This is a genomic window from Streptomyces hyderabadensis, from assembly GCF_020404845.1.
GTDB classification, from domain to species: domain Bacteria; phylum Actinomycetota; class Actinomycetes; order Streptomycetales; family Streptomycetaceae; genus Streptomyces; species Streptomyces hyderabadensis.
In genome coordinates this window covers 55389-169439 of sequence record NZ_JAIOJZ010000006.1, presented here as the reverse complement: position 1 = coordinate 169439, position 114051 = coordinate 55389, and the positions used below count along the sequence as shown (strand labels likewise).

Here is a 114051-nt window from a genome sequence, read left to right as displayed (position 1 = left end):
ATCGCCATCGCGATCATGATGCGCTGGCGCATGCCGCCGGAGAACTGGTGCGGGTACTGCTTCACCCGCTCCCTGGCGGCCGGGATGCGGACCCGGTCCATCAGCTCGACTGCCTTGGCGCGGGCGTCCTTGCGGGACATGCCGCGGTGCACGGTGAACATCTCGCCGAGCTGGTCGCCCACGGTCAGGACGGGGTTGAGCGAGGACAGCGCGTCCTGGAAGATCATCGCCATCTCGGCGCCCCGGACCTTCCGGCGTTCGTCCTCCTTGAGCTTCAGCAGGTCCCGGCCCTCGAAGAGGATCTCCCCCGCGGTGATCCGGCCGGGCGGGACGTCGAGGATGCCCATGATCGTCTGCGCGGTGACGGACTTGCCGGAGCCGGACTCGCCGAGCACCGCGAGGGTCTCGCCCGCGTCCACGCCGTAGTTGACGCCGTTCACGGCCTTGGCGACGCCGTCCCGGGTGTGGAACTCCACGTGCAGGTCGCGCACTTCGAGCAGCATGCGGCGGCTCACCTCAGCTTCGGGTCGAGGGCGTCGCGCACCGCGTCGCCGAGCATGATGAACGCGAGGACGGTGATGGCGAGCGCACCGGACGGCCACAGCAGCGCGTGCGGGGCGTTGCGCACGTAGGGGGCGGCGGAGGAGATGTCGATGCCCCAGGAGACGCTGGGCGGTTTCAGGCCGACGCCGAGGAAGGACAGGGTCGCCTCCAGGGAGATGTAGGTGCCGAGCGCGATGGTCGCCACGACGATGACCGGGGCGACGGCGTTGGGCGCGATGTGCCGCAGCAGCAGCCGGGAGTTGGAGGCGCCCAGTGCGCGGGCCGCCTGGACGTAGTCGTTCTGCTTGGCGGTGATGACGGAGCCGCGGGCGATGCGGGAGATCTGCGGCCAGCCGAGCAGCACGATGAAGCCGATGACCGGCCAGATGGTGTTGCTGGTGATGACGGAGAGCAGCACGAGGCCGCCCAGGACGACCGGGATGGCGAAGAAGACGTCGGTGATCCGGGACAGGATCGCGTCCCCCGCGCCGCCGAAGAACCCGGCGAGCCCGCCGAGCACGCTGCCGAGGACGGCGACGCCGAGCGTGGCCAGGATGCCGACCGCGACCGAGGTGCGGGCGCCGTAGACGGTCCGGGTGTAGACGTCGCAGCCCTGGCCGTTGAAGCCGAAGGGGTGACCGGCCTGGGAGCCCTCCTGGGCCTTGGCCAGGTCGCACTTGAGGGGGCTGCCGGAGGCGATCAGGGACGGCCACAGGGAGATGACGATCAGGAAGAGGATCACCAGCGCCGAGATGATGAAGACGGGGTTGCGGCGCAGGTCGTGCCAGGCGTCGGACCACAGGCTGCGGGGCTTGTCGCGCGGGTCGGCCCCGTCCGGTCCCGGCGGCTGCTCCAGCGTGACCGCCTCGCTGGCGCCGAGGTCCATGGTGCCGCCCATGCCGGTGCCGGCGATGGCGCGTTCGGGCTCGTAGGGCTCCTGATCAGGCATAGCGGATCCTCGGGTCGAGTACGGCGTACAGGAGGTCGACGACGAGGTTGGCGACGAGGAAGACGAGGACCAGGACGGTGACGAAGCCGACCACGGTCTGGGTGTTCTGGCGCAGGATGCCCTGGTAGAGCTGGTAGCCGACGCCGTGGATGTTGAAGATCCGCTCGGTGACGATGGCGCCGCCCATCAGCGCCCCGATGTCGGTGCCGATGAAGGTGACCACCGGGATGAGGGAGTTGCGCAGCAGGTGCCGGGTGATGACCCGGTGGCGGGGCAGCCCCTTGGCGATGGCGGTGCGCACGTAGTCGGAGCGCCGGTTCTCCGCGATGGAGGTGCGGGTCAGCCGGGTGACGTAGGCCAGCGAGACCGAGGCGAGGACCAGTCCGGGCACGATCAGCTCGCCGAAGGCCGCCTCGGAGGAGACGGCCGGGTCGATCCAGCCCCACTTGACGCCGAGCAGCAGCTGGAGCAGCAGACCGGTGACGAAGGTGGGCACGGAGATGACGACGAGGGTCAGCAGCAGCACCCCGGTGTCGACGGGACGGCCGCGGCGCAGGCCGGTGACGACGCCGAGGATGATGCCGACGACGATCTCGAAGAGGATCGCGACGATGGTCAGCCGGATGGTGACCGGGAAGGCCGTCCCCATCAGCTCGGTGACCGGCTGGCCGTTGAAGGCGGTGCCGAAGTCGCCGGTGAAGACGTTGCCCATGTAGGTGGCGTACTGCTGCCACACGGGCTGGTCGAGGCCGAACTCGTGCCGCAGTTGCGCGGCCGTCGCCGGGTCGCACTCCCGGTCGCCGCACAGGCCCGCAATGGGGTCGCCCATCACGTTGACCATGAGGAAGATCAGCAGCGTGGCCCCGATGAAGACCGGGATCATCTGGAGCAGCCGCCGGACGACATAGCGTCCCATGGCGCCCCCTCAGCCGACCTTGATCTCGTTGTAGACCGGGACGCTGAACGGGTTCAGCTCGACGTCGGAGAGCCGGTCCGAGTAGCCGGCGCTGCCGTTCTGGTACCAGAGCGGGATGGCCGCCATGTTGTCGCGGACGACCTCCTCGGCCTGCTGGAAGGTCTTGACGGCCTCTGCGGTGTCGGTCTGCCCGTTGGCCTTGTCGACGAGCCCGTCGAACTCCTCGTTGGACCACTTGCCGTCGTTGGAGGAGGCGTTGGTGTAGTAGAGCGGCTGGAGGAAGTTCTGGATGAGCGGGTAGTCCATCTGCCAGCCGGCGCGGAAGGGGCCGCTCATCTTCTTGTCGGTGATCTGGTTGCGGAAGTCGGCGAAGGTGCCGACCGGGTTCCCGGCGCACGCGCGGTCGTTGTCCAGGGCGTTGTTGATGGAGTTGCAGACCGCGTCGACCCACTGCTTGTGGGAGCCGGTGTCGGCGTTGTACGTGATCTTGACCTGGCCGCCGGGGAGCCCGCCGCCCTCCTTGACCAGCTTCTTGGCCTCCTCGGCGTTGTACTCGCAGGCGTCCCCGCACAGGCCCGGCTTGTAGCCGCCGTCCTCGCCGAGCACCGGCGAGGTCCAGTCGGTGGCCGGGGTGCGGGTGTTCTGGAAGATCGTGTCGGTGATCTGCTTGCGGTCGATCGCCATGGACAGGCCCTTGCGGACCTTCTCCGAACCGGACTTGTTCCAGTCGTTGTCGTAGAACGGGAAGGCGAGGGTCTGGATGATGCCGGCCGGGGTGTTGATGTACCGGTCGCCGAGGTCGTTCTTGACGTTCTTGAGCTGGGAGGCCGGGACGTCGTCGACGAGGTCGAGGTTGCCCGCGATCAGGTCGGTGTAGGCGGTGTTGTTGTCGGTGTAGACCTTGAGGTCCACACCGCCGTTCTGCGCCTTGTCCGGGCCGGGGTAGTCGTCCCACTTGCGCAGGGACATCTGGGAGCCGCGGGTGTAGTTGTCGACCTGGTAGGGGCCGTTGCCGACCGGCTTCTTCAGCCAGGCGTCGTGGTCGTCGAAGAACGCCTTGGGCAGCGGTGCGAAGGCGGCGTAGCCGAGGGTGTCGGGGAAGCTGGAGAACTTCTGGTTGAGCTTGACGGTGAAGGTCCGCGGGCCGGTCACCTTCAGCCCGGAGAGCGTGTCGGCGCTCTGCGAGCCGCTCTCGGGGTGCACCTTGTCGTAGCCGTCGATGTACGCGAAGAAGTACGCGTTGCGCTGGTTGTTCTTCAGGCTCGCGCCGTAGTTCCAGGCGTCGACGAAGGACTGGGCGGTGACCTTCTCGCCGTTGGAGAAGGTCCAGCCGTCCTTGACGGTCACGGTGAAGTTCTGCGAGTCGGAGGTCTCGATCTTCTCGGCGAGCATGTCCTTGGCCTCGCCGGTCTTCGGGTCGTACTTCTTCAGCCCCCGGAAGATCATGTCGAGGACCTTGCCGCCCTGCACCTCGTTGGTGTTGGCCGGCTCCAGCGGGTTCTGCGGGTCGCCCCAGGAGGAGCTGAGCACGCCGCCGCCGTCCCCGCCGCTGCCCCCGTCCCCGCCCCCGCCGCCGCAGGCCGTCGCCGCGAGGACTACCGCCGCCGCGCAAGCGGCCCATTTGGCGTGCGTGGCTCCGCGCATGGAGTGCCTCCTCGTGCCCTGACTCGTCCGCTGGTCCGTTCCGGTCCAGCCTCAAGGGGCGTACTCGGGGGCGCACACTCGTCCGGGCCATACGGGTTGCCGGTGTCCTCCGGACGGGTGCAGGGGGGTGTGCGGCATGCCGAGGGGCGGCGGCGGGAGTCCTCCTCCCGCCGCCGCCCCTCGCCGGCCGCCTGTGTGTGCCGGTCAGCCCTTGGAGACGGCCGCGCCGCCGTCGGCGTCGTCCTCCATCGCCTTCAGGCCCGGGTCCATGACGATGTCCTCGGCCCTGGCCTCCGTCGAGCCCGCCTCCGGGAAGTGGCAGGCCGTCAGGTGACCCTCACGGCTGCCGGAGAGCTGCACGAGCGGCGGCTCCTCGGTCGCGCACTTGTCCTGTGCCTTCCAGCACCGGGTGCGGAACCGGCAGCCGGAGGGCGGCGAGATCGGCGAGGGCACGTCGCCCTCCAGCCGGATCCGCTCCTTCTTGTCGGCGTCGAGGTCCGCCTCGGGCACGGCCGACAGCAGGGCGTGCGTGTACGGGTGGCGGGGGCGGTTGTAGAGCGAGTCGCGGTCCGCGATCTCCACGATCTTGCCCAGGTACATCACCGCGACGCGCTGCGAGAAGTGCCGCACGACGGCCAGGTCGTGGGCGATGAAGACGAACGCGATGCCCATCTCCCGCTGCACCTCCTGCAGCAGGTTCACCACCTGGGCCTGGATCGACACGTCGAGCGCGGAGACCGGCTCGTCGGCGACGATGAGCTTCGGCTGCAGCGCGACGGCGCGCGCCACCCCGATGCGCTGCCGCTGGCCTCCGGAGAACTCGTGCGGGAAGCGGTTGTAGTGCTCCGGGTTGAGACCGACGATCTCCAGCAGCTCCCGGACGCGCTTCTCCCGGCCGCCGGGCGGGTTGATCCCGTTGATCTCCATCGGGCCCGAGATGATCGTGCCGACGGTCTGCCGCGGGTTCAGGGACGCGTACGGGTCCTGGAAGATCATCTGGATCTCGGACCGGATCGGCGCCAGTTCCCGCCGGTTGGCCCGGGTGATGTCCTTGCCCCGGTACTCGATCGTGCCCTGCGTCGGCTCGTACAGCCGGGTCAGCAGCCGGCCGGTGGTCGACTTGCCGCAGCCGGACTCGCCGACGAGGCCGAGGCTCTCGCCCGGGTAGACCTCGAAGTCGACGCCGTCCACGGCCTTGACGTGGCCGACGGTGCGCTTGATCGGGAAGCCGCCCTTGATCGGGAAGTGCTTCGCCAGGCCGCTGACCTTGAGAAGCGGCGCGGTGTCGCCGTCCCGCTGCTGCGGGAAGTCGTCGGCCACCGCTGTGGTGGTCTTGGTGTTGTCGCTCATGGTGATGCCCCAGTCGCCGGTTTCCGCTCAGCCCAGCCGGGGCTGAATCTTCTCGATGAACACCTGCTGCCGCTGGTCGCCCGTCAGGTGGCAGGCGGCGGCGCGGCCGCCGGGGAGCGTCGGACGCTCACCCGAGCAGCGCTCGCCGGAGACCAGGTCGGTGAAGCCGCACCGCGGGTGGAACGCGCACCCGGAGGGCGGGTTCAGCAGCGAGGGCGGCGATCCCGGGATCGGCATCAGCGGCTCGTCGACGTCGGAGGTGAGGTTCGGCATCGAGCTGAGCAGGCCCCAGGTGTACGGGTGCTGCGGGGACTTGAGCACCTCACGCACCGTGCCGCGCTCCACGGCCCGGCCCGCGTACATGACCATGATGTCGTCGGCCATGTTGCCGACCACGCCCAGGTCGTGGGTGATCATGATGATCGCGGAGCCGAACTCCTGCTGGAGGTCCTTGAGCAGGTCGAGGATCTGCGCCTGGACGGTCACGTCGAGCGCCGTGGTGGGCTCGTCCGCGATGAGCAGGTCCGGGTTGCACGACAGGGCCATCGCGATCATGGCGCGCTGGCGCATACCGCCGGAGAACTGGTGCGGGTAGTCGTCGACCCGCTTCTGCGGGTGCGGGATGCCGACCTTCTGCAGCAGGTCGATGGCGCGCATCCGGGCGTCCTTCTTGGACGCGCCGTTGTGCTTCATGAACGGCTCAGCGATCTGCCGGCCGACCGTGTAGTACGGCGACAGCGCGGTCAGCGCGTCCTGGAAGATCATCGCCATCTTCTTGCCGCGCAGCTTCTCCAGCTGCTTCTCGCTGGCGTCGGTCAGCTCCTGGCCGTCCAGGGTGATCGAGCCGTCGATCGCGGTCTTGCGGCGGTCGTGCAGGCCGAGGACGGCCAGGTTGGTCACCGACTTGCCGGAGCCGGACTCGCCCACGATGCCGAGGGTCTTGCCCCGTGCCAGGTCGAAGGAGAGTCCGTCCACCGCCTTGACGACGCCGCCCTCGGTGGAGAAGTGGACCTTGAGGTCGCGCACCGAGAGAAACGCGTCCCCCGCGGCGGCGGCCGGGGCCGCTTCGGGCTTGGTCTGAGTGGTCACGGTGGTTCTCCTAGGACAGGCGCACGCGCGGGTCGATGACGGCGTACAGGGCGTCCACGATCAGGTTGAAGACGATGATGAGCGCGGCGCTGACCAGCATGACGCCCATCAGCATCGGCAGGTCCTTGTTGATGACCGAGTCCAGCGCGAGCCGGCCGACCCCGGCGAGGCCGAAGGTCATCTCGGTCACCATGCCGCCGCCCATCAGCGCGGACAGGTCGATGCCGAGGATGGTGACGATGGGGACGAGCGAGCCGCGCCAGGCGTAGCGGAAGAAGGTGTAGTTGCCCGACATGCCCTTGGCACGGGCCGCCTTCACGTGCTCTTCCTGTAGTTGCTCGATCATCGACGACCGGCTCATACGGGTGTAGTTGGCGGTGAAGATGGTCGCCATGACGATCCAGGGGATCAGCAGACCGGCGAACCAGCCGGCGACGTCCTCGGAGATCGGCACGTACTTGGGCTTCTCCAGCCAGCCGGTGCTGTAGACGAGGGCGAGCAGGACGAGCGGGCCGAGGAAGTAGATCTGCAGGGAGCTGACGACGAGCGAGCCGGAGCTGAACACCTTGTCGATCCAGGTGCCGCGGTTCCTGGCGGCCAGCAGGCCGGCACCGAGGCCGACGATCAGGAAGACGACCAGGGAGCCGACGGTCAGCGAGACGGTCAGCGGGAAGCGGTCGAGGATCGTGTCCCAGACGTTCTGGTTGTTGGCGAAGGAGACGCCGAAGCAGGGGGCCGCGCAGTGGCCGACGGCGAAGTCACGGCCGGCGAAGATGCCGACCAGGAAGTTCCAGTACTGCACCGGGACCGGCTTGTCGAGGCCCAGGTTCTTGTGGATGATCTCCAGCGCGTCCGGAGTGCAGTTCTTGCCACAGGCCAGCATGGCCGGGTCCTGCGGGATCGCGAAGAACATGAAGAAGGTGAAGGCACTGATCAACACCAGGATCAGCACCGCGCCGAAGGACCGGCGAATGAGGAATTGAAGCATGGCAGACAGCTGCTCTCAGGACTGCGGCAGTGGAATGGGGAGGACTGGAGGAGGTCCGGGCCCGGTGGCGGGCGCTCCGCAGCGCGCCCGCCACCGGTTTCCCGGCCGGACGGGTTACTTCTTCAGGAAGACCCGGGTCACGTCCACGTAGCTCGAGTCAGAGCTGTAGCGGATGCCGCCGACGTTCGAACCGAAGATCTGGAAGACCTTGGTGTAGTAGATCGGGGCCGCCGGGTTCACTTCCTTGGAGATGTACTCGTTCAGGTCGTGCCAGGCCTTGGTGGCCTCCGCCGTGTCCGTGATCTGCTGGATGCGCTTGATCTCGGAGTTGACGTGCTCGTCGTTGATGTGCGAGTAGTTCGACGCGCCGTCCTGGATCTGCGTGCCGTCGTAGACCGGCGGGATGACCGTGGAGGCGGACGGCCAGTCCTGGCCCCAACCGGTCATGTAGAGGTCCAGACCGTTCTTGACCTTGCCGACCTGCTCGTACCAGGTGGCGGAGTCGATCTCCTTCTTCTGGATGTCGAGACCGATCTTCTCCAGCGCGGTGGAGATCAGGACGGCCTGCTTCTGCCGCTCAGGCGTGTTGGCGTAGGCGTAGACGAGGCTCTTGCCCTCGAAGCCGCCTTCCTTGATCAGCTTCTTGGCGGCCTCGATGTCGCCGTTCGGCTTCTTGGCGCGGTTGAACGGGTCGAACGACTCGTCGTAGCCCGGGGTGGTGGGCGACATCAGCGAGTTGGCGACCTCGCCGCCGTAGGCACCGCCGTCGGCCTTGAAGACCGAGTCGGAGGGCAGCGCCAGGGTGATGGCGTCACGGAGCTTCTTGTCCTTGACGCGGTCCATGTTGAAGTTCAGCTGCCACACGTACGGGGCGTAGCCCTGGATCGTGCGGTTCTTCATCGCGTCCTCGTCGCCGACCACCTTCTGGAGCTGCGTGGTGGCGACCTGACCCGTGAACATCATGGCGTTCTTGGCCTCGCCCTGGTCGGCGAGGAGGGTCTTGGTCTGGTCCTCGTCGTCGTGGTTCATCTCGATGTTGAACCCGTCGACGTACTGGTGGCGCACCGAGTCGGACTTGGGGTCCCACTGGGTGTTCTTGACCAGCTTCATGGACTTGCCCGGCTTGAAGTCGGCGATCTTGTACGGGCCGACGGCGACGGGCGCGTTGTCGTACTTCTCCTTGGTGTCCGTCTCCTCCGGGACGACGCTGTAACCGGGCATGGTCAGCATCTGCGGGAGGTCGGGGCGGGCGACCTTGAAGTGGAAGACGATCGTCTTGTCGTCCGGCGTCTCCAGGACGTTGTCGGGCAGGTGCTTGCCCTTGTCCGGACCCTCGTAGGCGTCGCGGTAGGTGGTGCCGTCGCCGGACAGCCACTGCTGCAGGTAGGTCGGACCGTCGGTGATGTAGCTGGAGTACATCCGCTCGATCGTGTGGCGGATGTCCGCCGAGTTGATCGGGTTGCCGTTGGCGTCCTTCAGGTTGTCCTTGAGGGTGTACGTCCAGGTCTTGCCGCCGTCGGACTGCTTGCCCGCGTCGGTGGCGAGGTCGCCCACGACGGTCAGGTTGCCGTTCTCGTCCTCGTTGTACTGGGTCAGACCGCGGAAGATGAGGCGGCTGAGCAGCTTGCCGTCCGAGACGTAGATCTGGCCCGGGTCCAGGTGGGAGAAGTCCGCCGTCTGGTACACGGTCATGGTGCCGCCGGGCTTGGCGCCCGGGACCTCGGGGGCCGGGCCGGTGGACGCCTGCGCGTCGCCGATCTGCACCGGCTTCGACTGCGACTTGGCGTCTTCCTTCTTCTTGCTGTTGTCCTTGGCGGAGCTGTCGCTGTCGCCACCACCGCAGGCGGTGAGGGTGAGGGCGCCGGCGGCGACCGCAACTATCGCGGCCGTCGCGGTGCGGTTACGGAGAATGCTCATAGGGACGAATCCACCTGCCTGTGAGTAGTGAGCGCTGCTGGTACGTGGCCGGGACCGGGCTGAGCGGCACCGAACCGGCCGGGGCGAGGATGTGGGGGGATTTCCCCTGGGCCTCAGCGGTTCCCCTTGGGGTCGAAGGCGTCCCGCACCGAGTCGCCGAGGAGGTTGAAGGCCACGATGAAGATCACCATGGCGACTCCGGGGAAGAGCATGTAGTACGGGTCCTGCTCGACGATGTCGGCACCGATGGCGAACATCCGCCCCCAGTCCGGCGTGGGCTCGACGTATCCCACGCCCACGAAGGACAGGAACGCGATGCTGAGGATGGTGCTCGGCAGCGTCAGCGTCGCCTGTACCAGTGTCGGAGTGACGATATTGGGCAGCAGTTCCTTGCGGAGGATGCGCCAGGGCGAGGCACCGGAGATGCGTGCCGCCTCGATGAACTCCCTGTCACGCAACGACATGGTCGCACCGCGGACGATGCGGGCCATGCTCATCCAGCCCAGGAAGGACAGCACGATGATGATCGCGCAGGCGCGCACGTAGGTGGGCGTCTCCTTGTCCGGGGCGACGAACACGGTGGTGATGACGGGCATCGCGGCGACGAAGAAGAGCTGGCTGGGCAGGGCCATGAAGAAGTCGGTGATCCGGCCGAGCCAGTAGTCGATCTTCCCGCCGAAGTAGCCGCCGGCCAGGCCGATCAGGACGCCCAGGACCGTCATGATGAGGGTCGCCGCAAGGGCGGTGGCCATCGAGTTGCGCATGCCGTACAGCAGCTGGGTGAACACGTCGCGGCCCAGACCCGGTTCGATGCCGAACCAGAAGTCGCCGCCGATACCGCCGTACGGCGCGGCGGGCATGGTGAACATGTCCAGAAGGTCCGGGTTGTCCTGCCCGTACAGCGTGTACGGGTCCTTGCCGTAGACCTTCGAGATCAGCGGTGCCGCCGCGGCGATCACGAAGAAGAACAGGACGATGAAGGCAGAGATCACACCGGCCCGGTCGCGCTTGAAGCGCGCCCACATCAACTGGCCGGGCTTGCGCCCCTCCGGCTCCTTGGGCTTCGGGGCGTCGCCCTGCGGCGCGCTCTCTTTGTCCAAGACGGAAGAGGCTTCAGCACCCTCAATCTCGATTGGACTCGTCATGATTCGTCCATTTCACAGGTAGGAGGTCGTCGGCTGTGCACGCGGCCGGCGGCCTTCGCACGGCGTACGTCTGGGCGCAGCGCGCGAGGGGAACAACGACGGAGGGGCGACACCGCCCCCGGAGAACCCTGGCTCGCGGTCGGCGGCTACCGACCGACGGCACACGACGTCAAGGAAGTTCGCGACGCCGGGCCGCTGCCGCATCCACCGTGACGGCACTGAACGCACCCGCGGGGCCTACACCTGCCATCGGGGACGACGCGACCCATATGGCGCTTGTGGCACCTCGCATGGGTTCCTCCTCATGAATCCGCTGGTTCACCGCAAAGAGGAGCACGCGACACATTCCGGCCATCGGCCGGTGATGAGATCGTCGGGCGCCCTCACGCTCGCGAGCCTGCGCCCCGTCAGCGCGTGACCCGTTTATCCGAGCTCTACGCGCCTAACTATCTGCCATCCTCCGGGGAACGAACCACAGGTTCGAGGTCTCGGTTCGATCACAGATAGGGGCCAGATCTTTCAAAATCCGGACAAAGGGTTTGGTACGAGATCGCTGCGAAACGGACTTGTTACACATCTAACGGTGGTGACCGTCCGCATAACGGACGGCCGCGCGGCAGAAATTGATTGCGCGTAACGTGCTGTGGGTGCAAGCTGACCCGCAGGTATGTCCCGCGCCCGGCAGGTCCGCCGGCGCCGGCCGCCGGACACCCGGACGGGACCGCCCGCCGGCACTCCGGGCGGAGTGCTTTCGCGCAGGTTAGTGCGGCCCTGCCCGCCTCGCCGCGCCCCCCGGGGAAATCGAGGGTTTTCCCTACCCCCCGCGTCCCGCCCGCGTCGGGACTCACGCCAAACGGCACCGGACACCACGTGAGCCGTGGCGTCCGGTGCCGTCCGTCGTGCGGTGGTCCGCTCAGCCGTGCTTGGCGCGGCTGGCGGCGCGGGCGCGCTCGCGGGCGTCCAGGTTCACCTTGCGGATGCGGACCGCCTCCGGGGTCACCTCGACGCACTCGTCGTCGCGGCAGAACTCCAGGGACTGCTCCAGCGACAGCTTGCGCGGCGGGACGATCGACTCCGTCACATCGGCCGTGGACGACCGCATGTTGGTGAGCTTCTTCTCCTTGGTGATGTTGACGTCCATGTCGTCGGCGCGGGAGTTCTCGCCGACGATCATGCCCTCGTACACCTCGGTGCCGGGCTCGGTGAAGAGGACGCCGCGCTCCTGGAGGTTGGTCATCGCGAACGCGGTGACGGCGCCGGAGCGGTCGGCGACCAGCGAGCCGTTGTTGCGGGTCGTCAGGGTGCCGAACCAGGGCTCGTGGCCCTCGTGGATGGAGTGGGCGATGCCGGTGCCGCGGGTCTGGGTCAGGAACTCCGTCCGGAATCCGATCAGGCCGCGCGAGGGCACCACGAACTCCATGCGGACCCAGCCGGAGCCGTGGTTGGACATGTTGTCCATCCGGCCCTTGCGCACGCCCATGAGCTGCGTGACGGCGCCCATGTGCTCCTCGGGCACGTCGATCGTCATCCGCTCGACGGGCTCGTACGTCTTGCCCTCGACCTCCTTGGTGACGACCTGCGGCTTGCCGACGGTCAGCTCGTAGCCCTCGCGGCGCATGGTCTCCACCAGGATGGCCAGCGCCAGCTCGCCGCGGCCCTGCACCTCCCAGGCGTCCGGGCGGTCGGTGTCCAGGACGCGGAGCGAGACGTTGCCGATCAGCTCGCGGTCCAGGCGGTCCTTGACCTGGCGGGCGGTGACCTTGCGGTCCTTGACGGCCGCCTTGTTGTCCGCGCCCTTGCCGGTGGCGCCGCGGCCGACCAGCGGGGAGGTGTTGGTGCCGATGGTCATCGAGATCGCGGGCTCGTCGACCGTGATCAGCGGCAGCGGGACCGGGTTCTCCTGGTCGGCCAGGGTCTCGCCGATCATGATCTCGGGGATGCCGGCGACCGCGCAGATGTCACCGGGGCCGGCCTTCTCGGCGGGCTTGCGGGTGAGCGCCTCGGTCATCATCAGCTCGGAGATCCGCACGTTCTGCACGGAGCCGTCGCGCTTCATCCAGGCGACGGTCTGGCCCTTCTTCAGCTCGCCCTGGTGCACGCGCAGCAGCGCGATGCGGCCGAGGAAGTTGTCGGCGTCCAGGTTGGTGACGTGCGCCTGGAGCGGGGCCTCGGCGTCGTAGGTGGGCGCCGGGATGTAGTCCAGGATCGTCGAGAAGAACGGCTCCAGGCTGGTGGAGTCGGCGGGGACCGTGCCGTCCTCGGGCTTGGTGAGGGAGGCGACGCCGTCCCGGCCGCAGGCGTAGACGATCGGGAACTCGATCTGCTCCTCGTCGGCGTCCAGGTCGAGGAAGAGGTCGTAGGTCTCGTTGACCACCTCGTCGATCCGGGCGTCCGGACGGTCCGTCTTGTTGATGCACAGGATGATCGGCAGCCGCTGGGCGAGCGCCTTGCGCAGCACGAAGCGGGTCTGCGGCAGCGGCCCCTCGGAGGCGTCCACGAGCAGCACGACACCGTCGACCATCGACAGACCGCGCTCGACCTCGCCGCCGAAGTCGGCGTGGCCGGGGGTGTCGATGATGTTGATCGTGATCGGGTCCCCGCCGTCCTTCGGGTGGTACTTCACCGCGGTGTTCTTGGCGAGGATCGTGATGCCCTTCTCACGCTCCAGGTCGTTCGAGTCCATCATGCGGTCGTCGACGGAATCGAGCTGGTGCGCCGCGAACGCACCGGCCTGCTTGAGCATTCCGTCGACGATGGTGGTCTTGCCGTGGTCGACGTGGGCGACGATGGCGACGTTGCGGATGTCGTGACGCGTGGTAGACGCGGCCATAAGTGGCTTACTCCCGGAGGGTGTGAGGACGGCCGTCGCGGACGTCCGTGTCACGCGGGCCTGCCGGGCGGTACATGCCACGGCCTCACCCAATGGTACGGGGCCCCGGGGGCTGCGGCTTGCCGGGAGGGTTCAGGACGAGGGCGAGGGCGAGGAAGGGGCGGAGGGCAGGGAGCCCCGGGCGCCCTTCTCGAGGAAGCCCATGTCCTCGTAGAGGGGGGTCTCGAAGCCGAAGGCGCCCGCGTTGGCGAGGTTCTTGCGGGCCGCAACCAGCTGGGGGCGCTGGTAGAGGGGGACCGAGCCGGCCGCCGCCCAGATCCGCGAGTCGGCCTTGCGCAGCAGGTCCCGGGCCTCCTTCTGGTCCAGCGTGGCCATGGCCCGGTCGAAGAGCTGGTCGACCTGGTCGGTGCCGACCCGGGTGTAGTTCTGCGCGACGTTCAGGGAACCGTCGGCGGCCGGGACGGGCTTGGCGTAGATGGGGCGGGCGTCGGTGGCGGGGAAGGCGGAGGCGGGCCAGGAGTAGAGGGCCAGGTCGTACTCGCCGGCGGCGATGTGGTCCTTGAAGTAGCTCTCGTCCGGCACCTTGGTGATCTTGGTGCCGATGCCGATCTCCTTGAGCATGTCCGTGATGCGGTCAGCCACGGTGCGCAGGGTCTCGGAGCCGGGGCCCGAGGGCAGCACGAAGCGGAGGGTGAGCGCCTTGCCGTCCTTGGCGAGCGGGGCCGCGGCGGCGCCGGCCGGGGCCGCGGTGCCCTTGGGGGCGTAGGCGCCGGGCGCGCCGCCCTGGGCGGTGTTCTTGCCGCTGCTGTGCTTCTCGCCGCTCTCGCGGTCCGCGCCGTCGTCGTTCTCGCCGTCGTTCTCGCCGGCGTTCTTGTTGTCCTCGCCGACGATGTACGTGCCGTCGTCGTCGCCCTCGGACTTCTGCCCGTCCTTCTCGTCCTTGTCCTTCTTCTCCTGCTCGGCGCCGGCCGCCTCCTCGCCGTCCTTCTTCTTCACCGGGCCGCCGGGGACCCATCCGGCGTCCGCGAGCAGGGCCCGGGCCTCCTTGGCGTTCTGCTCGCCGAGCGCGCCGCTGCCGTCGGCGTAGGCGGGCTGGCCGGACAGTGCGAGGTGGCTGCCCACGGGGTCGGCGGGCAGGCCGAGCGGCTTCAGCACCGTCTCGGCCAGCTTCTCCCGGTCCAGGGCGCGGGCCACGGCCCTGCGGACCCGCTCGTCGGCGAGGGGGCCGTCGGCGCCGTTGAGGGCGAGCTGGGTGTAGGCGGGCTCCAGCGACTTGCGGACCTCGTAGCCGCTGAGGGCCTGCTGGCGGCGCCGGGCCTTCGCCTCGGCCTCCTGCCGCTTCTCGCGGGCGAGGACCTCCTCCTCGGCGGCCTCCTCGTCGGAGCCGTTGGCGACGGCCCAGGAGCGCAGCGCCTCGGCGGCGGACCTGCCCTGCGCGCCCGGTGCCGGGGAGCCTCCGGGGCCCATGAGCGGGGTGCCGGTGGCGGGGTCCCGGGGGGCGCCCGCCAGGCCGACCTCGTCGGCGGTCTCCGGGTCGATCTCGGCGAGGTCCAGCTCGCCGGCGACCAGTTCGGAGACCCGCTCGTCACGCGGGACGGCGCGCAGCACGATCTGGTCCAGCTTCGCCGGCTCGCCCCACCAGCGGGGGTTGCCGGTGAGGACGACCCGGTCGCCCTTGGTGTCGACCTTCTTGACGGCGAACGGGCCGGCGCTGACCTTGAGCGTCCGCCGGGCGCCGTCGTTGAAGGCGTCCGGGGTGCCCGTGACGTCCTTCGGGTACAGGGGCGTGAACAGGGCCTTCCAGTCGGCGTAGGGCCGGCTGAAGGTGACCTTGACCTCCAGGTCGTTGGCGCCGCGCTCGATCTTCTCGATGCGGTCGTACCCGGCGTTGCGGGCGGTCCAGTAGGCGCTGTCCTTCCCGGACAGGGCGCGCCACTGGGCGGCGAAGTCCGCGGCGCCGATCTCCCGGCCGTCGCTCCAGACGGCCTGCTGGTTCAGCTTGTAGACGACGACCTGCTTGGGCTCGGTGTCGACGACCTCGGCCGACTCCAGGTAGTCGGGGTTGCGCACCGGGCTGCCGGTCTCGTCCGTGCGGAACATCGAGGGCAGCACGGCCTGCGCGACGCGGGTCGTGGTGGCGTCGGCGTCCGACTGGAAGGCGTTCAGCGTGTCCGGCACGGAGTCCACGGCCCAGCGCAGGGTGCCGCCGTCGGCGATCCGGGCGCGGGCCGCGGCGGCGACGTCCTGTTCGGCGAGCGGCTTGCTGGACGGGTCCTCGGAGGTGCAGCCGGCCAGCGCGGGTACGGCGAGGACGCCCGCGGTGAGGAAGGCGACCGAACGCATGACCGCGCGCGGTCCGACGCCGACGTGGGACATCTCTGCTACCTCCGGAAGGCCGCGTGTGCTGCGTTTGCGAGGATTTACGAGATTTGCGGTATTCAAGTTGATCATTTGTATCCGGACGGGGATGCGGCCACTGAAGGGGAAACGGTTCCGCCACGCTGGGAGACACGGCGACGACGGTGTGTAACGTCACCCGTGCGGCGCAACGCCACCCGCGGTGCACCGACACGCCCCGGCCAATCGCTGCACATCCCTTCCCAGCGACAGGTGTGACGCGCGACACTCTCAGGCGCATGAACGTAACCCCCCAGGGCCAGAGGCCCGCCGCCGTGTCCGACGGAAGTGAGGTCACGTCTTGTCCGTGCACGACGATCTGTCATCGGCACAGCGCAGCCTGGACGAACTGTCCCGGACGGTGACCCGGCTGGAACAGCAGCTGGGCAGCGGCGACCTGGAGATCCGCCGGGTCCGCACCGACGCCGACCACCTCCGCGAGAGTCTCGCGCTGCTGCGGGCGGCGGTCGCCGCGCCGGACGCGCCCAGGCGTCCGGACCTCGTCCCGATCCCCGACACGCCCTACGACGGCTCGCTGTGGACGGACTCGGACGACGAGGGTCTCGGCGCCCGCGACCGCCGCGCCCCCTGAACCCGACCCGACCGACCGGAGTCGCCCAGTGGCCACTGGTACGGAACCCCCAGCCACCGACCCCCATCCGCGCGGCGGCGTGCACACCCCGACGCGCGCCGCCATCCGCGCCCCGCACCTGCGCACCGACCGCTGGTGGCTGGCCCCGGCCGCCACCGCCGCGGGTCTGCTGGCCTTCGTCGTCTACTCGACCTGGCGGGCCTTCGCGAACGCCGACTACTACGCGGCCCCGTACGTCTCGCCCTTCTACTCCCCCTGTCTGGCGGAGAACTGCGAGCCGATGCGCTCGGGGCCCAACTGGGAGATCTTCGGCACCTGGTGGGGCATCTCCCCCGCGATCATCATCCTGATCTTCCCGCTCGGCTTCCGCCTGACCTGCTACTACTACCGCAAGGCCTACTACCGGGGCTTCTGGGCGTCCCCGCCGGCCTGCGCGGTGGCCGAACCGCACCGGAAGTACACCGGGGAGACCCGCTTCCCGCTGATCCTGCAGAACGTCCACCGGTACTTCTTCTACGCGGCGCTGCTGGTCGCGGGCATCCTCACCTACGACACCGTGCTCGCCTTCCGCGACGAGCACTACGCGTGGGGCCACATGGGGCTCGGCACCCTGGTGTTCCTCGCCAACATCGTGCTGATCTGGGCGTACACCCTCTCCTGCCACTCCTGCCGGCACATCGTCGGCGGCAAGCTCAGGCACTTCTCCCGGCATCCGGTGCGCTACCGGATGTGGCAGCTGGTCGGGAAGCTCAACGCCCGGCACATGCAGCTGGCGTGGGCGTCGCTGGTGAGCGTGGCGCTCGCCGACTTCTACGTGTATCTGGTCGCCTCCGGTGCCTTCGACGATCCGCGCTTCTTCTGATGAGTGAGGCCTTCTGATGTCCGTGGTCGACCGGCAGGAATGGGACGTCGTCGTGGTGGGCGCGGGCGGCGCCGGGCTGCGCGCCGCGATCGAGGCCCGCGAGCGCGGCGCCCGTACGGCCGTGATCTGCAAGTCGCTGTTCGGCAAGGCGCACACCGTGATGGCCGAGGGCGGCATCGCCGCCTCCATGGGCAACGTCAACTCCGGGGACAACTGGCAGGTGCACTTCCGCGACACCATGCGCGGCGGCAAGTTCCTCAACCAGTGGCGGATGGCCGAGCTGCACGCCCAGGAGGCCCCGCAGCGGGTGTGGGAGCTGGAGACGTGGGGCGCGCTGTTCGACCGCACGAAGGACGGCCGGATCTCGCAGCGCAACTTCGGCGGCCACGAGTACCCGCGCCTCGCCCATGTCGGCGACCGCACGGGCCTGGAGCTGATCCGCACCCTCCAGCAGAAGATCGTCTCGCTCCAGCAGGAGGACTTCCGCGAGACCGGGGACCACGAGTCCCGGCTGAAGGTCTTCCAGGAGTGCACGGTCACACGGGTGCTCAAGGAGGGCCGCGGCGTCTCGGGCGTCTTCGGCTACGAGCGCGAGAGCGGCCGCTTCTTCGTCCTGGAGGCGCCCGCGGTGGTGATCGCCACCGGCGGCATCGGCAAGTCGTTCAAGGTGACCTCGAACTCGTGGGAGTACACCGGCGACGGCCACGCCCTGGCACTGCTGGCCGGGGCGCCGCTGCTGAACATGGAGTTCGTGCAGTTCCACCCCACCGGCATGGTCTGGCCGCCCTCGGTGAAGGGCATCCTCGTCACCGAGTCGGTGCGCGGCGACGGCGGGGTGCTCAGGAACTCCGAGGGCAAGCGGTTCATGTTCGACTACATCCCGGACGTCTTCAAGGAGAAGTACGCCGAGTCGGAGGCGGAGGGCGACCGCTGGTACGACGACCCGGACCACAACCGGCGCCCGCCCGAGCTGCTGCCCCGCGACGAGGTCGCCCGCGCCATCAACGCCGAGGTGAAGGAGGGCCGGGGCTCCCCGCACGGCGGGGTCTTCCTCGACGTGTCCACCCGGATGCCCGCGGAGGTGATCCGGCGCCGGCTGCCCTCCATGTACCACCAGTTCAAGGAGCTGGCGGACGTCGACATCACGGCTGAGGCGATGGAGGTCGGGCCCACCTGCCACTACGTGATGGGCGGCATCGCCGTCGACTCCGACACCGCCGCCGCGCGCGGGGTGCCGGGCCTGTACGCCGCCGGCGAGGTGGCCGGCGGCATGCACGGCTCCAACCGGCTGGGCGGCAACTCGCTGTCCGACCTGCTGGTGTTCGGGCGCCGGGCGGGGCGGTACGCCGCCGAGTACGCGGCGGGCCGGACGGACGAGGGCGCGCGCACCCGGGTCGACGACGCCCAGGTCGACGCCGCCGCCGCGGAGGCGCTGCGGCCGTTCTCCGCCGAGGCCGAGGAGCCCGATGCCGGGCCGCCGGAGAACCCGTACACCCTCCACCAGGAACTCCAGCAGACCATGAACGACCTGGTCGGCATCATCCGCCGGGAGGCGGAGATGAAGCAGGCCCTGGAGAAGCTGGCGGAGCTGCGGGTGCGGGCCCGCCGGGCCGGGGTGGAGGGGCACCGGCAGTTCAACCCGGGCTGGCACCTCGCCCTGGACCTGCGCAACATGCTGCTGGTCAGCGAGTGCGTGGCGCGGGCCGCGCTGGAGCGCACCGAGTCGCGCGGCGGGCACACCCGCGAGGACCATCCGTCGATGGACCGGCGCTGGCGCCCGGTCAACCTGATCTGCTCGCTGGCCGGTCCGGCGGACGAACCCGCGGCCACGGACCCGGAGCGCGGCCGGATCGCCCTGGAGCGGCAGACCACCGAGCCGATCCGGCCCGACCTGCTCGCCCTCTTCGACAAGGAGGAGCTGGTGAAGTACCTCGCCGACGAGGAACTGGAGGGCCGGTCCGAATGAGCGGCTACGAGGCCCGCTTCAAGGTGTGGCGCGGTGACGTGGAGGGCGGCGGCCTGGCGGACTTCACCGTCGAGGTCAACGAGGGCGAGGTGGTCCTGGACATCATCCACCGCCTCCAGGCCACCCAGGCCCCCGACCTCGCGGTGCGCTGGAACTGCAAGGCGGGCAAGTGCGGTTCGTGCTCGGCGGAGGTCAACGGGCGGCCGCGGCTGCTGTGCATGACCCGCATGTCCGTGTTCACCCGCGAGGAGACCATCACCGTCACCCCGCTGCGCGCCTTCCCGGTGATCCGGGACCTGGTGACGGACGTCGGCTTCAACTACACCAAGGCCCGCGAGGTCCCGGCCTTCGTGCCGCCCGCCGACCTCGGGCCCGGCGAGTACCGGATGATGCAGGAGGACGTGGACCGCTCGCAGGAGTTCCGCAAGTGCATCGAGTGCTTCCTGTGCCAGGACACCTGCCACGTGGTCCGCGACCACGAGGAGAACAAGCCCGCCTTCGCGGGCCCGCGCTTCCTCATGCGCGTCGCCGAGCTGGACATGCACCCGCTGGACGCCGCCGGTGACACCGGCCTGGACCGGTCCCGCACGGCCCAGGACGACCACGGCCTCGGCTACTGCAACATCACCAAGTGCTGCACGGAGGTGTGCCCGGAGGGCATCCGGATCACGGACAACGCCCTGATCCCGCTGAAGGAGCGGGCCGTCGACCGCAAGTACGACCCGCTGGTGTGGCTGGGGTCGAAGATCGGCCGCCGGTCCCGGGGCGGCTCCTAGCGCACCCACCCGTCCCGGTACGCCGCCCAGTCCTCCTCCGTCGCCGCGAAGTCGATGTACGCGGCGACGCCGAACCGCTCGCGGTCGGCATCCGTGCGGGACAGGCCCAGGCGCACGCCCCGGACGGCGGCGGCGACGGTCTCCGCGTGGTTCCAGTGGCCGAAGCGGTTCTCGTGGTAGAAGGGCAGGCCCATCAGGAGGTGGGTGGTCGGCGGGGTGGCCTCCAGGGCCAGCGAGGTCTGCTGGGCGACGTAGCCGCCGTACAGGCTCTCCAGGGGCTGCATGGTGTCGTACGACATCACGGCGATCTGGTCGACGCGGCGGGCGACCTGGCCGAAGAACTCCTGCGACCACCACTTGGGGTGCCCGGCGACCGTGCCCCAGAAGGAGTGGAAGCCCGGCAGCGGGTCGATCTGGTGGGCGGCGACCGAGAGCTGCGCGTCCCGGGCGCGGGTGACGGCGCGGACGTCGTCGAGGAGGGAGAGGTAGTTCCGGTCGCCCGAGTGCAGCGGCTCCAGGTCGAGGTGGACGCCTTCGTAGCCCACGTCCAGGACCTGGCGGGCCGAGTCGACGACGGCGGCGCGGGTGGCGGCCTGCTCCAGGCGCATGCCGTTGGGGCTCTCGGTGGCGAGGACGTCGCCGAGGAAGGCCTGGACGCGGACGCCGGGCAGCTCCCGGTGCACGGCGTCCACCAGCCAGCCGGCCTTGGGGTAGAGGGACTCGGGCAGCGTGCCGTCGTGCTCCATCGGGCCGGTGTGGACGTAGAGGTCGCGGATTCCGGTGGTCCTCAGCTCCCGGGCCAGTGCCGTGAGGTCGGCGTCCGTCTTGCGGCCGTCGACCCATGCGTGGCCGAGCCACATCGCGTCGCGGTTCCTGGTGTGGGTGCCGTCGGCGGGGTCGCCCATGTAGTTGATGCGGAGGGCGGTCTCGGCGGTGAGGAGGGGGAGGAGCAGGACGAGGAGGACGGCGAGGGTGATGCGGCGGGTACGGCGAAGCCGCTTCTTCTTCTTCGGCCCTGGTGGGGGCTGAGCGCCGTCGGCGGCTGCCGGATCGGTTTTCGGTTCGGTGTTCCCCGGTTCGGTGTTCCCCGGTTCGGTGTTCCTCGGTTCCGTGTTTCTCGGCTCCGTGTCCTCCACGGCGTCCCCTCCCTGCGGCCCGGTTCCGGTCGCGGCGGCCGGTTGCCGCGCATACGCTCCGAGCGTGGTGCCAGCGGGGACGACTCGAACCGGTGTTCCGGTTGCGGTCAGGGGTGCGTGACGATGATCTCCGCCGATCTGCTGCCGCCCCTGGTCACCGCCGGGGCGGCCCTGCTGCTGGCCGGGTACGGGCATGTGCGCCGCACCCGGCGGGCCCGGACGCGGACGACCCCGGGCCGGGTCAGAACAGGCTCAGCAGGGCCTCCGCGGGGTCGGTGAGCTGGGTGTCGGCACCCGGCAGCGGCAGTTCGAACCAGACCGTCTTGCCGCGCGGCGTACGCCGTGAGCCCCAGGCCGCGCTGAGCAGCCCGACCAGTTGCAGACCGCGGCCGCCCTCGTCGGTGTCGCGGGCCCGGCGCCGGCGCGGCTGGACCAGGCCGGAGTCCCAGACCTCGCAGACCAGGGTGCGGTCGAGCAGGAGGCGGAGCCTGATCTCGCCCTCGCCGTAGCGGAGCGCGTTGGTGACCAGCTCGCTGACGAGCAGTTCCGTGGTGTCGACCAGCGGCTCCAGGTCCCAGGCGAGCAGCTGGGCGCGGGCGTACTCGCGGGCCCGGCCGACGCTGCGCGGCTCGCGCGGCAGGGTCCAGTCGCCGACCGAGTCGCTGGGCAGGCCCTGGACGCGGGCCATCAGCAGGGCGATGTCGTCCTCGCCGTGGTGGCTGTCGAGGGTGTTGAGGACCTGGTCGCAGACGTCCTCCAGGGGCCGGGCGGGGTCGGTGAGGGCGCCCACGAAGGCCTGCAGGCCCTCGTCGAGCGGGTGGTCGCGGCTCTCGACGAGGCCGTCGGTGTAGAGGGCGAGCAGGGCGCCCTCGGGCAGTTCGACCTCCACCTCCTCGAAGGGCTCCCCGCCGACGCCGAGCGGCAGGCCCGGCGGCACGTCCAGCATCAGCGCGGACTCGCCGGGCTCGACCAGGACGGGCGGCAGATGGCCCGCGTTGGCGAAGGTGCAGCGCCGGGTCACCGAGTCGTAGACGGCGTACACGCAGGTCGCCAGGTAGACCTCGGACAGGTCGGCCTCGCGGGGGCGGCGGGCGGCCCGGGTGGCCTGCTGGACGCCTCCCGGGGCGCCGAGGCCGCGGGCGATCTCGTCCAGCTGGGAGAGCACCTCGGCCGGTTCGAGGTCGAGCTGGGCCAGGGTGCGTACCGCGGTGCGCAGTTCACCCATCGCGACGGCGGCGCGCAGGCCGCGGCCCATGACGTCGCCGACGACCAGCGCGGTGCGGTGCCCGGGGAGTTCGATGACGTCGAACCAGTCGCCGCCGACCTCGCTGGCCCGGCCGGTGGCCGCGTTGCCCGGCAGGTAGCGGCAGGCGATGTCGAGTCCGGAGGCCTCCGGGTCGCCGGGCGGCAGCAGTGAGCGTTGCAGTATCAGCGCGCGTTCGTGTTCGCGCCGGTAGAGGCGGGCGTTGTCGATGCAGACGGCGGCGCGCGCGGCCAGTTCCACGGCGAGGTCGCGGTCGCGGTCGCCGAACGGCTCGCTGCCCTTGGTGCGGGCGAACTGGACGAGTCCGACGACCGTGTCGTGGGCGACCATCGGCACGGCGAGCGTGGACTGCACCAGCCCGCCGTCCTCGGCGGGGACGGTGCGCGGCCGGGCGGTGCGCAGGGCGTCCGCGCAGGGCGAGTTGAACGGGTAGTGGTGGACGGCGCCGAGCTTGACCCGCTCGCCGGTGCCGAGGAAGGGCGCGTCCGAGACGGCGCTGGAGAAGGCGACGCGGCGCAGTTCCGCGCTGCCGTCGGCCAGTCCTGGCGGACTCTGGTCGCCGACCAGCAGGCCCTGGTAGAGGTCGACGGTGGCCAGGTCGCAGAAGCCGGGGACGACGACGTCCAGGAGTTCGCGGGCGGTGGTCTCCAGGTCGAGGGAGTTGCCGATGCGGGCGCCGGCCTCGTTGAGGAGGGCGAGGTTGCGCCGGGCGTTGGCGGCCTCGCGGGCGGCCTGGCGGCGGGCGGTGATGTCGGTGCCCAGCCAGGCGACGCCGATGGGCCGGCCGGAACCGCTGTGCACGCGGTAGAGGTTGACGGACCAGTGGCGGCGCTCCTCCGAGCCCGGCACGAACCCCGTGACGTGCATGTCCGTGATGGAGTCGCCGGTCTCCAGGACCCGGCGCAGGGTCGCGGAGACCCGGTCGGCCTCGGCGCGCGGCAGGTAGTCGTGGACGCCCTTGCCGCGGTGGTCGTCGGGGGTGCCGCCGAAGATGGAGGCGAACCGCTGGTTGGCGCGGCGCACCCGCAGGTCGGGGTCGATCAGCAGGAACCCGAACGGAGACTGGCCGAATATGGCCTGCGACGCGGCGAGATCGGTCTCGATGCTGCGCAGGACGCGGACGTCGACGACGATGCAGACGGCGGCCCGCTCCCCGTCCTCGGTGCGCGTCGGCATGACGTACACCTCGGCCAGCCCGCGCCGTCCGCGCCGTCCGGCGGCGGGGAGTCCGGACCCGTCGGCCTCGTCCGGTGTCCGGAACGGGACCACGCCGGTCCACTCCCGCCCGTCGAGGATCTCGGTCATCTTGCGCTGGCCGCGCTCGCGCAGGTCCGGGTCGATGAAGGCCTCGATGGGGTCGGTGCCCACGGCGTCCTCGGCCCGGATGCCGAGCAGTTGCTCCGCGCGCAGGCTCCACTGGTCGACGAGTCCGTCGGGGCCGATGGAGAAGGAGGCGACCTTGATGTAGTCGTAGATGGAGCCGGGCGGGCTGCTCTGCCACACCGCGTCACCGAGTGGCGCGTCTGCCGACGGGCCCTCGGACTCCGTGGACTCCGTGGGCTCCTTGGCCCTCGCTGGTATCTCGCTCACGCGAACCGTCCCCTCCAGCTCACCGCGTCCGGCACCGGTCACCGGAGGCGGCTGCCCGCAGTATCCAGCACTACGGCGCCGCACGACACGGTGTTCACGATCACAGCACGGTCCCGATGGTTTTCGGTCCGGACCGTGACAACACTTCCAGTCTTCTAACCAGCGGACACGGCATCGAATCACGCAGTTCCACAACTGCCACTGGCCTGAACCGGTTGACGGCCCCAGCCACCAGCGATGTCGGGGCATTTCGGACACTTGACCGGCGTGGTCGCGACGGTGCGTCACGAGGCCGTCGCGCTAGCGCGGCAGGGCGAGTTCGAACCACACGGTCTTGCCCTCCTCGCCGGGGCGGGTGCCCCAGCGCCGTGCGGCGGACGCCACCAGCTGCAGACCCCGGCCGTCCTCGTCGTCGGGGCGGGCGACGCGCTCGCGGGGCGGGTCGGGCAGCGGGTCGGAGACCTCCACCCGCAGGACCCCGTCGGCTCCGGCGGCACCGCGCACCAGGCGGACGCCGATGGGTCCGGTGGCGTGCCGCAGGGCGTTGGTGACCAGCTCGCTCACCAGCAGGGCGGCGATGTCCCCGACGCCGCCGAGCCGCCATTCGTCGAGGGTGCGGCGGACCAGGGAGCGGGCGGTGCGCACGGCGTCCGGCGCCGCGGGAAAGACCCACTCGGCACAGTCGCCCTCGCCGTCACTCACGCCGATCACTTCCCCGGCCGACGCCCCCACCGCTGCCCGTTTTCGTGGGGTTAATGGGCACATACCCTTTATCCGGGCTCGGTACCGCTCGCCGGGGTGCCGCCTCGGGTCCCGCCCGAGTCCTGCCCGAGTCCCAGATGGGCGAGCACCCGCTCGACGGCCGGTACGTCCTGGTCGAGCCAGGGCACGTCCCAGACCTGGGCGGGGGTCAGCCAGCGCAGCTCGTCATGGTCCTCGAGGGGTTCGGGGGCGGCGGAGCCGGGGCGCAGGCGGGCGGTCCACACCTGGAGGACGAACGGCTCCCGCAGGGGCCACTGGCCCGGGACGCGCTCACCGGGCTCGGCCGCCACCCCCAGTTCCTCGCGCAGTTCGCGCACGAGCGCCGCCTCGGGCGTCTCGCCCGCCTCGACCTTGCCGCCGGGCAGTTCCCACCGTCCGGCCAGTTCGGCGGGCGCGCTGCGGCGCGCGGCGAGCAGGCGTCCGCCGTCGACCAGGGCGGCGCCCACCACGATCCGTTCCGTCATGCGCCGGAGCCTACGGCCCGCCCGGCCCGGTCCGGTCCGCCGCCCGGGTCAGTCCCCCGTGCGCGGTCCGGGTGTGCCGAGCCGCTCGACCCAGTAGAGCTGCTTGTGTCCGCGACCGTCGAGGGTGTCCGCGATCTGCTGGGCCTCCGCCCGGGTCGCGTACCTGCCCACGCGGTAGCGATTGCCGTTGTCGTCCTGCCGGAAGACCAGCCAGGGAAGAGTGACCGTGCTGTCGTTCATCCCGCCCCTCCACGTCCCGTTCCCGCCGCCCACGGCACCCGCTGCGCCCCGCCCGCCAAGGAAACCGCAATCCGCATATGCCCGAGCCTACGCCCAACCTTCACGGAGCGAATACGGCTTTGCACAAAGAGGTACGCAACCAGCCAGAACGCAGGGGGCGCACGGTGCGGAACGCGCCGTCTACGCACCCCGATGCCTCCGGTCACGGGCATGACGGGGCCGGGCGAGACGACCTGGGGGAACGACCGGATCGCGGCGTCGGCGCGAACGGCGCCGCGGGCCGGACGGCCGTGCGGGCGAGGGGGGTGGAGCGCGGGAGGCGCACGACTGGCGTGCGCCATCTCACACCGCCGAAGGCCGGGACCGGGCGTGTGAACTCCCCCGCCGGGGGCGCCGTTTGACGGGCTACCGGACCGGCAGGTGGTACGCCACCCGGTAGCGGTCGGCCGGGACGACCACGTCGGCGGTCTCCACCGCGCGCCCGGAGGCGTAGAAGGTGCGGTGGACGACCAGCACCACGTGCCCCGGTACGCCGCCCAGGGCGAGCAGCTCCTCGGCGAGGCCGGGGCGGGCGCCGACCTCCTCGGTGACGTTGTCGACGACGACGTCGATGGCGGCCATCCGCTCGACGACGCCCATGCCGCCGAGCGGCCCCTCCTCGGGCAGCATCACCGGGGTGCGGCCGGTGAGGTCCAGCGGCTCCCAGGAGGTGGAGAGCATGACGGCCTCCCCGGCCTCCCGGAACACGTACCGGGTGCACATCACCCGGTCACCGGGCTTGATCCCCAGCCGCTCGGCGACGGTCCCGCTCGCCTCGGCCTGCTCGCTGCGCGACTCCCAGGTGCCGCGTGCGTCGGCGTCGGCCTGCTCCTGGCGGAAGGGCGTGGCGCCGCCGGCCGGCCGGTACCCGGAGCGGGCGACGCGGCGCGGGACGGGCCGCTCGCGCACATAGGTGCCGGAGCCGGAGCGGCCCTCGACCAGGCCCTCGGCCATCAGCACCTTGCGGGCCTCCAGCGCGACGGTGTCCGAGACGCCGTACTCCTCGCGGATCCGCGCCTGGGACGGCAGGCGGGTATGGGGCGGCAGCAGGCCGTCGGCGATCTTCTTGCGGAGATCACCCGCGACACGCAGATACGCCGGCTGCTCACCGAATGTCACTGGCCGCTCCCATCAGGTTGTACAGACAGCAACAGCGTGGCAACCGTAGGTTGGGCCAGGCAAGCAAAGGCCAGAGAATCACTCGATGTGATGACTTGTGCGGGCCGAGGGCTTTACGCAGGCACTTTCTCCCCGCTCACGCCGTTCTCACACCTCCACGCCGGGGTCGTCTCCCCCGCCGTCGCCGCCGTCCTCGTAGTCCGGCCGGGTGGTGGCCAGGCCCAGAGCCTTGCGGGCGGTGACCGTGCTGTCGGCCACCACGAGGTCGTAGCCCTTGCCGTAGTGCTCGTAGTACGCGTCGAGGTCGGCGGCCTTCGCCGCCAGGCCCCACTCCCGCTGGGCCGCCCGCAGGTCCTCGGTCAGCTCGGCGACCGGGCGCTCGGCGCCGGCGGGCCAGCCGTGCCCGTCCAGCATCGCGATCTCCGTCCTGAGCGCCTCCGAGACCTGCCCCGCCCAGACCCGGTAGCCCGCGAAGTCGTCCTCCACGGACTCCGCCGCGGGCACCTCGTCCATGGCCCGGTTCAGGTGTCCCTCCGCCAGGAGGTAAGTGTGCTGGTCCGGGTCGAGCCGCGCGCCGTCGTTGCGCAGCGAGCCGGTCAGCGTGTCCCGCTCGTCCGTGTTCCCGAACAGGCAGGTGATCTCGCGGTCACCGGTCCGCCAGCTCGCGGAGGTGGGGGTCAGGTAGTACACGTCGACGTCGGCCGGCAGCGCCCACCGGTCCATCGCGTAGGCGTCCTGGAGGGCGTAGCACCGGTCGTCGGCGGCGCGCGTGATCGCGGCGTCGCCCGGGTAGGACCCGTCCGGCAGGTCGAAGGCGGCGAACACCTCGCCGTCGTGCTCCTGGGCGCAGGGCACCTCGTCGACGTCGTACGTCACCCCTTGGAGGGAGCCGCCCGGGGTGGTGAAGCACTGTCCCTTCTCCAGGGAGTAGGCGGTGTCCTCGCCGCGCGCCGCGTCCCGGAAGCCGTCCCAGAAGTCGCCGGCGGCGCCGGTGGCGAGGGTCAGCGCCCACAGGACCAGCCCCACGGCGGACAGGACGCAGCCGGCCACCGCGAACCCCTTGCCCCGCTCGCCCCGCTTCCGGATCCGGGCCAGCGCGATCAGGCCGAGGACCAGCCCGACCGCGGGCACGAAGCACAGGACGCCGAGCACGAACGCGGCGACGGCGAGCCCGTTCAGGGGTGCCTGCCGGGGGTACGGCGCGAGCGGGTGGCCCCACTGCGGAGCGTACGGGCCCTGCGGGTACTGCCCTTGGGGTCCCGGCGGTGGCGGTATCGACACGGGTACCGTGCTCCTGTTCGCGGGTGGGGTGCGGCGACGGTGCGGCCTCGCGCATCGTAAGCGGGCCTCGCGCCGGGCGCGGCGCGCGGGTCGCGGACGCGCCGGGCGTCACTGCTCCCACAGCCGTCTGAGCACCGCGTTGACCAGGAAGACACCGGCCAGGACGGCCGCCCAGCCCGGTCTCCCGGCGGCGGCCAGGGCGGCGGCACCGGCACCGAACCACAGCACCTCCAGGACGACCCGCCCGCCCCCGCGCGCCGGGTACCGGGCGCGCGGCGATCCGGACAGCGCCCACACCGCCATCATCACGAGCGGCGCGCCCACCCCCAGGGCCACCTCGACGGGCCACGCGTCGCCGACGGCGACCCCCCAGAGCACGACCGCGGTGTACACCGCGAGCTCCAGCAGGAACATCACCAGCAGGTTGAGGGTCTTCAGGGACGAGAGCACGGGCGGACTCCTGGTTCGGCTGGTCGGCGCGGGCACGGGCCCGGCCGGGTGCGGAGACCAAGGTGCCAGCAACGGCCCTTCGGCGCCGTTCAGTTGTCAAACGCCGTGGTCCGGGTCTGCTTCTCCCAGGCCTCGACCTCCTCGCGGACCTGGTCGAGGTGGCCGAGGACCGCGCTCACGCCGTCGTCGCCCAGCGGCAGGCGCAGCGGGGTGTGCTCGGCGGCCAGGGCGGCCCGGATGACCGCCGCGGCCTTGGCGGGGTCGCCGGGCTGGGTGCCGTCGCCCGCGGCGATCATCCCGCGGGTCTCGGCGACCTTGGCGTACACGCCGCTGTCCGCGCTGATCCCGGCGTTGCCGGCCCCGAACAGACCGGTGCGGAAGGAGCCCGGCTCGACGATCAGCACCTTGATCCCGAACTCCCGGACCTCGTCCGCCAGCCCCTCGGACATGCCCTCCAGCGCGAACTTCGTGCCGCTGTACGCCGAGAAGCCCGCGAAGGACATCTGCCCGCCCATGCTGCTCATCTGCACGATCGCGCCCGAGCGCCGTTCCCGCATGGACGGCAGCACCGCGCGCGTCAGCGCGGCCGGACCGAAGACGTGCACGTCGAACAGCGCGCGCAACTCGTCCTCGCCGGTCTCCTCCAGGGCGCCGACGTGCGTGCGGCCCGCGTTGTTGACGAGCACGTCGATCCGACCGTGCCGTGCCAGCACGTCCCGTACGGCGTCCGCGGCGGCGGCCGTGTCGGCGACGTCCAGGCGCAGTGCCTCCATCTGGTCCGGATGCGCGGCCACGAGGTCGTCGAGCGCCTCGGGGCGCCGGGCCGCGCCGACCACGACGTCGCCGTCGGCCAGGGCCGCCTCCGCGATCGCCCGCCCGAAACCGCTGCTCGCCCCGGTGATCAGCCACACCTTGTTCATTCCGGCTCCCTCGTGTGCGTTGTTCCGACGCCAACCACCCTTGTCCACAATCCGGTTGCCGGTCCAAGACCCACGGTGATAGCCAACGGTTATGACGACGGACGTGCACGTGCGCGAGCTGCGCTACTTCGCGACGGTGGCCGAGGAGCTGCACTTCACGCGGGCGGCCGAGCTGCTGTACGTGTCACAGCCCGCACTGAGCAAGCAGATCCGGGCGCTGGAGCGGCAGTTGGGCGCCGAGCTGTTCCATCGCGGCCCGCGGGGCGTGACCCTCACCGAGGCGGGGGCGGCGCTGTTGCCGCACGCCCGGCGGGTGCTGGCCGACTGGGCCGAGGGCGCGGCGGCGGTGGCGGCGACCCGGGCCGCGCGGCGCGGCACGCTGCTCGTCGGCATGAGCACCAGCCCCGGCCGCGGCGGTCTGCTGCCGGCGATCCGCTCCCGCTTCACGGCGGCCCACCCGGAGGCGACCGTGCGCCTGCGGCAGACGAGTTGGGAGGACCCGACCGCGGGCCTGGCCGACGGCACGGCCGACGTCGCGTACGTCTGGCTGCCGCTGCCCGACGCCGACCGCTACGCCTGGACGGTGGTCGCCGAGGAGCCCCGTCTGGTCGCCCTCCCCGACACCCACCCCCTCGCCGCCCGCCGCGAAGTCGGCTTCGCCGACCTGGCCGACGAGCCGTTCCTCGCCCTGCCCCCGGAGGCGGGCGTGCTGCGCGACTTCTGGCTGGCGCTGGACGAACGGCGTGCCCTGGACGGACCCGGCGCCCGGCCGCCGCGCGTCGGCGCCGAGATATCCGGCACGGAGGAGACGTACGAGGCGCTGGTCGCGGGCCTCGGCATCTGCCTCGTGGCCACGGGCAACGCCCCGCTGATCACCCTGGGCGGCGTCACCACCCGCCCGGTCCGCGGCCTGGCCCCCAGCCGCTACGCCCTGGCCTGGCGCCGCGAGGACGAGGGGCGGGCGCTGGTGCGCGGGTACGTGGAGGCCTGCCGCCGGGTGACGGGCCGGGCCTGACAGCCCCTCCGGACGGCAGCGGAGTCCGGCGGCGCGTGCGGCCCCGTCGAACGGGCCTCAGCGGCTGTGCACATGGGCCCGTACCCCCTGCAGACCGAACAGCACGAGCAGTTCGACCGTGCCGCCGTCCGCGCTGCCCAGCCAGTGCGGCAGGGAGGTGTCGAACTCGGCCGCCTCACCGGGCGACAGGGTCAGATCGCGCTCGCCGACCAGCAACCGCAGACGGCCGCCGAGCACGTACAGCCACTCGAAGCCCTCGTGGGTCTGCGGGGTCGGTTCGAGCGGCGCCGGACGGCTCGGGATGATCATCTTGAAGGCCTGGGTGCCGCCCGGCCGCCGGGACAGCGGCACGAAGACCATCCCGTAGCGCCGGATCGGCTTCAGGTGGATGCGGGGGTCACCCGTGCGCGGGGCGCCGACAAGGTCGTCCAGGGGGACGTCGTAGATCCGGGCGAGCGGCAGCAGCAGCTCCAGGGTGGCGCGGCGCTGCCCGCTCTCCAGCCGGGACAGCGTGCTCTCGGACACGCCGGTCGCCGCCGAGAGGTGGGCGAGGGTGATGCCGCGCTCACGGCGCAGCGCGCGCAGTCGTGGGCCCACCGCGTCGAGTACGTCGTCCGTTCCGGCGTCCATCGGGCCACCTTGTCATAACAGCAAGTTTTCGTGCCGGATCGGGCGGTCGCTGCCGAGACTGGCCACGTCCGTCGCGCACGACCCCTTGCTCGCCGTCGGGCGAGCCGACCGAAGGAGTACCGATGCCTGCCACCGACGCGGTCACGTTCTGGGACGGCCTGTACGCCGCCCGCCCGGCGTCGTCCGACGCGCCGCGCCCCAACGTCCGCCTGGCCGAGACGGTCACCGGCCTGCCGCCCGGCGACGCGCTGGACCTGGGGTGCGGCAGCGGCGGCGACGCGCTGTGGCTGGCCCGGCGGGGCTGGCGGGTGACGGCCGTGGACATCTCCGTCGTGGCGGCCGAGCGGCTCGCGGCGCACGCCCGCGCGCACGGCCTCGGCGACCTGGTGAACGCCGAACGGCACGACCTGCACACCTCCTTCCCCGCGGGCCGGTACGACCTGGTCTGCGCCCACTACCTGCACACCCCCTTCGACCTGGACCGCACGTCGGTCCTGCGTACCGCCGCGCACGCGCTGCGTCCGGGCGGGCGGCTGCTGGTCGTCGACCACGGTTCGACCGCGCCGTGGTCGTGGAACCAGGACCCCGACGCGCACTTCCCGTCCCCCGAGGAGATCGCGGCGGACCTCGCCCTGGACCCGGCGACATGGCGGGTGGAGCGGGCCGACGCCCCGCGCCGGACCGCGACCGGCCCGGACGGGCGCACCGCCGAGGTCGTCGACCACGTCCTGCTCGTCCGTCGTACGGGCTGACGGCCCGGATCCCAGGAGGAGGCCACCGTGCCCACCACCCCCCGCACCCGGCGCCGGGACACCCCGCCGCCCCGGACCGGCGGCAGTGAGGCCGAGACCCTGCGCGGGTTCCTCGACTACCTGCGGACCTCGATCGCCGGCAAGGTCGAGGGCGCCCCGGAGCCGCAGGTCCGCACGGCCGCGGTGCCGTCCGGGACCAACCTGCTCGGGCTGCTCAACCACCTGACCCACGTCGAGCGCGCCCTCTTCCTCGGGGAGGAGGTACGGAGCTGGCCGGCCACCTTCCGGGCCCGGCCCGAGGACGGCGTGGCCGAGGTCGTCGCCCGCTACCGCGAGGCCGTCGCACGGGCGAACCGCGTCCTCGACGCCTGCACCGACCTGGGCGAACCGCTCCCGAGACCCCGTCCCGGCCGCCCCGCGCCCAGCGTCCGCTGGGCCCTGACCCACATGGTCGAGGAGACCGGCCGCCACGCCGGCCACGCGGACATCCTGCGCGAACTGATCGACGGTACGACCGGCCGCTGACCACGGGCGGCCCTTGGCGGGCCGGGCCCTCAGGTCGCGCCCGCGGACCCGCGTGAGCGACGGGAGCGGCGGTTGCGCCACCAGGTGACCAGCCACAGGACGTTGACCCCGCCCAGCACCACCAGCACCATGACCGCGTCGGCGTTCCCGGCGAGTCCGTGGCCCGGCCCGAGGCCGCGCACCGCGCGGACCAGGAGGGCGATGTCGACGGGCAGCGTGACCGCGGCCATGAACGTCAGACAGGCGGCCGTGCCGACCACCAGGACGACGCTGTAGATGCGGACGGCACGACGCTCGTGGGCGGGCAACCGGGCACTGGGGTCGTCGTCACCGCCCCGCGCGTGCCCCCCGCGGCGCACGGTCCGCAGGGCCCGCACCGACCGCCGGACCCGGTACCGGGCGTACGCCAGACCGTCGCCGTACAGGTCTCGGCAGCCGGTGAGGTCCTGGAGGACGAAGTACAGGTCCGTACGGGTGAAGACCATGCACTGGAAGGGCAGCGGCAGCAGGGCCAGCAGCAGGCCCGCGGCCAGCAGCCGGTGCGCGGTCGTGCCGGTCTCCGTCAGGGCGAGGGCGAGGACCAGGGAGGCGGCGACGGACAGGTTGAGGGCGATGCCGGCCAGATAGGCCGTCAGCCGGTGCCGCCGGGGCGCCAGTTCGATGCCGCTGATGTCGGTCTGCATGACGAGGAACTGGAGCCGGGTGCCCAGCCGCATCTTCCCCGGCACGCCCGCCGCACGGGCGGTGACCAGGTGCGCCAGTTCATGGGCCAGCAGCAGCGTCCACCCGGCCGCCGCCCCGGTCAGCAGCACCACGCTGCCGTGCCGGCTCCACAGCAGGTCGCGGTAGCCCGGCAGCAGGTCGGGGCGGCGCACCAGCACGACGACGGCGGCCGCCAGCAGCGCCCCGACGAGCAGCGGGAGCACCGGGTGCAGGGCGAGGCGGACGTGCCGGGGGCGCAGCCACGGCAGTGACGCCCGGGGCGGTTCCGCGTCCGGGACGGGACGATCGCCGATCCGGGCCGCGAACCCCAGCGCGGCCAGGTCCCGGGCGAAGTCCGCGATGTCGAACTCCTCCCCGGTCTCGGCGCGCAGCGCCTCCTCCGTGCGCCCCACGCTCAGCCCCTCGCGCAGGAGTTCCACCGCCCGCGCCCCGGCCGCGGGCAGGGCGACGAAGGTCCGGGTGGCCATGCGGCCCACGATCCACTCGTCCCGGTCCCGCCGTACGGCCAGGTCGTGCAGGAGGACGCGGGTCGCCGGCGTGATCGGGGGCGGGCCGTCGGCGGCGGCGTCGGCGTCGGCCGTGGCGGCGGGGGCCGTGGCGGCGGCGGTGTCGGCGGTGTCAGCGGCGTCGGCGGTGCCCGCCGCGTCAGCGGTGCCCGCAGCGTCGGCGGCGACCCCGGTGTCGGCGACGGTGCCCGCAGCGTCGGCGGTGTCGGTCACGAGGGACCCCGGCCGCCGGTCTCGGAGCGCGCGGCCGGTACCGGAGCGGGGTCCGGCCGGCGGCAGGCCGGGCAGTCGGGGCGCCGCGGCGAGCGTTGTAGGACCGGATCGCCGGGCACCATGAGGTTGAGGCCGAACCGGCAGCCGGGTTCGACGGGCGGGACGCCGCACAGCAGCATCAGGGCGGCGTGCGCCAGCAGCCCGCCGGACAGGCCCGCGGTCACGGCGTTGGCCGGGTTCCACGGCATACGGGGCGAGGCGACGTCCTCGTCCTGTCCCGGCGCGAGCCGCAGGTCGCGCCGCTCGATCTCGGCGTCGCGCAGACACTGCCAGCACGCGCCCCGGCCGGGCGTGAAGACCCCGACGCTGACCAGCGGCCCGCGGTAGCCCGCCTCGGCCCACGGGGTGCCCGAGGCCAGGCAGACCTGGTTGGCCCACCTGCGGATCGTGGCGGGCCGGTCGGCGGCGAGCAGCAGCGCGTCGTATCCCGGGGCGCCGGCGGCACCGTCGTTGCCCTGGGCGCCGGTCAGCAGGTCCTCCAGGTCCGCCGGGCCGCGCACCTCGCGCCGCTCCCCGGTGACCTCGGTGTCCGTGTTCAGCGCCCGCAGCGCGGTCAGCACCGCGTCGAGCTTGGGTCGGCCGATGTCGTGTTCGCCGAAGAGCGTCTGCCGGTTGAGGTTGGACAGTTCGACCACGTCCGGTTCGACGCAGTGCAGCCGGCCCACTCCCGAGGCCACCAGGTCCCGGGCGGCGGCCGAGCCGGTACCGCCGGCGCCGACCAGCAGGACCCGGGCCCGGCGCAGCAGCACCTGCGGCTCCCAGGCACTGCTCCTGGGCCGCAGGTCCATCCAGCGCAGCAGGGTCATGCCCCGGCTGTAGCGCTCGCGTTCCCGCTCGGACAGTTCCGCCGGCGGCGGCGCACCGGCGTCCTCGACGTATCCGGCGTCGGTCAGGTCCGCCATCGCCTGGACGATGTCCGGGGCGGGCAGCCCCAGTTCGGGGTGGCGCCCGGCCACCTCGGCGACGACGTCAGCGGCCTCGCGCGTCCCGTCCATGGCCCGGACCAGCGTCCAGACCCAGCCGTCGGGGTCCTTGACCTCGGCGCCGATGCCGTGGACGACGCTGCCGATCCGCACGTGCCCGTCCACGGTCCGGTAGGCGCGGTGCTCCGGCTTGATCCGGGGCCGCCGCATCGCGTGCACCGTCATTTTCGCGCCAACCTCGCACTTCCCAACCACGGGGACAACAAGGGACGTTGACAACAGTGACGGGGTGGGCGAACGCTGGCAAGAGCACAGCGTGCCCCGCACACCCAGAGGCACCGCCCGCACCACGGGCATCACAGGCATCACAGGCATCGCATGCTTCGCAGGGGACCGGAGGGCACCACACCGCACCAACGGAAGGAGACGGCATGGCGAACAAGATCGAGATCCGTCCGCTGGACAAGAAGGAGACCACCGGCGACAGCGGTGGCAACGGCGGCGCCTGACCGGACGCGCCCGATGCACCGCTACCTCACGGTCGCGGACGTCACCGAGTCGGCGCGGCGGCTGGTCTCCCGGTTGCCCGGGACCTGCCGCCTGCGCCCGATCGGCACGTCCCGGGCCGGCCGGCCGATCCTGATGCTGTCCGTGGGCCACGGGCCGAGCCACGTCCTGGTGGTGGCCCGGCCGCACTCGGACGAGCCGGTGGGCGGCGCGACCGCGCTGGCGCTGGCGGAGCGGGTGGCCGTCGGCGACCGGTGTTCCGCGGCGACCGACCCGGACGCCGTCACCTGGGACATCGTCCTGTGCCTCGACCCGGACGGCGCGGCCCTGAGCGAGGGTCTGGAGGCCGCGACGGCCGAACCCGGACACGCCCTCGACCGCTACTACCGCGCCGCCTTCCGCCCGGTCGCGGCGGAGCAGCCGGAGTGGGCGCCCATCGAGGGGCGGCGACTCCCCGAGAGCCGTGCCCTGTTCGACGCGATCGACGAGCTGCGGCCCGTGCTCCAGTGCTCGCTGCACAGCGTCGACGTCGGCGGCACGTGGGTCCAGCTCACCCGTGACCTGCCGGGCCTCGCGGCACCCTTCCGCGCGTCCGCGGCCACGGTCGGCGTCCCGGTCCAGCACGGCACGTACGACGCCCTGTACTGGGAGAACCCGGCGCCCGGCATCCACGTCCTGCCGCCGCCGGACAGCACCGCCCGGCTGGCGGCCGGGTCGGAGAACATCGGCCTGTCCACCTGGTGCGCGCCCCAGCGGTACGGCGGAGTCACGGCGATCGTCGAGGTACCCCTGTGGGCCACCGCGACCGCCGACGACCTGTCCCCGCACCCGGACCCGGCCGACGCCCTGCGGGAACTGTCCGGCCTGGTGCGCGAGGGCGGCCGGCAGGTGACCGCCGTCTTCGAGAAGGCCCGGGGGTTCCTGCCGCCGGCCGGGGACAGCCCGCCCAGACGCGTGCTGGAGTGGATGGCCGACGGGCTGTACGACCTGGTGGCCGACTCCTGGGAGCCCCTGGTCCGGCAGCCGGCCGAGGCCGCCCGCACCGAGACCTCACCCGGGCTGACGACGGCCGGGATCAGCGCCCTGGAGGTCGTCGCACGCCGCCAGCCGCTGCGCGCGGCGGGACTACTGCTCCGGCTCCTCCGGGCCGCCGACGCCCCGGCGGCCGCCGGCCTCCGCCACGAGCTGGACGAACTCTTCACCACTTGGTGCACGGAGTTCGAGAAGTCCCTGCGCCTGCGCTGGGTCCCCGTGCCGGACCAGGTGGAACTCCAGACCGGCACGGTGGTGGCGGCAGCGGAGTGCGCACTGAAACTCTGATGCACTGAAGCTCTGATGCCTTGAAGCTCTGCCGCGGTCCTGTTCCCGTGCGGCGCGCGTCACCGCGTCGGCGTGCTCCAGGTCTGTCAGGCCTGCCAGGCCCGCCGTTCCCGGCCGCGGGGATCGTCGACCTGCGTCCAGTCGTCGGCGATGCGCATGGTGGCCCGGCGGTCGGTGTCGTACGGGTCCCAGCCGGGGTCGCCGGTCCGGGCGAACCGGATCCAGGCCTCGTGGACGCGTCCGGCGAGGTCCGCGGGGGCCGTGCCGGGGCCGAGCAGGGCGGCGGGGCCGTTGAGCCCGGGCAGGTACGCGAGGTCGAAGACGAAGGGCAGTTCGACCGTGTGGGCGGCCCCCAGTGCGCCGCCCAGGGCGGGGGAGCGCCAAGCGAACTCGTAGGCGTGGGTGGCGGACCGCGAATGGGCGGCGTGGGCGTCGGCCAGGGCGCGGCTGCCCGCGCCGAACAGGGCGTCGGTCATGATGGCGGAGCGCAGTTCCGCGAAGGACGCCCCGGGGCGTGCCGCACGGTAGGCCTCGACGAGCCGCGCCGGTTCCGGGTGCGAGCGTGCCGCGGCCTCGTCGACGTCGGCGGCGGTCGAGGTGGCGTACGTGCCCACCGGGACCAGGTAGAGGTTGCCCTCTTCGGCGTTGGTGCCGACGAGCAGGTCGACGTCGGCGGCGAGACCGGCGGCGACGGATGCCGCGGGCTGGGTCTCCAGGACCAGGCTGAAGGGGCTGAGGCCGATCAGCGGGTCGCGGTGGGTCCCGGTCCGCAGGTCGATGCCCGCGAGCCGGGCCGCCGCCTCGACGAGCTGCTCGTCGGGGACGGCCCCGAAGGCGTCGGCGTGGGGCTCGACGCCCAGGATCTCGGCAGCGGCCCCGGTGACCCGGGCGGCCTGCTCGGGCGTGAACGCGCCCAGGCCGCTGCCGCTCTGCACGATCGCCCGCCGGACCAGTCCGGAAGCCGCACGGGTGGCGAGGACGCCGCCGACGATGGTCGCCCCGGCCGACTGACCGAAGAGGGTGACGTTGCGCGGGTCGCCGCCGAAGGCGGAGACGTTCTCCCGCACCCAGCGCAGCGCGGCGACGACGTCGAGCAGACCGCGGTTGGCGGGCGCCCCGGGCAGGTCGAGGAACCCGGCGATGCCGAGGCGGTAGTTGAGGGTGACGAGGACGACGCCGTCACGGGCGAACGCGGACCCGTCGTACAGCTCGGCCCGCGTCGATCCGGCGACGAAGCCGCCGCCGTGGACGAACACCATGACCGGCAGTTCGCCGTCCCGGGCCGCGGGCGTGAAGACGTTGAGGGTGAGGTAGTCCTCGCCTCGGCTCCAGCCGGTGCCGAAGTAGGGGGTCATGTCGATGTCGCCGAGCCTGCGCGCGGACTGCGGGGCGTTGGGCCCCGGCACGGTCGCGTCCCGTACCCCGTCCCACGGCTCGTGCGGCTGCGGCGGGGCGAACCGGTCCGCGCCGTGGGGCGGGGCGGCGTACGGGATGTTCAGGAAGGTGAGTACGCCGTCCCGGCGCAGGCCGCGAACGGTTCCCTGCGCGGTGGTCACGACGGACCCGTGGTGCTGATTCATGTCACGTGTCTTTCTCGCATGTCATTGGTCGCGTGTGCTTGCTCGCGCGTCCGTGCTCGCGTGTTCTCGCTCGCGTGTCCCTCCGCGGGCCTCAGGCGTGCGCGCCGTACTTGGCGAAGGGCGCCCAGCCCTTGACGGCGAACTTGCGGCCCTCCCGGACGACCTCGGCGGCGCCGTGGCCGCCGAGGTGTGCGGGGAAGAGGAGTGCGTTGGTGTCGGCCGCCGTGCCCAGGAGCTTGTGGCGGGTGGCGCGGGCTTCGGCGGGGTCCTCGCAGAAGCAGCTGTTGGCGTCGGGCTCGTGGATCTGGATCGGGCTGTGCATCAGGTCGCCGACGAACAGCGCCCGGTCGGAGCCGGACTCCAGCCGCAGCACGGACGAGCCGGGGGTGTGCCCGGGGGCGGGGTCGAGGCGCAGGTTAGCGTCGATCCGGTGGCTGCCCTCCCACAACCGGGTGAGTCCGGCCGCGTGCACGGGGGCGACGCTGTCCTCGAAGACGTTCTGGTTGCCGCGGCCGAGCAGGGTCTTGATCTCGTTGGCCGGGTTCCAGTAGTCGAAGTCCGCCTTGGCCATCAGGTAGGTGGCGTTGGGGAACGTCGGTACCCAGGTCCGGCCGTCGAGATAGGTGTTCCAGCCGACGTGGTCGACGTGCAGGTGGGTGTTGATCACGATGTCGACGTCCTCGGGACGGACCCCGGCGCGGGCGAGATTGCCCAGGAAGTCGGTGTCCAGGCGGCTCCACACCGGCGCGTACGGCCGGTCCTTGTGGTTGCCGACGCCGGTGTCGACCAGGATGATCCTGCCCTCGCTGCGCAGGACCCAGGTCTGGATCGCGGTGTTGACGATGCGGGTCTCGGCATCGAGGAAGTCCGGCACCAGCCAGGAACGGTGCGTGTCCCACGCCTGAGCCGGGCTGTCCGGGACGAACGCCTCGGGCGTCATGTCGACGGGACCGAAGTACTCCCAGACGCGGGTCACCGTGACGTCGCCCAGGGTGATGGTGTCCATGGTGCGCTCCTGTTCGATCAGTTCTGCCGCAAGGGTGCGTCGTGGTGACGGGGCGGCGGTATGCGTCAGGTGACTGCATCTGGGCCCGGCTCCGCCCCGCTACTGTCGGAGAAACCCCTGTTTCTGGAGCACCTGTGGCATACGGCGGAAGCGCTCGAGCGGACCGGATCACGGCTGCGGATCCCGGCCCGGTCCTGGTGGGCCGGGACACCGAGACCGCGCGCATCATGAACCGCGTCGCCGCCGACCGGTCCCGCAGCACGGTGCTGGTCGTCGAGGGCGAACCGGGTGTCGGCAAGAGCACCCTGCTCGACCTCGCCGTACGGCGGACGCGCGGTGCCGGCCTCCGGGTGCTGCGGGCGGTCGGCAGCGAGTCCGAGCGGCATCTCGCGTTCGCCGGTCTGCACCAGCTGCTCCGCCCGGTCCTCGGCGACCTGGACGGACTGCCGACGCGGCAGCGTTCCTCGCTCCGGGCCGCTCTGGGGCTGGCCGACCGTGCCGCACCGCCCGACGCCATGCTCGTCGGCCTGGCGGTGCTGACCCTGGTGTCGGACCTCGCGGAACCGGCGCCGCTGCTGGTGGTGGTCGACGACGCCCAGTGGATCGACCGCGCGTCACTGGACGTGCTCTCCTTCATGGCCCGGCGCATGGACAGCGATCCCGTGACACTTCTGATGGGTGTGCGCACCGCCGCCGCGCTGCCCGGGTTCGACAAGGGCTACGAGCGCCTGGAGATCGGGCCCTTGGGCGGGGATGCGGCGAACCGACTGCTCGACGAGCAGCCGTGGCCGCCCACCGGCCGCACCCGGGCCCGGATCCTCCAGGAGGCGGCGGGCAACCCGCTGGCCCTGGTCGAACTGGCCCGGGCGGCCGCGAACAGGCAACCGGAGGGCACCGGCCTGGAGGGCCCGCTGCCCGTCACCGACCGACTGGAAGGGATCTTCGCGCGGCACCTGCGGGACCTGCCCGGCACCACCCGCCGCGCCCTGCTGCTGCTCGCCGCCACCGACGCGGCGGACGCCCCGGCGGCCGCACGGGGCCTGCCCGAGGCGCCCGACACGGTGTGGGCCCCCGCCGAACGGGCCGGTCTCGTACGACGGGAGAGCATCGGGGTCTCCTTCCGCCACCCGCTCGTCCGCTCGGCGATCTACCACGCCGCGCCCTTCGAGGAGCGCAGTCGCGCACACCTTGCCCTGGCCCGGCTGCTGTGCGAGGAGCCCGACCGCCGGGCCTGGCACCTCGCCGCCGCGACCGTGCGGCCCGACGAGCGGGTGTCGGCGGCCCTGCTGGAGACGGCCGGCCGGGCCCGGCGCCGGGGCGGCCACGCGGCCGCTGCCGCCGCCTTGGAGCGCGCCGCGGAACTCAGCCCGCACCGCGCGGACCAGGCACGGCTGCTGGCCGACGCCGCGGACACGGCCGTCCTCACCGGTCAGCTCGGCTGGGTGGAGCGCCTGGCCGAGGAGGTCCGCAGGCGTACCGCCGACCCGGCGCTGCTCAGCCGGGCCGCGCTGGCGACGGGGCAGCTCATGACCGTAGGAGCGCACCACACGGCCGCCTTCGCGCTGCTGTCGCGCATCGCCGGTGAGGCGGCGGAGGCACGGTCGCCCCTCCTGCTGGACGCGCTCGCCGCGGCGGCGGTGGTCCGCTACTACTCGGGCGAGGAGTCCCAGCGGCAGCGGATCGCGGCCCTGCTCTCCGAGGTGCCGGACTCCCCCGCAGGCGGTGCGCTGCGCGCCTGGACGCTGGCCGTCTCCGATCCCACCGGCGCGGGTGCGTCCCTCGCCCCGGCGCTGCCCCGGCTGATCGCCGAGGCCGAACGCGCGGACGACGCCGGATCCCTGACAGCGCTCGCCGTCGTGGCCTGGCTCCTCGACGAGACCACGCTGGCCGCCAGGACCTTCGACGAGGCGTTCGACCGCTGGCGGGCACACGGCCCGCTACCGACCGGTCTGGCCTGCGCCGCCGGCTGGGCCTACGTGGAACAGGGCCGCTGGGCCGAGGCCCGCTCGGTGGCCGCCGAGATCGCGGAGGTGGCCGCGCAGGCCGGGCTGGACCACGCCGAGGCCTGCGCACGCGCCCTCGACGCGACCGTACTGGCGCTGCTCGGTGAGCCGGCCGACGCGCGCCGGAACGCCGAGCGGGCACTGGCCCTCGTCGACCCCCTGGAAAGCCGCTCCGTCACGGTCTTCGCCCGGCGTGCCCTGGGGCTGGCGGCGGTGGCCGAGGGCGACTACGACACCGCGTACGAGCAGTTCCGCTCCGCCTTCACCGAGGCCGGCGACCCGGTCCACTACCACGTCTCCCCCACCGTCCTGGCCGAACTCGCCGCGGCAGCCGTCCGCCGAGGCCGGCCGGAACGCGCCGTGGCACTTCTGCAGCGCTCCGTACGCCACCTGGGCACCGGCCGGTCCGCACGCGCCTCCTCCCTCATCGAACGAAGCCGCGCCCTGCTGGCCGAACCGGACCACGCCGAACCGCACTTCCGTGCGGCGCTGGCTGACCCGGCGGGCGAGCAGTGGCCCTTCGAGCGGGCGCAGACCCGGCTGGACTACGGCGAGTGGCTGCGCCGCCGGCGTCGTATCGCGGAGGCCCGCCCCTTGCTGACCGGAGCCCTCGACACGTTCCGGCGGCTCGGCGCCCGACCGTGGATCGAGCGCGCGAAGGCGGAACTCCGGGCCGCCGGCATCGAGGCGAACGGCACCGCCCCGCACGCGATCACCGAACTCACCCCCCAGCAACAGCAGATCGTCCAGCTCGCGGCCCGCGGCCTGACCAACCGCGAGATCGGCGAGAAGCTGTTCCTCTCCCCCCGCACCGTCGGCTCCCACCTCTACCGCGCCTTCCCCAAACTGGGCATCACCGCCCGCTCCCAACTCCGCGACGCGCTCGACGGCGCACTGACGGATGCCGGGGCAGCGCGGTAGAGGGTGCCTCGCCCTCAATCCGCCCAGCCCAACGACCCGGCGGTGAACAGGTCCCCGGGGCCGTACGCGACGGACACCGCCCGACTGTCTGCGGGCTGGCCGGGCGGGCGGAGGCCGAGAAATCCGTGGCGCACCGGCGGGACCGGCAAGGAGACTGCCAGGGTGAGCGACCGCTACCCCTGCCCATGCTGCGGGGACCGCGTGCTGGACGCGATGCCCGGTTCCTACGAGATCTGCCCCGTCTGCTTCTCGGAGGACGACGGGGTCCAGCTCCGCCGGCCGTCCATGGACGGTGGCGCGAACAGGGTTTCCCTCGTCGAGGCCCAGCGGAACTACCAGGACTTCGGCGCCTGTGACGAGCACGGCCGCCGGTACGCCCGCCCGCCGACTGAGGACGAGCCCCTCGATCCCGCCTGGCGCCCCATCGATCCGGCACGGGACTCCTTCGAGGACTGGGGTGCCGAGGCTCGCGTCCCATGGCCCGAAGACCGCTTGGCGCTCTGCTGGTGGCTCCCCACCTTCTGGCGCCGGGACCACTCCGCGTCATGACCTCCCACATCGAGACACTCGTCCGACAGCTCGACGGCAAGGCCTACGAGTCCTGCGAGGCCCGCGCGGAGCTGATCTGGATCGGCGCCGACGCCATACCCACCGTCATCGACGGCCTGCCTGCCCTCGGCGGCTTCGGTCAGCTGACCGCCATCGAGGTCTTCGAGGAGGTGGGCGATCCCCGTTGCGGCGCCGCTCTCATCGGCCTGCTGGACAGCGACAATCCGACCGTCCGCGAATGGGCGGCGATGGCCCTGGCGAGCCTGAAGATCGACGGCGCGGTCGAGCCCGTGCGCCGCGCCTATCGCACCTGCCTGGAACGGGCGACGCCCCCGGACTGGAGCGAGCCGGAAGGCATCCGCTGGGCCCTGACCGAACTCGGCGCACGCAGCCCCGTCGTCCCGCCGCTCACCGCGCGCCTGCGACCCACCACTGCGGACAACGCCCCAGGCTGGCCCTCGGTCCACCTCACCGAGATCATCAACGACCTGGCCGACCACGCCCAGGTGATCCTCTACTCCCAGTTCTGGCGCGTGGACGCCGGCCGCATCTACGGCGTCTCCGGCCCCGCCCTGAACTGGGAACTCGACTGGACCGCGCCCTGGGAGCACCTGGTCGAGGAGTCCCGCACCTGGTCCCTGCTGGAAGCCTCCGAAGCCCCCGTCGGCGACAACATCTTCGTCGCCCCCACCTGGATCGACCGTACCGACCTGTACCCGGAAAGGTGACCGATGCCGTCCCAGCACCCCCGGGAGATGGGCTACGGCCACGTGATCGACAGCTACGTGGCGAGGACGTACGGCGGCCTGCCGCGCTACCTCGTACTGAACAGCGGGCGCTTCCTGAGCCCCCGGTGGCGACACACCACCCGTTTCACCCGACACCTGCTGACTGACGCCGCTGCGATCACCGACGAGGAACTGGAAGCCCTCCTCGGTTACGAATGGCGCTCGCGCCTCACCGCCGCCTGGCTGATCGGCGTCGACCACCGCGAACGGTTCCGGGCACGCATCGGCGACCTGCTCCTGGACAGCGAGGTCTGCTACTCCGGCAGCGCCTACTGCTTCGCCCTGGCCCGCTTCGGCACCCACGCCGACGCCGAGATCCTCACCGCCTATCTCGACCGGTACCTTCCCCGCACCGACCTCCACTACGACCAACCCGCCTCCCTGGGCGCCCTCCTCCGACTCGACGCCCTCCTCGGTACCCAGCACGCCGACCGCTTCATCCGGCCCGGCGGCCTCTGGAACAAGTGGGTCAAGGGCGTGGGACGCCTCGGCTACCCCAGTCACATCGCCGCCGAACAGCGCCGCTGGACAGACCTCCAGTGCGAGTTCGGCAACGGCTGGAGTCGGCCGTAGCCGCAGCCGCCTGACCGCGGCTACGTGAAGTCCGCGTACGCCATGTACCGGCCGCAAGTGCGGCACCTGAAGAGGTAGCCGGTGGGCTGACCGTCCTTGTCCAGAGCCTCCAGATAGCTCTCCACTGCCTCGGCAGACCACCCCCACGCGCCGGCCTCGCTGCGCAGTTCCTCCCGGGCATCCGGGAACGCGGCCAGCTCGGCCGCCCCCACCGCTCCCATGAACGCCGTGCCGTCACCGCAGTGAAAGAACCACCGCGAGTCCTGCCAGGAGGAGAAGCCCGGCGTACACGCATCAACGGACATCACGACCTCAAGTGGGACATCGTCGCCGACCGGGTCACCGATGAAGTGCGCGTCGTACTTCGCAGCCGCGCTGCCATCCGCGATGCACCATGGGCACAGCAGGTTGGAGAGGTTCTCGACCGCGTACACGGGGCCCGTGTAGATGAACCCCCGCGCTTTCCCGCAGCAGACGCACGTCGTGCTGGATGCAACGACCGCCCCGGTCGCCAAGGGGTCGGGGTGGTAGGGAAAACCGGGCAACTCCTCGGACATGCCGGTCACGCTACCTGCGCGCAGGAAGGCCGTGCCGGCCTGCACGGGCCCTCGACCCGAAGGCGGTCACGACCGCGGCAGCCGAGTCTGCGGGTCGGAGCAAACGAGCCCCATCGATGCCGCGAGACCGGCGGCGTAGGCCGAGGCCTCCTCGGCCGTGCTGTAGCGCACCCTGTCAGCGTAGTGAGCGGTACGCCGCCGTCGACTGCGGACCCTGTGCGTACCGCAAAGGCCGCCCAACCCGCTCCGTGGCAGGTCGGACGGCCTTTCGCTGGACGTATCAGACGTTGAAGCGGAACTCCACCACGTCCCCGTCCTGCATCACATAGTCCTTGCCCTCCATGCGGGCCTTGCCCTTGGCGCGGGCCTCGGTCACCGAGCCGGTGGTGACCAGGTCGTCGAAGGAGATGACCTCCGCCTTGATGAAGCCCTTCTGGAAGTCGGTGTGGATGACACCTGCGGCCTCGGGGGCGGTGGCGCCCTTCTTGATGGTCCAGGCGCGGGATTCCTTGGGGCCGGCCGTCAGGTAGGTCTGCAGGCCGAGGGTGCGGAAGCCGACGTGGGCGAGGGTGGCGAGGCCGGGCTCGTCCTGGCCGACGGACTGGAGGAGTTCGAGGGCCTCGTCCTCGTCCAGCTCGGCGAGGTCGGCCTCCAGCTTGGCGTTGAGAAAAATCGCCTCGGCGGGGGCGACCAGGGCGCGCTGCTCGTTCTTGAAGGCTTCGTCGGTCAGCTCGTCCTCGTCGACGTTGAAGACGTAGAGGAACGGCTTCGTGGTGAGGAGGTGGAGGTCGTGGAGCAGTTCGTTGCGCTCGGTGCCCTGGACGATGCCGTGCGCGAAGAGCGTGTCGCCCTTCTCCAGGATCTCCTTGGCCTCCTCGACGGCCTTGACCTTGGGAGCGACGTCCTTCTTGATGCGCGACTCCTTCTGGAGGCGCGGGAGGACCTTCTCGATGGTCTGGAGGTCGGCAAGGATCAGCTCGGTGTTGATCGTCTCGATGTCGTCCTTCGGCGAGACCTTGCCGTCGACGTGCACGACGTTCTCGTCCTTGAAGGCGCGGATGACCTGGCAGATCGCGTCGGACTCGCGGATGTTGGCCAGGAACTTGTTGCCCAGGCCCTCGCCCTCGCTCGCGCCGCGCACGATGCCCGCGATGTCGACGAAGTCGACCGTCGCCGGGAGGATCTTCTCGGAGGAGAAGATCTCGGCCAGCTTGGCCAGGCGGGGGTCGGGGACGCCGACCACGCCGACGTTGGGCTCGATCGTGGCGAACGGGTAGTTGGCCGCGAGCACGTCGTTCTTGGTCAGGGCGTTGAACAGGGTCGACTTGCCGACATTCGGCAGACCGACGATTCCGATCGTGAGCGACACGTTGCGACTTCCCGTACGTGAGATGCGGAGGGGCGGGTGGGATGGGGCAGGCCACGCATGGGCCGATCCACCAGTCTACGGGGTGAGCCGCGCCGGGCCCGCGCGGAGTCGAACGCTTGGCCAGCGCCACCCGACGGCGTGTCTGTCGGGCTATTCGGCACATAAACCGACCTAAGTTGGTCCAGTGGAGCAACACAGGACGCGACCTGCGCAGTACGGACCGCGACGGAGCCGGGCGCCGCTGCCCGCACAGGGGCGGGGCGGCGCCGCCGCCGCGCGGCCGCCGGTGGGGCGAGTGGTCGGGCGGCCGACGGGACGGCCCGTGGCACCGGCACGCCCCGCTCCGGGGGCGGGTTCACCGGTGGCCAGGCTGGTGCATGCCGTGCGCGGGATGCCCAATCCGCGGTTGACGGGGCTCGGCAGCGGTCTGTTCTGCGCGGCCGTGATGACCCTGCTCGGTTTCGTGGACGAGCTGCTGTTCGGCTCTTCCCTGACCGTGTACGGGGTGCTGTTCGTGCCGGTGAGCCTGCTCACCGCGCTCTGGGTGCGCCGGGGCGACCTGCTGACCGCCCCCGTCGTCGTGCCGATCGCCTTCGCCGTGGGCGTGCTGCCCGTGGCCGAGAGCGGGGACGGCGGCCTCGGCGGACGGCTGATGGGGCTGGTGACCGCGCTGGCCACCGAGGCGGGGTGGCTGTACGGCGGGACGCTGGTCGCCGGGGCGACCGTGATCGTCCGCCGGATCCGGCTGGTACGGCGACGGACCGCCGCCCGCAACCGACCCCCGGCCTGAGCCACCCGCTCGGAGTACCGGAGCACCGGAGCACCATAGTCCGACCGCCCCGCTCGCACGTCCCCTCGCTCGCTCGGCCGCGGCCCGACCACACCAGCCCAGACCACACCAGACCACACCAGCCCAGCCACGCTCGCGTACCCACGGGCCCCCGAACGGCCCCGCTCGGCCCCGCCCCCTCAGTCACCGGCGTTGCGACCGGCCACGCGCAGCATCACCCCGGCTCAGCCAGCTGCGCCCGGCCAGCCCCGGCGCAGCCGGCCCCGCTCAGCCCGCCGCGCGCATCGCCGCGCCGACGATTCCCGCGTTGTTCTGGAGCTGGGCGGGGACGATCTCCGCTCGGATGCCCTCGATGTGGGGCAGGAACTTGTGGGCCTTGCGGCTGACACCGCCGCCGATGATGAACAGCTCCGGCGAGAAGAGCATCTCGACGTGCGCGAGGTACTTCTGGACGCGGTGGGCCCAGTGCTCCCACGACATGTCGTGGTCGTCCTTGACCTTGCTGGAGGCCCGCTTCTCCGCGTCGTGGCCCTCCAGCTCCAGGTGGCCCAGCTCGGTGTTGGGGACCAGGACCCCGTCGGTGAACACCGCGCTGCCGATGCCGGTGCCGAAGGTGAGCAGGATGACCGTGCCCTTGCGCCCGCGGCCGGCTCCGAAGTGCATCTCGGCGACGCCCGCCGCGTCCGCGTCGTTGACGACCGTCACGTCCAGCCCGCCCAGCCGCTCGCTGAACAGGGCGCGCGCGTCGGTGTCGACCCAGCTCTTGTCGACGTTGGCCGCGGTGCGCACCGTGGCGCCGCCCGTCACCACGCCCGGGAAGGTGAGCCCGACCGGGCCGGTCCAGCCGAAGTGCTCGACGACCTGCTTGACCCCGTCGGCCACGCCGTCGGGAGTCGCCGGGTGCGGGGTCAGCACCTTGCAGCGCTCCTGGGCCAGGTCGCCCCTGTCGAGGTCCACAGGGGCGCCCTTGATCCCGGATCCGCCGATGTCCACGCCGAAGATCTGCATGGCCCTACGTTACGACGGACGACTGACAGTCACGCCCCCGCGGTGCCCGCGGCCCCCGAGCCGCCGCGCTCCGCCACCAGGGACGCCGCCTCCTCGCGCAGGTCGCGGCGCAGTTCCTTGGGCAGCGAGAAGGTGATCGACTCCTCGGCGGCCTTGACGATCTCGACGTCCTCGAAACCGCGCGGCGCGAGCCACTCCAGGACCTGCTCGACCAGGACGTCGGGGACGGAGGCACCGGAGGTGACGCCGACCGTCGTGACGCCGTCCAGCCAGGACTCGTCGATCTCGTCGGCGAAGTCCACCAGGTGGGCGTCGCGCGCGCCCGCCTGCTTGGCGACCTCGACCAGGCGCTTGGAGTTCGAGGAGTTGCGGGAGCCGACGACGATCACCAGGTCGGCCTCGGCACCCATCTGCTTCACCGCGAGCTGGCGGTTCTGCGTGGCGTAGCAGATGTCGTCGCTGGGCGGGGAGATGAGCTGCGGGAACTTGTCCTTGAGCGCGTCGACGGTCTCCATCGTCTCGTCGACGGAGAGGGTGGTCTGGGAGAGCCAGACGACCTTCGACGGGTCACGGACCTCGACCTTCGCGACGTCGTCGGGACCGTCGACGAGCTGGATGTGGTCGGGGGCCTCGCCGGAGGTGCCGATGACCTCCTCGTGGCCCTCGTGGCCGATCAGCAGGATGTCGTAGTCGTCGTTCGCGAAGCGGACGGCTTCCTTGTGGACCTTGGTGACGAGCGGGCAGGTGGCGTCGATGGTGGCGAGCTTCCCGCGCTCGGCCTCCTCGTGGACGACGGGGGCCACGCCGTGCGCGGAGAACATCACGATGTTCCCCGGGGGGACCTCCTCCGTCCGCTCGACGAAGATGGCGCCCTTCTTCTCCAGGGTCTGGACGACGTACTTGTTGTGGACGATCTCGTGCCGGACGTAGACCGGAGCCCCGTACTGCTCCAGGGCTTTCTCGACGGCGATCACGGCGCGGTCCACACCCGCGCAGTAGCCACGGGGGGCGGCGAGCAGGACACGGCGGCCAGACGAAGCAGTCATGGCACCCATCGTAAGGCCGCGTTCGGCGGGTCAGAGATCGCGTGGGGGCGGCGTTGCCGGGGAGACTGGCGGGAACGTTCCGAGACGGAGTCCGAAGCGGAAAGCCGGGCGGGAACCGAGGCACTGGCGGAGGCACGATGTCGCAGGCGGATACGACGGCCCCGGGGGCCGGTGGGGAACACCAGCTGAGGCGCAGTCTGGGCTTCAGGGACCTGGTCGTCTACGGGCTGCTGTTCATCGCGCCCATGGCGCCGGTCGGCGTGTTCGGCACGCTGGACGCCAAGTCGCACGGCGCGGTGGCCCTCGTCTACATCGTCGCCACGATCGCGATGGCGTTCACCGCATTCAGCTACGCGCAGATGGTGCGGGTGGTCCCCCAGGCGGGATCGGTGTTCGCCTACGCGCGCGCGGGGCTCGGGAACGGGGCCGGGTTCGTCGCGGGCTGGATGGCGATGCTGGACTACGTCCTCATCCCGGCGGTGGCCTACCTCTTCTCCGGCATCGCGATGGAGGCGCTGGTCCCCGAGGTGTCGCGGTGGGTGTGGACGGCGATCGCGGTGGTCGTCACGACGCTGCTGAACCTGTGGGGGGTGCGGACGGCGGCCCGGGTGGGCTTCCTGGTGCTCGCCATGGAGATCGTCGTACTGCTCGTCTTCGTGGCCACGGCGGTCGTGGTCCTGGCGCAGGACGGCGCCGAGCGCGACTGGCTGTCGCCGCTGTCGGGGGACGGCACGCAGGGGGCGTTCGCGCTGTCGGCGGTGGTCGGCGCGGTGTCGGTGGCGGTGCTGTCGTACCTGGGCTTCGACGCGATCGCGACCTTCGCGGAGGAGGTCACCGGCGGTTCGGCGAAGGTCGCGCGGGCGCTGCTGTTCTGCCTGGCGCTCGCGGGTGTGCTGTTCGTGGCGCAGACGTACCTGGTGGCTCTCCTGGAACCGGTGTCGTCGGCGCAGCTGGCGGCGGAGCCGGAGCGGCAGGGGTCGGCGTTCTACGACGCCGTGGACGCGTCGGTGGGCACCTGGCTGCACGATCTGGTGGCGGTGAGCAAGGCGATCGGCGCGGCGTTCGCGGCGCTGGCCGGGCAGGCGGCGGCCGGGCGGCTGCTGTTCGCGATGGGCCGGGACCGCCGGCTGCCGGGGGTGCTGTCGCGGACGGACGCCGGGGTGCCGCGCGTGGCCCTGCTGGTGTCGGCGGTGATCACGATGGCGGCGGCGGTGTGGGCGGCGCGCCGGGACGACGGACTCGACCACCTGGTGTCGGTGGTCGACGTCGGCGCGCTGACCGCGTTCACGCTGCTGCACGCGAGCGTGGTGGGCTGGTTCGTGGTGCGGCGCGGCGGGGGCGCGGTCAGCTGGTGGCGGCATCTGCTGGTGCCGGTGCTCGGCGCGGCGATCACGATCGCGGTGATCGTGGAGGCGTCGGGGACCGCGCAGGTGGTCGGGGCGATCTGGCTGGCGGTGGGTCTGGTGGTACTGGCGGTGCAGTGGAGGGGACGCAGGGACGCGGACCACGCGCGCGTGTGACGGAGGGCGGGCTCGACGGGCCCCGTTGTCGGACCCGGCCGTTACGCTCGGGCGCATGGCTGCCAACTCGACTCCCGAAAGCCCGCTGCCCGTCGGTGAGGTGTCCCGGCTGATCGGGGGCTGGATCGACCGGCTCGGCGCGGTCTGGGTCGAGGGGCAGATCACGCAGCTGTCGCGGCGGCCGGGCGCCGGTGTGGTGTTCCTGACGCTGCGCGACCCGTCGTACGACATCTCCGTGAGCGTGACCTGTTACCGGCAGGTGTTCGACGCCGTGGCGGACGTGGTCGGCGAGGGCGCGCGGGTCGTCGTGCACGCCAAGCCGGAGTGGTATGCGCCGCGGGGGCAGCTGTCCCTGCGGGCCGCCGAGATCAAGCCGGTGGGCGTCGGGGAGCTGCTGGCGCGGCTGGAGCGGCTGAAGAAGGCCCTCGCACGCGAGGGGCTGTTCGCGGCGGAGCGCAAGAAGCCGCTGCCGTTCCTGCCGCAGTTGATCGGCCTGGTGTGCGGGCGGGCGTCGGCGGCCGAGCGGGACGTCCTGGAGAACGCCCGGCACCGCTGGCCCGCCGTCCGCTTCGAGGTGCGCAACGTCCCGGTGCAGGGCGTGCACGCGGTGCCGCAGGTGGTGCAGGCGGTGAAGGAACTGGACGCGCTGGACGACGTGGACGTGATCGTCGTCGCGCGGGGCGGCGGCAGCGTGGAGGACCTGCTGCCGTTCTCCGACGAGCAGCTGGTACGGGCGGTGGCCGCCTGCCGTACGCCGGTCGTCTCGGCGATCGGCCACGAGCCGGACAGCCCCCTGCTCGACCTGGTCGCCGACCTGCGCGCCTCCACGCCGACCGACGCCGCGAAGAAGGTCGTGCCGGACGTCGGCGAGGAGTACGAACGGGTACGGCTGCTGCGGGACCGTGCCCGGCGGTGTGTGGCGGCGTTCGTCGACCGCGAGGAGCGGGGGCTGGCCCACGCGCTGGCCCGGCCTTCGATACAGGACCCGCACCGGATGATCGAGGAGCGGGCCGGGCAGCTGACCGCCCTGCTCGACCGGAGCCGCCGCACCCTGCGCCACCACCTCGACCGGGCCGACTCCGAGCTGACTCACACGCACGCGCGCGTGGTGGCCCTCTCCCCCGCCGCGACCCTCAAGCGCGGGTACGCCGTGCTGCAGCGGGCCGACGGGCACGCCGTCCGTGACCCCGGCGAGGTGGAGCCGGGCGAGAGCCTGCGCGCCCGCGTGTCCGAGGGCGATTTCTCCGTACGAGTCGACGCATAGGGTGGGTGGATGACCAGCGAGGTGGAGCAGCCGACGGCGATGTCCGAGGCGCTCGGGTACGAGCAGGCGCGGGACGAGCTGATCGAGGTGGTCCGGCGGCTGGAGGCCGGCGGCACGACGTTGGAGGAGTCCCTCGCCCTGTGGGAGCGGGGCGAGGAGCTGGCGAAGGTCTGCCGCCGCCGGCTGGACGGCGCCCGGGCCCGCCTGGACGCGGCGCTGGCCGAGGAGGCGGACGAGGATGACGCGGACGACGAGTCCGCCGAGCGCGACGGCGGGGCCGTCTAGGGACCTAGCCCTCCTTCGCCGTGTTCTCGGCCAGGGTGTGGGCGACGAGCGCGTTGGCGTGTCCGTGGCCCAGGCCGTGTTCGGTCTTGAGCCAGGCGACGAGTTCCATGTGCTTGGTGAGCGGCGAGGTGCGGATGAGGTCCTTCCACTCCGCGACCGGGCGGCCGTACTTCTTCTCGATGGACGGGAAGTAGCTGGCCGGGCCCTTGACGGTGCTGCTCATGTCGGTGCTCTCCTCGGTACGAGTGGCGACGAGTACGCCGAGTGGCGACGGGTTCCGGTGTACTGCCGTGTAGGACCGTGACCGGCCGGCGAAGTGATCGCCGCGCACGCGTGATCCACGCCACACTTCCGCCACGCCTGTGAAGCGGATCACCACGGTCCCGTTTTGGTTGAAGCTTGAACTTCTTTGGCGTACTGTCGCCGGTGTCAAAGGCGCCCCCGGCCCCCACGCCGCGCGGCGCCCACGCACCCCCGAGGAAGATCACGCATGTCTCTCGTTCTTGACCCCGCCGCCCAGGACCTGCTGTTCCGCGAGGCCCGTACCGCGAACACCTTCACCGACGAGCCGGTGACCGACGAGCAGGTGCAGGCGATCTACGACCTGGTCAAGTACGGCCCGACCGCCTTCAACCAGTCCCCGCTGCGCATCACGCTGGTCCGCTCCCCCGAGGCCCGCGAGCGCCTGGTCGCCCACATGGCGGAGGGCAACCGGCCCAAGACGGCCGCCGCCCCGCTGGTCGCGATCCTGTCCGCGGACAACGAGTTCCACGAGGAGCTGCCGCAGCTCTTCCCGCACTTCCCCGCCGCGAAGGACGCCTTCTTCAGCGAGCGCCCGGTCCGCGAGGGCGCGGCCGGCCTGAACGCCGCTCTGCAGGCCGCCTACTTCATCGTCGGCGTCCGCGCCGCGGGCCTGGCCGCCGGGCCGATGACCGGTTTCGACTTCGAGGGCGTGCGCAAGGAGTTCCTGGACGACGACCACACCCCGCTGATGGTCGTCAACATCGGCCGTCCCGGCCCGGACGCCTGGTTCCCGCGCTCCCCGCGCCTCGCCTACGACCAGGTCGTCACCACGGTCTGAGGCACGCAGGTCTGAGGCACGCACGGTCTGAGGCACGCGGCGCCGCACCTGCGACGAAGCCCCCGGCATCCCGCCGGGGGCTTCGTCGTGTTCCGCGGGCCGGGCCGGGCGGCCCCGCCCGGCGGGCGGTCACGTCAGCTTCAGGGCCGCCGCCATCTTGCCGAGCTGCTCGAACGACCCGGTGCCGGCCACGACCGTCGTCGCGCCCTTCATGTCGTCGGCGCCCTGCAGCACCAGCGCGTCGTACCGGCCGCCCGTGTACCGGGTCCAGGTCCGGCCGCCGATCTCCTCGGTCCGCTCGGTCGCGCGCGCACCCTGGCTGGCGTCGTGGATGAACGTGGACGGCTTCTTCGTGGACTGCTCGATCGCCACGTACTCGCCGTTCGGAGCCCGGAAGCCGAGGTGCCAGGCGTCGGAGTCGTCGCCGCGGAAGCGGACGGAGGTCGGCTTCCAGTCCTCGGACAGCCCCTCGGGCGCCGCCACCGGATACGACGCGGCGCGCTGCGCGGTCAGCAGCTCGACCCGGTAGTCGACCCGCTTGACGTCCGGTTCGCCGTCGTCGTGCGGAATGAACAGCCAGATCACGCCCGCCGCCAGCACGATGACCCCGAGGGAGAGAATCATGTCCCGGGCCGACTTCTGCTTGCCTTTCATACCTGCCACGCCCCCTATCGTCGCAGGTGCCTGATCCGCTCATCCGTGGGGTCCCCTGCTCATTTTGTCGGACTGACGATAGAGTCTTGGCCACACCCTCATCCGGCCGTCGTCGTATCAGAAAGGTGCGTTCCGATGACCGAGCATCATCTTCCGTCCGAGCTGGACGTCCCCTCGGAGGCTCCCGACCGCAACCTCGCCATGGAGTTGGTGCGGGTCACCGAGGCCGCGGCGATGGCCGCCGGCCGCTGGGTCGGGCGCGGTGACAAGAACGGCGCCGACGGTGCCGCGGTGCGTGCCATGCGGACCCTCGTCCACACCGTCTCGATGAACGGCGTCGTCGTCATCGGCGAGGGCGAGAAGGACGAGGCGCCGATGCTCTTCAACGGGGAGCGGGTCGGCGACGGGACCGGGGCCGAGGTCGACATCGCCGTCGATCCGATCGACGGCACCACGCTGACCGCCAACGGCATGACCAACGCGATCGCGGTGCTCGCCGCCGCCGAGCGCGGCTCCATGTTCGACCCGTCCGCGGTCTTCTACATGGACAAGCTGGTCACCGGCCCCGAGGCCGCGGACTTCGTCGACATCAACGCGCCCGTCGCGGTGAACATCCGCCGGATCGCCAAGGCGAAGCGGCGCACCCCCGAGGACGTCACCGTCGTCATCCTCGACCGGCCGCGGCACCAGGGCCTCATCAAGGAGGTCCGGGAGACCGGCGCCCGGATCAAGCTGATCTCGGACGGCGACGTGGCCGGGTCCATCCTGGCGCTGCGCGAGGGCACGGGTATCGACCTGCTGCTCGGCATCGGCGGCACGCCGGAGGGCATCATCTCGGCCTGCGCCGTGAAGTGCCTGGGCGGCACCATCCAGGGCAAGCTGTGGCCCAAGGACGACGAGGAGCGGCAGCGGGCCGTGGACGCCGGGCACGACCTGGACCGGGTGCTGACCACCGACGACCTGGTCTCCGGGGACAACGTGTTCTTCGTGGCGACCGGCATCACCGACGGCGAGCTGCTGCGCGGGGTGCGGTACCGCTCGGAGACGGCCACGACCGACTCGATCGTGATGCGGTCCAAGTCGGGGACGGTGCGGCGGATCGACTCCGAGCACCGGTTGAGCAAGCTGCGGGCGTACAGCGCGATTGACTTCGACCGGGCGAAGTGACTCCGTCGGTTTCGCGGGGCGCCCAGTGAGTTGAGGGTGCCTGTCGTGTGGCGTCTGCGGCGCCGTCGTGGCTTGTCGCGCAGTTCCCCGCGCCCCTTTGGGTCGGCTGCAGCCCCCGGTGTCAGAAGGTGCCGGCGGTCGCGCCCACGCGGCGGAGCCGGTTTCGGCGTAGCAGAGGGCGCCCCCGGTGCGGAGGGGGCGCCCTTTGGGTTGGGGCTTGGTCTTCAGCCGGCCGCCGCTATGCGGCCCGTTGCGCGGGCGGCCTTCTTGAGTTCCAGGTCGCGGCGGCGTCGCCGGGCCAGGACCACCCGGCGTTCGGCGGCGGTGAGGCCGCCCCAGACGCCGTAGGGCTCGGGCTGGAGGAGGGCGTGCTCGCGGCACTCGACCATGACGGGGCAGCGGGCGCAGACGCGCTTGGCGGCCTCTTCGCGGGAGAGGCGGGCGGCGGTCGGTTCCTTGGAGGGGGCGAAGAACAGTCCGGCCTCGTCGCGCCGGCACACCGCCTCGGTGTGCCAGGGAGCGTCTTGGTCCCTGTCCCGCACGGGCACCCGCTGGGCCGGAACGGCAGCTACCTGCAGGGACGAATGCGGCGGTTGCAGCACGGGTCTACTCCTGACGACGGCTTCGCTAGCGAGAGACGATGCGTCAAGGCTTACCCGTTGTACGCGCGCCTATGCACTGAGTTCCCCCACCGCTGCCGGGGCCGGACTACAAGTGCTTGCGCAAACCCTTCTCGACCCGGCGGTGCACCCGGTCGAGGATGTCCGCGACGACCTTGCCGCGCTTGGGTCTGGCCTCGACGCTGCCCAGCACGGCCCACCCGTCCACATAGATGACGGGGGCCTCGGCCTCGCTGGAGTCGAGGGTGTGGACCTCGAAACTGCCGAGCACGCTGCCGCCCGCGCCGCGCACCGACACGTTCTCCGGGACGCGCACCTCGACGCTGCCGAAGACGGAGAACGCCTTGATGACGACCTGCTGGTACTCGAAGACCGCCTCGCTGAGGTCGATCTCGACGCTGCCGAAGACCGCGTAGGCGTGGATGCGGCGGTTCGCCCGCCAGCGGCCCTTGCGGACCGCGCTGCTGAAGACCGCCACCACGTTCTCGTCGGGCTCCGCCGGGATGGCGCCCGCGGTGGGGCGGTTGGGCGCCGGGGCGGCGGTGTCCCGGCCGCGGTGGGCGGCGGGCAGGTCCCGCACGAAGACGTCCAGCTCGCCGACGGTCTTGGCGGCCAGCACGCCCTCGACCCGCTCGGCGTGCTCGTCGGCGGTGAGCCGTCCCTCGGCGAGGGCTTCGCGCAGCATGTCGGTGACGCGGTCGCGGTCGGCGTCCGAGGCGCGCAGCTCGGTGGTGCGCGGTGCGGCGGGGGCGTGCTTCTGAAGGTCCACGGCAGTAGCGTACCGAAACGCGATAGATCGCGACTAGCCCTGTGGACAACCTTGTCGCACGGACCGGAGACCGCCAACTGAGTCCTACCTCACCGCCTCGGCGTCGCGGGCAGGTTCTACGCTGGTTGGCGCTGCCAATGGAGGCCAGCCGTCGTTGCTGAGGAATCCAGCCGCGCGTGATGTCGAGTGAGGAATGGGCGAGATGCCTGAGTTCGCGTACACCGATCTGCTCCCCCAGGGCGAGGACACCACTCCGTACCGGCTGGTGACCGCCGAGGGTGTCTCCACCTTCGAGGCCGACGGGCGGACGTTCCTCAAGGTGGAGCCGGAGGCGCTGCGCAAGCTGGCCGAGGAGGCCATCCACGACATCCAGCACTACCTGCGCCCGGCCCACCTGGCCCAGCTGCGCCGCATCATCGACGACCCCGAGGCCTCCGGCAACGACAAGTTCGTGGCGCTGGACCTGCTGAAGAACGCGAACATCGCGGCGGCCGGCGTGCTGCCCATGTGCCAGGACACCGGCACCGCGATCGTCATGGGCAAGCGCGGCCAGAACGTGCTCACCGCGGGCGGCGACGAGGAGGCCCTGAGCCGGGGCATCTACGACGCGTACAAGAACCTGAACCTGCGCTACTCGCAGATGGCTCCGCTCACCATGTGGGAGGAGAAGAACACGGGCTCCAACCTCCCGGCCCAGATCGAGCTGTACGCGACCGACGGCGGCGCCTACAAGTTCCTGTTCATGGCCAAGGGCGGCGGCTCGGCCAACAAGTCCTTCCTCTACCAGGAGACGAAGGCCGTCCTGAACGAGTCCTCCATGATGAAGTTCCTGGAGGAGAAGATCCGCTCGCTGGGCACGGCCGCCTGCCCGCCGTACCACCTGGCGATCGTGGTCGGCGGCACGTCCGCCGAGTACGCGCTGAAGACCGCGAAGTACGCCTCCGCCCACTACCTGGACGAGATCCCGGCCGAGGGTTCGGAGCTGGGGCACGGCTTCCGGGACAAGGAGCTGGAGGAGAAGGTCTTCGAGCTGACGCAGAAGATCGGCATCGGCGCGCAGTTCGGCGGCAAGTACTTCTGCCACGACGTGCGCGTGGTGCGCCTGCCCCGGCACGGGGCGTCCTGCCCGGTCGCCATCGCGGTGTCCTGCTCGGCGGACCGGCAGGCCGTCGCGAAGATCACCGCGGAGGGCGTCTTCCTGGAGCAGCTGGAGACCGACCCGGCCCGCTTCCTGCCGGAGACGACGGACGAGCACCTCGACGCGGACGGCGACGTGGTGAAGATCGACCTGAACCGGCCGATGGACGACATCCTCGCCGAGCTGACCAAGCACCCGGTCAAGACCCGGCTGTCGCTGACCGGCCCGCTGGTCGTGGCCCGCGACATCGCGCACGCCAAGATCAAGGAGCGGCTGGACGCGGGCGAGGAGATGCCGCAGTACCTCAAGGACCACCCGGTGTACTACGCGGGTCCCGCGAAGACGCCGGAGGGGTACGCGTCCGGGTCCTTCGGTCCGACCACCGCCGGGCGCATGGACTCCTACGTGGAGCAGTTCCAGGCGGCGGGCGGCTCCAAGGTGATGCTGGCGAAGGGCAACCGGAGCAAGCAGGTCACCGACGCGTGCGACGCGCACGGCGGCTTCTACCTGGGCTCGATCGGCGGCCCGGCGGCCCGGCTCGCGCAGGACTGCATCAAGAAGGTCGAGGTCGTCGAGTACGAGGAGCTGGGCATGGAGGCGGTCTGGAAGATCGAGGTCGAGGACTTCCCGGCGTTCATCGTGGTGGACGACAAGGGCAACGACTTCTTCCAGGACCCGGCGCCCGCACCGACGTTCACGACGATTCCGGTGCGGGGCCCGGGGCTGGCCTGACGCCCCCGGCCCGTACGACGGCGGCCCCCCACCAGAGCGAGAGCGACGGCGGGGGGCCGCCCGCGTGAGTGCCGCCCGCGTGAGCGCCCACCCGCGTGAGTGCCCGCCCGCGTGAGCGGAGGTCCGCCGCGCGGGTCAGCCGTCGTCGGACGGGGCGGCCGCCACCGGCTCCAGGCGGGTGCCCTCGCGCGGTGACAGGGACAGCAGCCGGACCGGGCCGTCGATCTCCATGCGGTGCCACCGGCCCCGGGGCACGACGACCGCCGTGCCGGACGTGAGGGTGACCGGCTCCTGCGGCTCGTCCGGGGCCTGGGGCCGCAGGAAGAAGCGGACCGCGCCGCTGAGCACGCACACCAGTTCGTCGGCCGCGGGATGCATCTCCCAGTGGTCGGCGTGGACCTCGGCGTCCGTGGCCGCGTGGAAGGCCGCCAGCTGCCAGGAGCCGGGGCGGCCCTCGGTCATCCGGCGTTCGCCGGCCGTGACACCCCCGTCGGGTCCGACGTGGACCGCGGCGGAGAACAGGTCGATCGGGGTGGGTGTCGGGGTGAGTGCGGTCATGACACGGTTCCTTTCAGTGGTGTCCCGGAGGCCGCGGAAGGGGGCGTCCGGTCGGAATCGGCATCGCCATCGGTGTCGGCGTCGGTGTCGGAATCCGGGTCAGCGTCTGCGTCTGCGTCTGCAGCCGGTTCGGGGCGCCGGGGCCGGTCCGTCGGCAGTACGAACGCGGCGAGGGCGACCGCCGCGAGCAGCAGCACCGCACCGGCGCCCAGGCCGAGCGCGTAGCCGCCGCTGAGCGCCGCCTCGCCGGCGTCCGTGCCGGTGTGCCGGGCCGCCACCGTCGCGAGGGCGGCGACACCGAGGCAACCGCCCAGCTGACGGGAGCTGTTGAGGATCCCGGAGGCGGAGCCGGCCTCGGCGGCGCTCACCCCGGTCGTCGCGGCGACGGCCACGGGCGCCTGGCACAGCCCGATCCCGGCCGCCGTGAGCAGCGAGGGCCCGAGCACGTCCGTCAGGAAGCCGCCCGTCGGGCTGATCAGCGCGAACCAGCCGAGCCCGGCGGCCCCGGCGAGCCCGCCCGCGAGCAGTGCCGCGCGCGGGGAGCGGCGGGAGCCGAGCCGGGTCGCGACCACGGTCGCCGCGACGGTGCCGAGGGAGAAGGGCAGGAAGGCCGCACCGGTGGCGGCGGCGCTCAGGTGCACCACCTGCTGGAGGTAGAGGGAGACGAAGTAGAAGGCGCTGAACTGGCCCGCGGCGACGAGCAGGACGAAGGCGTTGGCTCCGCTGATCCACCGGTTGCGGAACAGTCCCGGGCGGACCAGGGGCTGGCGCACCCGCCGTTCCACGGCCACGAACGCGGCCAGCAGCAGGGTGGCCGCGGCGAGTGAGCCCACGGTCACCGGCGAGGTCCACCCCTCGCGGTCCGTGCGCACCACGCCGAGGACGAGCAGCCCGGTGCCGGCCGTGGCCAGCAGCGCGCCCGGCAGGTCCAGGCGCCCCCGGTGCCCACCGGCTCCGCCCGGCATGCCCGCCAGGCCCGCGACCAGTGCGGCCAGGACCACGGGGACGTTGACGAGCATCACCCAGCGCCAGCCGGCGTACTCGGTCAGCAGCCCGCCGACCAGTACTCCGGAGGCCCCGCCGACCGCGTTGACGCCGCTCCACACGCCGAGGGCCCGCACCCTGGCCGCACCCTCCGGGAAGGTGACGGTGAGCAGGGCCAGGGCGGCCGGGGCGAGCGCGGCGGCCCCGGCTCCCTGGACCGCGCGGGCCGCCACCAGCTGCCAGGGGGCCTGGGCCAGCCCGCCGGCGAGGGACGCGGCGCCGAACACGGTGAGCCCGAGGACGAACAGGCGCCGCCGTCCGTAGAGGTCGGCGGCCCGGCCGCCGAGCAGCAGCAGACCGCCGAAGGTCAGGGCGTAGACGTGCACGACCCAGGCGAGGTCCACGGGCGCGAAGCCGAGATCGGCGCGCACCGCGGGCAGGGCGACGTTCACCACCGCCATGTCGAGGGCCACGACGAACTGCGCGAGCGCCACCGCCGCCAGGACGGTCCCAGGCCGCCCTCCCAAGTTTTTATACATGTAAGAAAACTAGCCCGGCCCGCGCCCCGGCGTCCACCCCCGTCCCGCGGGTGAGTCATCATGGGCCGCATGCCGACCCCCTCCCCGCGCCCAGGCCGCCCCGGCAGGCCGCCCCGCCTGTCCCGCGCCGAGATCGTCACGACGGCGCGCCGGATCGTGGACGAGGAGGGGGTCGCGAAGCTGACCATGCGGCGCCTGGCCAGGGAGATGGACAGCACACCGATGGCCCTGTACCACCACGTGCGGGACAAGGAGGAGCTGCTGCTGCTCCTGCTGGAGGACTTCGCCGCGCACGCGGCGCGGCCCCGGCTGCCGGACGACCCGCGCGAGCGGCTGCTGGCCGCCGCGACGGCCATGCGGGACCTGCTGACCCAGTGCCCGTGGCTGGTCGAAGTGCTCACGGCCGACGACCTGTTGGCGCCCTCGGCACTCTGGTACGTGGAACAGGTCGTCGACGCCGCCGTCGACTGCGGGCTCACACCGGAGCAGGCCGTGCGGGCCTACCGGTCCATCTGGTACTACACGGCCGGTGAACTCGTCGTCCGGGCCGCGGCCGCCCGCCGCCGTGCGGCCGACGCCCGGCCGACCTACCGTGAGCGGGTGTTCGCGGACCTCGACCCCGCCGCGCTGCCCCGCCTCGCCGCCCTGGGCCCGCGCTGGGGCGAGCTGACGGCCGAGGACACCTACGCCGCCGGCCTGCGCGCCCTGGTCGACGGCCTGCTGCCGCCACACCGGACGGGCGCCCCGCCCACGGACATGGACGACCGGCACGACCGACAAGACCGGGAGGACCGGCGAGACCGGGAGGACCGGCAGGACCGAGAAGCCGGGGAATAGCCGCGCCCGGCCCCGCGCTGATCTTCGTGGAGGTACGACGATGACGACGAGCCGAACCGACGACACAGCCGACACCGGCGACACCGGCGACGCCAAGGGCACCGGCGACACCGGGGGCACCGGCTACCGGGTCGAGCACGACTCCATGGGCGAGGTCCGCGTCCCCGCCCATGCCAAGTGGCGCGCCCAGACCCAGCGTGCCGTCGAGAACTTCCCCGTCTCCGGGCAGCGCATCGAGCGCGCGCACATCGAGGCGCTGGCCCGGATCAAGGGGGCGGCGGCCAAGGTCAACGCCGAGCTGGGGGTGCTCGACGAGGACCTCGCCGACGCGATCCGGGAGGCGGCCGCCGAGGTGGCCGAGGGGAAGTGGGACGAGCACTTCCCGGTCGACGTGTTCCAGACCGGGTCCGGGACCTCGTCCAACATGAACACCAACGAGGTCATCGCCACCCTGGCCACCGAGCGGCTCGGCCGCGACGTGCATCCCAACGACCACGTCAACGCCTCCCAGTCGTCCAACGACGTCTTCCCGTCCTCGATCCACATCGCCGCCACCGCCGCCGTCACCCGTGACCTGATCCCGGCCCTGGACCACCTCGCCGGCGCCCTGGAGCGCAAGGCGGAGGAGTTCGCCGACGTGGTGAAGTCCGGGCGCACTCACCTCATGGACGCCACGCCGGTCACCCTGGGCCAGGAGTTCGGCGGGTACGCCGCCCAGGTGCGGTATGGCGTCGAACGGCTCCGGGCGTCGCTCCCCCGGCTGGCCGAGCTGCCGCTGGGCGGCACCGCGGTGGGCACCGGCATCAACACCCCGCCCGGTTTCTCCGCCGCCGTCATCGAGGAGGTGGCCCGCGCGACCGGGCTGCCGCTGACCGAGGCGCGCGACCACTTCGAGGCCCAGGGCGCCCGGGACGGCATCGTCGAGACCAGCGGGCAGCTGCGGACCATCGGCGTCGGGCTGACGAAGATCGCCAACGACCTGCGCTGGATGGCCTCCGGTCCGCGCACCGGGCTCGCCGAGATCGCCCTGCCCGACCTCCAGCCGGGCTCGTCGATCATGCCGGGCAAGGTCAACCCGGTGATCCCGGAAGCGGTCCTCATGGTCGCCGCCCAGGTCACCGGCAACGACGCGACGGTGGCCGCCGCCGGAGCGGCCGGCAACTTCGAGCTGAACGTCATGCTGCCGGTCATCGCCAAGAACGTGCTGGAGTCGGTGCGGCTGCTCGCCAACGTCTCCCGGCTGCTCGCCGACCGGACCGTGGACGGGATCGTCGCCCACCGCGAGCGGGCCCGCGAGTACGCCGAGTCGTCCCCCTCCGTCGTCACGCCGCTCAACAAGTACATCGGCTACGAGGAGGCCGCCAAGGTCGCCAAGCGGGCGCTGGCCGAGCGGAAGACGATCCGTCAGGTCGTGCTGGAGGGCGGGTACGTCGAACGCGGCGACCTCACGAACGAGCAGCTGGACGAGGCGCTGGACGTGCTGCGGATGACCCGTCCGTGAGGAGTCCCGGCACGGCCGGGGGGCGTACGCCGGCGCACGCTCTCGCGATCTTCGACGCGTCGATTGGCCACGGCACCTAATATCTGTCCATGGCAGACGGAGAAGCGGTGAGCGCGGCGGCGGAGCCCGGAGCGGACGGCCCGGCGGGCCCGGTGGACCACTGGACGCCCGGCAGCCGGATCCTGTGGCGGTACCGGGAGAACGGCGGCCCGCACATCCACATCGCGCGCCCCGTCACCGTCGTACGGGACGACCCCGGCCTGCTCGCGGTGTGGCTGGCGCCCGGCACCGAGTGCGTGAAGCCGGTCCTCGCCGACGGCACGCCCGTCCACCTGGAACCGCTGGCCACGCGTTACACCAGACCGCGCACCGTGCAGCGCGACCGGTGGTTCGGCACGGGTGTGCTGAAGCTGGCGCGGCCCGGCGAGGCCTGGTCGGTGTGGCTGTTCTGGGATCCGGGCTGGCGGTTCAAGAACTGGTACGTGAACCTGGAGGAGCCGCTGACCCGTTGGGAGGGCGGGGTCGACTCGGAGGACCACTTCCTGGACATCTCCGTCCACCCGGACCGCAGCTGGCACTGGCGGGACGAGGACGAGTTCGCGCAGGCCCAGCGGGACCGGCTGATGGACGGGGCGCAGGCCGAGCGGGTGCGCCGGGCAGGCCGTGCCGCGGTCGCGGAGATCCGCGCCTGGGGGTCCCCGTTCGCCGACGGCTGGGAGCAGTGGCGGCCCGATCCGGCGTGGCCGGTGCCGCCGCTGCCGGGCGACTGGGATCGCACGCCCGCGCACGTCTCCTCATGAGACCCTTGATGTGCCCCCCGGCAGGAAACGTAGGATCGTCCTCCGCAATGAGCGCGGCAGCGGCAACCGGCGGAGCGTGCGCTGTGCTTGACCGATCGTCACCGAGGGGCGGCAGGACGTGAGCGAGGGGTACGAGGGCAACACGCGGGCGGGCCGCAGACGGTCCGCCGGTGACACAGGAACAGCCTCTGACCACGCGGGAACCCCGTTCCTTGGGCACGGATTGCGGGTATCGGGATTTCTGCGGGACGAACTGCACGCGCCGCGCGCAGTCCCGGACGGATGGATTCGACACGCGTGACGGAGCACCCGACCTCCTTCGACCGCCCCTCGACGGGCGCCGACCCCACGGATCCCCGCGGGGCGCTCCTGCGTACCCCCGTGCCGCCGCGCGGCTCCGGGTCCGCGTTACCGGCCCAGGGGGGCGCCGGCCAGACGCCGCCCGCCGTGGGCGAGGACTCCCCGGGGGCCTTCGAGCACTCCCAGCCGGGCGCCGGGCAGGCCGCCGAGCCCGACACCCACCGCCCGCGGCCCACGTCCGAGGGCGTCCCGGCCCAGCCGGACGGCGGACAGCCGGGCGGCACGCCGTCGGGTGACACCCCCTCGGCGGACCCTGCCCCCGACGGCGTCCCGTCGGACGGCACTCCGGCGGGCACCGCGTCCGCAGGCGGCGCGTCCACGGGCAGCGCTTCCGCGGCCGGCGGGCAGGCCGGTCTCGTGCGCCCGGACTCGGGCGCACCGGCCGGTGCCCCGGGCCCGGGCCGCCGTGGCGCGCCGCCGGAGCCGGACCGGCGTACCGGACAGCCCACCGCGCCCGGCCGCCCCACGCCCATGCGGCGGGACGGGGACCGGCTGCGGTTCGTGGGCGCCGCGACCCGGCGGATCGCCCGGGGCATGGACCTCGACGAGATCGTGATGGGGCTGTGCCGGGCCACCGTGCCCACGTTCGCGGACGCCATCCTGGTCTATCTGCGCGAGCCGCTCCCGGTCGGCGACGAGCGGCCCACCGGCCCCCTGGTGCTGCGGCTGCGGCGCACCGACCGCATACCGGCCGAGCGGGACACCGAGGGCGGTTTCACCCCCGCGCCCCAGCCGGAGCCCTCCGAGCTGGAGACGGTCGGCGCCGAGCTGTGCGAGGTACGGCAGGGCAGCGCGCTGGCCGAGGTGCTGCGCGGGGTGCGCCCGGTGTTCACGGACACGCCCGCCGCCCGCGCCGCGCTGCCGGAACTGCTGGGCGAGGACCGGGACTTCGCGCTGCCCGACGGCCGCCGGGCGATCCTCGCCCCGCTGCGCGGCAGACGCCGGGTGATCGGCGCCGCGCTGTTCCTGCGCGGTCCCGAGCGCATCGCCTTCGAGGCCGACGACCTGCTGGTCGCCGCGCAGCTCGCCACGCACAGCGCGCTGGGCATCGACAAGGCGGTGCTGTACGGGCGCGAGGCGTACATCGCCGACGAGCTGCAGCGCACGATGCTCCCGGAGAACCTGCCGCGCTGCACCGGTGTGCGGCTGGCCTCCCGCTACCTCCCGGCCGCCGAGACCGCGCGGGTCGGCGGCGACTGGTACGACGCCATCCCGCTGCCGGGCAGCCGGGTCGCGCTGGTGGTCGGGGACGTGATGGGCCACTCCATGACCTCGGCGGCCATCATGGGCCAGCTGCGGACCACGGCGCAGACCCTGGCCGGGCTCGACCTGCCGCCGCAGGAGGTGCTGCACCACCTGGACGAGCAGGCGCAGCGGCTGGGCACCGACCGGATGGCGACCTGCCTGTACGCGGTGTACGACCCGGTCGCGCACCGCATCACCGTCGCCAACGCCGGCCACCCGCCGCCCGTCCTGCTGCACCTGGGCGGCGAGGCCGAGGTGCTGCGCGTCCCGGCCGGCGCCCCGATCGGGGTGGGCGGCGTGGACTTCGAGGCCGTGGAGCTGGACGCCCCGGCCGGCGCGACCCTGCTCCTGTACACGGACGGGCTGGTCGAGTCCCGGCTGCGGGACGTGTGGACCGGCATAGAGCAGCTGCGGGAGCGGCTGGCGGCGACCGCGCAGCTCACCGGTCCCGACCATCCGCCGCCCCTGGAAGCCCTGTGCGACGAGGTGCTCGACATGCTCGGCCCGGGCGACCGGGACGACGACATCGCGCTGCTCGCCGCCCGCTTCGACGGCATCGCGCCCAGCGACGTGGCGTACTGGTTCCTGGAGCCGGAGGACGCGGCGCCCGGCAAGGCCCGCAGGCTGGCCCGGCGGGCGCTGGCCCGCTGGGGCATGGAGGACCTCACGGACTCGGTGGAGCTGCTGGTCAGCGAGGTGGTGACCAACGCGGTGCGGTACGCGTCGAAACCGGTCACCCTGCGGCTGCTGCGCACGGACGTGCTGCGCTGCGAGGTCGGCGACGACGTGCCGCAGCTGCCCCGGCTGCGGCAGGCGCGCGCCACCGACGAGGGCGGACGCGGGCTGTACCTGGTCAACCGGCTGGCCCGGCGCTGGGGCGCGACCCGGCTGAGCACCGGCAAGGTGGTGTGGTTCGAGCTGAACCGCGGCTGAGCGGCGGTCGGCGAGCAGCAGCGTGCGAAGGGGCGCCCGGTGAGCACCGGGCGCCCCTTCGCACCTCTCCGCGACCCCTCGCGGCCTACTGCTGCCAGTCCCCGCCGGGGAAGTCGGGGTTCTCCGGCTCGGTGGACCCGCCGCCGTCCGGCGGCGGTTCCGTGGACGGGCTGTTCGACGGCGACTGCGTCGGCGACTCGGGCGGTGCCTCGGTCGTCGGATCGTTCGACGGGGGTGCCTCGGTCGTCGGATCGTTGGACGGCGGCGGCGCCTCGGTCGTCTCCTCCTGGGACGGCGACTGGCTCGGCGACTGGGAGGTGGACGGCGACTTGCTGGGCTTCACGGCGGCGCCCTGCTTGGTGTTCAGGTCGAACTTGGTGACCTTCTCCATGACGCCGAAGGTGTACGCGGCCCAGATCTCCGCCGGGGGGCCACCGCCGTTGACGCGGTAGTCGACGCCGGCCGCCTTGTACATCGGGACCTGCGGGTGCGGTGCCTTGTCGTCCTCACCGAACAGACCGACCGAGGTGACCAGTCCCGGGGTGAAGCCGGTGAACCAGGCCGACTTGTTGTTGTCGGACGTACCGGTCTTGCCGGCCACCTGCTGGCCGTCGCGCAGCGGGTTCTCCCGTACGGACGTCTTGGCCGTACCGTCGTCGACCACGCCGGTGAGCACGGAGGTGACCGTGTCGGCGGCCTCCCGGCTGATGACCTGCTCTCCGACGGGGTCGGGCATCTCGATGTTGCGGTCCTTGTGCTCGACCGACTTCACGATCGCCGGGGTGACCTTCTTGCCGTGGTTGTCGAAGGTGGCGTAGACGCCGGCCATCTCCAGGGGGCTGGCGCCCATACTGCCCAGGGTCTGCGCGGGCACGGCCTGCTCGCCCTCGGTGTCCATGCCGAGGTCGCCCGCGACCTTCATGACCTCGGACATGCCGACGTCGATGCCCATCTGCGCGAAGACGGAGTTGACGGACTTGTTCATCGCCTCCTGGACGTCGATCTCGCCGTAGTCCCGGTCGTCCTCGTTGGGCGGGGCGAAACCGACCTCCTGGTCGCCGTCCATCACGGGGCGCTCGCTGTCGCCGTCGTACATGGTGTTGGCCGTGATCGGCACGCCGTCCTGGGTCTCGGCGTCGTGGTCCACGGCGGCGGCGAGGATCACCGGCTTGAAGGTGGAGGCGGGCTGGTAGTCGTCGCGGGTGGCGTTGTTGGTGTAGTGCTTCAGGTAGTTCACGCCGCCGTACATCGCCACGACCGAACCGGTCTTCGGGTCGACCGAGACGGCTCCGGCCTGGACGTCCGCGTCGACCTCGCGCTTGTCGGGGTCCAGCTTGCTGGTGAGCTTCTCCTTGACCGCCTTCTCCAGCGCGGCCTGCTTCTTCTTGTCGATGTTGAGGGTGACGGTGTAGCCGCCGAGGTCCACCAGGGCCTTGGCCTGCTCCATGTCCTCGGCGGCGCCCTGCGCCACGAGCTGCTGCTTGAGCGCGAAGTTGGCCGCGTCCACCAGGTATCCGGTCTGGCCGTCCATCCCCGCGGCGGCCTTCGGCTCCTTGGGCGTCGGGAACTTCATGCCCTGCCGGTCGCCCGCGCTCAGCCACTTCTGCTCGACCATGTTGTCCAGGACGTAGTTCCAGCGCTCCTGGACGAGCTTCTTGCCGGTCTCGCTGGCGATCGCCCAGTCGTACTGGTTCGGCGCCTGGAGCAGGGCCGCGAGGTAGGCGCCCTGTTCGACCGTCAGGTCCTCGGCGTCGACGCGGTAGTAGGCCTGGGCGGCGGCCTGGATGCCGTAGGCGCCGCGGCCGTAGTAGCTGGTGTTGATGTAGCCGGCCAGGATGTAGTCCTTGGACTTCTCCCGGTCCAGCTTCAGGGAGATGACCAGTTCCTTCAGCTTGCGCGAGACCGTCTGTTCCTGGGACAGGTAGTAGTTCTTGACGTACTGCTGGGTGATCGTCGAACCGCCCTGCGCGCCCTTGCCGGAGAGGGTGTTGAGCACACCGCGCGCGGTGCCCTTGAGGTCGACGCCGGCGTCGTTGTAGAAGGTCTTGTTCTCGGCGGCGACGAAGGTGCGCTGGACGTCCTTGGGGATCTTGGCGAGGTCGACGATCTCACGGTTGCGCTCGCCGGTGCGGGCCATGATGCTGCCGTCGCTGTACTTGTAGACGTTGCTCTGCAGCTCGGCCTCGGGGTTGCCCTCGGGGATGTCGATCATCATGTAGAGCACGATGAAGGCGCCCATGCCGAGCAGGGTGAGGCCGAAGACCGTGCCGAGGATCTTCTTCCAGGTGAACAGCCGGCGTATCCGGCTCTTGCCGCCCGCGCCCTGGGCCGCACCCGACGAACGGCGGCGTTTCGGCGCCGCGCGGCGTCCACCGCGCTGTCGCGCTCTTCTCTCTTCCGCTCGTCCCATGGATCCGATCCGCTCCGCTTCGGTCATCTGTGGGCACGTCTCGCTCACGCGTCACACAGGTTCGTCGCTCAGGTCAGCTCAGAAAGCTAACACCGGGAGATGTGACAAACGGCAGCCGATCCCGCCTTGTACGGACGTGAGAATCAGCACCCGCTCCATAGGAACCGACGTACGAGCGGGGTTCAGGGTTGCGATCGGGGGGTAAAGTGATATCACTTAGTGAGCAAAGAGAGAACGGGGGACCACCCATGTCCACGCACGATGCCCCGCAGGTCACCGCCGATGTGCCCGAGATGCCGGCACCCCGGGTACGCGAGAACCAGGCGCACAGCATCGGCGGCGGCCTCGCGCTGCTGCTGGGGCTGGTCGGGCTGCTGGTCGGCGCCGGTCTGATCGTCTCCGCGACCGCGGTCGCCGCCACCGGCACGAAGGCGGTGCTGATCATCGCGGGCATCGTGATCGCCCTGGCCGCCTTCCTCGCGATGTGCGGGCTGAACATGGTGGCGCCGGGCGAGGCCCGCGTGGTGCAGCTCTTCGGGCGGTACCGGGGCACGATCCGGCAGGACGGCCTGCGCTGGGTCAACCCCCTCACCTCCCGCACCAAGATCTCGACGCGGGTGCGCAACCACGAGACGGCCGTCCTGAAGGTGAACGACGCCTACGGCAACCCCATCGAGCTGGCGGCCGTCGTGGTGTGGCGGGTGGAGGACACCGCTCAGGCCACCTTCGAGGTGGACGACTACGTCGAGTTCGTCTCCACCCAGACCGAGGCGGCCGTGCGGCACATCGCCATCGAATACCCCTACGACGCCCACGACGAGGACGGCCTGTCGCTGCGCGGCAACGCCGAGGAGATCACCGAGAAGCTCGCCGTCGAGCTGCACGCGCGCGTGGAGGCGGCCGGGGTGCAGATCATCGAGTCCCGCTTCACGCACCTCGCCTACGCCCCGGAGATCGCCTCGGCGATGCTCCAGCGCCAGCAGGCCGGTGCGGTGGTCGCGGCGCGGCGGCAGATCGTGGACGGCGCGGTCGGCATGGTCGAGGCGGCGCTCGCCCGAATCAGCGAGCAGGACATCGTGGAGCTGGACGACGAGCGCAAGGCGGCGATGGTGTCCAACCTGATGGTCGTGCTCTGCGGGGACCGCGCCGCCCAGCCGGTGCTGAACACGGGGACGCTCTACCAGTGACCGCCCCGTCCGAGGATTCCGCGCCCGGTGCCGGGCCGTCCGGCGGCCCGGCACCGAGGCGGCGGCCGCGGGAGCGCAAGCAGGTGCTGCTGCGGCTCGACCCGCAGGTGTACGAGGCACTGGCCCGCTGGGCGGGCGACGAACTGCGCTCGGCCAACGCGCAGATCGAGTTCCTGCTCCGCAGGGCGCTGGCGGAGGCCGGCCGGCTGCCCGGTGACGCCGGGCCGCTGCCGCGCCGCGGCCGCCCCCCGAGAGGCGGCGGCCCCCGTCGTAGCGCAACCGTGACAATCGCCTCCGACCTGCGGCCCCGTCGCGCCGGTGAACCCGCCGCCACGATCTCTGCACGGTGCGTATACATGCGGCGTATACACCCTGTGTAGAGTGCTCCGCATGTCCATCGGTCACACCCTCCTGGGGCTCCTGGAGTCCGGGCCGCGCCACGGTTACGACCTCAAGCGCGCCTTCGACGAGAAGTTCGGTCACGACCGGCCGCTGCACTACGGCCAGGTCTACTCGACGATGTCCCGCCTGCTGAAGAACGGCCTCGTCGTGGTCGACGGCATCGAGGCGGGCGGCGGTCCCGAGCGCAAGCGGTACGCGATCACCGACGAGGGGATCACCGACGTACAGCGGTGGCTCGCCACGCCGGAGAAGCCCGAGCCGTACCTCCAGTCGACGCTGTACACCAAGGTCGTCCTCGCGCTGCTCACCCACCGCGACGCCGCCGACATCCTCGACACGCAGCGTTCGGAGCACCTGCGCAGCATGCGCATCCTGACCGACCGCAAGCGCAAGGGCGACCTCGCGGACCAGCTCATCTGCGACCACGCCCTCTTCCACCTGGAGGCCGACCTGCGCTGGCTGGAACTGACCGCCGCGCGCCTCGACAAGCTCCGTGAGGCGGTAACCCGATGACTCCCCCCGCAGGCTCCCTGCTCTCCGCCGAGGCGCTCCGCAAGGCCTACGGCCCCACCCTCGCCCTCGACGGCGCCGAGTTCTCCATCCACCCCGGCGAGGTCGTCGCCGTCATGGGCCCCTCCGGGTCCGGCAAGTCCACGCTGCTGCACTGCCTGGCCGGCATCGTGACACCCGACTCCGGGACGATCACGTACAACGGGCGCGAGCTGTCGGCGATGTCCGACGCCCAGCGCAGTGCGCTGCGCCGCTCGGACTTCGGCTTCGTGTTCCAGTTCGGCCAGCTGGTGCCGGAGCTGACCTGCGTCGAGAACGTCGCCCTCCCGCTGCGGCTGAACGGCACCCCCCGCAAGGAGGCCGAGCGGACCGCGCTGACCTGGATGGAGCGGCTGGAGGTCGACGACCTCAGGAAGAAGCGGCCCGGCGAGGTCTCCGGCGGCCAGGGCCAGCGGGTCGCGGTGGCGCGCTCGCTGGTCACCAACCCGCGGGTGCTCTTCGCCGACGAGCCGACCGGCGCGCTGGACTCGCTCAACGGCGAGCGTGTGATGGAACTCCTCACGGACGCCGCCCGCTCCACCAACGCCGCGGTCGTGCTGGTCACCCACGAGGCACGGGTGGCCGCCTACTCCGACCGCGAGATCGTCGTACGGGACGGCAAGTCCCGGGACATGGAGCGGATCGTATGAGCGTGCGCCAGTGGGCCGCGGACCTGATGCTGGGCGTCCGCTTCGCCTTCACCGGCGGCCGGGAGGGCTGGACCCGGGCCGTGCTGACCGCCGTCGGCGTCGGGCTCGGCGTGGCCCTGCTGCTGCTGACGACGGCCATCCCGAGCGCGCTCAGCGTGCGGCACGAACGGGAGGCGGCGCGCTCCGACATCACCTTCGCCTCCGATCCGATGCCGAAGGCGAACGACACGCTCGTGATCGCCCGGCTCGACGACTACTTCCGCGAGGACGACCTCAGGGGCCGGGCCCTGGAGCCCGAGGGCCCGCGGGCACCGCTGCCGCCGGGCGTGGACAAGTTCCCGGCGGTGGGCGAGATGGTGGTCTCCCCCGCCCTGAAGGAACTGCTGGAGTCGGACTCCGGCGCGCTGCTGCGCGAGCGGCTGCCGGACCGGATCGTCGGCACGATCGCGGAGGACGGGCTGATCGGCTCGGCCGAACTCGCCTACTACCGGGGCGCGGAGGGCCTGGCCGAGCAGATCTCCCAGGGCCGGGTCGAGCGCATCGACCGGTTCGGCGACCCGGAGCCCGGGGAGGAGGACTCCGACCCGGTGCTGCTCCTGCTGGTCCTGGTCGTCTTCGTGGTGCTGCTGATGCCGGTCGCGGTGTTCATCGCCGCCGCCGTGCGGTTCGGCGGCGAACGGCGAGACCGGCGGCTCGCGGCGCTGCGTCTGGTGGGCTCCGACAGCCGGATGACCCGGCGCATCGCCGCCGGAGAGGCCCTGGCGGGCGCGGTCCTCGGGCTGGTCTTCGGCGCCGCGTTCTTCATGGTCGGGCGGCAACTGGCGGGCAGCGCCGAGGTGTTCCGCATCAGCGTGTTCCCCAGCTATCTCAACCCCTCGCCGCTGCTGGCCCTGCTGGTGGCGGTGGCGGTGCCGGCGGCCGCGGTGCTGGTGACGCTGTTCGCGCTGCGCGGGGTGGTCATCGAGCCGCTCGGCGTGGTCCGCGCGGGCCGGCCGGCCCGGCGCCGGCTGTGGTGGCGGCTGATCCTGCCGCTGGCCGGACTGGCGATGCTCTACCCGATGATCGGCAACGGCCGCGAGAACGGCGACTTCAACCAGTACCTGGTGACCGGCGGTGTCGTCCTGCTCCTGGTGGGCGTGACCGCGCTGCTGCCGTGGGTGGTGGAGAGCGTCGTCGCCCGGCTCGGCTCCGGCGGCGTGGCCTGGCAGCTGGCCGTGCGCAGGCTCCAGCTGAGCAGCGGTACGGCGGCCCGCATGGTCAACGGCATCGCGGTGGCCGTGGCCGGGGCGATCGCCCTGCAGATGCTGTTCGCCGGTGTGGACGACGACTACACCAAGTCCACCGGGCAGGACGTGTCGCGGGCGCAGATGGAGGCACAGCTGCCGAGCGGGGTGCCGATGGCCCCGGCCGCCGAGAAGTTCCGCGACACCAGGGGCGTACGGGCGGTCTACGCCTTCTCCGAGGGTTACCTGGGCGACCGCGCCCGGGACCCGGAGCACGGGACCATGATCACCGTGGGCGACTGCGCGTCGCTGCGGGAGGTCTCCGAACTGCCCTCCTGCACGGACGGGGACGTGTTCGCCGTCCACGGTGCCGAGTGGGACACCGGGGAGGACATGTCGAAGCTGGCCGCGCCCGGCCGGAAGCTGTACTCGGACCCGACCTACGAAGGCGGCCCGACGAAGCAGGCGGTCCCCTGGACGGTGCCCCAGGGCATCAAGACGGCGAAGGCGCGCCCGGGCCTGGTGGCCGGGACCGACCGGGGCGGCTTCCTGATCACGCCGGGGGCGCTGCCGGACACGCTCGGGCCGACGCTGGACGGGCACGCCTACCTCAAGGTGGACGAGTCGGTGGCCGACGTGCAGGACCTGGTGCGGAACACCGCGGCGGCCATCGATCCGCTGGCGGACACCGTGACGTGGGCGGAGACGGAGCGGACCGACCGGTTCGACGCCATCCGCACCGGTCTGTTCGTCGGGGCGGCGTGTGTGCTGGCACTGATCGGCGCCAGCCTGCTGGTCTCGCAGCTGGAGCAGCTGCGCGAGCGGAAGAAGCTGCTGTCGGCCCTGGTGGCCTTCGGCACCCGGCGCCGCACGCTCAGCCTGTCGGTGCTCTGGCAGACGGCGATCCCGATCCTGCTCGGCCTGCTGCTCTCCATGGCCGTGGGCCTGACCCTGGGCACGGTGCTGCTGAAGATGACGAGCACCCCGGTGCGCGTCGACTGGACCGGCGTCCTGTCGATGACCGGCATCGGCGCGGCGGTCGTCCTGGTGGTGACGCTGTGCAGCCTGCCGCCGCTGCTGCGGCTGATGCGGCCGGAGGGGCTGCGCACGGAGTAGCGCCGCCGTGCGTCACTGAGGGGCCGGGCGACCGCCGGAGGTCGCCCGGCCCCTCAGTCGTGCACCGTCCGGACCGGCAGGTCGGCCATCGCCTCCCGCAGGGCCGCCGCCAGTTCCTCGTACTCCGCCGAGCGGGCCGCTCCCGTGCGCATGGCCAGGGCGACCCGGCGGGTGGGGGCCGGGTCGGTGAAGGACGCGGTGAGGAGCTGGCTGGAGCGGGAGGTCTCCACGCGGACGGCGGTGCGCGGCAGCAGCGTCACCCCGAGGCCGCCCGCCACCAGCTGCACCAGCGTGGACAGTCCGGCGGCCGTCGTCGTCGCCGGGACGCCCGCGCGGCCCGCCTCGCGGCAGATGTCGAGCGCCTGGTCGCGCAGGCAGTGGCCCTCGTCGAGCAGCAGCAGCTTCAGCTCGCGCAGCACCGAGCGCTCGATGCCCTCCCGGCCGCCGAGCCGGTGGTCGAGCGGCGTGACCAGGACGAAGTCCTCGTCGAAGAGGGGCAGTTCGGTGACTCCGGGGACGCCGAGCGGGACCGCGAGCAGGAGCAGGTCCAGGCGGCCGGTCGTCAGGCCCTCCAACAGGCTGGCGGTCTGCTCCTCGTGGACCTGGAGGTCGAGGTCGGGATAGCGGCCGTGGACCAGCCGCAGCACCGTCGGCAGCAGGTAAGGCGCCACGGTGGGGATGACGCCGAGCCGCAGCGCACCGGTGAAGGGCGCCCGGACCGCCTCTGCCTCCTCCAGGAGCGCACCGACCTCCGCCAGGACCGCCTTGGTCCGCACCGCGAGCCGTTCACCGGCCGGCGAGAGCAGCACCTTGCGCGTCGTACGCTCCAGGAGGGTGACACCCAGTGCCTCCTCCAGGGCGGAAACGGCGCCCGACAGTGCCGGCTGGCTCATGCCGATCGCGGCGGCGGCGTCGCGGAAATGCAGGTGCTCGGCGACCGCGTCGAAAGCCCGCAGCTGGGCGAGGCTGGGCTGCCTCTTCTTGCTGGACACTAATAGCCACCTCCGATCAACTCGACCGAGTGTAGCTATTTCACTAATCAATGCACCCTGTGCCAACATCAACAGCGTCCAACCCATGGGAAACACTCGCAAAATGGGTGTTTCTTCGCTGCGCTTTTGGAGAGCACGTGCTCACTGTCGGTGACAAGTTCCCCGAGTTCGACCTGACCGCCTGCGTCTCGCTGGAGAAGGGCAAGGAGTTCCAGCAGATCAACCACAAGACCTACGAGGGTCAGTGGAAGGTCGTCTTCGCCTGGCCCAAGGACTTCACCTTCGTGTGCCCGACCGAGATCGCCGCCTTCGGCAAGCTGAACGACGAGTTCGCCGACCGGGACGCCCAGATCCTCGGCTTCTCCGGCGACTCCGAGTTCGTGCACCACGCCTGGCGCAAGGACCACCCGGACCTGACCGACCTGCCCTTCCCGATGATGGCCGACTCGAAGCACGAGCTGATGCGCGACCTCGGCATCGAGGGCGAGGACGGCTTCGCGCAGCGCGCCGTCTTCATCGTGGACCAGAACAACGAGATCCAGTTCACGATGGTCACCGCCGGCTCCGTCGGCCGTAACCCCAAGGAGGTCCTGCGGGTCCTCGACGCCCTGCAGACCGACGAGCTGTGCCCGTGCAACTGGAGCAAGGGCGACGAGACCCTGGACCCGGTCGCGCTGCTGTCGGGGGAGTGAGCTGACATGTCCCTCGACTCCCTGAAGTCCGCCGTACCGGACTACGCCAAGGACCTGAAGCTCAACCTGGGTTCGGTCATCGGCAACTCCGACCTCCCGGCGCAGCAGCTGTGGGGCACCGTGCTGGCGACCGCCATCGCCTCGCGCTCCCCCATCGTGCTGCGCGAGCTGGAGCCGGAGGCGAAGGCGAACCTGACGCCGGAGGCGTACTCGGCCGCCAAGTCGGCCGCCGCGATCATGGCGATGAACAACGTCTTCTACCGCACCCGGCACCTGCTGTCGGACCACGAGTACGGCACTCTGCGCGCCGGTCTGCGGATGAACGTCATCGGCAACCCGGGCGTCGACAAGGTCGACTTCGAGCTGTGGTCCTTCGCGGTGTCCGCCATCAACGGCTGCGGCATGTGCCTGGACTCGCACGAGCAGGTGCTCCGCAAGGCCGGCGTGGACCGCGAGACGATCCAGGAGGCGTTCAAGATCGCCGCCGTGGTCGAGGCCGTCGGCGCCACGCTGGACGCCGAGGCGGTCCTGACCGCCGCCGAGTAGTCCCGCACCGGGTTCGTCCCGACGCGGCACACACGGCCCGGGCCCCGCTCACCGAGAGGTGGGCGGGGCCCGTTCGCGTCGCTACGCCGGGGAGGGGTCCGACGGCGGGCCGTCCACCGGGGGCTCCTGGGGCTCCTGGGCTTTCGGCGGCCCCGGGGGCCGGTCGGCCGCGGGGGCGGCGTCGGACGAGGTGGCACCGTGCGGCCTGGGCGTCTGCCGCAGGGCGGCCTCCCGGGAGTACGCCCGCAGATAGCCCACGACGGTGTTGGTCACCGCCACCAGCGGCACCGCGACCACGGCGCCGCCGATGCCGGCCACCATGCCGCCGGCGGCCACCGACAGCACCACCGCCAGCGGATGGACCCGCACCGCGCGTCCGAGGATGAACGGCTGCAGGATGTGCCCCTCGATCTGCTGCACCGCCAGCACCACGACGAGCGTCATGACCGCCGCGAACACGCCCTGCGTCACCAGCGCCACGACCACCGCGAGGGCGCCCGACACCACCGCGCCGACGAGCGGGATGAAGGCGAACAGGAAGATGAACACGGCCAGCGGGACGGCCATCGGCACGTCCAGGAAGTAGATGCCGAGGCCGATGAAGATGGCGTCGATCAGCGCGACGATCACCGTGCCGCGCACATAGGCGGTCAGCGTCCGCCACGCGCGCGGACCGGCCCCGGCCACGCCCGGCCGGGCGGCCGCGGGCACCAGCTTCAGCGACCACTGCCAGATCCGCTTGCCGTCGTAGAGCAGGAAGAGCGTAGAGAAGGCGGCCAGCAGGATGCCGGTGAGCGCCTCGACGACGACCGTGACGCCCTCCAGCCCGGCCGACGTGATCTGGTCGGTGTTGGCGCCGACCGCGTCGCGCAGGTTCTTGGCGATCTCGTTGATCTGCTTGTCGGTGACGTGGAAGGGGCTGTTCAGCAGCCAGTTGCGCAGTTCGTCGATGCCGTCCTGGACCTGGTCGGAGAGGTTGTCGATGTTCTCCATCACCTGCCAGGTGACGAACCAGCCGATCAGGCCCATGATCACGAAGCCGAGGATCGCGGTCAGCGCGGTGGCCGGCCCCCGCGGCACCCCGTGCCGGCGCAACCAGGCCACGGCCGGCTGGAGCAGCGCGGTGATCAGCAGCGCGGCCACGAAGGCCAGCACCACCAGCTGTACGGCGCTGATGACCCGCATCAGCACCCACACGGTGCCCGCGAGCACCAGCAGCCGCCAGCCGGCCTCCGCGGCCACCCGCACCCCCCAGGGCACGGCCTGCGCCGGGTCGGGGCGCTGGGCGAAGGCGACCGGCCGGTGTGCCCCGGTGTGCTCGGCGACCGTGCCCTCACCCGCGTACTCGGTCGCGCCCTCGGCGGCGTGCCCGGCCGGGTCGTCCAGGGACCGCCGCGCGTGCTCGGCGTGGGGCACCGCTCCGTCGTCGGTGTCGTCCCGCCCCGCCTCTGCGCGGCGCCGCTCCAACCGCTCGCTCGCCCGCGTCAGTCCGGCGCCGAGCCGGCCGAGCCACCCTGGCACTCGTGACATGATCCGTCCTCTTCCCCCGTCTTTCCCCACCACTCCCCCCTGGAGTCGTCCGGTCCGACCGTACATGGCGGGAGCGCGAAAGCCCCTCACCCTAGGACGGTGAGGGGCTCTGCGAGGTTGAGCGTGGGCCGCGCCGACGGGGACGACGGGCGGACGGCGGGCTCAGTACCAGTGGTTGGCCTGCCAGAAGGCCCAGGCCTCGCACGGGCTGCCGTAGCGGCTGTCCATGTAGCTGAGGCCCCACTTGATCTGGGTGGCCGGGTTGGTCCGCCAGTCGGCGCCCGCGGAGGCGTACTTGCCCGCCGGGAGGGCCTGGAAGAGGCCGTAGGCACCGGAGGAGGCGTTGACGGCCTGGTAGTTCCAGCTGGACTCGTGGTCCACGATGTTGCTGAAGCACTGGAACTGGCCGCTGGGCACCATCTGACGGGCCATCGCCTGGATCTGGCTGGTGCTGTAGGAGCTCTGGACGGCGAAGCTGGTGGAGTCGCGCTGGGCGTCGCGGCTGGCCGCTTCCTTCGCCGCCTCGCGCTTCTTCGCCGCCTCCGCGGCCGCCTGCTTGGCCTTCTCCTGCTTGGCCACAGCGGTCTTGGCGGCTGCCTTGCGGGCCGCCTCCTCGGCGTCCTTCTTGGCGCTCGCGTCCGCGGCGATGGCCTGCACGTCGGCCTGCTGCGTCAGGGACGCGGTCTGCACCTGCGCCTGCTCACCCATGGGGATGTCGGCAAGCAGGGTCGTGCCTGCTGCCGTCGCCTCCGCGTCGTCGTTGTTCTGCGCGACGCTGCCCGAGGCAACTCCGACGACGCTTCCGACGGCGGTGACCGCCGTGGCCGAGGCCACTGCGAATCCCCGGACCGAGATCCGGCTCACACGGTTTCCTTCCAGCATCGCCCGCTTCGGTGACCCTCGCGGACGCAATCGTGCCCCTGGCGCTGGCCTCCCCAACTACGGGTCACGGGAGGCACGGGCCCGGTGGACAACTCCCTCGGCGGGAGCGCCGCGTGGTGCTCGGGCGGCATACGACGCTGCTATGGAGTTGGATCTGATGCTTCTGGGGCGCCGTACCGCTGGGGGTACGGCTGTGTCGTATGCGGGGCCTGACAGGAACGAGACTCTGCCGTAACCCGGCGGGGTGTGGCAATTCTGTGTTGCGTGTGAAAGCTCACATCCCGTTTGGCCCAGGGGATTCGCGGAAATCCGCACACGCCGAGGCGCCGCCCGGCTAGGCTCTGGGCCTTTCCGGACGGCGCCGAACTGACGGGTAACCGGCTCTCCCGCGGGCAATCGGCCCTTCACGGGTCGGACTTCACGAAAGCGTCAGATGTGACCGTCCTCCAGCATTTCGGTCACGAGCGCCGCGATCTGAGACCTCTCCGAGCGCGTCAGGGTGACGTGCGCGAAGAGCGGGTGCCCCTTCAGCTTCTCGACGACGGCGACGACGCCGTCGTACCGGCCCACCCGCAGATTGTCCCGCTGTGCCACGTCATGGGTGAGTACGACCCGTGAGTTGGCCCCGATCCGGGACAGCACGGTCAGCAGGACGTTCCGCTCCAGCGACTGGGCCTCGTCGACGATGACGAACGCGTCGTGCAGCGAGCGCCCCCGGATGTGGGTGAGCGGCAGCACCTCCAGCATCCCGCGCGCGGTCACCTCCTCGATGACCTCCCGGCTGGTGACGGCCGACAGCGTGTCGAAGACCGCCTGCGCCCAAGGGCTCATCTTCTCGGCCTCGGAGCCGGGCAGATAGCCCAGCTCCTGCCCGCCCACCGCGTACAGCGGACGGAAGACCATCACCTTCTGGTGCTGCCGGCGTTCGAGCACGGCCTCCAGCCCGGCGCACAGCGCGAGCGCCGACTTGCCGGTGCCGGCCCGCCCGCCCATCGACACGATCCCGACGTCCGGGTCGAGGAGCAGGTCGAGCGCGATCCGCTGCTCGGCACTGCGGCCCTTGATGCCGAACGCCTCCCGGTCGCCCCGCACCAGCCGGACGTTCCCGTCGGGCGTGACCCGGCCGAGCGCCTTGCCGCGCTCGGACTGGATGGTCAGCCCGGTGTGCACGGGAAGGTCGGCGGCCTCGGGGACGTACACCCGGCCCTCCTCGAAGAGCACGTCCACCTGCTCGCCCGGCAGGGTGAGTTCGGACATGCCGGTCCAGCCCGAGGCGTCCGTGATGGCCAGCTCGGCGCGGTACTCCTCGGCGAGGAGCCCGACGGAGGACGCCTTGATCCTGAGCGGGAGGTCCTTCGAGACGACGGTGACGTCGAATCCCTCCGCCTGCAGGTTGCGGGCGACCGCGAGGATGCGGGAGTCGTTGTCCCCCAGGCGGTAGCCGCTGGGCAGCACGCTGGGGTCCGAGTGGTTGAGCTCGACACGGACGGTGCCGCCGAGGTCCCCGATCGGGATGGGGGCGTCGAGGCGACCGTGCCGCACCCGGAACTCGTCGAGCAGGCGCAGGGCCTGCCGGGCGAAGTAGCCGAGTTCGGGATGGTGCCGTTTGGCCTCCAACTCCGTCACCACGACGATGGGGAGCACGACCTCGTGCTCGTCGAAGCGGTTCAGGGCGTTCGGGTCGGCCAGCAGGACGCTGGTGTCGAGAACGTAGGTGCGCCTGTCGGGCTTGTGGCGCTTTGTGCTGGTCACCACGGAAGGACGTACCCCCTCGGAAGAGGTCGGGGAGCGACGGAGTGGACGCTGGGCCGGGAGAGCGGGAACGATCCGCGCCGGGCGGGCGAGAACGGATCCCGCCGGGCGGGCCGGAACGAGCCGGCCGGTCCGGGGCCCGCCCGACCGGTCCCGTCGGCCGCCCGGAGAGCGGGCGGACGGGACTCGTCAGGCTGGTCCCCGAGGCCGCCCTGCACTGGCGCGGGCCGTGGACCGGCCCTCCGCCGCGTCTTCCGTGCCGTGACCGCACGGTGGGGCTGGTGCAAAGGGCCTCCCGGGCGGACGGCTCCGTGCCGTCCGCTGAGAACCGACACCCGTGGTTCGGGCATCGACCTGCTTGGCTTATGCCCTCGAACAAGCGCCGCCATGCCACGACACAGGACGGCGCACCGGTGAACTCCTCGTTACGGGCGCACCGCCCGGCACCGTGGAGGAGAGCGGAACCGGGCGCCCGGGAGGCAGCGGAACGGGACGCCCGGAACGGCAGAAGAGGCAGCAGAAGGAAGCACCCGGAAGGGCAGAAGAAGGGGACGCCCGGAGGGGGCAGAAAAACGGGCCGGTCCGTGGGGGGGGAGACGGACCGGCCCGAGGGGGGGTTTCCACCATAACCCTTCGTAAGTGATGCTGCGTGCATCGGCGTGCCACAACTACTCTCCGAAGTCACCCGGCGACGCCCGGATGACCACGGAACCCCTCATTCCGCCCTGAACGGTGGCCAAATCACCGCACATCCCGGGGTGACGGCCGATACGCGTGCGACTGGAGTGATCCGACCGCACCGACGACGGCCATGACGGCACGGAACCCGCTTCCCCCGCCCGGGTGACACCACCGGCACGCACGGGTTTGACCGGCACCGTCCGGGCGCCCGCTCGATCCGGCACCGCGCAGCCCCCTCCACTGCGCGGTGCCACGCGCGCAGCTTTGCTCACGCGAATTACCTGCGTACGAACTTACGTGACCGGGCGGGTCGAGTTCGACCCGAGAAGGACAACGCTCAATAACGATGTGGAAACCCTGTGAGGATCGCCGGGCGATTCCGCACCCTGCCGCCGGACGCGCGAAGATTTGCGAAGGTACCTCACATAGGCCCGAAAAACCCGGCTCGCCCCTCTCCCTCCTCCTGCCTTCCGTCCGCCTTCCTCGCACCTCCCCCGGGAGGCCCGAAGCCGCTGGAGATGGAGGACGGACTCCGTCCTACTCCTCTCCTAACGTCGCCTCATGACGAAGACGACGGGGATCACTTGGGCCGCGGCGAGCGCACGGCGCTGCCAACGGCAGTTCCTGGCCATGTCCGCCCGTACGGGCACGCCGGTCGCCGACGTGGCCGCCGCGATGCTCGGCGTCCACGCCCAGGTACTGTCGGCGGCCGAGCTGTCGCTGGGCCTGCGGACCGACGGCGTCACCCGCGCGGACGTACGCGAGGCCCTGTGGCCGACCGCCCCGCCCACCGCGGCCCCCGCGTCCTCGCCCTCGCTGGTGAAGACGCACGGCCCGCGCGGGACGGTGCACCTGCTGCCGGCCCGCGACCTGCCGATGTGGTGCGCCGCCCTGCCCGCGATCCCGGACGGCACGGCCGCCTTACCCACCGGCGTACGCCTCTCCCCCGGGCAGGCCGACCAGGTCGTGGCGGCGATCGCGGACGCGCTCGACGGCGCGTTCCTGACCGTCGACGAACTCGGCGACGAGGTCGTCGCCCGCACCGGTCCCTGGGCGGGCGACCTGGTCATGCCGGCCTTCCAGACCATGTGGCCCCGCTGGCGCCAGGTCCTGCACCGGGCCGGCCAGTGCGGTGCCCTCTCCTTCGGCCCGAACCGCGGCCGCAGGGTCACGTACACCCGCCCGCCCCGCTTCACCCCGCTGCCGCCCGAGGAGGCGACGCGGCTCCTCGTACGCCGATACCTGTACGCGTACGGGCCCGCGACGCCGCAGCACTTCGCCCGCTGGCTGGCCGCACCGCCCGGCTGGGCGAAGGCCCGCTACGCCGAACTGGCCGCCGCGGGCGCCATCGAGGAGGTCCGCTTCGAGGGCGCGCAGGCGTGGGTGGTGGCCGGCGACACCGCCTTCCCGGACGCCGCGGAGCAGGACGAGCTGACTCGGGGTGTGCGCCTGCTCCCCTACTTCGACGCGTACGTCGTCGCCGCGCAGCCGCGGGAGCTGCTCTTCCCGGGGGCCGCGTACCGGCGGGCGCTGGCGGGCGGGCAGGCGGGCAACTTCCCCGTGCTGCTGGTGGACGGGGTCGCGGCGGGCGTCTGGCACCAGCGCCGCCGGGGCCGGCGTACGACGGTCACGGTCGAGCCGCTGGGCCGCCTGACGGCACGGCAGCAGGGCGAGCTGGCGGACCGCGCGCAACAGGTGGGAGCCGTACTGGAGGCGCAGGCGGAGCTGGTGATCGGCGAGGTGACGGTGGGGGCGCACGCATAAGGGGCCCGGGCCCCGGCGGGTGTCAGGGCATGGCCCGCGGCTTGCGCACGTCGAAGAGATGACGGGAGCTGTGGGCGACGAAGGGCCCCTCGTCCTGGATGCGCTCGTGCAGGTCGCGCAGCCGGTCCCGGTACGCCTCGACGGTGAACCCGGGGACCATCCACACCACCTTGCGCAGGAAGTGGACCACGGCACCGACGTCGAGGAACTCCATCCGCAGCCGCTCCGCCCGCAGCTCCACGACCTCCAGCCCGGCCGCCTCGGCGTCGGCGCGCTCACGCTCGGGATGACGGTGCAGGTGGTTCTCCTCCGGCAGCGGCCCGAGGAAGTACTCGATCAGCTCGAAGACGCTGGCGGGCCCGACGTGCTGGGCAAAGTAGCCGCCGCCGGGCGCGAGCACCCGGGCGACCTCGTCCCAGTGCGGCTGGACGGGATGCCGGCTCACGACCAGGTCGAAGGCGCCGTCCGCGAAGGGCAGGGGTGCGTCGTCCGCCGAGGCGACCACCGGGACACCGCGCGGGCTCAGCCGCCGGGTGGCCTCGGCGACGTTGGGCCCCCATCCCTCGGTGGCGACGACGAGCGGGGCGCGCCGGGGGCCGGCGGCTCCGAGGGCGAAGTCCAGCACCTCTCCGCCCCCGGTCTGCACGTCCAGTACGGCGGTGGCCCCCGCCAGCCGCTCGGCCATGGACCGCGCGTACCCCCAGGACGGCCGAGCCTCGGTGGCCCGCCCCTCGAACCAGGAGAAGTCCCACCCTTCGGTGGGAACGGCGGCACCCTCGGCCACGAGGTCGTCGAAGTCACGGCTGACTGCGGGGTGGCTGACGGCAGGACGGGCGGGGTGGTCGGAGGAACGGCCGTGGGAGGGGTCGGAGGAACGGCGATCCGCCATGACTAGTCCACCACCAGGGGCCGGACCTGCTCGGCGGCGAACCGTACGAACCCCTCCGGATCGGGTTCGTCCCCGGTCGGCTGGAGGATCACGGTGTCGGCCCCGGCCCCGGCCAGCCGCCGCACGGCGTCCGCAACGGCCTCCGCGTCCCCGGCGACCCCGAGATCCGGCACGTCCCCGACACCTTCGGCGACCAGCTCGTCCCGAAGCCGTTCACCGGCGCCGGGGCCGGTGGCGGCGAGGAGATACACGACGACCTTGTGCGGGTCCGTCCGCCCGGCCGCCGCACGCCCCTCGTCGATGAGCCGCCGGGCCCGGCGTACCCCGTCCGGCGGAGTGTTCGCGGTGAGCACGGTCCCGTCGGCGGCCTCACCGGCCAGCCGCAGCGAGCGGGGCCCGGTGGCACCGGCGAACACCTCGACGGCCCGCTCCGGCGGCCAGTCGAGTGCCACGTCGTCAAGTCGGACGTAGCGCCCCTTCGACGTCACCCGTTCCCCGCCCAACAACGCCCGCAGCGCGACGAGATGCTCCCGCAGCAGCGTGAGCGGCGACTCGGCCCGCGCCCCGACCTGCCCCATCCAGTCCTGCACCCCGTGCCCGACGCCGAGGACGGCGCGGCCGGGGAACATCCGGTGCAGCGTGGCGGCCTCCATCGCGGTGACGGCCACGTTCCGCAACGGCACGGGCAACAGCCCGACCCCGACCCGCACCCGCTCGGTCCACGCGAGGGCGGCGGCGGCCGCGGAGATCCCGCCCTCCCGGAAACAGTCCTCCCACAACCACAACTCCTCGAGCCCCACCTCGTCGGCGACACGAGCCACGGCACGCAGCCGCTCAGGGGCCAACTGAGGACGAAACACGGCACCGAGTCCAGTCATGACGCCTTCCTACCTCCGACCGGGGCCCCGCTCAACACGATTACGACGACCCCGGGCCTACGAGGCCACCCGCAACGGATCCTCGAAACGAACGGTCTCGACCATCCCCCTCAGCAAGGCCCGATACTCCTCCCGCCGCGCAACCGCGGTACTACTGACCGTGAACACGGCCAACCGCTTGCAGTCGGGGTGCGGGATGTACGCGTGGACCTGGAGGAGGGGGAGCTGGGGGAGCCCGCTTTCAGCGGCGTAGCGCAAGGTGCTCTCGCTGAGGACGGCGGGACCGCAAGGAAGCTCCTCGAAGGCGATGTGCGTATGCCCCTTGGCCGACGTGGCGGCGCGTGCCGCCGTTACGCCCCGGGGAGCGACGTTCGTGTCGCGCCACGAGATGGTGAAGAGGGAGAGCAGGTGCGCACTCGTGAGATCGATGTCGTCACGATGCAGACCGACCGAGCAATGGACCGTGCCGAATCCGCACAGCGCCCCGAGCATCCGCTGCCCCCACGCAAGCTGCGCAACAAACCGCTGGCGCACCAGTTCACTGGGCGCGGCTTCGAGCAACGGAGCAACAGCCTCGCGCATCGCTTCGGCGTCTGCGGAGCCGGGTTCGGCGAGCAGGGAGTTGAGCGGCAGAGGCATGAATCCTGCCGGCTCGCCGAACCACAGCTCTGCCTGTGGGTCGCGGACGGATTCATGCAGGACAACCATTGGAGTGTTCACGACACGCCTCTCATCTGGTTCAAGAATGGACGGGCTTAACCCCCGCGCGTCGACCACGCTCAACGTCCTCAGGAGTGGCACACCAATCATTGAAGTGCTGCCCACTCCGTGTACCGATTCGCTGCTCAATTACATGCAAGCGTCGAGGAGCGACACCTTTCCTGCCTGGAGCAGCCAAAATTCCGATGAAACGAGGATCACCCGCAAACCAAACCGTTTCGATATGATTCTTCAGCGTCGGTTTTGCATGAGGGGACATACGTTTCACCCACCACCGCGTACGGAGATGCGAAGAAAACACGAGAGGCAACAGATGACCTCGACGTCCCGGGTTAGGAAACTCAAACCAGCCATATTGCCCCCCTTCCACCTCAGGTCGGTCACTAAGACCTCGAGGAACGTCGCGCATAATTCTCCACGGATATTCCCGAAGGACTCTCAGCATGAGAAATGCTGTCAGAAAAATCTTCAATTGTGCGGCCACGCGATAAGGACCGTAAAGAAAGTAGGGCATACAGACCCAGACTGCCCATTGCGGCCCGTAGGTGGAAATGGCCAGAAGCAGAACCCAGCAGGCACCCCACCAAAAGGCACCGATCACACACAGGGAAATGTGGCGAGCCCATGCCCAGCGCGTAGGGAGATGACCCCATGCAGGGCGACAGGAAACGGGGTCCACAGTTGTTTATCCCTTCGGCACGTCAGAACACATGGCGAACAAGGCCCAGAATTCCACCGTTGTCGAGCACAAGACGGGAGCCGTCGATTCCGGCAACGGCGCCGTCCTTGATGCCGTCATCCTCTGCATCCACAGCAGCGTTGTAGAGGCCAAATCCACCAGTTCCGATTCCGGCCACTCCGGAAGCTGCCGCGATAACATGAGCTGCTTTCGCAGGGTCGTCGAACCCACGGACCGCTCGCGCGACCAGATGATTTTCCAGTCCAACGATGAGTTTGGCTTCTTCGAAGGACTTCGAACCGTACGTGGCCGCCTTCTGCCAGAAATCGAGTGACTGACCACCTGTCCGGATCACTCGAGTAGCCTTGATGCTGCCTTTGACCACTGCTCCCACTCCAGGCAGTACTGCCGCTGCGTCTGCCCCTACCGAGACGGCATTGCTCCAGAAGTCGGAATCGAACTCCCCCTTTGCGACACCGTCCAGAAGTGAAGCACGAACCTCGGGATCACTGAGCCGGAGCAGAAGCGCCGTGGCACTCAAACCTGAAGCCGTGAGCATCAAGCCAGCCACCGTCGCGATACCCCAGCCCAGCGGCCCCGCAAGGAGAAGCGCCACCACCCCGATCAGCCCCGCCAAGAAGCTGAGGATGTCCGGGAGGTTGTCGCCCAGCCAGTCGAGTACCTCGTCGAACCAACCCGGCTCATGCGGTACCAGCTTCTTCGTGGCGTCCCGGATCTTCCGCGCCCGATACCCGGCCTTCTCCTCATGCTCCTCGGCCAGCCTCTCCGCCTTGCCGATGATCTTCCTCAGCTCGGCCCGGGCATCATCGAGGTCACCGTTCGCGCGCGTGAGTGCCTTCTGCGCGACGTCGCCGTCGGCCCCCTCCTTCTTGAGGTCGGGGTCCTGCTCCGCCGAATCCGCACGCCCCTGTGCGCGGTCCACCGCGGCCCGGGCGTCCTTCGCGTCGCCCTCCAGCTTCCTGGCCCGCCGCTGGAAGTCGTAGAGTTCGCCCTCCCAGCGGTCCAGCTGCCTGGCCGCCTTGCGGATCGAGTGCGCCGCGTTCTTCAGGTTCAGCGGCAACGGCCCGCCGTCCAACTGCTCGCGAAAGGCGACGGCGGCGTCGCCGTTCCAGCAGCTGCCGTCGAGCAGCTTGGTGACGAGGTCGTACGCCTCCTGGAGCACCTTCGCGCATCCGCTGAGCTTCTTCTCCAGCCCGCGCACGGTCTCCGTGTCCCCCGGCACGGGATTGAAGCCGAGGTGCGGATAGTCGGGGTTCGGGATGGGCGGCGCGGACTTGAGCCCCTGCGGCCTGCCCAGGTCAGCCCGCGACTGCGGGTCGAGAGCGGCACCGTACTGGTCCTGGCCGACCGTGACGGTCACTTCCCGCCGCCGCCCTCGGCCTCGCGCGCCTTCCGCAGCGCCGCCTCGAGCGCCTTGTCGACTTCGAGGTAGCTGTCCTTGCTCTTGCCGATGATGTCGGCAAGGTCCTCCGTCTGTTTCCCGATCTCCTCGGAGCCGTACTTCCAGTCCTCCTGGAAGGCTTCGCACGCCGAGTCCAGCTCATCCGTGCCCAGCCCGACGATCGTCGCGTCCGACAGCGCCTTCCGGACGCCTCTGAGTGAAGTCGACGACTCCTTCAGCGACGTCATGAACCGCCCGAGCTCGTCCCCGTCCACGGCCAGCCGTTCCGCCACCCGCCCGTCCCCTCTCACCGGTCCACCGCACCGATGAGAGGAACGACGCCATCCGCTTTTCGTGACGCCCTGGCGGCTACCGCCGCCCCGAGGACTGGCGAGACGATCAGCGGTTGACGGCCTGGATCTCCTGGACGACGACGTCCTGGGTGGCCCCGAAGGTGCCGTCGGGGAGGTCACCCCCCGCGTTGCCGGTGCCGGTCCAGTGGATCTCCCAGGTGACCGTCGCCTGCAGCGGGAACGTCCCGCCACCCGAAGAGCGCAGGTACTTCACGCCGCACGGAGGTGTGTCGTCCGCCCTGCCCTTCTCGTACGGAGCGCCGATACGGCCGTCCTTGATCTCGCAGACCCCCGACGCCGGGTAGGTCTCGGCATCCGGGGTGCCCGGTTCGATCTGCAGCGACACAGGCTCCGCCGTGGCCGTCGCCTCGATCCCGATCTCCTCCACGGACGCGGTGACCGAAACCGGCTTGAACTCGGCCCCGTCCAGCCACGCCCAGGTCGGGAGATTCACCTTGGTCGCCTCGGCAGGCGCCAGCGTCACCTCGGTGCCGGGGACGCGGAGCTCCGCGTAGGCAAGCTCGGCGAGTACCTCCGGGGTCACGGCGTTCTCCTTGTCCGCCGGCGGCGGGTCGCCCTTGTCCACCCAGAAGTAATCCGTGTCGCACTTGTCCCAGCCCGGCGGGAAGCTCTCGTTCACATACCTGCCCCACCAGAAGCCCTCGCCGGTCTTGTCCTTGTTGAAGCCCTTCTTCTCATCCTTGGCGTTGTACTTCTCCCGCTGCTTGGCATCCCACTCGTACCCCGTGGACTCGGCCTCCCAGATCGGCTCCAGGTAGTCCTGCAGCTCCTGAGGGGTGAACTTCGGGGCATACCAACACGCCGGCGGACTCCACGAGGTCGACGACGTCACCGGCCCGACCGAATCACCACTGCCGTTCTTCGACCGGTCGAAGACAACCCCGCCCACCGTGACCGAAACAGTCCCGTCATCCCCGGCATCGGCGCGCTGCTCCGTTCCTGAATTCTGCGTGTTGCCGTCCAGGATGTCGTCAGCCTGTGCCGCCCCGGGCAGGATGAGAACGGACAGACACCCGCTCACCATCAGTGCTGCTGGCAGCACCTTCATTGAATGTGTCAGGGCTGGCACTTGGCGCTCCCACTCTCCGAGGCGATCTCCTGGATCTCCCACACGCCTTCGTCGTTCTTCTTCAGTGACGTGTGGTAGATGACGTAGCTCTTCGCTGTTACCTCGGTCTTCCTGACCTTGTTGGTCTTCAGGTACTTCACATATGCCTTGCCTTGGTCTTCGCAGTACGTGAAGGAAGCGGTGCCGTCCTCATCGACCGCTACTTCAGGGGCGTAGAAGCGGTAACTCCCTGTGAGTCCCGCCTTTTGGTCAACGTAGTTCTGGATGAACTTCTGCGTACCAGCTGCAGCTTCGCCCTCGTAGTAGTAGAGGTACGCCTTGTCGAGCGCGTCCTGGTTGACAATGGCCAAGTCAACGGCCTTGATGGATTGCTCGGTGTCCGCAAGGATCGCATCCTTGTCCTTGTCACCCGTCTTGGGCCACTCGAACTCGTAGGAGAGGTCGGCCGGGAGTTCGATCTTCGGCCTATCGGCCTTCGACGGCTCGGAGGAAGCCGACGAGGCGGACGGGGAGGTGCTCCCTGTGTCCGCTCCCGCGATCTGGTCATCCCCCTTACCCGGACTGTCGTCGTCGCTGCCGCACGCGGACAGCGTCAAGGCCGCGGCGGCGGTCAGCGTGAGCGCTGCGAGGAAGGTGGGGCGGCGGCGATTCACTGTCGACTCCTGGGTGGGACGAGGCTTCTCTTCAGCGAAGCAACGCTATCCACCGGGGCCGAAGGACACCAGGGCGAAGTTCCATGACACACGTCGACCCAGCCACCGGACACCAAGTGCGGTGTGTGGCGGGCAACCCGTGCACGGCACGCCGAGGGCCGCCCTCCTCCTGCCAACCTGTTCTTGGCCAACTGGGCGTGACGTGGGGGAATGTGAGTGAGTGAAGACCGGAACCCCGAATGGTCACCGGGGACCGACGAGGCTCTGCGCCGGGTCGAGTGGCCGCAGAACCGCATGGTGCCCGCGGAGACCTGGGAAGCAATCCTGCGTGAGCGTGGACCCCACGAAGAGGACGAGGCGGCTCTTGGGCTCCTCGCCGGATCTGGTCGCCAGCCACATGTGGGCCACGGACAAGGCTGCCACAGAATAGAGATTCTCATGGAGAATGTGGATACTGCTTTGCTTCTCCTCACGACGTTGTGCCCGCCTCCCGCTCACCCAGCACTCGGCCGAGCCACTGAGGGCATCACGATCCCAACCAGTCACAACGCCTTGATCCGGACATACGGCACAGGATGTTTCGACGAGTTCGTCTGGGTTTTCGCGGAGAATGCCCAAAGCGTGCAAGTGGACATCACCGAGCGCACCCGCGAGCTGCGGACCATTCTGCGAAGCAAGGAGATGATCACGATCCGTCACGACTTGGGCGTCCATCAGCTCCAGGTCGACGATCTCGTGCAATGGGGAGTTACCGACAACGCCGACGTACTTGCCTGGATCACTCGCGGGGAGCCGGAGGAGTGGCCGACCGTGATTATTCAGGCGGGGCAGTTGCGTTCCGTTGTCTCTCCTCGCAGTTCGACGGCTACGATCCTCGACCTGCTCACGCGGTCAACGGTCGTTCCGTTCTTTCCTCCCGACTTCCCCGGCGATCAGCCCGAGTTCTTAACGAATCCATACAGCTGACTCGCGCACCCTGGACGCCGGGGGGGCCACAGTGTCCGCCGTACCCGGATCGGTGATCGCCTGCGATATGTCCGTCGGCGGGTGGGTCTTTGTACGGCTTCCCATTCACGACGTAGGACTCACCGGACCGGCGCCCCCCTGGTCGTCGGTTCGACACGCAACAGGAAGGTCAAAGGGCCGGCTGTCGTCCGCGGGGCGGTTATGTTCGGCGGGGTGTCGGGGCTGGACGGAGGGCATGCGTATGGGACGGCGGCGGTGGGGGGACGGGGTGGGGGTGCTGGCCGTGGTGGGGGCGGGCGGTGAGCGCGTGCGGGTTCCGCTGGAGATCGCGAGTTCGTACCGCGCGCGGACCAAGGGGCTGTTGGGGCGCGAGTCAGTCGACGGGGCGATGTTGCTGAGTCCCGCCAACAGTGTGCACACGTTCCGGATGCGGATGGCCATCGACGTGGCCTACCTCGACCGGCGGCTCACCGTCATCGCCGTGCGCACGATGCGGCCGGGCAGGCTGGGTCGGCCCCGGTTGCGGGCGCGGCACGTGCTGGAGGCGGAGGCCGGTGCAATGAGCAAATGGGGGGTGCGGGCAGGGGCACGGATAGAGGTCGTCGAGGATCCGGCAGAGCTGTGCCACGGAGTCGATCGGGAAGGCTAATCGTCCATGACATCGACGGGATGGTCGCCGCAATCCTCCAAGACTCTCGGATTGCCGTGTGTGATCACGAGCAGGTACGAGGTCGACACAAGGGCGCAGTCCTTGTGGGCCAATGAGTCAGAGCCTCACTCGTGCGGGACTTCTTCAATCACCGTCTCCCGGAAGCGCCATGACCCGCGGTTGCCGAACGCCTCTGCCCGCAGGCCCATCTCCCAGGCGATGCGGGCAGCTCGGTGTTGCGACAGGTCGGGATAGTGCTCCGGAGAAACCTTGATGTAGCCCCGTCTGTCTGTGGGATACGTACGCAGCGCCTCCCGGAGCCCTTCTTCTTGCTCCAAGGGCGTGGTGTGGCTACGCGCGACGGTCTTGTACACCTTGCGCATGCCGACCGACCGCTTACCCTCGTCTCGCCGCTTCGCAGCGTCCGATCCTCGCCATGCTATCCAGCCGACAGCACTGAGCGCGGCCAGGGCGAGCGCCCCCGCACCGAGCACGTCACCAGTCGCGTCTGCCTGCCCCGGAGTCTGGGGTCGCAGTTCGCCCTTAGGGTCCTCAACCACAGTGATGGTCTGCCCGACATCGAACGAGTCGGATGTGGCCTTCAGAGCACCGCCCGGAACACTTGTGCCGTCCTGATGCTCCAGCTCGTAGTTGTAGTCGCGCGCCTTGCGCCCTTGCGCCGGATCGCGCCACTCCTTCACGACTGTCGCGGTGACCTGATCACCGCGCTGCTGCAGCGTGAGGTCGTCACGAGCCACGGCGGCGACATACACGCACATCGCGGAGGTGAGCACAATGAACAGGGCCACGCCTGCGCTCGACTCCCTGGCCCCGAAGTTCCGAATCAACGCAATGAGAACGAACCCGTGAGCGATCCACACGAGGACCTGGACGAAAGTCCCCACTTCGTCCACGAGAAGGAACATTCCAGGAATGACGGCGAACACATAGCATCCGATGACGGCCGCCAGCATAACCGGGTACCGCGCGCGTCCCTTGGCCGCCTCGCCTGCCGCGTCTGTCCCCCCGCTCATACTTGTCACTCCGATCCTCCAACACCCTGACTACCGGACTCCGAAGTTTCCCCCTCATGAGGCTCGTCTGCCGAGATTGACTTCATAATGCCGCCGAGCATCTCAAGGTACTCATCCCAGTGTTCGATGTCCTGAGTCATGAAGACAAAGAGGACCGAACCGGGGCCATTTGCCAGAGGCACATTGAACTGCACTTCTCGGACCAGTGCGGGTATGGGCTCGTCGAGACCGAAGAAGATGCCAGGGACCTCAAGGTCCTGGTCACGAATACAAAGGGCAGAAATGCCGTACGGCAGCATGACGAGCCCGACCTCGGCATCCGGGTACAGGCGGCGCCACAGGGCTGCCGTACGCTTCGCCGACCCCTGTCTGTCCTGGCTCTGTGGACCGGTGTCCGGTCGCTCAACCAGCACACAGAGCATCCCCTGGGACAATTTGTTCCCGCGCATGCGAAGTAGGCAGCTCGATATGTGTTCGGCTCCGCTCGCGATCACGGTCTGGAGGATGTACTCGCTCGACGCCACGAGGTTGAACTTCTGTTGCGGTGCGGCATCCGCAAAGAGGGCGTCGATCACGTCCGTCATCCGCAGCAAACGGGACTTGGCGTCCTCTCTGAGATCGATCTGCACAAAGCCCGGGGGCAGTTCGAACCAGAAGTCGGCTGTGTCGGCGGGTGAAACGGCGGCCGTGGGAGGCGTCCTCGCGTTCTGAGCGTCAGCGACTGCCATCAATCCGTCAACTCCCAGGCACCCAAACCGATGGTGCTGCCTACTGCGACGAGTCCGCCAAACCGTCCGCCTCCGGTGCCCGTGGCTACATTAGCCAAGCCTGTGCCCCATGTAGCTGCGTCGTAACGGCCAGCACTGGTCTCGTACGCATTGATCGCGGTCGGCGCTGTCCAGGCGAGCTGTGCTGCGGCCTGGATCCCTTCAGTGGCCGTCAGCGCGGCACCACGCGAGACGCCCAATTTGCTGGCAGCAGCCATCACAGGCTTGTCGATCACCTTCGCTACCGGATCCGCGGCCTTCATGAGGTTCTTGGCCGTAGCACCCGCCGTCTTGATGCCGACCTTGGTACCCGCGACGACGCCGCCGGCTGCCCGCCCGGCCTTGACACCCGCTTTGACGCCGCGGAACGCTGCTCCGACACCAGGCACCATGCCGAGCGCGTCGCCACCCAGCGTGAGCCAGTTACCGATTCGTTCACCAGTGGGCGGCCAGAGTCCACTCCAGCCGTAGGCCGAGGCGTGAGCAGCGAACGCCACCGCGCTCAAACCGATGGCCAACGGAGCAAGCACCGGACAGAAGATCGCGATGACACCGATGACTGAGGCCGCGACGGTGATCCAGTCAGCGTGGCTTTTGATCCAGTCGCCGATGTCGGAGAGGAGTTCGCCCACCTGACCGGGGAGGTCGGCTATCGCCTCGCCGAGATCTGCGATGGCGTCACCGAGCTTGTCCCACATGCCGGGTTCGTTCGGAGCGATGTTCATAGCGCTCTTCAGGCGGTCGGCTATCTCCTTGCCGTACTCCTGGTAGTTGCCAGCCAAGCGGCGGCCGCGGCGGCGGAGCTTCTCAAGCTCGTGTTCCTTTGCGTTCACAGCGCGGTCGGCGCCCTGAATCGCATCCTTGTGATCCTGTGTGGTCTTCTTGTCGTCGTCCGCGTCCTTGAGCTTGTCGGCTATCGAATGCGCCTTGCCCAACTGCTCATTGACCTTGGCTGCCTGATCCTCAAGCCGTGCCGCCTCCGCCTGTTTGGTCTCCATGTACGCCGCCCAGTCCTCAAGGACGGTTGCGGCGTCACAGAAGGAGTCACGTGCGTCATCCATACGAGGGCGGAACTCGTCGTCGAACTTTTCTCGGAAGACCTCTGCCGCCTTCCCCTTCCAGTCCCCGACACCGGTTCCGTGCAGGACCTCGGATATTTCGACGAGAGCCTTCGCCGTCCTGCGGACTGTCTTGGCCACATCGTCGGCCATCGTTTGGTCACCAGGACAGGGCACGAACCCGAGGGCGGGGAAGTTCTCCAGCTTTGTCGCAGGCACAGCTACTTACCGCTCCTCTTGGCCTGTTCCTTGTTCGCCTTGGCGAGTTCGTCGTCGAGCTTCTCGAACGCCTCTTTGACAGTGAGCAGTGCCTTGGATGCCTTCTCGGAGAACTTTGTGAGCTGTTTTATACCGTATGACCATTCGTCGCCGAAGTCGTCCATGCGCCGGGCAAGCTCGGGAACCCCCATAGCACTGCCGGTGATCTCCTTCATCTCCCGACCCGGCTTCTTCATCAGTTCGGCGATGTGATCGAGGTTGTGTCTCACCCGGTTCAGCACCTCGTAGTCAGCGGTCAGATCGCTCACAGTCTCGCGGTCCCCTTCGCGCGGCTCGTTCCCCTCCGAGGCCAAGTTGTCGCCTCACGCAAGGCGCGTCTGCGGCAGCTACGACACTCCTCGAACGCATCAAAGCTATCCAGAAGACACATGGGAACACCAGTTTGAACGCGCCCCTTCGGTCAGCCGACAGCCATGCTCGGGCCATTCGCTCAACATCACGGAGGCCGGGGCGATGACTGAGTGGGGGGCTCGGAGGGGGGACGGGTGGAGGTCGAGCGGGGGCGGGAGTTGCTGATCGCTAACTGCGGATGGGTCGGCGGAGTCGGCAGACGAAGTTGGTCGTCCTGGCGTTGCCATGAGCGGTCGCCGTGCACATGGCGGACGTCGGTGTTCCGGTCGTCAGCGGGGAGTGCAGGGTTGGTTGTCGCGGGGTGCAGTTCGCGCCTCGGTCGGCGAGATGCCGTACGCCTCGCGGAAGGTGCGGCTGAAGGCGGCGGGGTGGCGGAAACCCCACCGGGCGGCGATCTCGCCGATCGTGCGGTGGCGCAGACGCGGATCGACCAGGTCGGTCCGGCTGCGTTCGAGTCGGCGGCGGCGGATCGTCGCGCTGACCGTTTCGGGCTCCTCCTCGAAGAGGGCGTGCAGGAGGCGGATGGATATGTGGTGGTGCGCGGCTATCGTCGCCGGGCCCAGGTCCGGCGAGTGCAGGTTGTGGTCGATGAAGGCGTTGATGCGGGTGAGGAGCACCCGTCGGCGGCTTTCGACCGGGAGCGCGGTAGCACTGTCGAGGCGGGCCGCGAGGAAGGTGACCGCGAGGTCGAGGGCCACGGTCCCCAGGCGGCGCAGCTCCGCCGGACCGCAGTCCGCGACGTTCTCGCGCAGACCCGCCAGGTAGGAGGTGAGCAGTGCGCCGGCCCCGGTGCGGGCGGGCAGTGACGTGGCCACCAGGTCGTCCGTCTTGTGGCTGGGCAGCGGCACAGCCGCTCGGGGCAGCCGCAGCACGCTCACCCGCGATTGGCGGCCCTGGTCCTGGAACTCGCTGGCCAGGGGCTGTGACGTGTCGAAGAGGGCCATGTCTCCCGTGCGGAGCAGAACGTTGTTGCGGCGCTGCTCCAGGCCGATGGGGCTGCCGTGGACCAGGAAGAGGTAGTAGTTCTCCGGGTCGGACGAGCGGATGTGGTCCGGCGTCCGGCGCGCCGACATCGGTGAGAAGGAGAAGGCCGAGTACTCGGTGTCCACCAGCCCCACCGTGGTGACCTCGCCTTTGAAGTGGTCGGCGTACTCGCTCGCCAACGCCACCGGCATCACCGCCTTGCTGACCATCTCCCCCCACCAGCCGAATCCGTCGGGCCCGCTGACGCTGTCCGTGGAGAGGTGCACCGACGCTCTTGCACCGGCCCTCCCCACTGCTGTCCCCCGTTCCATCCCCCACCCCCGTAGCGGTCGCGCCTCTGCCGACACCGCGACATTGTCCGCCGCAGCGCGGCGTTGCGGGAGCTGTCGACCGGTCAGTTCGGGCGCGGGGTGCACCCAACGTCAAGGAAGTCTGCACGCTGGGTCGAGGACAGGGGTGCGGGTGTGGCTGACAGTGGTGAGCCCGGATCGGTTCGGTGTCGGAGTCGGTGTCAGAGAGGCGTGGTAGGGCATTGAGCAGTTCTGGTGGCGGTGCCTCGCCGGGGCGGCGTATGGGGGAGGTGGCGGCCGTGGTATCGGCGATCACGGCTGTCGCGGGGCTGCTCCTGGCGGTTTTCGGGATCCCTCTCGTGGGAGGTTCTTCGCCCCTCGGGCGCAGTGGCGGTGCGGGTGCGGGGGCGTCGCCCTCGGACGGGGTCGCCGCCGCGGCGTCGCCGACGCCATCGCCGTCGCCGTCGTCATCGGCATCGGCATCGGCATCGCCGTCGTCTTCGGCGCCGGCTTCGGGTTCGGCCTCTCGGCCGGGTTCGGGGGGCCGATCCGGTTCGGCTTCCGCCTCGGCGTCGGCCGCCTCCTGTTCCGCGTCCCTGCCGAAGGCTTGGACTCGGGTCGAAGAAGACTCTCTGACCGTCTGCTTCGGCCGGCCGGACGGCTGGGACGAGGTGCCCGCGAGCGAGTTGCAGAGCACCTGGCGCTCTCCGGACGGCGCGTACGACCTGAGCGTCAAACGGGACACGTCGTACGGGTCGACTCCGCAGGCCGCCTCGGCGGGGCAGCTGGCCTGGTACCGGGACACCGCCGAGTCGTCGATGGCCGACCTGGAGGTCACCACGCACAAGACGCGTCAGAACGGGCGGGACGCCGTGTGGCTGGAGATCGACTATCACTGGGCGAAGCAGAGCGAACCCCGCAGGCGCCTGGAAGTCTTCGTCGCCGGGAGGGCGGGCTACGTGTACCAACTGCTGGTCGACACCGAGGCGACCGCCCAGCGCCTCTCGGAGCAGACCCGTATGTTCGCGACCGCGCGGGAGAGCCTGCGGATCGATGTCCCCGCGGCGTGACCTGTTTCCGGGGGCCTTCCTCAGGGCGAGACGATGTGGAGCAGTGCCGTGCCGTCCGTGGCCGTGGTCGCCTGGATCACCACGGCGTCGGGCTGCGGGCTCGGGCGGGTGGGCGCGAGGGTGCCGCAGGAGTTGCCGCTGCCGTGTGCGCGGAGGTACGTGACGCAGCCTTGGCCCGGGCCGCTCGCGCCGCCGCTGGAGCGGTTGTTGCCGGACTTCACCTCGTACTCGATCTCGTTCGGGCCGACCTTCGTCACCGACAACGTTGCCCGGCCGGCGTCGCCCGGTGCCTGGAAGCGGACGGTCACGGGCTCGGTCACGGCGATCTCGCAGTTGCCGTCGGTGCAGGCGCCGGGGTCGGTGCCGTCCGCTGCCGCGGAGGTGGGCGAGGGGGAAGGTGAGGGGGACGCGGGTTCGGCTGCGGGGCGGGATGTCGTGGGGTGGGTCCGGGGGGTTCGGGGCGGCTCGTCGTCCGTTTCGTGGGTGCTGCTGCACGCGGTCGTCGTGAGGGCGGTCAGTGCCGCGAGGGCCATCAGGGCGGTGCGGGTGGTGCGGGTGGTTCGTGAGCGGGGGTGCATTCGCTTCCTCATGACGGGTCAGGGTTCCGTGCGGGGGAAGGAGACCTCGACCCTGCGGTTCTTCTTGCGGCCGGCCTCCGTGGAGTTGTCGGCGATCGGGTACTGCTCGCCGTAGCCGCGGACCTCGTAGGTGATGCCGGCGTCGTTGAGGGACTGGGACAGGACGTCGTGCACGGCGTTGGCACGCCGCTTGGAGAGCGCGTCGCCGTGGGCGGAGGAGCCGAGGTCGTCGGTGAAGCCGAAGACGCGGACCCTTGTGGCGTTCTGGGTTCTGATCTCGTCGGCGATGCCTCTGATGCGGGACTTGGCCTCGGCGCCGAGCTTGGAGCTGTCCTTGCCGAACAGCACCTCGGCCTGGAGGGCGAGTGTGACGCTCGTGTTGGTGTCCTCGCGGCGTTCGTCGCCGCTCTGCTCTTCCACGACCGACTTGATGTCCAGAACCTTCGCCTGGGCGAGCGTGGCCCCGTCCGGGAGCTTCAGGTCGGGGTCGTTGGGGTCCACCTCCACGGGGGCGGAGGCGGAGGGTTCGGTGCCCGGGGGGTCGTTGGGGTCGTCGTCGGCGTGGGCGGGGGTGGTGCCGTACAGGGTCGTGGCGAGGAAGAGGGTGACTGCGGTCAGCAGGCGCGGGGGTGAGGTCATGGTGTGCCTCACCCGGAGATGGAGATGGTCGCGCTGGCGAAGGTCGGTAGTTGGAAGGTGACCTCGGTCGTGGCCGCCGGGGGTGACGGAAACTGCATGAACACGGCTAGTCGATCACCGGCCTTGATGGTTGAGAGGCCGGTGGTCGTCAACGGGCGGCCCTCTGTGTCGCGCAGGACGTAATACCGCTTCTTGCTCTTGGAGTCGACCAAGGTGGCTCCGCCGAGCGACCGGCCGTTCTTGATGATCTCCGTCTCGTTGCCGCTCAGACCCGATGGAATCGCCACACTTTTGTCACCTTCGTTCTTCAGCTCGCCGTTCACAGTCACGAAACCGCCGGAGTCGCGTTCGGCGGAGGTAATCCGCAGCAGCAAACCATTACTTCCTCGCAGTTCGGCCAAAGGCTCTTCTGCGCTGCCTTCCTGAGCGCTCGGTTCGGACCCCTCCGCAGTCGACGCCGATGCCGCCGCCTTGGGTTTCTCGTCGTCGCCGCCGCTACTGCAGCCGACCGCACCGATGGCCAGGCTGAGGAGAACGCTCAGTGAGAGCGTCGCTCTGCGGGTTGAGGTCCGCATGCTCATGTCTTCGTTTCCTTCATCACTCGTCACCCGCTGGTGAGTCGGCCAGGTGGACGTCGAACAGATCCTCGGGCTGCGGTAGATCCGTGAGGTCATCCGGTGTGAGATCCCATTGCGTGCCCTTGCACGACAGACTGGGCAGTTCGGCTCCGTCATCGTTCTCGGAGGAGAGTTCGAACGAGCAACGGCTGTCGATGACGGCGGTGGCGGACTCGGTGGCCTTCTGAGTCTCCGTTCCCGGCACGATGGTGTCGCCTACGGAATCATTGGTCTCGGCGACAACGGTGTATGCCAGCAAGCCTTCGGGACGGCAGGTTACGCTCGCGTCGTTGCGTGCAGCGAGCTGCTGAGCGCGCCAGCAGGCGTCGGTTACGGGCGCTTTGCCCTCGAAGATGGCTTGCCAGGATTCCGGGTCGAGTATGTTCGTGACCCACTGATCGACAAGCTGATCTCGCGTTTCGAGAGCCGCAGCGAGCGCGGCCGCATCCGCAGCAGTTTGAGCCTTGTTCCGAGTCGCTCCGGCCTGGCCGACCGCCAAGTACGCGAGCGCCAGAAGAAGCAGGCCCCCCACCACGGTGATGTAGATGGGGAAGGCCTGCCCTGCGTCGCCGAAATGACTGGGTCGGCTCAACCACCGGTGACTTCGGCGATCTTCGACGTGATCGCATCGAAGATCGTCTGCCCGATGTCCGTCCCCGTGATGGCCAGGACGATGGCCACCACCACCGCGATGATGCCCAGGTACTCCACCGCCGTCTGGCCCTTGTCGTTGCGGGTGGTGGTGTGGGTGTGCAGGTAGGCGGCGATGGTGTGAAGCCAGTTGGTCATGGTGTTCCCCTCCAGGGTGGGCGGAGCCGCGTTCCTCGTGCGGAACGTGCGGGTGGGCGGCGGTGATCTGCTGGCTGGTCATGCCGGACGTCACGTCGTCGTCCACGATCGCCACCTCCCTTGCGCTCGGTTGGGACCTCGGCCTGTCGGGAGTACCAGGCAACGACTGTCCCACAGCTGATTGCATGTGCGAAAGGTATTGCGCAGAATGGGTCCTACTGGGCTCGGTTTCATCGGTTGTTGACGTTGATGGCGTATGTGCAGTCGCACTGTTTTCGTTTACGCGTTGCTCCTCCCTACTCGCCCGTGATCGTGCCGAAGTCCGTCCCCGAGCCCAGGATCAGGCCCGCGCCGAGGAGGATCATCGTGGCCGGGACCATGAAGGTCGTGATCATCAGCGTGGCCTTGGGGACCGCGCGGGCGGCCTTGCGGCGGGCGTTCTGGGCGTCCGTGCGGCGCATGTCCTTGGCCAGGGAAACCAGGGTGTCGACGATGGGGGCGCCCAGTTCCTCGCCCTGCTGGAGCGCCGTGACGAACATCGCCACCTGTTCGGAGTCGTTGCGTCGGCGCAGTTCCGTGAAGGCCTCGCGGCGGCTCATGCCCAGGTCCATCTGGCGGAGCGTGATGCGCAGTTCGTCCGCCCAGGGGCCCTCGTACCGCGTCGACACCCGGTCCAGGGCCTGGCGGAAGCCCAGGCCCGCGCTGACCACCACCGCAAGCACGTCCAGGAAGTCGGGGAGCGTGCGCTCGATGACGTCCTTGCGGATGCGGATCGCCGACCAGATGCCCACCTCCGTCCAGAACGCGCCGAAGGCCAGGAGCAGCAGGGCCACCAGGTACTGGCCGCGGAGGAGGAAGACCAGGAAGCCCAGGGCGCCCAGGAAGCCGTAGACGGCGCGGCGGGCGGCGTAGCGGTCGATGGTGAGGCCGCCGGGGTTGCCGGCCAGGTCGATCCTGCGGCGGTACCTGGCGACCAGGGCGGGGCCCATCAGGCGCAGTACGGCGGGGGCGTAGCGCATGCCCATGCGGTCGATGAGGGAGTGCGCCGCGCCGGTGCGGGTGGCGCCGACCTCCAGGGCGAGGGCGAGGTCGTCGGGGAGTCTGGCGTCGGCCCGGTACATGCGGATGCCGGCGAAGGCGCCCCAGACGGCCAGGGCCATGAGGAGGGCGAGGAGTATGCCGGGCAGTTCGAGACCCATGTCGATGTCTCCCCCCTCTCAGACGTCGATGCGGGACATGCGGCGGATGAGGACGAAGCCGACGGCGTAGAGCGCGAAGGCGGTGATCACCGCGACCTGGCCGGCCGGGGAGCCCGTCATGCGTTCCAGGGCGCCGTCCTTCACCCCGTTCATCAGGAGCAACGAGCCGACGCCCAGGACGGGGACGGCGTACGACGTCATCGTGACCTGGGAGAGCTGGGTGCGGATCTCGCGCCGGGTCTCCTTGCGTTCCTCCAGGGTCTCCGTCAGGTTGCGCAGCGCGCCGACCACCTGGCCGCCCGCCCGGTTGGAGAGCACGAGGGTGGTGACGAGGACGACCAGTTCGCGGGAGGGGAGGCGGCCGGCGAGTTCGCCGAGGGCGTCGTCCATCGAGGCGCCGATGGCGAGCTGGTCGGCCACCTTGCCGAGTTCCTCGCCGGCCGGGGCCTCGAGTTCCTCCGCCGCCATGCCGATGGCGGTGCGCAGGGCGAGGCCGGCCTGGGTGGCGTTGGCGAGGATGCGGGCGAGTTCGGGGAGTTGGTTGATGAACTTCTCGATGCGTTTCTGGCGTTGCCAGTTGAGGAACTGGACCGCCACGCCGATGCCGAGGAGGCCCGCCAGGGGGCCGAAGAAGGGGGCCAGGGCCGCCTGGCCGATCAGCCACAGGCCCGCGACCGTCGCCAGCATGTAGGCGAAGAACTCGCCGGGGGTCACGTCCAGGCCGGTCGCCGACAGGCGGCGTTCCAGGTTCCGGCCGAGTCGGGTGCGGCGCAGGCGGCGGTCCAGTCCCGGGAAACGGCGCCGGCGTCCCGTCACCGGTGTCCGGCCGGCCGCGGTGAGGCGGTCGACCAGGGCCGCGCGCTGGGCCTTCCCGGCGGCGTACGAGTGCAGGCCGACGACCGCCAGGACGCAGGTCAGCAGGGTGATGCCGGTGGTGAGCGTGACGAGCGTGTCGAGTTCCAGTTCCATCGGGCGGTCCTACCTGGCTTCTCGGGTGGTGAGCTGGTCCGGTGTGCGGGCCACGCCGAAGGCCTGCGGGACGGGCTGGCCCGCCATGTAGAGGCGCTCGGCGGTGCGGTGCGGGAGGGGGTGGTACTCGTAGGCGCCGAGGACGTGGCCGTCGGGGGTCATCGGGCGGGCGTTGAAGCGGGCGACCGTGGCCAGGCGGTACGGCTCCCCGCCGTGGCTGGCCAGCAGGGCGATCTCGGTGATGCGGCGGGCGCCGTCGGCGAAGCGGGTGAGCTGGACGATGACGTCGACGGAGCTGTTGATCTGGTCGTGCAGGGCCACGAAGGGGATCTCGACGTCCGACATCGAGGCCAGCGTCTGCAGGCGCATCAGCGCGTCCTCGGCGCTGTTGGCGTGCACGGTGGCCAGCGAGCCGTCGTGGCCCGTGGACATGGCCTGGAGCATGTCCAGGGACTCGCCGCCGCGGACCTCGCCGACGACGATCCGGTCGGGGCGCATGCGCAGCGAGTTGCGGACCAGGTCGCGGATCGTGACCCGGCCCTGGCCCTCGACGTTCGGGGGGCGGGCCTCCAGACGGATGACGTGCGCCTGCTGGAGCTGGAGTTCGGCCGAGTCCTCGATGGTGATGATGCGGTCGGACTCGGGGATCAGGCCGGAGAGGGCGTTGAGGAGCGTGGTCTTCCCGGTGCCGGTGGCGCCCGAGACGATGATGTTGAAGCGGGCCTGCACGAGAGCGGCCAGCAGATAGAGCATGTTCTCGTCGAGCGAGCCCAGGCCGAGCAGTTCGTGGAGGGTGAAGGAGCGCGGGAAGCGGCGGATGGTGAGGGTGGCGCCGGTGAGGGAGAGCGGGGGGATGATGACGTTCACGCGCTCGCCGGAGGGGAGGCGGGCGTCGACCATCGGGTTCGACTCGTCCACCCGGCGGTTGACCGTGGAGACGATGCGCTCGATGGTCTGCATCAGCTGGTCGTGGGAGGCGAAGCGCAGGGGCAGCTTCTCCACCCGGCCCGCCCGTTCGACGAAGATCGCGTCGGGGCCGTTGACCATGATCTCCGTGATCGAGGCGTCCTCCAGGAGCGGTTCCAGGATGCCGAGGCCGAGGGCCTCGTCGACGACCCGGCGGATCAGCTGGGAGCGTTCGACCGTCGACAGGACCGGGCCCTCGCGGCTGATGATGTGCCCGAGGACCCGCTCCAGGCGGGCCCGCCGCTCGGCCGTCGCCAGCGCGCTCATCTCGGCGAGGTCGATCTCCTCCAGGAGCTTGGCCCGGTAGGAGGCGACCAGGTGTCCGTCCTCGCCCCGGCTGCCGTGCTCCTCGGGGGAGTGGATGCGTGCGCGCAGGCTCATGCGTCCTCGGCTCCTCGGTCAGTGGTCCAGCGGCATGGTGGCGGTCTTGCGGGCCGGGTCGAAGTCCCACCCGGGCACGATCGACGGGATCTCGACGGTGGCGGTGACCGTCACCTCGTCGCCGCCGTAGGACGGCCCGGGGCAGCTCGTGCCGTCCGCCAGCCAGCTGCTGACGGCCGCCGCGCACGCCGCCTGGGCGCTCTCCTGGAGCGAGGCGCTGCGCGCCCCCGCGCGGGCCGCCGTACCGGCCTGCTGGGCGGTGTACGCGATCAGGCCGAGCTGTACGACGGCCATGCCCACGAGGACCAGGATCGGGAGGAAGCCGAGGTACTCGATGGCCACCTGGCCCCGGTCCCTCGGCCGTCGCCCACCGGCGTACGGCATCCCGGCCGGCTTGCTGCGGGAGTACGGCATCTGCGTCGTCGTCCTGCGGGAGTACGGCATCTCAGTCGTCCTCCTCTTCCACGGCCCCGGCGTGACCGTGCACGGTGAACGGGACGCTGAGGGTGCCGGGGAAGAGGAGGGGGACCTCGATGTGCACGTCGGCGGTGACGTAGCCGCCCGCGGTGCCGCAGTCCACCCGGGCACCTCCCTCCCACGAGCCCGGCAGCTTGTCCAGGCCCGCCTCCTGGCAGGCGCCCTGCCGCGCCCCGCGATCGGCGGCCGTCGCCGCCCGTACCGCCTCGTCCGCAGCATTCCCCGCGAGCGTGTACGTGTATCCCACGAGCACGAGCTGCCACAGCACCACCAGCGTCGCGACGATCACCGGCGTCATACCGAGGAACTCGATGGTGACCTGGCCGTCGTCCCGGGCACGGTCCCGCCCGCGTAACCCGCTCACCCGGCACCGTCCTTCCGCCGCCGGAAGCCGGCCGCGCCCCGGTCGCCCCGTTCGCCGCGGAAGCGCCCGTGGCCCCTGCGGCCCCCCTCGGGCAGGCCCGCCAGGCCCAGTTCGCCCGCCAGGGTCCACAGGGCCTGCTTCACGGTGCTCCTGGCGTCCAGTTCGTGGACGCGGCCCGCGTCCACGGCGCCCTGGAGTTCCTTGAAGGCCGCGGGGACCGTGGTGGCGGCGATCGCCGTGCCGGTGATCTTCTGGATCAGCGGCGGCTGGATCTCCGTACCCCGCGTGTGCCGGTTGACGACCACGGTCGTCTCCTGCGCCTTGCGGATCTGCAGCCGCTCCCACATCCGCACCGCCCGCTTGGCGCCCCGTACGGCGACCACGTCCGGGGTGGTGACCAGCAGCGCCGTGTCGGCGCTCTCCACGGCGGCCGCGCCGGCCCCGCCGAGCTGGGCGCCGCAGTCGACGACGACCACCTCGTACCGGGAGCGCAGGGCGGCGACGATCTGGCGGGCGGCGCGGTCGGTGACCTCCTCGCCGCGTTCGCCCTCGCCGGGGGCGAGCAGCAGGGCCAGCCCGCTGTCGTGGCGGAAGACGGCGTCGGCCAGGACGCGCGGGGAGAGGTCGGTGATGGCGGCCAGGTCGGCCACGGAGCGGCGGAACTGGACGTCCAGGTAGGAGGCGACGTCGCCGGTCTGCAGGTCCATGTCGAGCAGGGCCGTGGACCGGCCGGACGCCTGTGCCGCCAGGGCGAGTTGGACGGCGGTCAGGGTGGCGCCCACGCCGCCCTTGGCGCCGCTGACGGTGACGACGGTGCCGCCCGCTCCGGTGAACACGTCGACGGCGCCGCCGAGGTGCCGGCGTACGCCCACCGACCACTGGGCCACCGCCTGGACGCGGCTGGCGAGTTCCTCGTACCCGAGCGGCAGGGCGACCAGGCCCCGGGCGCCGTAGTCCATGGCGGCCTGGAAGAGGCCGGGGCCGGGGTCGGAGGTGACGAGGATGACGCCGACGGCCGGGAAGCGGAGGGCGACCTCGCGGATCAGCTCCAGGGCCGGGACCGGTCCGATGCGCTCGTGGACGACGACGACCTCGGGCAGTTCGTCCACCGACTCGGCGGCGAGCCGGGCGAGGGTGTCGACGAGCTGGGTGGAGTCGGCGACCGGGGCGACCGGTTCGGCGTCCGGCAGCTGGCTGAGCAGCGACGTGAGGGACCGTACGGCGTCCGGGTCGCCGACTGCCGGGAGGATCCTCGTGGCCATGCGGCTCTCACTTGTCCTTCGCGAGTTCGTACGTCCGGTCCTTGTCGGGGACCGTGGTGTCGCCGCCGGGGGCCACCAGCGCGAGCCGGACGCGCCGGGCGAACGACTCGGCGTAGGTGATGCGCTGGGCGTCGATGGTGGACAGGGCGAAGGTGATGGGGACGGCGTCGGTGGGTTCGCGGTCGCGGCTGTCCTCGTCGGGTTCCAGCGAGGTGAGTTCGCCGACGTCGATGACCTCGGCGCCGGTCACGATGATCTTCGACTGGTCGGGGTCGCCCTCGCGCGCGCCCTCGAAGGTGGCGTACACGTTGACGGTGGAGCCCGGGGTGATCTTCCCGGCGACGCCGGTCGCCGCGTCGATCATGATGGCGACCTCCTGCTGTCCGGGCCGCAGGGCGGGCGTGTCGACGATCATGTCGCTCTGGAGCAGCGAGCCGGCCTTCAGCCTGGTCACGGCTATCTTGCCGCGGACCTGGGACAGGTCGGTGACGGCGTTCTCGGACAGCCAGCGCTCGGGCATCTCGATCTTCTCGAACTGTGCCGCGCCCAGCTCCGTGTAGGGCTCGATGTCGCTCTTCAGCCGGTACGCGGTCACCTCGGGGCCGACCTTGGACTTGACGTCGTTGATGACGGACAGCACGCCGGCGAAGGCGCCGAGGGCGCACAGGACCGAGACGACGAGCAGGACGATGCCGCGGCGCTGACGGGAGTTCATGGGCCGTGCAACCTCATCGGGGGGTGGTCGGACGTCCGGGCGGACGGGGGGCTGACAGCCGGAGGGGGCCGGCGGGGGCTGATCGGCGGACAGGGGGCTGATCGGGGCTGACGGGTGGAGCGGTACCGACCTACCCAGTCAGGGCCCGTCTCTCACGACGGCGGCCCAGGGCGGGGTCGCGGCGGTGGCCCAGCGCGCGCTCGCGGGCCGGGGCTGCGCCCCCTCCCCCGCCTCCTCCCGCTCCGCCTCCACCGTCGCCGTAGAGCGGCGCTGTCGCGGAGCAGAACACGCAGCGGTCGCCGATGACGTCGATGCCGCACCAGTGGCAGGCGCTTCGCCGTACGGAGGTGACGAGTTGGTAGAGGACGGAGAGGTCGGGGAGGTACGCGCAGAACTCGGTCAGCCGGCCCGTGCCCCACCAGGCGGCGGACTCGGCGGGCAGCGCCGTCTCGCGCAACCCCTGCACGCGCCAGGACGGGGCGAGGGTGCCGGTGACCCAGTCGGACGCGAGCTGCCCCTTGGCGACCAGCAGGCAGGTGCCGAACTCCGGTCCGGCCAGGGCCGCTTCGGGGCCGATGCGCACCAGCTGCGGCACGGGGTGGGCGACGACGCCGAACTGGCTGCCGGGCACCCAGGACCTGGCGTGCGCCTTCAGGTCCACGGGGACGTGGTCGAGCCGGGCGACGGAGCCGAGCAGGGCGCCGGCGTGGACGTAGTGGGTGAGCAGCCGGCCGGCGGAGGCGAGGACGCCGGGGGCGAGGTCGCAGGAGGCCAGCTGGCGCAACTGGCGGGCGAGTACGGCGATGCCGAGCGGTGGCAGGGGCGGCCGGAACAGCGCGATGCGGTCGGTCTCCAGGAGGGCGCGGACGGTGTGCAGGCGCCGTTCCACGCTCGCCGGGACGGCCTCGGAGCACACCACGATCACGTGTCCGTGCTGGTCGACCAGCGTCTGCAGCTCGGCCAGCACGTGTTCCAGGGGGCGCCGGTCGACGTCCTGGAGCACGGCCGCGGGCAGCGTCCGTTCGTCCTGCGGCGGCAGTGCCATGTCGGCACTGGTCACGGCAATGGCAGTTGGCACGCGCGGCTCCCCGTCTCCCATGCCCGTCGGTCCGCCGGTGTTACTCCGGCACACCCGGATGACTTCACTGCGTGACTACGTGAGCACTGTATCCACGCGTCTGTGACCGGAGAACAGCGTTTCTGTAGCTCTGGAACAACTTGCGTTGCACAAGGTGCGCCAAAACGGGGCAGGTTGAGCATTTTCCAGAGCGAGTCGACCGCCGCGCCCCGGCCGCGAAGTTGGTCCGTACCTACCCCTTGACACCTTCAATTGGTCTGGACCACCTTGTACGTCAGCGGTGGCCACCGTCCCCCATTCCGCCCCACCCCACCCCCGGAGGCAGCAGTGGACCCCGTAAGCAGACGGCGCGGCAGACGTCTCGGCTCCTTGACGGGCGCCGTCACCGCCGCCCTGGCCCTCGCGTTCACGGCCGTCGGCCCCGCGTCGGCCGCGGACGTCAACAACGCCAAGAACGCCGGTTTCGAGTCCGGCCTGAGCAACTGGACCTGCTCGGCCAACAGCGGCGCCACCGTCTCCTCCCCGGTGCACGCGGGCTCCGCCGCGCTCAAGGCCACCCCGGCGGGGCAGGACAACGCACGCTGTGCGCAGAGCGTCGCGGTGCGGCCCAACTCGACGTACTCGCTGAGCGCGTGGGTGCAGGGCGGCTACACCTACCTGGGCGTGACGGGCACGGGCACCACGGACGTGTCGACCTGGACCCCGGCCGCGGCCTCCTGGCAGCAGCTCAAGACGACCTTCACCACCGGCTCCTCGACGACCTCCGTGACGGTGTACACCCACGGCTGGTACGGGCAGTCGGCGTACTACGTCGACGACCTGTCCGTCTTCGGCCCCGACGGCGGTGGCGGCGACGGAGACCCCGACCCCACGGTGCCGTCCGCCCCGGCCGGTCTGAGCGTCTCCGGCACGACGCCGAACTCCGCCTCCCTCACCTGGAACACGGTCTCGGGCGCCACCGGCTACAACGTCTACCGCGACGGCACGAAGGTCACCGCGGTGACCGGCACGTCGGCGACGGTGACCGGCCTCGCCGCCTCGACCTCGTACTCCTTCCAGGTCACGGCGACGAACGCGGCCGGTGAGTCGGTGAAGTCTGCAGCGGTCACGGCCCGCACCACGGCGCCGGACGACGGCGGCAACGAGAGCGACCTGCCCAAGCACGCGGTGACCGGCTACTGGCAGAACTTCAACAACGGGGCCACGGTCCAGAAGATCTCCGACGTGCCGTCCGCGTACGACATCATCGCGGTGGCCTTCGCCGACGCGACCACGACGCCGGGCGCCGTGACCTTCAACCTCGACTCGGCCGGGCTCGGCGGCTACACCGTCGACCAGTTCAAGGCGGACGTCCGCGCCAAGAAGGCCGCGGGCAAGAAGGTCATCATCTCGGTGGGCGGCGAGAAGGGCACCGTCTCGGTGAACAGTGCCTCCTCCGCGACGAACTTCGCCAACTCGGTCTACTCCCTCATGCAGGAGTACGGCTTCGACGGTGTCGACATCGACCTGGAGAACGGGATCAACCCGACGTACATGACCCAGGCCCTGCGCGCCCTGTCGGCGAAGGCCGGCCCGGACATGATCCTCACCATGGCCCCGCAGACCATCGACATGCAGTCGACGCAGGGCGGCTACTTCCAGACGGCCCTGAACGTGAAGGACATCCTCACGGTCGTCAACATGCAGTACTACAACAGCGGCACGATGCTGGGCTGCGACGGCAAGGTGTACGCGCAGGGCACGGTCGACTTCCTCACCGCCCTGGCCTGCATCCAGCTGGAGGGCGGCCTCGACCCGTCCCAGGTCGGCCTCGGCCTGCCGGCCTCCACCCGCGCGGCGGGCGGCGGCTACGTCGCCCCGTCGGTGGTCAACGCCGCCCTGGACTGCCTCACCAAGGCGACCAACTGCGGCTCCTTCAAGCCGTCCAGGACCTACCCCGACCTGCGCGGCGCGATGACCTGGTCCACCAACTGGGACGCGACGGCGGGCAACGCCTGGTCCAGCGCGGTGGGCGCCCACGTCCACGCACTGCCGTAACTCCGACCGCCCCGGCACACCCTGAACGCCCCTGCCGACCCGGCCCCCGCCCGCTGCCTCGCGGACGGGGGTCGCCGTCGCTGTGAAACATTTCCGGGGGCCCACCGCATCAATGAGGTGTAGGCGGTACACGGCGGCGGTGGCTTCGGGGGAGCGTGTAGATGAGGCAGGGGCGGGCGGACGAGTACGCCGAGTTCGCGGTGGCGCGGGCCGGGCACCTGTACCGGTCCGCGTGTCTGCTCACCGCCGGGGACACGCATCTGGCCGAGGATCTCGTGCAGGAGACCTTCGGGCGGCTCTACGTGCGGTGGGGGCGGGTGTCGCGGGCGGAGAACCCGGCCGCGTACGCGCAGACCGTGCTCACCCGCGCCTTCCTCGCCCATCAGCGGCGGCGCAGCAGCGGGGAGCGGGCGACCGACGTCTTCCCCGATCTGCCCGGCGCCGGTGACGGGGACGCGTCCTTGCGCCTGACGCTGCTGGACGCGCTCGCGCGGCTGCCCGCCAAGGACCGGGCCGTCGTCGTCCTGCGCTACTGGGACGACCGCTCCGTCGAGCAGACCGCCGACGTGCTCGGCGTCAGTTCGGCGGCGGTGCGCACCCGGTGCTCGCGGGCGCTCGGCCGGCTGCGGGACCTGCTGGGCGAGGACCTCTCGGAGTACGCCAGACCCTAGTCGGCGCCTGCCCGGCCCGGCCCCGGACCGCCGACCGTCCGTCCGCCGCTGTCGACAGTTCATCTCAGACTCATTTGTGGAAAGGGTGGTTCGCCATGCTCGGAACCGATCGTCCCGACCCCTTCGAGGACCGTCTGTCCGCCGCCCTGCGCGACGCGGGTGACGACTTCCAGGCCGATCGCGCGGCCCTCGTCTCCGCCGGGCGGGTCCGGGGGCGGCGGGCCCTGCTGCGGCGCCGGACGGCCGTGGTGGGCGGGGTCGCCGGGGTCGCCCTGGCCGGGGTGGGCGGTGCGCTCGTCCTCCCGGCGGACGACCCGGCCGGCCACGACCGGGCCGGCGCCGCCTCCGCCGGCACCCCGAAGAGCACCGCGACCGCCGCCGCGACCGTCTTCACCGGCGACGACCTGCTGCGCGAACTCAAGGGCCTGCTGCCCCGCGGGACCTACGGCGAGGAGTCGGCCCGGGCCTCGGACCACCAGCTGGGTCCGGCCGCGCGGCTCGTGTACGACGACGGGGCCGGGGCCGCCGCCATCGGCATGGGCTTCGCGCGGGTGGAGCCGGGGAGCGCCCAGGTGCGGGAGCTGACGGCGTGCCCCGACCACAACGTCACGCCGTACGACGACTGCACCTCCGACCGGCTCCCCGACGGCTCGACGCTCAGGCTGTACCAGGGCTACGAGTATCCGGACCTGCGCGTGGACACCAAGCTCTGGACCGCCGACCTCGTCACCGCCGACGGACAGCACGTCAGCGTCTCCGAGTGGAACTCCCCCGCCGAGAAGGACGCACCGGTCAGCCGTGACGAGCCGCCGCTGTCCACCGAGCGGCTGCGGGAGCTCGTCACCGCCGGGGTGTGGCGCGAGGTGGTCGACGCCATCCCCAAGAGCCCGAAGCCGCCGCGGTCGACGGCGCCCCGCACCGAGCGGCCCGAGGTCTCCGGGAAGTCGGTCGGCGACACGCTCGCCGGGCTGCTCCCCGAGGGCTTGGGCGTCGTCACGCGCGGCGGGCAGGAGTCCGAGTACGCCTACCTCGTCGTGGACGACGGGCGGGGCCGCAGCCTCCTCCAGGTCAACGTCCAGTACGGCATGGCCGACGGCGCCGGGCAGGCGTACGCCGGCGGGGAGATCCTGCCCGACGGCACGCGTATCGTCACCCGGCAGGAGCCCGGCGAGAAGGCCGGTTCCGGCGTGCTGATGTGGACGGTGGACACGCTGCGCCCCGGACCGGCGGGCTTCCGCGTGGTGATCAGCGCCTTCAACACCGGCGACCAGAACAAGGACGCCACCCGCGACGCCCCCGCGCTGACCATGGAGCAGCTGCGGAAGATCGCGCTCAGCACGGAGTGGGACCGGTTGCGGTAGTCCGCCACGTGGTCGAGGAGCGCCGCCGCCGTTCGGGCGGCGGGCGACGGCTGTTCGGACCCGCCTACGAGAAGAACTCCGACCACGGCTGGTCCCAGATCTGCTTCACGCACAGGACGAGGAACAGCAGTCCGGCGACGGCCAGCATGCCGTTGCTGAGGCTGCCGTTGCGCCACTCGCGCGGGGTGCGGGAGGAGTTCAGGAGCCACATCAGGGTGAGGGCGAGGAAGGGCATGAAGGCGGCGCCCAGGACGCCGTAGATGATGATCAGGCGGAAGGGCTCGTCCTGGAAGAGCAGGACGATGGGCGGGAAGGTGAGCCAGAGCAGGTAGGCGCGGAAGGCCCAGGAGCGTTCGCGGCGGCCCGAGGCCAACTCGTCACCCCGCGCCTCGCGCTCGCCCCGGCGGCGGGCCAGGAAGTCGGCGAACATCAGGCTCACGCCGTGCCAGACGCCGATCAGCGAGGTGAAGCTGGTGGCGAAGAAGCCGACCAGGAAGAGCTTGCCGGTCGCCGTGCCGTACTCCTGCTCCAGGATGTCGCCGAGCTGGATCAGGCCCTTGTCGCCGCTCGCGATCGCGATGCCCGCCGAGTGGAGCAGTTCGGCGCCGACGAAGAGCATCGCGACGACGAAGATGCCGGTGGTGGCGTACGCGACCCGGTTGTCCAGGCGCATGACCTTCATCCAGCCGGTGTTGGTCCAGCCCTTGGCGTTGACCCAGTAGCCGTACGCGGCCAGCGTGATGGTGCCGCCCACGCCGCCGATCAGGCCCAGGGTGTTGAGGACGGAGTCCTTCTCGTCCGGGAGGACGGGCAGGAGTCCGGCGAAGGCGTCGCCCAGGTTCGGCGTGACGCGGATCGCCAGGTAGACGGTCACGACGAACATGACGCCCACCAGGACGGTCATGACCTTCTCGAAGACGTTGTACTTGTTGAACCAGACGAAGACCAGGCCCACCAGGCCGCAGGCGATGCCCCACCATTCCAGGCCCATCACGTCCGGGAAGAGCGCCTGGAGGGGGAGGGCGCTGGACGACATCGCCGCGGCGCCGTAGACGAAGCCCCAGATCACGGCGTAGATCGCGAAGAACCACGTGGTCCAGGGGCCGATGCTCGCCCAGCCGTCGAAGAGGGTGCGGCCGGTGGCCAGGTGCCAGCGGCCGCACGCCTCGGCGAGGGAGATCTTCACCAGACAGCCGATGATCGCGGCCCACAGCAGGGTGTAGCCGAAGTTGCTGCCCGCGATCAGAGTGGCCACGAGGTCGCCGGCGCCCACACCGGTCGCCGCCACGACGATGCCGGGGCCGATGTAGCGCCAACTGGACTTACGGGGGGCCGGGGCCGCCCCGCCGGATACGCCTGCCGCTGAGGTGTTGCCCGTGGTGTCCGCCATGGAGGTCAAGAAAGCCCATGGTCGCCGGTGCCACAAGAGGGTGTGCACCCATCTTCACCCGATGCGCTTACTCCGCGCGGGCCTTGGCCTCCTCGGCGCCCTTCTCTGCCGTGTCCGCCGGCTCCGGCGACTCCGGCGACTCCGGCGTATCTTCGGCCGGCTCTTCGGCCTCCGCTTCGGTTTCGGACTCCGTCTCGCCGTCCTCGAAGTACGCGTCCAGGACCTCGTCCAGGGCCGACTCCCACTCCGCGAAGCGGCTCCGGGACGAGGCCTCGATCTCGATCGGGTACCAGCGGCGGTCCGGCGTGTGCACCGTGACCGTGAACCGCTTGCCGAAGCGGCCGGTCTCCGTCTCGACGGCCCCGACCTCGTCCCAGCGGAACTCGCACTCCTGGTCGTCGAGGGACAGGCGTACGCCCCTGTGGTCCGCGACGATCTTGGCGCGGCGGTCGGCGGCCTCGAAGACGGGGCCGTCCACCGGCGCCTCGTCGTCCGGTTCGTCGGCGTCCTCGGCGGACGGGTCGCCGGCTTCCGCGGGCTCCGGGGACTCCGAGGGCTCCTCGGTCTCCGCGTCGGCGTCCTCGCCCGCCTCGTCCGCGTCGCGTCTCACGTCCTCCGGCTCACCGGACACGGGTGCGGTGAGCCCGGGGATGAATGCCGGGTCGAATCCGGCGCCTTCCAGGGGCTGGCTCGTCGATCCTCTGCGCTGCTCCACGCGGGCAGTATGGTCGACGATCCTGTGCCGGACACAGCCAGCCCCAACTTCGTTATCAGACGCCTACACGAGCCGCCCGCACGAGTCGCCCGTACGAGCCGCCTACACGAACAGGCTCACCACCGCCGCCACCACGAACCCGGCGACCGACAGCACGCTCTCCAGCACGGTCCACGTCTTGAGCGTGTCCCGCTCGCTGATGCCGAAGTACTTGGCGACCATCCAGAAGCCGCCGTCGTTGACGTGCGAGGCGAAGATGGAACCGGCCGAGATGGCCATGATGACCAGGGCGACGAACGCCTGCGAGTGGTCTCCCTCGGCGAGCAGCGGCGCCACGATGCCCGCCGTCGTCACGATGGCCACCGTCGCCGAGCCCTGGGCGACCCGCAGCACCACGGAGATCAGGTAGGACAGGACGATCACCGGCAGGCCGACGTCGTTGAAGGTGTCGGAGAGCGCCTGCGCGACGCCGCTGGCCTTCAGGACGGCGCCGAAGACCCCGCCCGCGCCGACCACCAGCAGGATGTTGCCGACCGGCTTCAGCGAGGCCGTCGAGACGGTCTCCAGGGACTTGCGGGACCAGCCGCGCCGGATGCCCAGCAGGTAGTAGGCGAGGAGCAGGGCGATGGTCAGGGCGACGAACGGGTTGCCGAAGAACTCGATCACCGAGCGGAGGGTGGAAGGGTCCAGGGCGATGGAGGAGAAGGTCGCGGCGAGGATCAGGACCAGCGGGGTGCCGATGATGCCGAGGACCGTGCCGAGCGCGACCGGGGTCTCGGTGGGCGCGACGCCCGCCTTGCGCTGCTCCTCGACGACGGCCTGCTTGGCCTCCTCGGCCGCCTCGACCATGTCCTGCGGCACCGGCACGAAGATGCGGCGGCCGATCCAGGCGGAGAACACCCAGGCGGCGAGGACGGCGGGGATGCCGCAGACGATGCCCATGAGGATGATCCAGCCGAGCTTGACGTTCAGCAGCCCGGCGGCGGCCACCGGGCCGGGGTGCGGCGGCAGGAAGGCGTGGGTCATGGACAGGCCGGCCAGCAGCGGCAGGCAGTAGAGCAGGATCGACTTGCCGGAGCGCTTGGCGGCGGCGTAGACGATGGGCGCGAGGACGAAGATGCCCACGTCGAAGAAGACCGGGATGCCGAAGATCAGACCGGTGAGGCCCATGGCGAGCGGGGCGCGCTTCTCCCCGAACAGGCCGAGCAGCCGTGCGGCCAGCACCTGTGCGCCGCCGCTGACTTCGAGGATCGCGCCGAGCATGGTGCCCAGGCCGATGATGATGGCGACGTGGCCGAGGATGCCGCCCATGCCGGACTCGATGGTCGAGACGGCGTCCGACTTCTGGACGGTGCCGAAGAGTTCGGTCACCGACAGGCCGGCGAGCAGGCCGACGGCTATGGAGACGGCGAGCAGCGCGACGAAGGGCTGCAGGCGCACCTTGATGATGAGGAAGAGCAGCAGCGCGATGCCGATCGCGGCGACGGTCAGCAGGCCGGCCGTGCCGTCGATCAGGGTGAGCAGTCCACCGGTGTGGGGCGGGGCCTCGGAGCCGGAGGCGGCGGCGAACTGGAGGGACGGATAGGACATGCGGGGGTCCTCTGGATAAGTACATGGAGCTTTCGGGCAGGGTGGAGCGCGGCACGGCGCCCCCGGGGGCGGGGGACGCCGTGCCGTTCACAGACAGACAGTCAGACAGGCGGTACGGAGGGACGGAGGGACGGTCAGCCGAGGACGGCGAGCGCGTCGATCTCGATGAGGAGGCCGGCCGGCAG

104 protein-coding genes and 2 pseudogenes (2 of these 106 running past the window's edge) are annotated in these 114051 nt (G+C 71.0%); 37 read left to right on the top strand and 69 right to left on the bottom strand.

Features of this window, described 5'->3' with window-relative positions:
* From K7854_RS07540 to K7854_RS07490, 11 genes are all read right to left on the bottom strand, one after another.
* Positions 1–503: the 5' portion of an ABC transporter ATP-binding protein gene (locus K7854_RS07540; protein ID WP_226025587.1), read on the bottom strand. The gene continues 481 nt to the left of window position 1, outside the view; the window shows 503 of its 984 coding nt (coding positions 1–503); the start codon lies at positions 501–503; its stop codon lies beyond the left edge, outside the window.
* 8 nt (positions 504–511) lie between these two features.
* On the bottom strand, positions 512–1492 hold the full coding sequence (locus K7854_RS07535; protein WP_226025586.1) for an ABC transporter permease: 981 nt from the start codon (positions 1490–1492) through the stop codon (positions 512–514).
* On the bottom strand, positions 1485–2408 hold the full coding sequence (locus K7854_RS07530) for an ABC transporter permease (protein WP_087789635.1): 924 nt from the start codon (positions 2406–2408) through the stop codon (positions 1485–1487). Before K7854_RS07530 ends, K7854_RS07535 begins: the two co-directional genes overlap by 8 nt.
* A 9-nt stretch (positions 2409–2417) precedes the next feature.
* A complete protein-coding gene (locus K7854_RS07525; RefSeq protein WP_226025585.1) occupies positions 2418–4052 on the bottom strand; it encodes a peptide ABC transporter substrate-binding protein in 1635 nt (544 codons plus the stop codon).
* A gap of 204 nt (positions 4053–4256) precedes the next feature.
* Complete coding sequence (locus K7854_RS07520) at positions 4257–5402, bottom strand: ABC transporter ATP-binding protein (RefSeq protein ID WP_226025584.1); 1146 nt, start codon at positions 5400–5402, stop codon at positions 4257–4259.
* Positions 5403–5429: 27 nt separating this feature from the next.
* Entirely contained in the window at positions 5430–6491 is a 1062-nt protein-coding gene (locus K7854_RS07515) for an ABC transporter ATP-binding protein (protein WP_226025583.1), read from the bottom strand.
* 10 nt (positions 6492–6501) lie between these two features.
* Positions 6502–7479, bottom strand: coding sequence for an ABC transporter permease (locus tag K7854_RS07510; RefSeq protein ID WP_226025582.1), 978 nt, complete (start codon positions 7477–7479; stop codon positions 6502–6504).
* A gap of 114 nt (positions 7480–7593) precedes the next feature.
* Positions 7594–9396, bottom strand: coding sequence for an ABC transporter substrate-binding protein (locus K7854_RS07505; RefSeq protein WP_226025581.1), 1803 nt, complete (start codon positions 9394–9396; stop codon positions 7594–7596).
* A 113-nt stretch (positions 9397–9509) separates the two neighbouring features.
* Positions 9510–10541, bottom strand: coding sequence for an ABC transporter permease (locus K7854_RS07500; protein ID WP_226025580.1), 1032 nt, complete (start codon positions 10539–10541; stop codon positions 9510–9512).
* 913 nt (positions 10542–11454) lie between these two features.
* Complete coding sequence (gene typA / locus K7854_RS07495; RefSeq protein WP_226025579.1) at positions 11455–13371, bottom strand: translational GTPase TypA; 1917 nt, start codon at positions 13369–13371, stop codon at positions 11455–11457.
* A 132-nt stretch (positions 13372–13503) separates the two neighbouring features.
* Positions 13504–15747 carry an ABC transporter family substrate-binding protein gene (locus K7854_RS07490; protein WP_226025578.1) on the bottom strand — a complete coding sequence of 748 codons (2244 nt, stop codon included), beginning with the start codon at positions 15745–15747 and terminating at the stop codon, positions 13504–13506.
* A gap of 322 nt (positions 15748–16069) precedes the next feature.
* Between K7854_RS07490 and K7854_RS07485 the strand changes: the two genes are divergently transcribed.
* The 4 genes from K7854_RS07485 to K7854_RS07470 are packed head-to-tail and all read left to right on the top strand — an operon-like array spanning position 16070 to position 19964.
* Positions 16070–16360, top strand: a complete 291-nt coding sequence (locus K7854_RS07485) for an Rv0250c family protein (protein WP_226025577.1) — start codon at positions 16070–16072, stop codon at positions 16358–16360.
* Positions 16361–16388: 28 nt separating this feature from the next.
* Positions 16389–17222 carry a succinate dehydrogenase subunit SdhC gene (gene sdhC, locus K7854_RS07480; RefSeq protein WP_226025576.1) on the top strand — a complete coding sequence of 278 codons (834 nt, stop codon included), beginning with the start codon at positions 16389–16391 and terminating at the stop codon, positions 17220–17222.
* A 16-nt stretch (positions 17223–17238) separates the two neighbouring features.
* Entirely contained in the window at positions 17239–19188 is a 1950-nt protein-coding gene (locus tag K7854_RS07475; RefSeq protein WP_226025575.1) for a fumarate reductase/succinate dehydrogenase flavoprotein subunit, read from the top strand.
* Positions 19185–19964: a succinate dehydrogenase/fumarate reductase iron-sulfur subunit gene (locus tag K7854_RS07470; RefSeq protein WP_226025574.1), complete on the top strand. Its 780-nt coding sequence runs from the start codon at positions 19185–19187 to the stop codon at positions 19962–19964. Before K7854_RS07475 ends, K7854_RS07470 begins: the two co-directional genes overlap by 4 nt.
* Here K7854_RS07470 and K7854_RS07465 read toward each other — a convergent pair.
* From K7854_RS07465 to K7854_RS07425, 9 genes are all read right to left on the bottom strand, one after another.
* Entirely contained in the window at positions 19961–21100 is a 1140-nt protein-coding gene (locus tag K7854_RS07465) for a glycoside hydrolase family 18 protein (RefSeq protein WP_226025573.1), read from the bottom strand. The genes K7854_RS07470 and K7854_RS07465 overlap by 4 nt on opposite strands.
* Before the next feature lie 241 nt (positions 21101–21341).
* Positions 21342–23954 carry a SpoIIE family protein phosphatase gene (locus tag K7854_RS07460; RefSeq protein WP_226025572.1) on the bottom strand — a complete coding sequence of 871 codons (2613 nt, stop codon included), beginning with the start codon at positions 23952–23954 and terminating at the stop codon, positions 21342–21344.
* A gap of 300 nt (positions 23955–24254) precedes the next feature.
* Positions 24255–24686: an ATP-binding protein gene (locus K7854_RS07455; RefSeq protein ID WP_226025571.1), complete on the bottom strand. Its 432-nt coding sequence runs from the start codon at positions 24684–24686 to the stop codon at positions 24255–24257.
* A 38-nt stretch (positions 24687–24724) separates the two neighbouring features.
* Positions 24725–25180 (bottom strand): (deoxy)nucleoside triphosphate pyrophosphohydrolase, encoded by a 456-nt coding sequence (locus K7854_RS07450; RefSeq protein ID WP_226025570.1) that lies wholly within the window; start codon positions 25178–25180, stop codon positions 24725–24727.
* Positions 25181–25228: 48 nt separating this feature from the next.
* Positions 25229–25420, bottom strand: coding sequence for an SPOR domain-containing protein (locus K7854_RS07445; protein WP_226025569.1), 192 nt, complete (start codon positions 25418–25420; stop codon positions 25229–25231).
* A gap of 405 nt (positions 25421–25825) precedes the next feature.
* The gene (locus K7854_RS07440) at positions 25826–26578 is read right to left on the bottom strand and encodes a GntR family transcriptional regulator (protein ID WP_226025568.1); all 753 of its coding nucleotides are present in this window, start codon (positions 26576–26578) and stop codon (positions 25826–25828) included.
* Between the two features lie 147 nt (positions 26579–26725).
* Positions 26726–27859 carry a DUF4190 domain-containing protein gene (locus tag K7854_RS07435; protein WP_226025567.1) on the bottom strand — a complete coding sequence of 378 codons (1134 nt, stop codon included), beginning with the start codon at positions 27857–27859 and terminating at the stop codon, positions 26726–26728.
* 108 nt (positions 27860–27967) lie between these two features.
* On the bottom strand, positions 27968–28309 hold the full coding sequence (locus K7854_RS07430) for a YrdB family protein (RefSeq protein WP_226025566.1): 342 nt from the start codon (positions 28307–28309) through the stop codon (positions 27968–27970).
* A gap of 89 nt (positions 28310–28398) precedes the next feature.
* Positions 28399–29229, bottom strand: coding sequence for an oxidoreductase (locus K7854_RS07425; protein ID WP_226025565.1), 831 nt, complete (start codon positions 29227–29229; stop codon positions 28399–28401).
* Positions 29230–29320: 91 nt separating this feature from the next.
* Here K7854_RS07425 and K7854_RS07420 point away from each other — a divergent pair, with 91 nt between their 5' ends.
* Positions 29321–30244, top strand: a complete 924-nt coding sequence (locus K7854_RS07420) for a LysR family transcriptional regulator (RefSeq protein WP_226025564.1) — start codon at positions 29321–29323, stop codon at positions 30242–30244.
* Between the two features lie 57 nt (positions 30245–30301).
* Here the strand turns inward: K7854_RS07420 and K7854_RS07415 are convergent, their stop codons facing one another.
* On the bottom strand, positions 30302–30874 hold the full coding sequence (locus tag K7854_RS07415) for a helix-turn-helix domain-containing protein (RefSeq protein WP_226025563.1): 573 nt from the start codon (positions 30872–30874) through the stop codon (positions 30302–30304).
* A 122-nt stretch (positions 30875–30996) separates the two neighbouring features.
* On the opposite strand from K7854_RS07415, the gene K7854_RS07410 reads away from it, so the two are divergent.
* Together K7854_RS07410 and K7854_RS07405 are read left to right on the top strand one after the other, a co-directional pair.
* Positions 30997–31626: a class I SAM-dependent methyltransferase gene (locus K7854_RS07410; RefSeq protein WP_226025562.1), complete on the top strand. Its 630-nt coding sequence runs from the start codon at positions 30997–30999 to the stop codon at positions 31624–31626.
* A gap of 27 nt (positions 31627–31653) precedes the next feature.
* Positions 31654–32151: a DinB family protein gene (locus K7854_RS07405; protein ID WP_226025561.1), complete on the top strand. Its 498-nt coding sequence runs from the start codon at positions 31654–31656 to the stop codon at positions 32149–32151.
* 29 nt (positions 32152–32180) lie between these two features.
* On the opposite strand, the gene K7854_RS07400 is transcribed toward K7854_RS07405, so the two are convergent.
* Positions 32181–33593: a hypothetical protein gene (locus tag K7854_RS07400; protein WP_226025560.1), complete on the bottom strand. Its 1413-nt coding sequence runs from the start codon at positions 33591–33593 to the stop codon at positions 32181–32183.
* Entirely contained in the window at positions 33590–34801 is a 1212-nt protein-coding gene (locus K7854_RS07395) for a HesA/MoeB/ThiF family protein (protein WP_226025559.1), read from the bottom strand. Before K7854_RS07395 ends, K7854_RS07400 begins: the two co-directional genes overlap by 4 nt.
* Positions 34802–35098: 297 nt before the next feature.
* On the opposite strand from K7854_RS07395, the gene K7854_RS07390 reads away from it, so the two are divergent.
* Positions 35099–36403, top strand: coding sequence for a M14 family zinc carboxypeptidase (locus K7854_RS07390; protein ID WP_226025558.1), 1305 nt, complete (start codon positions 35099–35101; stop codon positions 36401–36403).
* An 86-nt stretch (positions 36404–36489) separates the two neighbouring features.
* On the opposite strand, the gene K7854_RS07385 is transcribed toward K7854_RS07390, so the two are convergent.
* Complete coding sequence (locus K7854_RS07385; RefSeq protein ID WP_226025557.1) at positions 36490–37983, bottom strand: carboxylesterase/lipase family protein; 1494 nt, start codon at positions 37981–37983, stop codon at positions 36490–36492.
* 91 nt (positions 37984–38074) lie between these two features.
* On the bottom strand, positions 38075–38989 hold the full coding sequence (locus K7854_RS07380) for an MBL fold metallo-hydrolase (RefSeq protein WP_226025556.1): 915 nt from the start codon (positions 38987–38989) through the stop codon (positions 38075–38077).
* 227 nt (positions 38990–39216) lie between these two features.
* On the opposite strand from K7854_RS07380, the gene K7854_RS07375 reads away from it, so the two are divergent.
* The 4 genes from K7854_RS07375 to K7854_RS07360 all read left to right on the top strand — a co-directional run bounded on the left by K7854_RS07375 (position 39217) and on the right by K7854_RS07360 (position 43823).
* On the top strand, positions 39217–41913 hold the full coding sequence (locus tag K7854_RS07375) for a helix-turn-helix transcriptional regulator (RefSeq protein ID WP_372481007.1): 2697 nt from the start codon (positions 39217–39219) through the stop codon (positions 41911–41913).
* A 162-nt stretch (positions 41914–42075) separates the two neighbouring features.
* Positions 42076–42462, top strand: coding sequence for a CPCC family cysteine-rich protein (locus K7854_RS07370; RefSeq protein ID WP_226025554.1), 387 nt, complete (start codon positions 42076–42078; stop codon positions 42460–42462).
* Positions 42459–43190: a HEAT repeat domain-containing protein gene (locus K7854_RS07365; RefSeq protein ID WP_226025553.1), complete on the top strand. Its 732-nt coding sequence runs from the start codon at positions 42459–42461 to the stop codon at positions 43188–43190. The genes K7854_RS07370 and K7854_RS07365 overlap by 4 nt, the downstream gene beginning before the upstream one ends.
* A 3-nt stretch (positions 43191–43193) precedes the next feature.
* Positions 43194–43823: a DUF6000 family protein gene (locus K7854_RS07360; protein WP_226025552.1), complete on the top strand. Its 630-nt coding sequence runs from the start codon at positions 43194–43196 to the stop codon at positions 43821–43823.
* A gap of 20 nt (positions 43824–43843) precedes the next feature.
* On the opposite strand, the gene K7854_RS07355 is transcribed toward K7854_RS07360, so the two are convergent.
* Both K7854_RS07355 and ychF read right to left on the bottom strand, forming a co-directional pair.
* Positions 43844–44380 carry a CbrC family protein gene (locus tag K7854_RS07355; RefSeq protein WP_226025551.1) on the bottom strand — a complete coding sequence of 179 codons (537 nt, stop codon included), beginning with the start codon at positions 44378–44380 and terminating at the stop codon, positions 43844–43846.
* 280 nt (positions 44381–44660) lie between these two features.
* A complete protein-coding gene (gene ychF, locus K7854_RS07350) occupies positions 44661–45749 on the bottom strand; it encodes a redox-regulated ATPase YchF (RefSeq protein ID WP_226025550.1) in 1089 nt (362 codons plus the stop codon).
* Between the two features lie 184 nt (positions 45750–45933).
* Here ychF and K7854_RS07345 point away from each other — a divergent pair, with 184 nt between their 5' ends.
* Positions 45934–46539: a DUF6542 domain-containing protein gene (locus K7854_RS07345; RefSeq protein ID WP_226025549.1), complete on the top strand. Its 606-nt coding sequence runs from the start codon at positions 45934–45936 to the stop codon at positions 46537–46539.
* A gap of 267 nt (positions 46540–46806) precedes the next feature.
* On the opposite strand, the gene ppgK is transcribed toward K7854_RS07345, so the two are convergent.
* Both ppgK and K7854_RS07335 read right to left on the bottom strand, forming a co-directional pair.
* The gene (gene ppgK, locus K7854_RS07340) at positions 46807–47547 is read right to left on the bottom strand and encodes a polyphosphate--glucose phosphotransferase (RefSeq protein WP_226025548.1); all 741 of its coding nucleotides are present in this window, start codon (positions 47545–47547) and stop codon (positions 46807–46809) included.
* Positions 47548–47576: 29 nt separating this feature from the next.
* Complete coding sequence (locus K7854_RS07335; RefSeq protein WP_226025547.1) at positions 47577–48602, bottom strand: 4-hydroxy-3-methylbut-2-enyl diphosphate reductase; 1026 nt, start codon at positions 48600–48602, stop codon at positions 47577–47579.
* A gap of 128 nt (positions 48603–48730) precedes the next feature.
* Between K7854_RS07335 and K7854_RS07330 the strand changes: the two genes are divergently transcribed.
* Genes K7854_RS07330 through K7854_RS07320 form a run of 3 tightly spaced genes read left to right on the top strand, consistent with a single transcriptional unit; the run spans position 48731 to position 51662 of the window.
* Complete coding sequence (locus K7854_RS07330; protein ID WP_226025546.1) at positions 48731–50113, top strand: APC family permease; 1383 nt, start codon at positions 48731–48733, stop codon at positions 50111–50113.
* Positions 50114–50168: 55 nt separating this feature from the next.
* Entirely contained in the window at positions 50169–51377 is a 1209-nt protein-coding gene (xseA, locus tag K7854_RS07325) for an exodeoxyribonuclease VII large subunit (RefSeq protein ID WP_226025545.1), read from the top strand.
* 9 nt (positions 51378–51386) lie between these two features.
* The gene (locus K7854_RS07320) at positions 51387–51662 is read left to right on the top strand and encodes an exodeoxyribonuclease VII small subunit (protein ID WP_226025544.1); all 276 of its coding nucleotides are present in this window, start codon (positions 51387–51389) and stop codon (positions 51660–51662) included.
* A gap of 4 nt (positions 51663–51666) precedes the next feature.
* On the opposite strand, the gene K7854_RS07315 is transcribed toward K7854_RS07320, so the two are convergent.
* Positions 51667–51885, bottom strand: coding sequence for a DUF4287 domain-containing protein (locus tag K7854_RS07315; protein ID WP_226025543.1), 219 nt, complete (start codon positions 51883–51885; stop codon positions 51667–51669).
* A 267-nt stretch (positions 51886–52152) separates the two neighbouring features.
* On the opposite strand from K7854_RS07315, the gene K7854_RS07310 reads away from it, so the two are divergent.
* Complete coding sequence (locus tag K7854_RS07310; RefSeq protein WP_226025542.1) at positions 52153–52743, top strand: malonic semialdehyde reductase; 591 nt, start codon at positions 52153–52155, stop codon at positions 52741–52743.
* A gap of 129 nt (positions 52744–52872) precedes the next feature.
* Here K7854_RS07310 and K7854_RS07305 read toward each other — a convergent pair whose 3' ends face one another.
* A complete protein-coding gene (locus K7854_RS07305) occupies positions 52873–53397 on the bottom strand; it encodes a DUF4245 domain-containing protein (RefSeq protein ID WP_226025624.1) in 525 nt (174 codons plus the stop codon).
* Positions 53398–53532: 135 nt separating this feature from the next.
* Here K7854_RS07305 and glpX point away from each other — a divergent pair, with 135 nt between their 5' ends.
* Positions 53533–54564 (top strand): class II fructose-bisphosphatase, encoded by a 1032-nt coding sequence (glpX, locus tag K7854_RS07300; RefSeq protein ID WP_030145768.1) that lies wholly within the window; start codon positions 53533–53535, stop codon positions 54562–54564.
* Positions 54565–54788: 224 nt separating this feature from the next.
* Here the strand turns inward: glpX and K7854_RS07295 are convergent, their stop codons facing one another.
* Both K7854_RS07295 and K7854_RS07290 read right to left on the bottom strand, forming a co-directional pair.
* The gene (locus K7854_RS07295; RefSeq protein ID WP_226025541.1) at positions 54789–55166 is read right to left on the bottom strand and encodes a WhiB family transcriptional regulator; all 378 of its coding nucleotides are present in this window, start codon (positions 55164–55166) and stop codon (positions 54789–54791) included.
* A gap of 106 nt (positions 55167–55272) precedes the next feature.
* Positions 55273–55953 carry a DUF1707 SHOCT-like domain-containing protein gene (locus K7854_RS07290; RefSeq protein ID WP_226025540.1) on the bottom strand — a complete coding sequence of 227 codons (681 nt, stop codon included), beginning with the start codon at positions 55951–55953 and terminating at the stop codon, positions 55273–55275.
* 202 nt (positions 55954–56155) lie between these two features.
* On the opposite strand from K7854_RS07290, the gene K7854_RS07285 reads away from it, so the two are divergent.
* Positions 56156–57823 carry a fumarate hydratase gene (locus tag K7854_RS07285; RefSeq protein WP_226025539.1) on the top strand — a complete coding sequence of 556 codons (1668 nt, stop codon included), beginning with the start codon at positions 56156–56158 and terminating at the stop codon, positions 57821–57823.
* Positions 57824–57958: 135 nt separating this feature from the next.
* On the opposite strand, the gene K7854_RS07280 is transcribed toward K7854_RS07285, so the two are convergent.
* Positions 57959–58381 (bottom strand): cupin domain-containing protein, encoded by a 423-nt coding sequence (locus K7854_RS07280; RefSeq protein WP_226025538.1) that lies wholly within the window; start codon positions 58379–58381, stop codon positions 57959–57961.
* The gene (locus K7854_RS07275) at positions 58378–59904 is read right to left on the bottom strand and encodes an MFS transporter (protein ID WP_226025537.1); all 1527 of its coding nucleotides are present in this window, start codon (positions 59902–59904) and stop codon (positions 58378–58380) included. The genes K7854_RS07280 and K7854_RS07275 overlap by 4 nt, the downstream gene beginning before the upstream one ends.
* A gap of 69 nt (positions 59905–59973) precedes the next feature.
* On the opposite strand from K7854_RS07275, the pseudogene K7854_RS07270 reads away from it, so the two are divergent.
* The 4 genes and pseudogenes from K7854_RS07270 to K7854_RS07255 all read left to right on the top strand — a co-directional run.
* Positions 59974–60627 (top strand): annotated as a pseudogene (locus tag K7854_RS07270) (TetR/AcrR family transcriptional regulator); the annotation flags it as partial.
* 154 nt (positions 60628–60781) lie between these two features.
* Positions 60782–62242: a class II fumarate hydratase gene (locus K7854_RS07265; protein WP_226025536.1), complete on the top strand. Its 1461-nt coding sequence runs from the start codon at positions 60782–60784 to the stop codon at positions 62240–62242.
* 89 nt (positions 62243–62331) lie between these two features.
* Positions 62332–63042, top strand: coding sequence for a cytidylyl-2-hydroxypropylphosphonate hydrolase (gene fomD, locus K7854_RS07260; protein WP_226025535.1), 711 nt, complete (start codon positions 62332–62334; stop codon positions 63040–63042).
* Positions 63043–63339: 297 nt separating this feature from the next.
* Positions 63340–65580 (top strand): SpoIIE family protein phosphatase, encoded by a 2241-nt coding sequence (locus K7854_RS07255; RefSeq protein ID WP_372481006.1) that lies wholly within the window; start codon positions 63340–63342, stop codon positions 65578–65580.
* Between the two features lie 85 nt (positions 65581–65665).
* On the opposite strand, the gene K7854_RS07250 is transcribed toward K7854_RS07255, so the two are convergent.
* Entirely contained in the window at positions 65666–67990 is a 2325-nt protein-coding gene (locus K7854_RS07250; protein WP_226025533.1) for a transglycosylase domain-containing protein, read from the bottom strand.
* A gap of 248 nt (positions 67991–68238) precedes the next feature.
* Here K7854_RS07250 and K7854_RS07245 point away from each other — a divergent pair, with 248 nt between their 5' ends.
* The 5 genes and pseudogenes from K7854_RS07245 to K7854_RS07225 all read left to right on the top strand — a co-directional run bounded on the left by K7854_RS07245 (position 68239) and on the right by K7854_RS07225 (position 73117).
* A complete protein-coding gene (locus tag K7854_RS07245) occupies positions 68239–69177 on the top strand; it encodes an SPFH domain-containing protein (protein ID WP_226025532.1) in 939 nt (312 codons plus the stop codon).
* A pseudogene (locus K7854_RS07240) lies at positions 69123–69443 on the top strand (type II toxin-antitoxin system antitoxin); the annotation flags it as partial. The gene K7854_RS07245 and the pseudogene K7854_RS07240, both read left to right, overlap by 55 nt.
* A gap of 124 nt (positions 69444–69567) precedes the next feature.
* The gene (locus K7854_RS07235) at positions 69568–70092 is read left to right on the top strand and encodes a PadR family transcriptional regulator (RefSeq protein ID WP_003973941.1); all 525 of its coding nucleotides are present in this window, start codon (positions 69568–69570) and stop codon (positions 70090–70092) included.
* On the top strand, positions 70089–70778 hold the full coding sequence (locus K7854_RS07230) for an ABC transporter ATP-binding protein (protein ID WP_226025530.1): 690 nt from the start codon (positions 70089–70091) through the stop codon (positions 70776–70778). The genes K7854_RS07235 and K7854_RS07230 overlap by 4 nt, the downstream gene beginning before the upstream one ends.
* The gene (locus tag K7854_RS07225; RefSeq protein WP_226025529.1) at positions 70775–73117 is read left to right on the top strand and encodes an ABC transporter permease; all 2343 of its coding nucleotides are present in this window, start codon (positions 70775–70777) and stop codon (positions 73115–73117) included. The genes K7854_RS07230 and K7854_RS07225 overlap by 4 nt, the downstream gene beginning before the upstream one ends.
* 53 nt (positions 73118–73170) lie before the next feature.
* On the opposite strand, the gene K7854_RS07220 is transcribed toward K7854_RS07225, so the two are convergent.
* Positions 73171–74109 carry a LysR substrate-binding domain-containing protein gene (locus tag K7854_RS07220; protein ID WP_226025528.1) on the bottom strand — a complete coding sequence of 313 codons (939 nt, stop codon included), beginning with the start codon at positions 74107–74109 and terminating at the stop codon, positions 73171–73173.
* A 137-nt stretch (positions 74110–74246) separates the two neighbouring features.
* Between K7854_RS07220 and K7854_RS07215 the strand changes: the two genes are divergently transcribed.
* Together K7854_RS07215 and K7854_RS07210 are read left to right on the top strand one after the other, a co-directional pair.
* Positions 74247–74801 carry a peroxiredoxin gene (locus K7854_RS07215; protein ID WP_030145756.1) on the top strand — a complete coding sequence of 185 codons (555 nt, stop codon included), beginning with the start codon at positions 74247–74249 and terminating at the stop codon, positions 74799–74801.
* 6 nt (positions 74802–74807) lie between these two features.
* Positions 74808–75347 (top strand): alkyl hydroperoxide reductase, encoded by a 540-nt coding sequence (locus K7854_RS07210; RefSeq protein ID WP_226025527.1) that lies wholly within the window; start codon positions 74808–74810, stop codon positions 75345–75347.
* A gap of 81 nt (positions 75348–75428) precedes the next feature.
* Here K7854_RS07210 and K7854_RS07205 read toward each other — a convergent pair whose 3' ends face one another.
* The 3 genes from K7854_RS07205 to phoH2 all read right to left on the bottom strand — a co-directional run bounded on the left by K7854_RS07205 (position 75429) and on the right by phoH2 (position 79514).
* On the bottom strand, positions 75429–76877 hold the full coding sequence (locus K7854_RS07205; protein WP_226025526.1) for an AI-2E family transporter: 1449 nt from the start codon (positions 76875–76877) through the stop codon (positions 75429–75431).
* 162 nt (positions 76878–77039) lie between these two features.
* Complete coding sequence (locus tag K7854_RS07200; protein WP_226025525.1) at positions 77040–77741, bottom strand: aggregation-promoting factor C-terminal-like domain-containing protein; 702 nt, start codon at positions 77739–77741, stop codon at positions 77040–77042.
* A gap of 447 nt (positions 77742–78188) precedes the next feature.
* Positions 78189–79514: an RNA 5'-3' helicase PhoH2 gene (gene phoH2, locus K7854_RS07195; RefSeq protein ID WP_226025524.1), complete on the bottom strand. Its 1326-nt coding sequence runs from the start codon at positions 79512–79514 to the stop codon at positions 78189–78191.
* A gap of 1239 nt (positions 79515–80753) precedes the next feature.
* On the opposite strand from phoH2, the gene K7854_RS07190 reads away from it, so the two are divergent.
* Entirely contained in the window at positions 80754–81956 is a 1203-nt protein-coding gene (locus K7854_RS07190) for a winged helix DNA-binding domain-containing protein (protein ID WP_226025523.1), read from the top strand.
* A gap of 22 nt (positions 81957–81978) precedes the next feature.
* On the opposite strand, the gene K7854_RS07185 is transcribed toward K7854_RS07190, so the two are convergent.
* From K7854_RS07185 to K7854_RS07155, 7 genes are all read right to left on the bottom strand, one after another.
* Entirely contained in the window at positions 81979–82845 is an 867-nt protein-coding gene (locus K7854_RS07185; protein WP_226025522.1) for a class I SAM-dependent methyltransferase, read from the bottom strand.
* A gap of 2 nt (positions 82846–82847) precedes the next feature.
* Positions 82848–83723, bottom strand: a complete 876-nt coding sequence (locus K7854_RS07180; RefSeq protein WP_226025521.1) for an LLM class flavin-dependent oxidoreductase — start codon at positions 83721–83723, stop codon at positions 82848–82850.
* Between the two features lie 57 nt (positions 83724–83780).
* Positions 83781–84443 (bottom strand): hypothetical protein, encoded by a 663-nt coding sequence (locus tag K7854_RS07175; RefSeq protein WP_226025520.1) that lies wholly within the window; start codon positions 84441–84443, stop codon positions 83781–83783.
* Between the two features lie 701 nt (positions 84444–85144).
* On the bottom strand, positions 85145–86503 hold the full coding sequence (locus K7854_RS07170) for a hypothetical protein (protein ID WP_226025519.1): 1359 nt from the start codon (positions 86501–86503) through the stop codon (positions 85145–85147).
* Positions 86500–86817 carry a DUF6317 family protein gene (locus tag K7854_RS07165; RefSeq protein WP_226025518.1) on the bottom strand — a complete coding sequence of 106 codons (318 nt, stop codon included), beginning with the start codon at positions 86815–86817 and terminating at the stop codon, positions 86500–86502. The genes K7854_RS07170 and K7854_RS07165 overlap by 4 nt, the downstream gene beginning before the upstream one ends.
* 106 nt (positions 86818–86923) lie before the next feature.
* On the bottom strand, positions 86924–87922 hold the full coding sequence (locus tag K7854_RS07160) for a hypothetical protein (protein WP_372481009.1): 999 nt from the start codon (positions 87920–87922) through the stop codon (positions 86924–86926).
* A gap of 32 nt (positions 87923–87954) precedes the next feature.
* Positions 87955–88620, bottom strand: coding sequence for a hypothetical protein (locus K7854_RS07155; protein WP_226025516.1), 666 nt, complete (start codon positions 88618–88620; stop codon positions 87955–87957).
* 216 nt (positions 88621–88836) lie between these two features.
* Here K7854_RS07155 and K7854_RS07150 point away from each other — a divergent pair, with 216 nt between their 5' ends.
* Positions 88837–89586, top strand: coding sequence for a hypothetical protein (locus tag K7854_RS07150; RefSeq protein WP_226025515.1), 750 nt, complete (start codon positions 88837–88839; stop codon positions 89584–89586).
* Between the two features lie 241 nt (positions 89587–89827).
* On the top strand, positions 89828–90235 hold the full coding sequence (locus tag K7854_RS07145; protein WP_226025623.1) for a DUF192 domain-containing protein: 408 nt from the start codon (positions 89828–89830) through the stop codon (positions 90233–90235).
* 125 nt (positions 90236–90360) lie between these two features.
* On the opposite strand, the gene K7854_RS07140 is transcribed toward K7854_RS07145, so the two are convergent.
* From K7854_RS07140 to K7854_RS07120, 5 genes are all read right to left on the bottom strand, one after another.
* Entirely contained in the window at positions 90361–91209 is an 849-nt protein-coding gene (locus tag K7854_RS07140; protein ID WP_226025514.1) for a hypothetical protein, read from the bottom strand.
* Positions 91210–91274: 65 nt separating this feature from the next.
* Positions 91275–91997: a hypothetical protein gene (locus K7854_RS07135; RefSeq protein ID WP_226025513.1), complete on the bottom strand. Its 723-nt coding sequence runs from the start codon at positions 91995–91997 to the stop codon at positions 91275–91277.
* On the bottom strand, positions 91997–93247 hold the full coding sequence (locus K7854_RS07130) for a putative T7SS-secreted protein (RefSeq protein ID WP_226025512.1): 1251 nt from the start codon (positions 93245–93247) through the stop codon (positions 91997–91999). Before K7854_RS07130 ends, K7854_RS07135 begins: the two co-directional genes overlap by 1 nt.
* 68 nt (positions 93248–93315) lie before the next feature.
* Entirely contained in the window at positions 93316–93621 is a 306-nt protein-coding gene (locus K7854_RS07125) for a hypothetical protein (protein WP_226025511.1), read from the bottom strand.
* Between the two features lie 372 nt (positions 93622–93993).
* Entirely contained in the window at positions 93994–94974 is a 981-nt protein-coding gene (locus K7854_RS07120) for an AraC-like ligand-binding domain-containing protein (protein WP_226025510.1), read from the bottom strand.
* A 710-nt stretch (positions 94975–95684) separates the two neighbouring features.
* Here K7854_RS07120 and K7854_RS07115 point away from each other — a divergent pair.
* Positions 95685–96068 carry a hypothetical protein gene (locus tag K7854_RS07115; RefSeq protein WP_226025509.1) on the top strand — a complete coding sequence of 128 codons (384 nt, stop codon included), beginning with the start codon at positions 95685–95687 and terminating at the stop codon, positions 96066–96068.
* A gap of 20 nt (positions 96069–96088) precedes the next feature.
* On the opposite strand, the gene K7854_RS07110 is transcribed toward K7854_RS07115, so the two are convergent.
* From K7854_RS07110 to K7854_RS07050, 13 genes are all read right to left on the bottom strand, one after another.
* Positions 96089–96658 carry a hypothetical protein gene (locus tag K7854_RS07110; protein ID WP_226025508.1) on the bottom strand — a complete coding sequence of 190 codons (570 nt, stop codon included), beginning with the start codon at positions 96656–96658 and terminating at the stop codon, positions 96089–96091.
* Positions 96659–96664: 6 nt separating this feature from the next.
* Positions 96665–97285 (bottom strand): OmpA family protein, encoded by a 621-nt coding sequence (locus K7854_RS07105; protein ID WP_226025507.1) that lies wholly within the window; start codon positions 97283–97285, stop codon positions 96665–96667.
* Between the two features lie 8 nt (positions 97286–97293).
* Complete coding sequence (locus K7854_RS07100; protein ID WP_226025506.1) at positions 97294–97866, bottom strand: hypothetical protein; 573 nt, start codon at positions 97864–97866, stop codon at positions 97294–97296.
* A 16-nt stretch (positions 97867–97882) separates the two neighbouring features.
* Complete coding sequence (locus tag K7854_RS07095) at positions 97883–98494, bottom strand: pilus assembly protein TadG-related protein (RefSeq protein WP_226025505.1); 612 nt, start codon at positions 98492–98494, stop codon at positions 97883–97885.
* Positions 98491–98691, bottom strand: a complete 201-nt coding sequence (locus tag K7854_RS07090; RefSeq protein WP_226025504.1) for a Flp family type IVb pilin — start codon at positions 98689–98691, stop codon at positions 98491–98493. The genes K7854_RS07095 and K7854_RS07090 overlap by 4 nt, the downstream gene beginning before the upstream one ends.
* A gap of 296 nt (positions 98692–98987) precedes the next feature.
* Positions 98988–99890, bottom strand: a complete 903-nt coding sequence (locus K7854_RS07085) for a DUF5936 domain-containing protein (protein ID WP_226025503.1) — start codon at positions 99888–99890, stop codon at positions 98988–98990.
* 18 nt (positions 99891–99908) lie between these two features.
* The gene (locus tag K7854_RS07080; RefSeq protein ID WP_372481005.1) at positions 99909–100859 is read right to left on the bottom strand and encodes a type II secretion system F family protein; all 951 of its coding nucleotides are present in this window, start codon (positions 100857–100859) and stop codon (positions 99909–99911) included.
* 9 nt (positions 100860–100868) lie between these two features.
* Complete coding sequence (locus tag K7854_RS07075) at positions 100869–102206, bottom strand: TadA family conjugal transfer-associated ATPase (protein ID WP_226025502.1); 1338 nt, start codon at positions 102204–102206, stop codon at positions 100869–100871.
* 18 nt (positions 102207–102224) lie between these two features.
* The gene (locus tag K7854_RS07070) at positions 102225–102620 is read right to left on the bottom strand and encodes a TadE/TadG family type IV pilus assembly protein (protein WP_226025621.1); all 396 of its coding nucleotides are present in this window, start codon (positions 102618–102620) and stop codon (positions 102225–102227) included.
* A gap of 31 nt (positions 102621–102651) precedes the next feature.
* Positions 102652–103047 carry a TadE/TadG family type IV pilus assembly protein gene (locus tag K7854_RS07065; RefSeq protein ID WP_226025501.1) on the bottom strand — a complete coding sequence of 132 codons (396 nt, stop codon included), beginning with the start codon at positions 103045–103047 and terminating at the stop codon, positions 102652–102654.
* The gene (locus K7854_RS07060) at positions 103044–104309 is read right to left on the bottom strand and encodes a CpaE/TadZ family protein (RefSeq protein ID WP_226025500.1); all 1266 of its coding nucleotides are present in this window, start codon (positions 104307–104309) and stop codon (positions 103044–103046) included. Before K7854_RS07060 ends, K7854_RS07065 begins: the two co-directional genes overlap by 4 nt.
* 7 nt (positions 104310–104316) lie before the next feature.
* On the bottom strand, positions 104317–105024 hold the full coding sequence (gene cpaB, locus K7854_RS07055) for a Flp pilus assembly protein CpaB (RefSeq protein ID WP_226025499.1): 708 nt from the start codon (positions 105022–105024) through the stop codon (positions 104317–104319).
* A 130-nt stretch (positions 105025–105154) separates the two neighbouring features.
* Positions 105155–106123: a hypothetical protein gene (locus K7854_RS07050; protein ID WP_226025498.1), complete on the bottom strand. Its 969-nt coding sequence runs from the start codon at positions 106121–106123 to the stop codon at positions 105155–105157.
* Positions 106124–106429: 306 nt separating this feature from the next.
* Here K7854_RS07050 and K7854_RS07045 point away from each other — a divergent pair, with 306 nt between their 5' ends.
* The 3 genes from K7854_RS07045 to K7854_RS07035 all read left to right on the top strand — a co-directional run bounded on the left by K7854_RS07045 (position 106430) and on the right by K7854_RS07035 (position 110171).
* Positions 106430–108139 (top strand): chitinase, encoded by a 1710-nt coding sequence (locus tag K7854_RS07045; RefSeq protein WP_226025497.1) that lies wholly within the window; start codon positions 106430–106432, stop codon positions 108137–108139.
* Between the two features lie 161 nt (positions 108140–108300).
* The gene (locus tag K7854_RS07040; RefSeq protein ID WP_189738439.1) at positions 108301–108810 is read left to right on the top strand and encodes a SigE family RNA polymerase sigma factor; all 510 of its coding nucleotides are present in this window, start codon (positions 108301–108303) and stop codon (positions 108808–108810) included.
* A gap of 95 nt (positions 108811–108905) precedes the next feature.
* A complete protein-coding gene (locus K7854_RS07035) occupies positions 108906–110171 on the top strand; it encodes a hypothetical protein (protein WP_226025496.1) in 1266 nt (421 codons plus the stop codon).
* Positions 110172–110235: 64 nt separating this feature from the next.
* Here K7854_RS07035 and K7854_RS07030 read toward each other — a convergent pair whose 3' ends face one another.
* From K7854_RS07030 to K7854_RS07015, 4 genes are all read right to left on the bottom strand, one after another.
* The gene (locus K7854_RS07030; protein WP_226025495.1) at positions 110236–111561 is read right to left on the bottom strand and encodes an Nramp family divalent metal transporter; all 1326 of its coding nucleotides are present in this window, start codon (positions 111559–111561) and stop codon (positions 110236–110238) included.
* A gap of 67 nt (positions 111562–111628) precedes the next feature.
* Complete coding sequence (locus K7854_RS07025) at positions 111629–112276, bottom strand: hypothetical protein (protein ID WP_226025494.1); 648 nt, start codon at positions 112274–112276, stop codon at positions 111629–111631.
* 102 nt (positions 112277–112378) lie between these two features.
* The gene (locus K7854_RS07020) at positions 112379–113866 is read right to left on the bottom strand and encodes a GntP family permease (protein WP_226025493.1); all 1488 of its coding nucleotides are present in this window, start codon (positions 113864–113866) and stop codon (positions 112379–112381) included.
* 134 nt (positions 113867–114000) lie between these two features.
* On the bottom strand, positions 114001–114051 hold the final stretch of the coding sequence (locus tag K7854_RS07015) for a RidA family protein (RefSeq protein WP_226025492.1). Its footprint extends 360 nt past the window's final position; the window shows 51 of its 411 coding nt (coding positions 361–411); its start codon lies off the right edge, out of view — the gene reads right to left on this strand; it ends in the stop codon at positions 114001–114003.

What these genes read in the sequence shown, in the direction of transcription:
- K7854_RS07385 (WP_226025557.1), bottom strand. Translation starts at nt 37,983, where the DNA reads ATGAATCAGCACCACGGGTCCGTCGTGACCACCGCGCAGGGAACCGTT.
- K7854_RS07445 (WP_226025569.1), bottom strand. Translation starts at nt 25,420, where the DNA reads ATGAACGACAGCACGGTCACTCTTCCCTGGCTGGTCTTCCGGCAGGAC.
- K7854_RS07070 (WP_226025621.1), bottom strand. Translation starts at nt 102,620, where the DNA reads ATGCCGTACTCCCGCAGCAAGCCGGCCGGGATGCCGTACGCCGGTGGG.
- K7854_RS07305 (WP_226025624.1), bottom strand. Translation starts at nt 53,397, where the DNA reads ATGAAAGGCAAGCAGAAGTCGGCCCGGGACATGATTCTCTCCCTCGGG.
- K7854_RS07180 (WP_226025521.1), bottom strand. Translation starts at nt 83,723, where the DNA reads ATGACTGGACTCGGTGCCGTGTTTCGTCCTCAGTTGGCCCCTGAGCGG.
- xseA (WP_226025545.1), top strand. Translation starts at nt 50,169, where the DNA reads ATGGCTGCCAACTCGACTCCCGAAAGCCCGCTGCCCGTCGGTGAGGTG.
- K7854_RS07490 (WP_226025578.1), bottom strand. Translation starts at nt 15,747, where the DNA reads ATGTCCCACGTCGGCGTCGGACCGCGCGCGGTCATGCGTTCGGTCGCC.
- K7854_RS07395 (WP_226025559.1), bottom strand. Translation starts at nt 34,801, where the DNA reads ATGACGGTGCACGCGATGCGGCGGCCCCGGATCAAGCCGGAGCACCGC.
- K7854_RS07020 (WP_226025493.1), bottom strand. Translation starts at nt 113,866, where the DNA reads ATGTCCTATCCGTCCCTCCAGTTCGCCGCCGCCTCCGGCTCCGAGGCC.
- K7854_RS07530 (WP_087789635.1), bottom strand. Translation starts at nt 2,408, where the DNA reads ATGGGACGCTATGTCGTCCGGCGGCTGCTCCAGATGATCCCGGTCTTC.
- K7854_RS07500 (WP_226025580.1), bottom strand. Translation starts at nt 10,541, where the DNA reads ATGACGAGTCCAATCGAGATTGAGGGTGCTGAAGCCTCTTCCGTCTTG.
- K7854_RS07105 (WP_226025507.1), bottom strand. Translation starts at nt 97,285, where the DNA reads ATGACCTCACCCCCGCGCCTGCTGACCGCAGTCACCCTCTTCCTCGCC.
- cpaB (WP_226025499.1), bottom strand. Translation starts at nt 105,024, where the DNA reads ATGAACTCCCGTCAGCGCCGCGGCATCGTCCTGCTCGTCGTCTCGGTC.
- K7854_RS07135 (WP_226025513.1), bottom strand. Translation starts at nt 91,997, where the DNA reads ATGGCAGTCGCTGACGCTCAGAACGCGAGGACGCCTCCCACGGCCGCC.
- K7854_RS07210 (WP_226025527.1), top strand. Translation starts at nt 74,808, where the DNA reads ATGTCCCTCGACTCCCTGAAGTCCGCCGTACCGGACTACGCCAAGGAC.
- K7854_RS07410 (WP_226025562.1), top strand. Translation starts at nt 30,997, where the DNA reads ATGCCTGCCACCGACGCGGTCACGTTCTGGGACGGCCTGTACGCCGCC.
- K7854_RS07470 (WP_226025574.1), top strand. Translation starts at nt 19,185, where the DNA reads ATGAGCGGCTACGAGGCCCGCTTCAAGGTGTGGCGCGGTGACGTGGAG.
- K7854_RS07245 (WP_226025532.1), top strand. Translation starts at nt 68,239, where the DNA reads ATGTCCACGCACGATGCCCCGCAGGTCACCGCCGATGTGCCCGAGATG.
- K7854_RS07420 (WP_226025564.1), top strand. Translation starts at nt 29,321, where the DNA reads ATGACGACGGACGTGCACGTGCGCGAGCTGCGCTACTTCGCGACGGTG.
- K7854_RS07205 (WP_226025526.1), bottom strand. Translation starts at nt 76,877, where the DNA reads ATGTCACGAGTGCCAGGGTGGCTCGGCCGGCTCGGCGCCGGACTGACG.
- K7854_RS07100 (WP_226025506.1), bottom strand. Translation starts at nt 97,866, where the DNA reads ATGAGCATGCGGACCTCAACCCGCAGAGCGACGCTCTCACTGAGCGTT.
- K7854_RS07225 (WP_226025529.1), top strand. Translation starts at nt 70,775, where the DNA reads ATGAGCGTGCGCCAGTGGGCCGCGGACCTGATGCTGGGCGTCCGCTTC.
- K7854_RS07140 (WP_226025514.1), bottom strand. Translation starts at nt 91,209, where the DNA reads ATGCTGGCGGCCGTCATCGGATGCTATGTGTTCGCCGTCATTCCTGGA.
- K7854_RS07280 (WP_226025538.1), bottom strand. Translation starts at nt 58,381, where the DNA reads ATGACCGCACTCACCCCGACACCCACCCCGATCGACCTGTTCTCCGCC.
- fomD (WP_226025535.1), top strand. Translation starts at nt 62,332, where the DNA reads ATGGCAGACGGAGAAGCGGTGAGCGCGGCGGCGGAGCCCGGAGCGGAC.
- K7854_RS07310 (WP_226025542.1), top strand. Translation starts at nt 52,153, where the DNA reads ATGTCTCTCGTTCTTGACCCCGCCGCCCAGGACCTGCTGTTCCGCGAG.
- K7854_RS07090 (WP_226025504.1), bottom strand. Translation starts at nt 98,691, where the DNA reads ATGACCAACTGGCTTCACACCATCGCCGCCTACCTGCACACCCACACC.
- K7854_RS07050 (WP_226025498.1), bottom strand. Translation starts at nt 106,123, where the DNA reads ATGGGAGACGGGGAGCCGCGCGTGCCAACTGCCATTGCCGTGACCAGT.
- K7854_RS07275 (WP_226025537.1), bottom strand. Translation starts at nt 59,904, where the DNA reads ATGTATAAAAACTTGGGAGGGCGGCCTGGGACCGTCCTGGCGGCGGTG.
- K7854_RS07330 (WP_226025546.1), top strand. Translation starts at nt 48,731, where the DNA reads ATGTCGCAGGCGGATACGACGGCCCCGGGGGCCGGTGGGGAACACCAG.
- typA (WP_226025579.1), bottom strand. Translation starts at nt 13,371, where the DNA reads ATGGCCGCGTCTACCACGCGTCACGACATCCGCAACGTCGCCATCGTC.
- K7854_RS07360 (WP_226025552.1), top strand. Translation starts at nt 43,194, where the DNA reads ATGCCGTCCCAGCACCCCCGGGAGATGGGCTACGGCCACGTGATCGAC.
- K7854_RS07425 (WP_226025565.1), bottom strand. Translation starts at nt 29,229, where the DNA reads ATGAACAAGGTGTGGCTGATCACCGGGGCGAGCAGCGGTTTCGGGCGG.
- K7854_RS07505 (WP_226025581.1), bottom strand. Translation starts at nt 9,396, where the DNA reads ATGAGCATTCTCCGTAACCGCACCGCGACGGCCGCGATAGTTGCGGTC.
- K7854_RS07075 (WP_226025502.1), bottom strand. Translation starts at nt 102,206, where the DNA reads ATGAGCCTGCGCGCACGCATCCACTCCCCCGAGGAGCACGGCAGCCGG.
- K7854_RS07390 (WP_226025558.1), top strand. Translation starts at nt 35,099, where the DNA reads ATGCACCGCTACCTCACGGTCGCGGACGTCACCGAGTCGGCGCGGCGG.
- K7854_RS07035 (WP_226025496.1), top strand. Translation starts at nt 108,906, where the DNA reads ATGCTCGGAACCGATCGTCCCGACCCCTTCGAGGACCGTCTGTCCGCC.
- K7854_RS07415 (WP_226025563.1), bottom strand. Translation starts at nt 30,874, where the DNA reads ATGGACGCCGGAACGGACGACGTACTCGACGCGGTGGGCCCACGACTG.
- K7854_RS07060 (WP_226025500.1), bottom strand. Translation starts at nt 104,309, where the DNA reads ATGGCCACGAGGATCCTCCCGGCAGTCGGCGACCCGGACGCCGTACGG.
- glpX (WP_030145768.1), top strand. Translation starts at nt 53,533, where the DNA reads ATGACCGAGCATCATCTTCCGTCCGAGCTGGACGTCCCCTCGGAGGCT.
- K7854_RS07285 (WP_226025539.1), top strand. Translation starts at nt 56,156, where the DNA reads ATGCCTGAGTTCGCGTACACCGATCTGCTCCCCCAGGGCGAGGACACC.
- K7854_RS07320 (WP_226025544.1), top strand. Translation starts at nt 51,387, where the DNA reads ATGACCAGCGAGGTGGAGCAGCCGACGGCGATGTCCGAGGCGCTCGGG.
- K7854_RS07335 (WP_226025547.1), bottom strand. Translation starts at nt 48,602, where the DNA reads ATGGGTGCCATGACTGCTTCGTCTGGCCGCCGTGTCCTGCTCGCCGCC.
- K7854_RS07525 (WP_226025585.1), bottom strand. Translation starts at nt 4,052, where the DNA reads ATGCGCGGAGCCACGCACGCCAAATGGGCCGCTTGCGCGGCGGCGGTA.
- K7854_RS07450 (WP_226025570.1), bottom strand. Translation starts at nt 25,180, where the DNA reads ATGACGGAACGGATCGTGGTGGGCGCCGCCCTGGTCGACGGCGGACGC.
- K7854_RS07475 (WP_226025575.1), top strand. Translation starts at nt 17,239, where the DNA reads ATGTCCGTGGTCGACCGGCAGGAATGGGACGTCGTCGTGGTGGGCGCG.
- K7854_RS07185 (WP_226025522.1), bottom strand. Translation starts at nt 82,845, where the DNA reads ATGGCGGATCGCCGTTCCTCCGACCCCTCCCACGGCCGTTCCTCCGAC.
- K7854_RS07040 (WP_189738439.1), top strand. Translation starts at nt 108,301, where the DNA reads ATGAGGCAGGGGCGGGCGGACGAGTACGCCGAGTTCGCGGTGGCGCGG.
- K7854_RS07160 (WP_372481009.1), bottom strand. Translation starts at nt 87,922, where the DNA reads ATGGTGAGCGGGTGTCTGTCCGTTCTCATCCTGCCCGGGGCGGCACAG.
- K7854_RS07535 (WP_226025586.1), bottom strand. Translation starts at nt 1,492, where the DNA reads ATGCCTGATCAGGAGCCCTACGAGCCCGAACGCGCCATCGCCGGCACC.
- K7854_RS07230 (WP_226025530.1), top strand. Translation starts at nt 70,089, where the DNA reads ATGACTCCCCCCGCAGGCTCCCTGCTCTCCGCCGAGGCGCTCCGCAAG.
- K7854_RS07145 (WP_226025623.1), top strand. Translation starts at nt 89,828, where the DNA reads ATGGGACGGCGGCGGTGGGGGGACGGGGTGGGGGTGCTGGCCGTGGTG.
- K7854_RS07030 (WP_226025495.1), bottom strand. Translation starts at nt 111,561, where the DNA reads ATGGCGGACACCACGGGCAACACCTCAGCGGCAGGCGTATCCGGCGGG.
- K7854_RS07375 (WP_372481007.1), top strand. Translation starts at nt 39,217, where the DNA reads ATGAACCGCGTCGCCGCCGACCGGTCCCGCAGCACGGTGCTGGTCGTC.
- K7854_RS07265 (WP_226025536.1), top strand. Translation starts at nt 60,782, where the DNA reads ATGACGACGAGCCGAACCGACGACACAGCCGACACCGGCGACACCGGC.
- K7854_RS07380 (WP_226025556.1), bottom strand. Translation starts at nt 38,989, where the DNA reads ATGGACACCATCACCCTGGGCGACGTCACGGTGACCCGCGTCTGGGAG.
- K7854_RS07510 (WP_226025582.1), bottom strand. Translation starts at nt 7,479, where the DNA reads ATGCTTCAATTCCTCATTCGCCGGTCCTTCGGCGCGGTGCTGATCCTG.
- K7854_RS07355 (WP_226025551.1), bottom strand. Translation starts at nt 44,380, where the DNA reads ATGTCCGAGGAGTTGCCCGGTTTTCCCTACCACCCCGACCCCTTGGCG.
- K7854_RS07315 (WP_226025543.1), bottom strand. Translation starts at nt 51,885, where the DNA reads ATGAGCAGCACCGTCAAGGGCCCGGCCAGCTACTTCCCGTCCATCGAG.
- K7854_RS07130 (WP_226025512.1), bottom strand. Translation starts at nt 93,247, where the DNA reads ATGGCCGACGATGTGGCCAAGACAGTCCGCAGGACGGCGAAGGCTCTC.
- K7854_RS07085 (WP_226025503.1), bottom strand. Translation starts at nt 99,890, where the DNA reads ATGGGTCTCGAACTGCCCGGCATACTCCTCGCCCTCCTCATGGCCCTG.
- K7854_RS07190 (WP_226025523.1), top strand. Translation starts at nt 80,754, where the DNA reads ATGACGAAGACGACGGGGATCACTTGGGCCGCGGCGAGCGCACGGCGC.
- K7854_RS07235 (WP_003973941.1), top strand. Translation starts at nt 69,568, where the DNA reads ATGTCCATCGGTCACACCCTCCTGGGGCTCCTGGAGTCCGGGCCGCGC.
- K7854_RS07520 (WP_226025584.1), bottom strand. Translation starts at nt 5,402, where the DNA reads ATGAGCGACAACACCAAGACCACCACAGCGGTGGCCGACGACTTCCCG.
- K7854_RS07250 (WP_226025533.1), bottom strand. Translation starts at nt 67,990, where the DNA reads ATGGGACGAGCGGAAGAGAGAAGAGCGCGACAGCGCGGTGGACGCCGC.
- K7854_RS07365 (WP_226025553.1), top strand. Translation starts at nt 42,459, where the DNA reads ATGACCTCCCACATCGAGACACTCGTCCGACAGCTCGACGGCAAGGCC.
- ppgK (WP_226025548.1), bottom strand. Translation starts at nt 47,547, where the DNA reads ATGCAGATCTTCGGCGTGGACATCGGCGGATCCGGGATCAAGGGCGCC.
- K7854_RS07110 (WP_226025508.1), bottom strand. Translation starts at nt 96,658, where the DNA reads ATGAGGAAGCGAATGCACCCCCGCTCACGAACCACCCGCACCACCCGC.
- K7854_RS07080 (WP_372481005.1), bottom strand. Translation starts at nt 100,859, where the DNA reads ATGGAACTGGAACTCGACACGCTCGTCACGCTCACCACCGGCATCACC.